The sequence below is a fragment of the Sphingosinicella rhizophila genome (genome assembly GCF_032378825.1).
Taxonomy (GTDB): domain Bacteria; phylum Pseudomonadota; class Alphaproteobacteria; order Sphingomonadales; family Sphingomonadaceae; genus Allosphingosinicella; species Allosphingosinicella rhizophila.
Genome location: NZ_JAVUPU010000003.1, coordinates 454,164 through 565,601 on the forward strand (window position 1 = coordinate 454,164; position 111,438 = coordinate 565,601).

General features: G+C 62.7%; 108 protein-coding genes and 1 pseudogene (1 of these 109 cut by a window edge). 65 read left to right on the top strand and 44 right to left on the bottom strand.

All coding sequences use genetic code 11. The features are described 5' to 3' along the window. Together RQX22_RS08010 and wecB are read left to right on the top strand one after the other, a co-directional pair. Positions 1 to 982, top strand: partial view of an efflux transporter outer membrane subunit gene (locus RQX22_RS08010; protein WP_315725326.1) — the 3' portion only. It extends 428 nt beyond the left edge of the window; the window shows 982 of its 1,410 coding nt (coding positions 429–1,410); the start codon falls outside the window, past its left edge; its stop codon occupies positions 980 to 982. 1,054 nt (positions 983 to 2,036) lie between these two features. Beyond that, positions 2,037 to 3,161 (top strand): non-hydrolyzing UDP-N-acetylglucosamine 2-epimerase, encoded by a 1,125-nt coding sequence (wecB, locus tag RQX22_RS08015; RefSeq protein ID WP_315725328.1) that lies wholly within the window; start codon positions 2,037 to 2,039, stop codon positions 3,159 to 3,161. Here wecB and RQX22_RS08020 read toward each other — a convergent pair. After that, on the bottom strand, positions 3,135 to 3,923 hold the full coding sequence (locus RQX22_RS08020) for a J domain-containing protein (RefSeq protein WP_315725330.1): 789 nt from the start codon (positions 3,921 to 3,923) through the stop codon (positions 3,135 to 3,137). The two genes, wecB and RQX22_RS08020, sit on opposite strands and share 27 nt — an antisense overlap. Positions 3,924 to 4,114: 191 nt before the next feature. On the opposite strand from RQX22_RS08020, the gene RQX22_RS08025 reads away from it, so the two are divergent. From RQX22_RS08025 to RQX22_RS08040, 4 genes are all read left to right on the top strand, one after another. Further along, positions 4,115 to 4,786: a sulfotransferase family 2 domain-containing protein gene (locus tag RQX22_RS08025; protein ID WP_315725332.1), complete on the top strand. Its 672-nt coding sequence runs from the start codon at positions 4,115 to 4,117 to the stop codon at positions 4,784 to 4,786. A 125-nt stretch (positions 4,787 to 4,911) separates the two neighbouring features. Further along, positions 4,912 to 6,045, top strand: a complete 1,134-nt coding sequence (locus RQX22_RS08030; protein WP_315725333.1) for a DegT/DnrJ/EryC1/StrS family aminotransferase — start codon at positions 4,912 to 4,914, stop codon at positions 6,043 to 6,045. Between the two features lie 106 nt (positions 6,046 to 6,151). After that, the gene (locus RQX22_RS08035; protein WP_315725335.1) at positions 6,152 to 7,594 is read left to right on the top strand and encodes a lipopolysaccharide biosynthesis protein; all 1,443 of its coding nucleotides are present in this window, start codon (positions 6,152 to 6,154) and stop codon (positions 7,592 to 7,594) included. A 68-nt stretch (positions 7,595 to 7,662) separates the two neighbouring features. After that, positions 7,663 to 8,283 carry a class I SAM-dependent methyltransferase gene (locus tag RQX22_RS08040; RefSeq protein WP_315725336.1) on the top strand — a complete coding sequence of 207 codons (621 nt, stop codon included), beginning with the start codon at positions 7,663 to 7,665 and terminating at the stop codon, positions 8,281 to 8,283. Here the strand turns inward: RQX22_RS08040 and RQX22_RS08045 are convergent. Continuing rightward, complete coding sequence (locus tag RQX22_RS08045; protein ID WP_315725338.1) at positions 8,280 to 8,969, bottom strand: glycosyltransferase family 2 protein; 690 nt, start codon at positions 8,967 to 8,969, stop codon at positions 8,280 to 8,282. The genes RQX22_RS08040 and RQX22_RS08045 overlap by 4 nt on opposite strands. Positions 8,970 to 9,369: 400 nt before the next feature. Here RQX22_RS08045 and RQX22_RS19320 point away from each other — a divergent pair, with 400 nt between their 5' ends. The 13 genes from RQX22_RS19320 (at position 9,370) to RQX22_RS08110 (ending at position 23,116) form a co-directional block, all read left to right on the top strand. Next, complete coding sequence (locus tag RQX22_RS19320) at positions 9,370 to 10,257, top strand: glycosyltransferase family 2 protein (RefSeq protein ID WP_410001611.1); 888 nt, start codon at positions 9,370 to 9,372, stop codon at positions 10,255 to 10,257. Between the two features lie 44 nt (positions 10,258 to 10,301). Continuing rightward, entirely contained in the window at positions 10,302 to 11,321 is a 1,020-nt protein-coding gene (locus RQX22_RS08055; RefSeq protein WP_315725343.1) for a glycosyltransferase family 2 protein, read from the top strand. Between the two features lie 184 nt (positions 11,322 to 11,505). Further along, complete coding sequence (locus RQX22_RS08060; protein WP_315725345.1) at positions 11,506 to 12,891, top strand: phenylacetate--CoA ligase family protein; 1,386 nt, start codon at positions 11,506 to 11,508, stop codon at positions 12,889 to 12,891. Positions 12,892 to 12,917: 26 nt separating this feature from the next. Continuing rightward, positions 12,918 to 14,054: a glycosyltransferase gene (locus tag RQX22_RS08065; RefSeq protein ID WP_315725347.1), complete on the top strand. Its 1,137-nt coding sequence runs from the start codon at positions 12,918 to 12,920 to the stop codon at positions 14,052 to 14,054. Between the two features lie 176 nt (positions 14,055 to 14,230). Next, positions 14,231 to 15,241, top strand: coding sequence for a hypothetical protein (locus RQX22_RS08070; protein ID WP_315725349.1), 1,011 nt, complete (start codon positions 14,231 to 14,233; stop codon positions 15,239 to 15,241). Further along, positions 15,238 to 16,374 (top strand): glycosyltransferase family 4 protein, encoded by a 1,137-nt coding sequence (locus RQX22_RS08075; RefSeq protein WP_315725351.1) that lies wholly within the window; start codon positions 15,238 to 15,240, stop codon positions 16,372 to 16,374. Before RQX22_RS08070 ends, RQX22_RS08075 begins: the two co-directional genes overlap by 4 nt. A 9-nt stretch (positions 16,375 to 16,383) precedes the next feature. Further along, positions 16,384 to 16,998 (top strand): sugar transferase, encoded by a 615-nt coding sequence (locus RQX22_RS08080; RefSeq protein WP_315725353.1) that lies wholly within the window; start codon positions 16,384 to 16,386, stop codon positions 16,996 to 16,998. After that, the gene (locus tag RQX22_RS08085) at positions 16,999 to 17,622 is read left to right on the top strand and encodes an acetyltransferase (protein WP_315725355.1); all 624 of its coding nucleotides are present in this window, start codon (positions 16,999 to 17,001) and stop codon (positions 17,620 to 17,622) included. A gap of 204 nt (positions 17,623 to 17,826) precedes the next feature. Continuing rightward, positions 17,827 to 18,504 carry a polysaccharide biosynthesis/export family protein gene (locus RQX22_RS08090; protein ID WP_315725357.1) on the top strand — a complete coding sequence of 226 codons (678 nt, stop codon included), beginning with the start codon at positions 17,827 to 17,829 and terminating at the stop codon, positions 18,502 to 18,504. A 12-nt stretch (positions 18,505 to 18,516) separates the two neighbouring features. Then, a complete protein-coding gene (locus RQX22_RS08095) occupies positions 18,517 to 20,730 on the top strand; it encodes a GumC family protein (protein ID WP_315725359.1) in 2,214 nt (737 codons plus the stop codon). A gap of 3 nt (positions 20,731 to 20,733) precedes the next feature. Next, positions 20,734 to 21,375, top strand: a complete 642-nt coding sequence (locus RQX22_RS08100; protein ID WP_315725361.1) for a tetratricopeptide repeat protein — start codon at positions 20,734 to 20,736, stop codon at positions 21,373 to 21,375. Continuing rightward, entirely contained in the window at positions 21,375 to 22,733 is a 1,359-nt protein-coding gene (locus RQX22_RS08105; RefSeq protein ID WP_315725363.1) for an O-antigen ligase family protein, read from the top strand. The genes RQX22_RS08100 and RQX22_RS08105 overlap by 1 nt, the downstream gene beginning before the upstream one ends. 2 nt (positions 22,734 to 22,735) lie before the next feature. Continuing rightward, positions 22,736 to 23,116 (top strand): hypothetical protein, encoded by a 381-nt coding sequence (locus RQX22_RS08110; protein WP_315725365.1) that lies wholly within the window; start codon positions 22,736 to 22,738, stop codon positions 23,114 to 23,116. A gap of 3,503 nt (positions 23,117 to 26,619) precedes the next feature. Here the strand turns inward: RQX22_RS08110 and RQX22_RS08115 are convergent. Further along, a complete protein-coding gene (locus RQX22_RS08115; RefSeq protein WP_315725367.1) occupies positions 26,620 to 28,527 on the bottom strand; it encodes a polysaccharide biosynthesis protein in 1,908 nt (635 codons plus the stop codon). Beyond that, a complete protein-coding gene (locus RQX22_RS08120; RefSeq protein ID WP_315725369.1) occupies positions 28,524 to 29,771 on the bottom strand; it encodes a DegT/DnrJ/EryC1/StrS family aminotransferase in 1,248 nt (415 codons plus the stop codon). Before RQX22_RS08120 ends, RQX22_RS08115 begins: the two co-directional genes overlap by 4 nt. 474 nt (positions 29,772 to 30,245) lie before the next feature. On the opposite strand from RQX22_RS08120, the gene RQX22_RS08125 reads away from it, so the two are divergent. Further along, positions 30,246 to 30,494 (top strand): hypothetical protein, encoded by a 249-nt coding sequence (locus RQX22_RS08125; RefSeq protein ID WP_315725371.1) that lies wholly within the window; start codon positions 30,246 to 30,248, stop codon positions 30,492 to 30,494. A gap of 79 nt (positions 30,495 to 30,573) precedes the next feature. Here the strand turns inward: RQX22_RS08125 and RQX22_RS08130 are convergent, their stop codons facing one another. Next, positions 30,574 to 31,269: a response regulator transcription factor gene (locus RQX22_RS08130; RefSeq protein ID WP_315725373.1), complete on the bottom strand. Its 696-nt coding sequence runs from the start codon at positions 31,267 to 31,269 to the stop codon at positions 30,574 to 30,576. A gap of 542 nt (positions 31,270 to 31,811) precedes the next feature. On the opposite strand from RQX22_RS08130, the gene RQX22_RS08135 reads away from it, so the two are divergent. The 5 genes from RQX22_RS08135 to dgoD all read left to right on the top strand — a co-directional run bounded on the left by RQX22_RS08135 (position 31,812) and on the right by dgoD (position 40,861). Beyond that, complete coding sequence (locus RQX22_RS08135) at positions 31,812 to 32,309, top strand: hypothetical protein (RefSeq protein WP_315725374.1); 498 nt, start codon at positions 31,812 to 31,814, stop codon at positions 32,307 to 32,309. Between the two features lie 14 nt (positions 32,310 to 32,323). Continuing rightward, the gene (locus RQX22_RS08140; protein ID WP_315725376.1) at positions 32,324 to 33,670 is read left to right on the top strand and encodes a CsgG/HfaB family protein; all 1,347 of its coding nucleotides are present in this window, start codon (positions 32,324 to 32,326) and stop codon (positions 33,668 to 33,670) included. Positions 33,671 to 33,775: 105 nt separating this feature from the next. Next, positions 33,776 to 38,164, top strand: coding sequence for a beta strand repeat-containing protein (locus RQX22_RS08145; protein ID WP_315725378.1), 4,389 nt, complete (start codon positions 33,776 to 33,778; stop codon positions 38,162 to 38,164). Between the two features lie 227 nt (positions 38,165 to 38,391). Next, positions 38,392 to 39,690 carry a family 1 glycosylhydrolase gene (locus tag RQX22_RS08150; protein ID WP_315725380.1) on the top strand — a complete coding sequence of 433 codons (1,299 nt, stop codon included), beginning with the start codon at positions 38,392 to 38,394 and terminating at the stop codon, positions 39,688 to 39,690. 31 nt (positions 39,691 to 39,721) lie between these two features. Next, on the top strand, positions 39,722 to 40,861 hold the full coding sequence (dgoD, locus tag RQX22_RS08155) for a galactonate dehydratase (protein ID WP_315725381.1): 1,140 nt from the start codon (positions 39,722 to 39,724) through the stop codon (positions 40,859 to 40,861). Between the two features lie 71 nt (positions 40,862 to 40,932). Here the strand turns inward: dgoD and RQX22_RS08160 are convergent, their stop codons facing one another. Beyond that, positions 40,933 to 41,253, bottom strand: coding sequence for a hypothetical protein (locus tag RQX22_RS08160; RefSeq protein WP_315725383.1), 321 nt, complete (start codon positions 41,251 to 41,253; stop codon positions 40,933 to 40,935). A 100-nt stretch (positions 41,254 to 41,353) separates the two neighbouring features. Here RQX22_RS08160 and RQX22_RS08165 point away from each other — a divergent pair, with 100 nt between their 5' ends. Together RQX22_RS08165 and RQX22_RS08170 are read left to right on the top strand one after the other, a co-directional pair. Then, positions 41,354 to 42,271, top strand: a complete 918-nt coding sequence (locus RQX22_RS08165; protein WP_315725384.1) for an aldose 1-epimerase — start codon at positions 41,354 to 41,356, stop codon at positions 42,269 to 42,271. Beyond that, positions 42,268 to 43,041 carry an exodeoxyribonuclease III gene (locus RQX22_RS08170; protein WP_315725385.1) on the top strand — a complete coding sequence of 258 codons (774 nt, stop codon included), beginning with the start codon at positions 42,268 to 42,270 and terminating at the stop codon, positions 43,039 to 43,041. Before RQX22_RS08165 ends, RQX22_RS08170 begins: the two co-directional genes overlap by 4 nt. On the opposite strand, the gene RQX22_RS08175 is transcribed toward RQX22_RS08170, so the two are convergent. After that, positions 43,038 to 44,378 (bottom strand): PQQ-dependent sugar dehydrogenase, encoded by a 1,341-nt coding sequence (locus RQX22_RS08175; protein ID WP_458309539.1) that lies wholly within the window; start codon positions 44,376 to 44,378, stop codon positions 43,038 to 43,040. The two genes, RQX22_RS08170 and RQX22_RS08175, sit on opposite strands and share 4 nt — an antisense overlap. Continuing rightward, the gene (locus RQX22_RS08180) at positions 44,378 to 44,806 is read right to left on the bottom strand and encodes a DUF2231 domain-containing protein (protein ID WP_315725388.1); all 429 of its coding nucleotides are present in this window, start codon (positions 44,804 to 44,806) and stop codon (positions 44,378 to 44,380) included. Before RQX22_RS08180 ends, RQX22_RS08175 begins: the two co-directional genes overlap by 1 nt. A gap of 346 nt (positions 44,807 to 45,152) precedes the next feature. On the opposite strand from RQX22_RS08180, the gene RQX22_RS08185 reads away from it, so the two are divergent. Together RQX22_RS08185 and RQX22_RS08190 are read left to right on the top strand one after the other, a co-directional pair. Then, on the top strand, positions 45,153 to 45,902 hold the full coding sequence (locus tag RQX22_RS08185; RefSeq protein ID WP_315725390.1) for a cytochrome c oxidase assembly protein: 750 nt from the start codon (positions 45,153 to 45,155) through the stop codon (positions 45,900 to 45,902). Then, positions 45,899 to 46,570: a cytochrome b gene (locus RQX22_RS08190; protein WP_315725392.1), complete on the top strand. Its 672-nt coding sequence runs from the start codon at positions 45,899 to 45,901 to the stop codon at positions 46,568 to 46,570. The genes RQX22_RS08185 and RQX22_RS08190 overlap by 4 nt, the downstream gene beginning before the upstream one ends. A gap of 37 nt (positions 46,571 to 46,607) precedes the next feature. Here RQX22_RS08190 and RQX22_RS19325 read toward each other — a convergent pair. Then, positions 46,608 to 47,234 (bottom strand): annotated as a pseudogene (locus RQX22_RS19325) (c-type cytochrome); the annotation flags it as partial. On the opposite strand from RQX22_RS19325, the gene RQX22_RS08195 reads away from it, so the two are divergent. Genes RQX22_RS08195 through RQX22_RS08210 form a run of 4 tightly spaced genes read left to right on the top strand, consistent with a single transcriptional unit; the run spans position 47,235 to position 51,386 of the window. After that, positions 47,235 to 47,606, top strand: coding sequence for a c-type cytochrome (locus tag RQX22_RS08195; protein WP_315725394.1), 372 nt, complete (start codon positions 47,235 to 47,237; stop codon positions 47,604 to 47,606). A 37-nt stretch (positions 47,607 to 47,643) separates the two neighbouring features. Continuing rightward, positions 47,644 to 48,561, top strand: coding sequence for a cytochrome c oxidase subunit II (gene coxB, locus RQX22_RS08200; RefSeq protein ID WP_315725396.1), 918 nt, complete (start codon positions 47,644 to 47,646; stop codon positions 48,559 to 48,561). After that, positions 48,558 to 51,095 carry a cbb3-type cytochrome c oxidase subunit I gene (locus tag RQX22_RS08205; RefSeq protein ID WP_315725398.1) on the top strand — a complete coding sequence of 846 codons (2,538 nt, stop codon included), beginning with the start codon at positions 48,558 to 48,560 and terminating at the stop codon, positions 51,093 to 51,095. Before coxB ends, RQX22_RS08205 begins: the two co-directional genes overlap by 4 nt. Continuing rightward, on the top strand, positions 51,096 to 51,386 hold the full coding sequence (locus RQX22_RS08210) for a hypothetical protein (protein ID WP_315725400.1): 291 nt from the start codon (positions 51,096 to 51,098) through the stop codon (positions 51,384 to 51,386). Positions 51,387 to 51,406: 20 nt separating this feature from the next. Here RQX22_RS08210 and RQX22_RS08215 read toward each other — a convergent pair whose 3' ends face one another. Then, positions 51,407 to 52,531: a sodium:calcium antiporter gene (locus RQX22_RS08215; RefSeq protein WP_315725402.1), complete on the bottom strand. Its 1,125-nt coding sequence runs from the start codon at positions 52,529 to 52,531 to the stop codon at positions 51,407 to 51,409. Between the two features lie 171 nt (positions 52,532 to 52,702). On the opposite strand from RQX22_RS08215, the gene RQX22_RS08220 reads away from it, so the two are divergent. From RQX22_RS08220 to RQX22_RS08245, 6 genes are all read left to right on the top strand, one after another. Further along, positions 52,703 to 52,966: a hypothetical protein gene (locus tag RQX22_RS08220; protein ID WP_315725403.1), complete on the top strand. Its 264-nt coding sequence runs from the start codon at positions 52,703 to 52,705 to the stop codon at positions 52,964 to 52,966. A 69-nt stretch (positions 52,967 to 53,035) separates the two neighbouring features. Beyond that, on the top strand, positions 53,036 to 53,296 hold the full coding sequence (locus tag RQX22_RS08225) for a hypothetical protein (RefSeq protein ID WP_315725405.1): 261 nt from the start codon (positions 53,036 to 53,038) through the stop codon (positions 53,294 to 53,296). 182 nt (positions 53,297 to 53,478) lie between these two features. Beyond that, positions 53,479 to 53,634 (top strand): hypothetical protein, encoded by a 156-nt coding sequence (locus RQX22_RS08230; protein ID WP_315725407.1) that lies wholly within the window; start codon positions 53,479 to 53,481, stop codon positions 53,632 to 53,634. Continuing rightward, positions 53,627 to 54,424: a phage shock protein PspA gene (pspA, locus tag RQX22_RS08235; protein WP_315725409.1), complete on the top strand. Its 798-nt coding sequence runs from the start codon at positions 53,627 to 53,629 to the stop codon at positions 54,422 to 54,424. Before RQX22_RS08230 ends, pspA begins: the two co-directional genes overlap by 8 nt. A gap of 17 nt (positions 54,425 to 54,441) precedes the next feature. After that, positions 54,442 to 54,831, top strand: a complete 390-nt coding sequence (locus RQX22_RS08240) for a PspC domain-containing protein (protein WP_315725411.1) — start codon at positions 54,442 to 54,444, stop codon at positions 54,829 to 54,831. Positions 54,832 to 54,848: 17 nt separating this feature from the next. Beyond that, positions 54,849 to 55,082 carry a hypothetical protein gene (locus tag RQX22_RS08245; protein WP_315725413.1) on the top strand — a complete coding sequence of 78 codons (234 nt, stop codon included), beginning with the start codon at positions 54,849 to 54,851 and terminating at the stop codon, positions 55,080 to 55,082. 128 nt (positions 55,083 to 55,210) lie between these two features. On the opposite strand, the gene RQX22_RS08250 is transcribed toward RQX22_RS08245, so the two are convergent. Continuing rightward, the gene (locus RQX22_RS08250; RefSeq protein ID WP_315725415.1) at positions 55,211 to 55,696 is read right to left on the bottom strand and encodes a SixA phosphatase family protein; all 486 of its coding nucleotides are present in this window, start codon (positions 55,694 to 55,696) and stop codon (positions 55,211 to 55,213) included. Positions 55,697 to 55,871: 175 nt separating this feature from the next. On the opposite strand from RQX22_RS08250, the gene RQX22_RS08255 reads away from it, so the two are divergent. The 6 genes from RQX22_RS08255 to RQX22_RS08280 all read left to right on the top strand — a co-directional run bounded on the left by RQX22_RS08255 (position 55,872) and on the right by RQX22_RS08280 (position 64,012). Further along, the gene (locus tag RQX22_RS08255; protein WP_315725417.1) at positions 55,872 to 57,143 is read left to right on the top strand and encodes a 3-methyl-2-oxobutanoate dehydrogenase (2-methylpropanoyl-transferring) subunit alpha; all 1,272 of its coding nucleotides are present in this window, start codon (positions 55,872 to 55,874) and stop codon (positions 57,141 to 57,143) included. A 5-nt stretch (positions 57,144 to 57,148) separates the two neighbouring features. Then, positions 57,149 to 58,153, top strand: a complete 1,005-nt coding sequence (locus RQX22_RS08260) for an alpha-ketoacid dehydrogenase subunit beta (protein WP_315725553.1) — start codon at positions 57,149 to 57,151, stop codon at positions 58,151 to 58,153. 6 nt (positions 58,154 to 58,159) lie between these two features. Further along, on the top strand, positions 58,160 to 59,488 hold the full coding sequence (locus RQX22_RS08265; RefSeq protein WP_315725419.1) for a dihydrolipoamide acetyltransferase family protein: 1,329 nt from the start codon (positions 58,160 to 58,162) through the stop codon (positions 59,486 to 59,488). A gap of 179 nt (positions 59,489 to 59,667) precedes the next feature. Continuing rightward, the gene (locus tag RQX22_RS08270) at positions 59,668 to 61,308 is read left to right on the top strand and encodes an alkaline phosphatase D family protein (protein WP_315725421.1); all 1,641 of its coding nucleotides are present in this window, start codon (positions 59,668 to 59,670) and stop codon (positions 61,306 to 61,308) included. A 72-nt stretch (positions 61,309 to 61,380) separates the two neighbouring features. Beyond that, positions 61,381 to 63,705, top strand: coding sequence for a transketolase (locus tag RQX22_RS08275; RefSeq protein WP_315725423.1), 2,325 nt, complete (start codon positions 61,381 to 61,383; stop codon positions 63,703 to 63,705). Positions 63,706 to 63,802: 97 nt separating this feature from the next. Further along, positions 63,803 to 64,012: a hypothetical protein gene (locus tag RQX22_RS08280; RefSeq protein ID WP_315725425.1), complete on the top strand. Its 210-nt coding sequence runs from the start codon at positions 63,803 to 63,805 to the stop codon at positions 64,010 to 64,012. Between the two features lie 105 nt (positions 64,013 to 64,117). Here the strand turns inward: RQX22_RS08280 and RQX22_RS08285 are convergent, their stop codons facing one another. Continuing rightward, positions 64,118 to 66,169: a transglycosylase domain-containing protein gene (locus RQX22_RS08285; RefSeq protein ID WP_315725427.1), complete on the bottom strand. Its 2,052-nt coding sequence runs from the start codon at positions 66,167 to 66,169 to the stop codon at positions 64,118 to 64,120. Positions 66,170 to 66,277: 108 nt separating this feature from the next. Between RQX22_RS08285 and RQX22_RS08290 the strand changes: the two genes are divergently transcribed. The 5 genes from RQX22_RS08290 (at position 66,278) to RQX22_RS08310 (ending at position 70,604) form a co-directional block, all read left to right on the top strand. Next, complete coding sequence (locus RQX22_RS08290; RefSeq protein ID WP_315725429.1) at positions 66,278 to 66,511, top strand: antitoxin; 234 nt, start codon at positions 66,278 to 66,280, stop codon at positions 66,509 to 66,511. Between the two features lie 11 nt (positions 66,512 to 66,522). After that, positions 66,523 to 66,909 carry a type II toxin-antitoxin system VapC family toxin gene (locus RQX22_RS08295; protein ID WP_315725431.1) on the top strand — a complete coding sequence of 129 codons (387 nt, stop codon included), beginning with the start codon at positions 66,523 to 66,525 and terminating at the stop codon, positions 66,907 to 66,909. 162 nt (positions 66,910 to 67,071) lie between these two features. Further along, the gene (locus RQX22_RS08300) at positions 67,072 to 68,874 is read left to right on the top strand and encodes a diguanylate cyclase (protein ID WP_315725433.1); all 1,803 of its coding nucleotides are present in this window, start codon (positions 67,072 to 67,074) and stop codon (positions 68,872 to 68,874) included. 78 nt (positions 68,875 to 68,952) lie between these two features. Next, on the top strand, positions 68,953 to 69,420 hold the full coding sequence (locus RQX22_RS08305; RefSeq protein WP_315725435.1) for a GFA family protein: 468 nt from the start codon (positions 68,953 to 68,955) through the stop codon (positions 69,418 to 69,420). 14 nt (positions 69,421 to 69,434) lie between these two features. After that, on the top strand, positions 69,435 to 70,604 hold the full coding sequence (locus tag RQX22_RS08310) for a winged helix-turn-helix domain-containing protein (RefSeq protein WP_315725437.1): 1,170 nt from the start codon (positions 69,435 to 69,437) through the stop codon (positions 70,602 to 70,604). Between the two features lie 122 nt (positions 70,605 to 70,726). On the opposite strand, the gene mscL is transcribed toward RQX22_RS08310, so the two are convergent. Beyond that, a complete protein-coding gene (mscL, locus tag RQX22_RS08315; protein WP_315725438.1) occupies positions 70,727 to 71,161 on the bottom strand; it encodes a large conductance mechanosensitive channel protein MscL in 435 nt (144 codons plus the stop codon). Positions 71,162 to 71,378: 217 nt separating this feature from the next. Next, complete coding sequence (locus tag RQX22_RS08320; RefSeq protein ID WP_315725440.1) at positions 71,379 to 71,552, bottom strand: hypothetical protein; 174 nt, start codon at positions 71,550 to 71,552, stop codon at positions 71,379 to 71,381. 201 nt (positions 71,553 to 71,753) lie between these two features. Between RQX22_RS08320 and RQX22_RS08325 the strand changes: the two genes are divergently transcribed. After that, positions 71,754 to 72,059: an antibiotic biosynthesis monooxygenase family protein gene (locus RQX22_RS08325; RefSeq protein WP_315725442.1), complete on the top strand. Its 306-nt coding sequence runs from the start codon at positions 71,754 to 71,756 to the stop codon at positions 72,057 to 72,059. Between the two features lie 129 nt (positions 72,060 to 72,188). On the opposite strand, the gene RQX22_RS08330 is transcribed toward RQX22_RS08325, so the two are convergent. The 8 genes from RQX22_RS08330 to RQX22_RS08365 form a co-directional block, all read right to left on the bottom strand. Next, positions 72,189 to 73,220, bottom strand: coding sequence for a sulfate ABC transporter substrate-binding protein (locus tag RQX22_RS08330; RefSeq protein WP_315725444.1), 1,032 nt, complete (start codon positions 73,218 to 73,220; stop codon positions 72,189 to 72,191). A 36-nt stretch (positions 73,221 to 73,256) separates the two neighbouring features. Further along, positions 73,257 to 73,973 carry a sulfate/molybdate ABC transporter ATP-binding protein gene (locus RQX22_RS08335; protein ID WP_315725446.1) on the bottom strand — a complete coding sequence of 239 codons (717 nt, stop codon included), beginning with the start codon at positions 73,971 to 73,973 and terminating at the stop codon, positions 73,257 to 73,259. Between the two features lies 1 nt (position 73,974). Then, the gene (gene cysW / locus RQX22_RS08340; RefSeq protein WP_315725448.1) at positions 73,975 to 74,817 is read right to left on the bottom strand and encodes a sulfate ABC transporter permease subunit CysW; all 843 of its coding nucleotides are present in this window, start codon (positions 74,815 to 74,817) and stop codon (positions 73,975 to 73,977) included. Then, a complete protein-coding gene (gene cysT / locus RQX22_RS08345) occupies positions 74,814 to 75,665 on the bottom strand; it encodes a sulfate ABC transporter permease subunit CysT (RefSeq protein WP_315725450.1) in 852 nt (283 codons plus the stop codon). Before cysT ends, cysW begins: the two co-directional genes overlap by 4 nt. Before the next feature lie 2 nt (positions 75,666 to 75,667). Beyond that, complete coding sequence (locus tag RQX22_RS08350; RefSeq protein WP_315725452.1) at positions 75,668 to 77,161, bottom strand: OprO/OprP family phosphate-selective porin; 1,494 nt, start codon at positions 77,159 to 77,161, stop codon at positions 75,668 to 75,670. A 69-nt stretch (positions 77,162 to 77,230) separates the two neighbouring features. Continuing rightward, the gene (locus tag RQX22_RS08355; protein ID WP_315725454.1) at positions 77,231 to 78,343 is read right to left on the bottom strand and encodes a sulfate ABC transporter substrate-binding protein; all 1,113 of its coding nucleotides are present in this window, start codon (positions 78,341 to 78,343) and stop codon (positions 77,231 to 77,233) included. 67 nt (positions 78,344 to 78,410) lie between these two features. After that, on the bottom strand, positions 78,411 to 78,869 hold the full coding sequence (locus RQX22_RS08360) for an RrF2 family transcriptional regulator (RefSeq protein ID WP_315725456.1): 459 nt from the start codon (positions 78,867 to 78,869) through the stop codon (positions 78,411 to 78,413). Positions 78,870 to 78,969: 100 nt separating this feature from the next. Beyond that, positions 78,970 to 79,518: a hypothetical protein gene (locus tag RQX22_RS08365; protein WP_315725458.1), complete on the bottom strand. Its 549-nt coding sequence runs from the start codon at positions 79,516 to 79,518 to the stop codon at positions 78,970 to 78,972. 212 nt (positions 79,519 to 79,730) lie between these two features. Between RQX22_RS08365 and RQX22_RS08370 the strand changes: the two genes are divergently transcribed. Then, entirely contained in the window at positions 79,731 to 80,162 is a 432-nt protein-coding gene (locus RQX22_RS08370; RefSeq protein WP_315725459.1) for a DUF2147 domain-containing protein, read from the top strand. Between the two features lie 134 nt (positions 80,163 to 80,296). Here the strand turns inward: RQX22_RS08370 and RQX22_RS08375 are convergent, their stop codons facing one another. Continuing rightward, positions 80,297 to 80,704 carry a hypothetical protein gene (locus RQX22_RS08375; RefSeq protein WP_315725461.1) on the bottom strand — a complete coding sequence of 136 codons (408 nt, stop codon included), beginning with the start codon at positions 80,702 to 80,704 and terminating at the stop codon, positions 80,297 to 80,299. Positions 80,705 to 80,887: 183 nt separating this feature from the next. Here RQX22_RS08375 and RQX22_RS08380 point away from each other — a divergent pair, with 183 nt between their 5' ends. After that, positions 80,888 to 81,295, top strand: a complete 408-nt coding sequence (locus RQX22_RS08380; protein ID WP_315725463.1) for a hypothetical protein — start codon at positions 80,888 to 80,890, stop codon at positions 81,293 to 81,295. A 90-nt stretch (positions 81,296 to 81,385) separates the two neighbouring features. Here the strand turns inward: RQX22_RS08380 and RQX22_RS08385 are convergent, their stop codons facing one another. Continuing rightward, positions 81,386 to 81,568 (bottom strand): hypothetical protein, encoded by a 183-nt coding sequence (locus tag RQX22_RS08385; protein ID WP_315725465.1) that lies wholly within the window; start codon positions 81,566 to 81,568, stop codon positions 81,386 to 81,388. 169 nt (positions 81,569 to 81,737) lie between these two features. Between RQX22_RS08385 and RQX22_RS08390 the strand changes: the two genes are divergently transcribed. After that, on the top strand, positions 81,738 to 82,529 hold the full coding sequence (locus RQX22_RS08390; RefSeq protein WP_315725467.1) for a helix-turn-helix transcriptional regulator: 792 nt from the start codon (positions 81,738 to 81,740) through the stop codon (positions 82,527 to 82,529). 180 nt (positions 82,530 to 82,709) lie between these two features. Here the strand turns inward: RQX22_RS08390 and RQX22_RS08395 are convergent, their stop codons facing one another. Beyond that, positions 82,710 to 84,098, bottom strand: a complete 1,389-nt coding sequence (locus RQX22_RS08395) for a cytochrome P450 (protein ID WP_315725469.1) — start codon at positions 84,096 to 84,098, stop codon at positions 82,710 to 82,712. 131 nt (positions 84,099 to 84,229) lie between these two features. Between RQX22_RS08395 and RQX22_RS08400 the strand changes: the two genes are divergently transcribed. Next, positions 84,230 to 84,856 (top strand): acyl-homoserine-lactone synthase, encoded by a 627-nt coding sequence (locus RQX22_RS08400; protein ID WP_315725471.1) that lies wholly within the window; start codon positions 84,230 to 84,232, stop codon positions 84,854 to 84,856. Then, positions 84,853 to 85,392, top strand: a complete 540-nt coding sequence (locus RQX22_RS08405) for a winged helix DNA-binding protein (protein WP_315725473.1) — start codon at positions 84,853 to 84,855, stop codon at positions 85,390 to 85,392. The genes RQX22_RS08400 and RQX22_RS08405 overlap by 4 nt, the downstream gene beginning before the upstream one ends. On the opposite strand, the gene RQX22_RS08410 is transcribed toward RQX22_RS08405, so the two are convergent. Together RQX22_RS08410 and RQX22_RS08415 are read right to left on the bottom strand one after the other, a co-directional pair. Next, positions 85,349 to 85,633, bottom strand: a complete 285-nt coding sequence (locus RQX22_RS08410; protein WP_315725475.1) for a hypothetical protein — start codon at positions 85,631 to 85,633, stop codon at positions 85,349 to 85,351. The genes RQX22_RS08405 and RQX22_RS08410 overlap by 44 nt on opposite strands. Before the next feature lie 360 nt (positions 85,634 to 85,993). Then, on the bottom strand, positions 85,994 to 86,335 hold the full coding sequence (locus tag RQX22_RS08415; protein WP_315725477.1) for a hypothetical protein: 342 nt from the start codon (positions 86,333 to 86,335) through the stop codon (positions 85,994 to 85,996). A gap of 215 nt (positions 86,336 to 86,550) precedes the next feature. Here RQX22_RS08415 and RQX22_RS08420 point away from each other — a divergent pair, with 215 nt between their 5' ends. Beyond that, positions 86,551 to 86,940 carry a hypothetical protein gene (locus RQX22_RS08420; RefSeq protein WP_315725479.1) on the top strand — a complete coding sequence of 130 codons (390 nt, stop codon included), beginning with the start codon at positions 86,551 to 86,553 and terminating at the stop codon, positions 86,938 to 86,940. A 103-nt stretch (positions 86,941 to 87,043) separates the two neighbouring features. After that, positions 87,044 to 87,559, top strand: coding sequence for a sterol desaturase family protein (locus RQX22_RS08425; RefSeq protein ID WP_315725481.1), 516 nt, complete (start codon positions 87,044 to 87,046; stop codon positions 87,557 to 87,559). On the opposite strand, the gene RQX22_RS08430 is transcribed toward RQX22_RS08425, so the two are convergent. The 3 genes from RQX22_RS08430 to crtY are packed head-to-tail and all read right to left on the bottom strand — an operon-like array spanning position 87,447 to position 91,118. Beyond that, entirely contained in the window at positions 87,447 to 88,493 is a 1,047-nt protein-coding gene (locus RQX22_RS08430; protein ID WP_410001615.1) for a phytoene/squalene synthase family protein, read from the bottom strand. The two genes, RQX22_RS08425 and RQX22_RS08430, sit on opposite strands and share 113 nt — an antisense overlap. After that, positions 88,477 to 89,952: a phytoene desaturase gene (locus RQX22_RS08435; protein ID WP_315725484.1), complete on the bottom strand. Its 1,476-nt coding sequence runs from the start codon at positions 89,950 to 89,952 to the stop codon at positions 88,477 to 88,479. The genes RQX22_RS08430 and RQX22_RS08435 overlap by 17 nt, the downstream gene beginning before the upstream one ends. Continuing rightward, positions 89,949 to 91,118: a lycopene beta-cyclase CrtY gene (crtY, locus tag RQX22_RS08440; RefSeq protein ID WP_315725486.1), complete on the bottom strand. Its 1,170-nt coding sequence runs from the start codon at positions 91,116 to 91,118 to the stop codon at positions 89,949 to 89,951. The genes RQX22_RS08435 and crtY overlap by 4 nt, the downstream gene beginning before the upstream one ends. A 56-nt stretch (positions 91,119 to 91,174) precedes the next feature. On the opposite strand from crtY, the gene RQX22_RS08445 reads away from it, so the two are divergent. The 4 genes from RQX22_RS08445 to RQX22_RS08460 all read left to right on the top strand — a co-directional run bounded on the left by RQX22_RS08445 (position 91,175) and on the right by RQX22_RS08460 (position 94,302). Continuing rightward, entirely contained in the window at positions 91,175 to 91,984 is an 810-nt protein-coding gene (locus RQX22_RS08445; protein WP_315725487.1) for a sterol desaturase family protein, read from the top strand. Next, positions 91,926 to 92,342: a DUF2141 domain-containing protein gene (locus RQX22_RS08450; RefSeq protein WP_315725489.1), complete on the top strand. Its 417-nt coding sequence runs from the start codon at positions 91,926 to 91,928 to the stop codon at positions 92,340 to 92,342. Before RQX22_RS08445 ends, RQX22_RS08450 begins: the two co-directional genes overlap by 59 nt. 68 nt (positions 92,343 to 92,410) lie before the next feature. Beyond that, positions 92,411 to 93,397 (top strand): 4-hydroxy-3-methylbut-2-enyl diphosphate reductase, encoded by a 987-nt coding sequence (ispH, locus tag RQX22_RS08455; protein ID WP_315725491.1) that lies wholly within the window; start codon positions 92,411 to 92,413, stop codon positions 93,395 to 93,397. Continuing rightward, on the top strand, positions 93,397 to 94,302 hold the full coding sequence (locus tag RQX22_RS08460) for a polyprenyl synthetase family protein (protein WP_315725493.1): 906 nt from the start codon (positions 93,397 to 93,399) through the stop codon (positions 94,300 to 94,302). Before ispH ends, RQX22_RS08460 begins: the two co-directional genes overlap by 1 nt. Before the next feature lie 107 nt (positions 94,303 to 94,409). Here the strand turns inward: RQX22_RS08460 and RQX22_RS08465 are convergent, their stop codons facing one another. Together RQX22_RS08465 and RQX22_RS08470 are read right to left on the bottom strand one after the other, a co-directional pair. Then, on the bottom strand, positions 94,410 to 95,021 hold the full coding sequence (locus RQX22_RS08465) for a LuxR C-terminal-related transcriptional regulator (protein WP_315725495.1): 612 nt from the start codon (positions 95,019 to 95,021) through the stop codon (positions 94,410 to 94,412). A gap of 113 nt (positions 95,022 to 95,134) precedes the next feature. After that, on the bottom strand, positions 95,135 to 95,593 hold the full coding sequence (locus RQX22_RS08470) for an Lrp/AsnC family transcriptional regulator (protein ID WP_315725497.1): 459 nt from the start codon (positions 95,591 to 95,593) through the stop codon (positions 95,135 to 95,137). Between the two features lie 114 nt (positions 95,594 to 95,707). Between RQX22_RS08470 and RQX22_RS08475 the strand changes: the two genes are divergently transcribed. Further along, a complete protein-coding gene (locus RQX22_RS08475) occupies positions 95,708 to 96,991 on the top strand; it encodes a cystathionine gamma-synthase family protein (RefSeq protein ID WP_315725499.1) in 1,284 nt (427 codons plus the stop codon). Between the two features lie 83 nt (positions 96,992 to 97,074). Here the strand turns inward: RQX22_RS08475 and RQX22_RS08480 are convergent, their stop codons facing one another. After that, positions 97,075 to 97,818, bottom strand: coding sequence for a L,D-transpeptidase family protein (locus RQX22_RS08480; RefSeq protein ID WP_315725501.1), 744 nt, complete (start codon positions 97,816 to 97,818; stop codon positions 97,075 to 97,077). A gap of 537 nt (positions 97,819 to 98,355) precedes the next feature. On the opposite strand from RQX22_RS08480, the gene RQX22_RS08485 reads away from it, so the two are divergent. After that, on the top strand, positions 98,356 to 100,059 hold the full coding sequence (locus RQX22_RS08485) for a cupin-like domain-containing protein (protein ID WP_315725503.1): 1,704 nt from the start codon (positions 98,356 to 98,358) through the stop codon (positions 100,057 to 100,059). 18 nt (positions 100,060 to 100,077) lie between these two features. On the opposite strand, the gene RQX22_RS08490 is transcribed toward RQX22_RS08485, so the two are convergent. The 10 genes from RQX22_RS08490 to RQX22_RS08535 all read right to left on the bottom strand — a co-directional run bounded on the left by RQX22_RS08490 (position 100,078) and on the right by RQX22_RS08535 (position 109,565). After that, a complete protein-coding gene (locus RQX22_RS08490; protein ID WP_315725505.1) occupies positions 100,078 to 101,922 on the bottom strand; it encodes a hypothetical protein in 1,845 nt (614 codons plus the stop codon). Between the two features lie 77 nt (positions 101,923 to 101,999). After that, a complete protein-coding gene (locus RQX22_RS08495) occupies positions 102,000 to 102,659 on the bottom strand; it encodes a Fe2+-dependent dioxygenase (protein WP_315725506.1) in 660 nt (219 codons plus the stop codon). Positions 102,660 to 102,683: 24 nt separating this feature from the next. After that, positions 102,684 to 104,030, bottom strand: a complete 1,347-nt coding sequence (locus RQX22_RS08500; protein ID WP_315725507.1) for a hypothetical protein — start codon at positions 104,028 to 104,030, stop codon at positions 102,684 to 102,686. A gap of 77 nt (positions 104,031 to 104,107) precedes the next feature. Beyond that, entirely contained in the window at positions 104,108 to 104,713 is a 606-nt protein-coding gene (locus tag RQX22_RS08505) for a peptidoglycan-binding domain-containing protein (protein ID WP_315725509.1), read from the bottom strand. 23 nt (positions 104,714 to 104,736) lie between these two features. Further along, on the bottom strand, positions 104,737 to 105,573 hold the full coding sequence (locus RQX22_RS08510) for a hypothetical protein (protein WP_315725510.1): 837 nt from the start codon (positions 105,571 to 105,573) through the stop codon (positions 104,737 to 104,739). A 12-nt stretch (positions 105,574 to 105,585) separates the two neighbouring features. After that, positions 105,586 to 106,314, bottom strand: a complete 729-nt coding sequence (locus RQX22_RS08515) for a C39 family peptidase (protein WP_315725512.1) — start codon at positions 106,312 to 106,314, stop codon at positions 105,586 to 105,588. 73 nt (positions 106,315 to 106,387) lie between these two features. After that, a complete protein-coding gene (locus tag RQX22_RS08520) occupies positions 106,388 to 107,407 on the bottom strand; it encodes a hypothetical protein (protein ID WP_315725514.1) in 1,020 nt (339 codons plus the stop codon). A gap of 29 nt (positions 107,408 to 107,436) precedes the next feature. Then, positions 107,437 to 108,060: a hypothetical protein gene (locus tag RQX22_RS08525; protein WP_315725516.1), complete on the bottom strand. Its 624-nt coding sequence runs from the start codon at positions 108,058 to 108,060 to the stop codon at positions 107,437 to 107,439. After that, positions 108,057 to 108,587 carry a hypothetical protein gene (locus RQX22_RS08530; protein ID WP_315725518.1) on the bottom strand — a complete coding sequence of 177 codons (531 nt, stop codon included), beginning with the start codon at positions 108,585 to 108,587 and terminating at the stop codon, positions 108,057 to 108,059. The genes RQX22_RS08525 and RQX22_RS08530 overlap by 4 nt, the downstream gene beginning before the upstream one ends. A gap of 297 nt (positions 108,588 to 108,884) precedes the next feature. Beyond that, positions 108,885 to 109,565, bottom strand: a complete 681-nt coding sequence (locus tag RQX22_RS08535) for a helix-turn-helix transcriptional regulator (protein WP_315725520.1) — start codon at positions 109,563 to 109,565, stop codon at positions 108,885 to 108,887. Positions 109,566 to 110,188: 623 nt separating this feature from the next. On the opposite strand from RQX22_RS08535, the gene RQX22_RS08540 reads away from it, so the two are divergent. Next, positions 110,189 to 110,578, top strand: a complete 390-nt coding sequence (locus RQX22_RS08540) for a hypothetical protein (protein ID WP_315725522.1) — start codon at positions 110,189 to 110,191, stop codon at positions 110,576 to 110,578. Between the two features lie 33 nt (positions 110,579 to 110,611). Here the strand turns inward: RQX22_RS08540 and RQX22_RS08545 are convergent, their stop codons facing one another. Beyond that, positions 110,612 to 111,340, bottom strand: a complete 729-nt coding sequence (locus tag RQX22_RS08545; RefSeq protein ID WP_315725524.1) for a phosphocholine cytidylyltransferase family protein — start codon at positions 111,338 to 111,340, stop codon at positions 110,612 to 110,614. Positions 111,341 to 111,438: the final 98 nt, after the last annotated feature.

Here is a 111,438-nt window from a genome sequence, read left to right on the forward strand (position 1 = left end):
GTTCGGCCGCATCCGCCGCGCTGTGGAGGCCGGCCGCGCCGATGTCGAGGCGCAGCAGGCCGCGCTCGATGTCACCCGCATCTCGGTCGCCGCCGAAACCGCCCGCGCCTTCGCCGATGTCTGCAGCGCCGGCCGGCAGCTGGAGGTCGCCCGGCGTAGCCTGGAGGTTCAGCAGCGCACCTTCGATCTCACCCGCCGCCTGCTCGAAGGCGGGCGCGGCACCGCCCTCGAAACCGGCCAGGCCGGCGCCTTGCTGGAACAGACCCGCGCCGCCATCCCGACGCTGGAGGCGCAGCGGCAGACCGCGCTCTACCGGCTGGCCTTGCTCACCGGGCGGCCGCCGGCTTCCTTCCCGCGCGAGGTCGCCGATTGCGTGCGGCCGCTCGCCCTCGCCGCGCCGATCCCGGTCGGCGACGGCGCCGGCCTGCTCGCCCGCCGGCCGGACATACGCGCCGCCGAACGCCGGCTCGCCGCCGCCACTGCCCGCATCGGTGTCGCCACGGCCGATCTCTATCCCGATGTCCGCATCGGCGCCTCGATCGGCTCCACCGCCACGTCGATCGGCGATCTCGCCTCCGGTTCGGCCTTCCGCTTCGGCATCGGCCCGCTCATTTCCTGGTCCTTCCCCAACACCGCCTTGGCCCGCGCCCGCATCGCCCAGGCGGAAGCCGATGCCGACGCCGCTCTGGCCACCTTCGACGGCACCTGGCTCGGCGCGCTCGAGGAAACCGAAAGCGCGCTCGCCCGCTACGCCCGCGAACGCGAACGCGTCGCCACCTTGGCCCGCGCCCGCGAACAGAGCGGCGAAGCCGCCCGCATCGCCCGCCTCCGCTACGAAGCCGGCCGCGAAGGCTTCCAGATCGTCCTGGAGGCCGAACGCTCCCTCGCCCAGACCGAAGCCGCTTTGGCCCAGGCCGAAGCCCAGCTCTCCACCAACCTCATCGCCCTGTTCCTGGCCCTCGGCGGCGGCTGGTCGACCTAGGAAGACGAGAGCGAAAAGGGCAGGGACCACCCACACCCCCACACTCCCAAACCGTCATCCTGAACTCGATTCAGGATCCAGCCCGGAGCCCCCCGCCACGCCAGACCAGCCACCACCACCCCCGGCACCCCCCTGGAGGCCGGATCAAGCCCGGCATGACGAAGGCGGAAAAGGCAGTGGGCCACCCCACACCCCCCCACCCCCAATCGTCATCCTGAACTTGATTCAGGATCCAGCCCGGAGCCCCCCTCCACGCCAGACCAGCCAGCACCACACCCGCCACCCCCCTGGATGCCGGATCAAGCCCGGCATGACGAAGGCGGAAAAGGCAGTGGGCCACCCCACACCCCCCCACCCCCAATCGTCATCCTGAACTTGATTCAGGATCCAGCCCGGAGCCCCCCTCCGCGCCCGCCCAGCCCACCCCACACCCCCCCCCCCCCAGGATGCCGGATCAAGCCCGGCATGACGAAGAAAGGGCAGGAGCCCCTCCCACCCCCACACCCTCAGGACGTCATCCTGAACGCGATTCAGGATCCAGCCCGGAGCCCCCCTCCGCGCCCGCCCAGCCCACCCCACACCCCCCCCCCCCCAGGATGCCGGATCAAGCCCGGCATGACGAAGAAAGGGCAGGAGCCCCTCCCACCCCCACACCCTCAGGACGTCATCCTGAACGCGATTCAGGATCCAGCCCGGAGCCCCCCTCCGCGCCCGACCAGCCAACACCACACCCGCCACCCCCCTGGATGCCGGATCAAGCCCGGCATGACGAAGAAAGGGCAGGAGCCACTCCCACCCCCACACCCTCAGGACGTCATCCTGAACGCGATTCAGGATCCAGCCCGGAGCCCCCCTCCGCGCCAGACCAGCCAACCACCACACCCGCCATCCCCCTGGATGCCGGATCAAGCCCGGCATGACGAAGGCGGAAAGGGCAGGGGACCACCCCCACACCTCCACCGTCACCCAACCCACCCCAAAACCCCCACGTCATTGAGCCCAAATTAACCCCACCCCTTTATCCACCTCCCGAAGTCGAACAGGGACCGATCGGTTGCAGACCAAAGTACATCTCATCGCCGCTGCGCGCCCCAATCTCATGAAGGTCGCGCCGCTCTGGCACGCTCTGGCCGCCGCGGAGGGCTTCGCGCCCGTCCTGGTCCACACCGGCCAGCATTATGATCGCAACATGTCGGGCGCGATCCTGGAGGATCTGCATCTGCCGGCGCCCGATCACCATCTCGGCATCGGTTCCGGCTCCCATGCCGAACAGACGGGCGGCGTGATGATCGCCTATGAAAAGGTCGCCGTCGAACATCGGCCGGACTGGATCGTCGTCGTCGGCGATGTCAATTCCACCTTGGCCTGCGCGATTGTCGGCGCGAAACTGCACATCCCGACCGTGCATCTGGAGGCCGGGCTCCGTTCCCGCGACCGCACCATGCCGGAGGAGATCAACCGGCTGGCCACCGATGTCCTGTGCGATGTCCTCTGGACGCCGTCTCCCGATGGCGATGCCAATCTCCTGTCCGAAGGCATCCCGGCCGACAGGATCACCCGCGTCGGCAACATCATGCTCGACAGCTTCGAGCTTGTCCGGCCGAAGATCGAGGCCGCCGACATGCGCGGGGAACTCGGCCTTCCCGATGGCCCTTATGGCGTCGTCACCCTGCACCGCCCGTCCAACGTCGATGATCCGGCCAAGCTGGAAGCCTTGGCCGCCGCCCTGCGCGAGGTACAGCAGAGGCTCCAGCTCGTCTTTCCTGTCCACCCCCGCACCGCCGCCCGCCTGGCCGAAACCGGCCTCCGCGAAGGGCTGGAGGCGGCCGGCATCCGGCTGATCGATCCGCTTCCTTATGTCCGCTTCATGGGCCTCGTCGTCGGCGCCTCGGCCGTCGTCACCGATTCCGGCGGCGTACAGGAAGAAACCACCTATCTCGGCATTCCCTGCCTAACCCTGCGCGAGAATACCGAGCGGCCGATCACCATCGATGAAGGCACCAATCGCCTGGCCACCGCCGCCACGCTCGTTCAGCGGCTGGACGAGGCGCTGGCGACCCCGCCCGCCCAGCGCAGGCGCCCCGATCTGTGGGACGGCAATGCCGCCCGGCGATGCGTCGACGATCTCCGCCGCAGGATGGCGCAATCCCCCCTAAACGATCAGGCGCGCCACCGTTAAAGCGACGGCCACCGGCACCGCCGCGGCCGCCGCGATGTGGAGCAGCCTCTGGTCCATCCGCGGCTTCCATTCGTCCGGCCGCGGGGCAGGGGGCGCCGCGTCGCTCGCGATCAGCGCCGCCACCGACATGTTGATCTTCACCGCGACGCTGCTGGGCGTGCGCGCCAGGATATAGGCGATCCGCCGCGCCGCTTCTTCGTTCCCGGCCGCCTCATAGGCCTGCAGATTGTGGCACAGGAAGTTCAGGTTTGCGGCATCATCGCTCTTGCCGCCCCGCGCGTTGCGCAGCACCGCCAGGGGAGTAAGCACCAGGCCCGGCAGGCTCCACCATCCGAACAGCCCCGATATCAGGCTCGATCGCAGCGATTCCCTTCGGGCACAGGAAGGGCAGAAGATTCCGCTGCTTTCCTTGCGCCAGCTCAACAGCAGCAGGGAGAAGATCGAGGCATAGCTCGCCTGGCGCGGCTGCGCCGTCGCCTCGCCGCAGCGCGAGCAGGTAAGCGGCACGGGAATGCGCACGCGCTTCGGTGCCGCTTCGTGTCCATTCGGCGCACGCGCCGGTACCGACTCGCCAGGGTCCCGATCTACCAGCGCCAGATAGGCATCATTGATTTGCTGGAATCTCTGCAGTGCATTGCGGCGGCGATTGATGTCGGGATGCCACTTCTTCGCCAACTCGAGATAAGCCGCACGCACCTCGGCTCTGCTCGCCCGTTTGGGCAAGCCTAAAGCGCGATAATGTCGGGCAAGCTCTGCCGCCATATAATCCCCAGCGAGTTATCATAATGGCGAATGAAGCGTGCGACAATTCGGATTGATGTGGGCGGGTCATATGGACACGGCAGCGCTCACTTGACTAGGTCGCAACCCTGTGCGGCGGAATCAAACAGGCAGAGCACCAATTTTGAGTATTCAAATGCCCGTTGAAATGGCGTGTTGAATCGGGGCGCGGAATGAACTCGGTCCTGAGGAACGCCTATCGACACCTCCCGGAGGAACTGCGCCGAGCTGTGCTTGTCAGGCGCAGGGCGAGGCTATGGCTGCGGGCGGGAATTGTATTTGTTCATGTCCCAAAGGCCGCAGGAACCAGCATCAACTTGGCACTATATGGGCGTTTCGTCGGTCATCCTCACGCATCGGATATTTGTCGCTGGGCTCCATCTGAAGTCCGCGCGCTTCCGCTATTTTCGGTGGTCCGCAATCCGTGGGATAGGTTGGTGTCGGCATATCGCTTCGTGCGCCGCGGGGTTGGAATAGGGGAAGCCCGTGCCGGCATCTGGAAATCGGAACGATATCAGGTGCCGGAGTTTCGAAGTTTCGAGATATTCGTGAAGGATTGGTTGGCTCGCAGGGACATCGTGCGACTGGATGGGGTCTTCAGGCCGCAATGGCTGTTCGTGTGTGACTCGGATAGAAAGCCGCTCCCGGAGCATATCGGCCGGCTCGAGGACCTTGCCCCCACCTACGATTTCATTAGGCAGAATTTGGGGGCTGCGCCGCATTTTGCTCACACCAATCTTTCAGGCGAAGCAGTCGACTATCGCAAGCTTTACACACCGGATTTGGTGAGGCAGGTCGGGGATTTATATGCTGAGGACATTAGCATTTTCCGCTATGATTTTTAATCAGTCCTATATCTGCTTTGCCCATTTTAATTGACCCAAACGGGGAACGTGCTTCTCTTCCAGAAGCACCGCCGCGGGGGCGACTTCCCGACGCTTGGTTTTCGAGAGGACGGCAGCAAACGCGTATGACAGGTTCCAAGGAAAATGATCGGCAGGCCGAGCCGATCTTCGTAACGCGGCCTTCGCTCCCCTCGCTGGAAGCCTTCACGGAATCGCTCCGCCAGATTTGGGACACCAAGATGCTGACGAATGCCGGCCCGTTCCACCAGGAACTGGAGCATCGTCTTGGCGAATATCTTGGCGTCGAGCATGTTTCGCTGGTGAATAACGGCACCGTTGCGCTGATCATCGCGCTGCAATTCCTCGAAAGGCGCGGTGAAGTCATCACCACGCCTTACTCCTTCGTCGCGACCACCAACGCTTTGATATGGACCGGATTCACCCCGGTCTTCGTCGATATCGATCCCATGACCTGCAACCTCGATCCGGCCAGGATCGAGGCTGCCATTACCGCCGATACGGTCGCCATCCTGCCCGTTCATTGCTATGGCAACCCTGCCGATGTGGAGGCGATTCAGGCAATTGCGGACCGCCACGATCTCCATGTCATTTATGATGCCGCTCATGCGTTCGGTGTCAGGGACAATGGCAAGAGCATATTGGGCTGTGGCGATCTTTCCACCTTGAGCTTCCACGCCACCAAGGTCTTCAACACGTTCGAAGGCGGCGCGATCATCTCGCGCGATGCAGCCGCAAAGACCCGTATTGGCCATCTCCGGAACTTTGGCTTCGTCGATGAAGTGACCGTTGTCACGTCCGGTATGAACGGGAAGATGTCGGAGATAAATGCGGCATTCGGTCTTCTGCAGCTGAAACATGTGAGCGAGGAGATCGAAAAAAGACGGATCGTCTCCGAATATTATCGTCAAGCTCTCGATGGCGTGCAGGGTGTGGATTGCTTGGCCGTGGCGGATTCTGTCGCCGGCAACTACGGATATTTTCCGATTTTTGTGAAGGCGGATTTCCGCATTGGGCGTGACGAATTATACGATCTCCTGAAATCCAACGGAATCTACAGTCGGCGATATTTCTACCCGCTCATTTCTTCCTTCCCCATGTATCGGGATCTTCCCTCCGCCCGACCGGCCAATCTTGGCCATGCCATAAGGATAGCCAACGAAGTTCTGTGTCTGCCGATCTATGCTGATCTTGACCTCGAGACTGTCGACAAGATTGTCGATCTCATTGAGAACGGCTGATGTGGACGATCGGCACGCCGACGGCTGCTGATAGGCGGATGGGGGGACTTGCCTTGGCGGTGGAGACGCGTCGGCTGGACATGTCTCGTGGACATCGGACCATCGAATGAGCGTCGAGAAGGGCGTGGCCGCTGGCAAATGGAGCGCCGCGGATATCTCCATTCGGCTGGTTCTGAACTTCGCCGTCTCGGTAATCTTGGCCCGCATTCTCGCCCCTGCCGACTTTGGCATCGTCGCGATCGTTACCTTCTTCACCTCCCTTTCCGCCGTTTTCATCGAAGGCGGCATGACCGCGGCCGTCGTTCAGAGGCAGGACACCTCCCGGGAGGAGGAAAGCGCGGTTTTCTGGTGGAATCTGTTCGCAAGCATCTTGCTGGCGGCTGCGCTGGTGGCGCTTGGCCCGGCCATCGCTGTTTTTTACGGCCATCCGGTGATCGGTCCCCTTATGTATGTGGCCGGCGCCCAGCTGGTCTTTTCGGCTTTGGGTGCTGTCCCTTCTGCTCTTCTGACGCGGGAATTGAAGTTCGATCGGCTGACCAAGGTCGGCATAACCTCCTCGCTGTGCGGCGGCGCCGTCGGCCTGGCGGCCGCCTTCTCCGGCGCGGGGATTTGGGCGCTTGCCTTGCAGACCGCTGCTGCCGCCCTCGTCAACAGCGCGATGCTTTGGATGATGAGCGATTGGCGACCGGCGCTGCACGTTCGCTTCCGGCATATGAAGAGGCTCGTCGGCTTCGGTTCCTGGGTCGGCTTCGCTTCCCTGCTCGAAGTCTCCTACACTCAGGGTTACGCCCTGTTGATCGGCAAGCTTCATGGCGTCGTCGACCTCGGTTACTATAATCGCGCCCACGGCACGCAACTGGTGCCCAGCGCATTGGTCGGCCGGCTCATAAACCGTGTCGCCTTTCCCCTTTTCGCGCAGAAGGCGGAGGATCCAGCGGCCTTCCGCCGCGGCGCCCGCTTGGCCATCCAGTTCGTGATGCTCCTCAATGTCCCGGCAATGACGGGGATCGCCTTGCTCTCGGATCTGGTTATCCTTGTCCTCTTTGGTGAAAAATGGCTGGCCGCTGCTCCGATCCTCACCATCCTCGCCTTCGCCGGGATGCTGCTGCCGATGCAGGGCGTCAATGTGCAGATGAGTCTCGCGCGAGGGGATACGTCCAGCTACATCAGGAATGAATTGTGGAAGAAGGCGATCGGAATCGCCGCGATCGTGGCCGGAAGCTTCTTCGGCATCATCGGTCTGGCCTGGAGCCAGCTCGTCTACAGCATCCTCGCCTTGGTCGTGAACGCCCGTCCTGCTGGCAGGAATATGAATTATGGCGTCCTGCACCAGCTGGCCGACATCCGAGGCGTGGCCTTTGCCGCCATATTCATGGCGATCATCGTGCTGGGATTGCGTCAGCTTCTCACTTTGTCGCCTGTCCTCCTGCTGGGAACCTGCGCCATTGCCGGCGCGGCAACATACGTCGCCGCTGGGTTCGCCATCCGGTCGGCGGTCTTCCTGAAGGCGTGGGAACTCTTCGGGACAAGGCGACGTAAGACGCCATAGCAGAGATCCGCCGGTGCGGATTCAACTTTTCGGGAGACATATTTTGGCGGGCCATTTAACAAGCCGCCATGACCTCTCCGAAGCAATTGGCGGTTCGCATTCTCTGGAATCTGAACCAGGGCGTGGGGCGGGTCCGGCGCCTTCTCACCCGCGGCAGGCTCGATCATTATGATCGTCTGCATCTGGGAAGCGGAAGCCGCCGTCTCGAAGGTTGGGCGAATCTCGACATTGACGGGTACGGCCACCTTGTCTGGGATTTGAGGAAGCCGCTGCCGATGGGAACGGATCGGGCGCGGCTCATCTATACCGAGCATTTTATCGAACATATCCCCCGTGACGATGCCAGGAAGCTTTTCACGCACGCGCGATCGGTGCTGAAATCGGATGGAATTCTTCGTATCTCGACCCCGGACCTTGCCAAGATCGCGCGCGATTATGTTGAGGGCAAGCTGGTGCAGATGCCGCACGGCAATTGGTTTCCTGCCACCCTTTGCCAGATGATGAATGATGCGATGCGGCGCTGGGGCCACGTATTCGTTTATGATCAGCCGGAGCTCGAAAGCCTCCTTCGCGAGTGCGGCTACACCCGCATTGAACGGGTGCGGTGGGGGGAAAGCGATCATCCCGAGCTCCGCGGCCTCGAAAGCCGGCCTGACTTCGACGATCTTATCGTGGAAGCACGCCCTTAATCATTTCGCTGGTTCCGTTCGCGGAAGTGCGACAACAAGATGTCAGGGTGGCGGCGCGTCCGGGCGCCCAGGAACCGGATCTTCCGCAGCCTGTTCCAATCGCCAGGCTCGCGTAGCCGATAGGAGAGCGGATCCCATCCCAGATCCGTGAACCATCGATGATAGAATATGGAGGATGTGGTTACATTGCGCCGGGCGAAGCGGCTGGCCTCGTTGACGGTCCATCCGCCGCTTTCATTCTCCGATCGAAACGGATGGTAAACCAGGTCGGCGCGTTCCTGCTGGATGAACGAGAGCAGCTTTTCTACCCTGTCTGGTCCATGTTCGTCATCGTCGTCCAGATGGGTGACGAAGGCACCTTCGGCCAGGCCGAGCGCGTGGTTCATCGGAACTGACCCTGCGACCATCCAGCGCAGCAGTGGCTCGGTCGGATAATTCCCGCGTTCCGGAAGATTGACGAAGCTGAGCCTGTTATCGCGTACCGTCGCCATCAGTCGTGCTGTGTCGTCGGTGCAGCAATCGCCAACCACGATGACCTGGATGTTCCGATAGGTTTGCCGAAGCGACGAGGCGACGGATCGCTCCAGCAGCAATGGTCCCCGATTGTAGGTGGCGATGCATATTGTCACCAAAGGGTGCGGCTGATTGAAGAGGTTTTGATAGGCGGCGCTCGACCTATCGCGCATGAAGCGCGTCCGGACGCCTAACCCCGGATCTCGCGCGGAGCGAATCCCCTCACGAATGCGCCGGAGCACTTTCAGCGTTTTTCGGAGCGATTTGTTCATTATTTCCTCAAACGCTTCATGGCGAGCGTCGGCAGACATGGCAACAGCAACCGTGGCGATCTGGTGCGAGGCGCCGACCCCCGCGGAGGACGAATGAGGCAACCCGACACTGGCAGGTACGTGCAGGGCAATTGGTTGACCAATGCCACCGTCTCATCCGTCCGTCCTCGCGATGGATCGCTTCGGCTCCTCTTTGGGATTGCGCTCCAGATTATGATATGCCTTGCGGCCACGGTCGTTTGGCTGCCTTCAATCTCGCTTGTGAGTGCGTCGCCCTATGCGAAGAACTATCTCGATCGCCATGGCCACTTTTAACGGCGCCAATTATCTGCAAGCTCAACTGGATAGCTTTTCCTCCCAATCCCTGCTGCCGGACGAGCTCGTGGTCTGTGATGACGGGTCACACGATCGTACGATCGGCATCCTCGAGGCCTTCCGGAGCAAAGCTCCCTTTGACGTGCAGATACATCGGAATGCCAGCAACTTGGGCTATATAAAGAATTTTGAAAAGGCGCTTTCGTTGTGTGGCGGTGAAATCATATTCCTGTCGGACCAAGATGATGTCTGGTTTGACCAAAGAATTGAGAGGGTAGCTGCTGCATTTGATAAAAATCCTCAGACAATGGTTGTGATGAATGACCAACTTATAGTGAATGCGGATCTGAAATCGAACGGCGTGACGAAGCTTGAGAACATGAAGCGGTATGGGGGTGCGCAACGTAATTTCATCACGGGCTGCTGCTCGGCGCATCGTCGAGAATGGCAAGACATTGTTCTGCCGATACCCGCCGAGGCGCCCGCCCATGACACTTGGATCAATGGCCTAGCGCATCAGCTCCGGACTGCAATTGTGCTACCTGACGTACTTCAGTTCTATAGACGCCACGCGTCCAACGCGTCGCAAAGTCTTATTAGCTCTAACAATCTCGTTTCCCCTGTGCAGCGGTTAAGGCGCCTAAATCCTTTCGGTCTGGGAACGAAAGGGAAACAGGGACTAGAGTATAGAAGAGCAATACTACAAAGAATTAATGAAAGGGAAAAGATATTGTATAACCTTGGTCTTTCCGAATCCGCTGCTAATCTGAAATCAAATATCGGCCATCCCGAAACGCTATTAGGGATATCCACAATAATTTTTCGCTCGTCCCTCCTAAGGCTTTCGTCTGTGCTATCACGTGGGATTCGGTAGTTGACGTGTCTGTAAGGCCAAAAATAGATTGGTTCGAGCTCCATATGAAAAAGATAAATCCCAGCGTCACAGTCGTGATTCCGGCATATAAAGCCGAGGCGACAATCCAGCGTGCAGTAAACAGCGTTCTCTCGCAAGAGGGCGTCAAATTCCAGATCATCGTAGTCATCGACGGGTTGCTGGACCTGACATCAGAGCGACTAAAAAACTATGATCCGGCTCTTGTTCGCGTGATCACCAACGAGGAGAACCTGGGGGCACAGGTCAGCAGGAATAAGGGTTTGCTGGCTGCCAGCGGTGATTATGTCATGTTTCTTGATTGTGACGACTTCATCGAGGGGCCGATGCTCCTGGGCTTAGCGCATAAGATATGTGAAGATGATGCAGATATAGCATTCGGGCCCATGCGGCTGCTCAAGCTTTCGGGCGGAAGGGAACGTCCTCCCATTCACAGGTCTTTTTCCTCGGCCGACGATCTCTTCTTGTCCTGGATGGGAGCGGGGCGGACGGTGGGGACATGTTCCATCATGTGGCGGACGAGTTTCTTGCGCAGCATAGGTGGTTGGAACGAAGCGGTGCGGCGCAACCAGGACGGTGAAATGGTGATGCGCAGTGTGCTGCGCGGTGCCCGTTTTACATCATCTCGGGAAGGGTGCGGGGTTTACGTCATCCATTCGTCGGCTGATCGAATTACGCTACGTCCAGAGAATTTTTCATCCTCCCTCGATGTGGGAGAGATGATCTTGGCTATGAGCTCCGACTACGTGGGGGAAGATGTCCGGCGGACGGCACTGGGGGACTATTTTTATCGCATCATGCTTCGCTTATATGCCACGGGCCATCCAAAACTGGCCGCGCGGGCTCTGCAGCGCGCTCGCGACCTCGGACACGGCAGGAGCGAATGGCACAGACCAATTGCCGCTCTCCTCGGGCTCCCATTCCGATTCAACATAATTAAGTTGCATAGCCCACTTCCGTTCGCCCGGATGCTGCTAGGGCTCGCTTCCCTACTCGTGAGACATGCCTCTCAGTCCCGCAGCATTGACTCGCGTTCCAAGGTTTGAATGGGAAATGGACAGGATCGCGGTGGATCTCCTCGCGCAAAATGCCCGGGCTGTCGCTATGGGGTGCTTATGACGGGTCTGATCCTTTTTGTGAGCTTGCCCAATCATGTGACTGCAACTAGCTCCACCTAGCGGCATCAGTCCTGCATGATGCGGGATTGCGTCCTTCAATGCGGGCGTCAAAATGGCTGAGATTTTGCAGCGACTTTACGACCTCAGCCCTGAAGCCTTTCAGAATCTGATGGTCACTGTGGAAAATCATCGGTCGCTGCGGAAGCGACGGCGAGGCGCTTACTCTGAATGGAAGCTCTTCCACACGAAGCGAGAATTTGCGGGTTATGAGGACCTAATCCAAATTCAGAATGAGCGCTTGAACCATTTCCTGTGTTTCGCCGCAAAGCATTCCGCCTGGCATCGACAGCGGCTCAGGGGTATCGACCTTGCCGCCATCAAGGTGGCGACAATTGCGGAATTGCCGATGATGTCAAAAGAGGATCTGCGTGCAAATAGCGAAATTATAGCGACCTTGCCAAAAGAGAGAGCATATGTCGCGAAGACGGGCGGAACGACAGGCGCAGCGATTGAGGTGCGTTACCGCTGGGACGATTTTCAAGAGCGGACTGCGATGCTCGATCTGTTTCGGGAACGTTTCGTCAAAAGCTCCAAACCGCGCATGGCCTGGTTCAGCGGAAAGGCGCTAATTCCCAATTCTCGTAGGACCCGAACCTATGGGCGAACAAATTGGCTGGATCGGATCCGCTATTATTCGACCTTTCATATCAACGCCACTACCGTGAGCTCTTACTTGCGCGACCTGCAGACTTTCTCTCCTCACGCTATGATAGGCTTCCCCTCTTCTATGCTAGAGATTGCGCGTTGCGCCGATATGCAGGGGCTAAAGTTCGAAGGCCATCTGGAGGCCATCTTTCCAACAGCCGAGGCAATGACGGAGCATGAGCGGGATTTCCTAAGAGAGTATTTCCGGTGTGAAGTTCATGATCAATATGCCTCGTCCGAGGGGGCCCCGTTCATCACCGAATGCCCTGCGGGTAAGTTACATTTGGAGTTGCTAACCGGAGTGTTCGAGGTGCTCGACGAAAAAGGGCAGCCTGCCACAGAAGGCGAGTTGGTGGTTACTGCGTTCGGCACGAGAGGGACGCCACTGATCCGATATCAAATCGGGGATCGCGTGGGATTGTCCTATAGCAAGTGCAGTTGCGGAAGAGAAACGCCTCTGGTGGAGCGCATAGAGGGCAGGCCGAACGACTTTGTGTACTCGTCGGAGAGAGGACGGATCAATCTTGGCAACATATCAAATTCAGTTAAAAATGTTCATGGCATTCGGAAATTTCAAGTGATCCAGAGCAAGGTGTCTTCCATCGAAGTATTGATTGACGCGGATCCAATTTCTTACCGTTCTGTGGACGAGGAGATTTTTCTAAGAAACTTGCGGGACAGGCTTGGTGGCGCGATCGAAATACAGTTAACCTACGTCGACGATATCCCACGGGAGGTCAGCGGAAAACACCGCATTGTGAAAAATAGCCTGGATTATGCCCAACTTACTTGAACGGTTGAACTCTGGATGGGAATTTCATGCGCATTCTTCACTTGCTCGCTTCCCGCGGTCCAGGCGGTTCGGAGGCTCTGGTTCGCGATCTCGCCACCGAGCATGTAAAGAATGGCTCTGCCGCCGCAATAGCCTTCATCTCTAAGGCGAGGGAGGTAGGTAATTCACCATCCTTTGAGCAAAGGTTTGCGGAAATCCTAGCCAAAGGCTCCGTACAAACCTTCGACCTCGGTCACCACTCAAGGCGAAACCCACTCTATGGGGCGTGGCGTCTTCTCACCGTTTACAGGGAATTCAGACCTGATATTTTACATATCCATCTTCTGTCAGGTTTGCTGTTTAGGCTTTTGCTCTGGCCTCGAAAAATACCTACGATCTACACTCACCACACAAGCCATCTTAAAATCAGCAGGCGGGCATTTCGCCTGTTGATGAAAGGCGTCGATCAATGCGTGGCGATATCGCGGCAGGGCAGGGCTCTGCTTGAGGCCAGCACGACCGTACCTGTCACGGTGATTCGGAATGCCGTAGCTTTCGAGGGAATTCAGCGACGGAGCTCCTCGACCAACTCGATCACGATTTTGAGCGTGGGTAGGCTATACAGGGACAAAGGCTACGAAACACTTATTGACGTCGCTGATCGGATATTTCAGCAGCGGCCTGACCTGACGGGTACCTTGATTTTTCAGATTGCTGGGGAGGGGCCTGAGCGGAGCAACCTGGAGCAGCAGATTGAAGCGAGGGGTTTGAAAGGCAAGGTGGTTCTTCTCGGACTTCGTTCGGACGTGAAGGACCTTCTGCTCGCTTCCGACATTTTCCTCATGACATCCTTGTGGGAGGGCCTGCCAATTAGCTTGATAGAGGCGTTACACGCTGGGCTTCCAATTGTTGCGACTGACGTGGGCGGATGTGGTGAAGTCGTCGAGCAGAGCAAAAACGGCTTTCTTGCAGCCCCACGAGACGCCGTGTCGCTAGCCGGTTATCTGCTTCGATTAATAGAGGATCCCCATTTGACAGAAGGGTTCCGTGCTGGGTCCGTGCGTCTGGCCCGAGACTTCGGCATGGACGCCTGTGCGGAGCGCCACCTGATCCTCTATCGGAGCGTTGTTGATCGTGTCGTCGGAGATGCCCCTTGCTTGGTAGAGAGAGCAAAGGGGCGATGATACTCTACTCGTTAATAGGTATCTGTATAAGCGCCCTGGCTTATTTTATCGCTTCTTCGGAGCATACAAAGGTTGATGGCAAGATATATCTTGCTTGCTTTGTGTTGCACATCATCTCTGCCATTGGATATTGGCAATATGCGTTAGCTACGCCCTCGGACGCACGAGCATATTATATGGGTCCTGAAAAATGGGTTGGAGAGGACCTGACGACTGGAGCTGTTTTTGTAACGCAGACAGTTCAATATTTGAAAGGCCTTGCCGGTGGGTCATTCCTGGACTTTTTTCTGCTATTTCAATCCTTCGGGATGGTCGGTATCGCTTTCCTCATTCGCTCCGTCCTGGAGGTATCGACCGATTTGCAGGAACGGGTAACGTTGCCGTTAATCGGCTTGTTCTTCCTGCCGGGATTGCACTTTTGGACGGCTGCTATCGGTAAGGATGCACCACTCTTCATGGGTGCCGCAATGTGCATCTGGGCAATGATCCGGATCGAAAAGCGGTTTCCAGCTTTTCTCCTCGCCCTTGCCATTATGGTGGCATTCAGGCCCCACATCGCCGCGATATCAACCCTGGCGTTGCTACTGACTTTGGTGTTCGATGCCAGGCTTAAAGCCCGGTTCAAGCTGCCGATCTTAGCAATCGCCGGAGGCGCCCTTGTGGCGGTCGCCACAACTGTCTCTGCCTCCTTGAAAGTCTCCCTCTTTAGCCCTGAGTCCATCGCAGATTTCTTGGCAAGCAAGCAGGAATATGGGATGTCTAGCACGCTTGGCGAGGGAATGGGCGACCTGCCTTTCATCCTCAAGGTGCCGAGCCTCTTATTCCGCCCGTTCTTTTTCGATGCAACTGGGGCAATGGGGTTCATTGTGTCGTTCGAGAACGTAGCGATCTTGATCATTTTTGGATCGCTGATCTGGCGCCTGCCGGCGCTTATCCGCCTGAGCGCGAGTGTACCCTACATACGCTATTGTCTAATCTACTCAATCATTCTCATCACGACGTTGAGCATCGTCACTTACAATGTAGGACTTGGGCTTCGGCAGAAATATATGGTGATGCCCGCCATCATGCTGCTTTACGCGACTGTGATCCTTTACCGTCGTTCCTTGTTGTCGTCATCTACTCATCAACACAATGTGATACCGTCCGCCGTGGGTCTCATGCACCCAACAGAACAATCCCGATGAAAGCTGGCCCACCCGCTCCGTCCTCAATCGTCTTGTTGCTTGGCTCCTACGCCCCCTCGCTCATCAATTTCCGTGGCCCGCTGATCGCGGATCTTGTTGCCTCAGGCCATAGGGTCGTGGCGGCCGCGCCGAATCTGGATGAGGGCACACGACGACTCGTCGCCGCTCTCGGCGCGGAAGCGCGCGAAGTCCCGTTCAGCAATGCCAGCCTCAACCCAGTCGACCTTCTGGCGGGCTACCAGTCGGTGCGGCGCCTCATACGAGAAACGAAACCTACTGTCCTGATCGCCTATACGATCAAGCCGGTTATCCTTGGCTCCCTTGCCGGAGGGGGAGGGCGCGTCAAACGCGTAGTCGCGCTGGTTACTGGCCTGGGATTTTCCTTCACAGGCGGGCGAGAATTGCGCCGACTGGCAAGTCGTGTCGCGGCTTCCATTCTCTATCGGGTCGCGCTGAGCAAAGCGGACGTCGCACTTTTCCAAAATGAAGACGATCGGAGGCTGTTCCTAAAATTGCGCCTGATTGGCTCCCGCAAGCGAACCGCGATCGTCAACGGCTCCGGGATCGATCTGGCGCGGTTCAAATTGGCAGGCGCGGGGGCTCCGTATTCATTCCTGATGATTGCTCGATTGCTGGGCGACAAAGGCGTCCGTGAATATGGCTGGGCTGCGGCCCGGTTGAAAGCTACGCACCCGCATGCCCGCGTCGCGCTGGTTGGTTATCTCGACCCTTCGCCAGATTCAATCTCTCAGGCCGAATTGGACCGGATGGTCGCGAACGGTGTGGAATTTCTGGGCAGGCTGGACGACGTTCGCCCGGCAATTGCCGCCTGCAGCGTCTATGTCCTCCCCTCCTATCGGGAAGGCACGCCGCGATCGGTGCTGGAGGCGATGGCCATGGGGCGGGCCATCATAACGACCGACGCGCCGGGTTGCCGCGATACGGTGAAGGATGGGGAGAACGGAATCCTCATCCCGCCGCGCGATGCCGGTGCCTTATACGCTGCCATGCTTCGCTTCGTCGAAACGCCCGGTCTTGCTTATCCCATGGGCGCCGCATCGCGCCGCTTGGCGGAGGATATTTATGATGTCCGCAAGGTCAATGCCGATATCATGCGGCATGCGGGTTTATGACGTGACGCGATGAAGCGCCTCTTCGATATCCTTGTCGCCGGTTCGGCCTTGATCATCCTGTCGCCGGTCATGCTGGCCGTTGCTCTTTGCGTCGCCCTGGTCCTCGGCCGCCCGATCCTGTTCCGGCAGGTGCGGCCGGGCCTGCGCGGTCGACCGTTCGCCATGGTCAAGTTCCGCACCATGTCCCAGGCCAGGGACGCGCGCGGCGAACTTCTTTCCGACGGGGAGCGGCTCGGCCGGCTCGGGCGCTTCCTTCGCGCATCCAGCCTCGATGAGCTGCCGGAGCTGATCAATGTCCTCCGGGGCGAGATGAGCCTGGTCGGGCCGCGTCCTCTCCTGATGCAATATCTCGATCTCTACACGCCGGAACAAAGGCGCCGGCAGGATGTGCGGCCGGGCATCACCGGCTGGGCCCAGGTGAACGGCAGGAATGCGTTGGGTTGGGAAGAGAAATTCGCCCTGGACGTCTGGTATGTGGACAATCGTAATTTTCTGCTGGACCTGAAGATATTGGGCCTGACCCTGGCGAGGCTGCTCCGTCCGCAGGGCATCGCCGCGGCGGGCGAGGCGACCATGCCGGAATTCCTCGGCTCGGGGCGAAGCGGTGAAAGGCGGGAGCGATAGATGGCGATGATCCGCATTCTTGGGGCCGGCGGCCATGCCAAGGTCGCCCTGGAGGCTTTGCACTCCGCCGGCGGCGATGCCATCACCTTCCATGACGATGATGAAACACGACGAGGTGAGATCCTGCTCGGGGTGCAGGTAGCCGGCCCGTTGCTTGAGGCTATGGATACGGACGATCTTCTCCATATCGCCATCGGAGACAATGAAGCACGAAGGCGACTGGCCGAGGAAATGGAGGATATTCGTTTCCCTCCAATCTTCCATGCCGCATCGGTGATCAGCCCCAGCGCCGCAATTTCCGGTGGCGTGCTGGTTTGCGCAGGTGCGATCGTTCAGGCCGACGCTCGGATCGGAAGGCACGCCATCGTCAACAGCCGCGCTCTGGTTGAACATGATGTTCACGTGGGGAATTTTGCCCATATCGCGCCGGGAGTCCTTTTAGGCGGCGGAGTCAGGATCGGAGACGGCGTGCTGGTCGGGATCGGCGCAACGGTCATGCCCAACATATCCATCGGCGCCGGCACCGTCATCGGCGCCGGATCGTTGGTCACCAGGGACGTGGAGCCCGGTTCGGTCATGGCCGGCGTCCCGGCACGGAGCTTTTCGCGCGGCGAACGGTTGTAACGGCGCGATGGAGCATCCGGATGCGTCCCGGATGCCCTACATAAGGGCTTTTGCCCATGCTAAAGATTCATCCGCTTTCGGACCTTGTTCTGCTTTTCGTGCCCGACCTGGATGTTTAGGAGTTGGAAAGGGGACGGGGGCGATATGCCTGTGTACTGAAAGGTGGTTCCTTTTATGCTTTTCCGGTCGATACCCCGCCGGCCTTTGGCAATCGTCGCTCTCGCTTTCCTGATCGTCTCCTGCGCAAGCGGGCGCAGCGGCGATATCGCTTATGCGCCGTCCGGCTTCACCAGGCCCGATCCGATCAAGCAGCTCGAAGTGAGCGAGGATTATCGTCTCGGCCCCTCCGATCTGGTCAATATTATGGTCTATCGCGCGCCGGATCTGACCGGGGATTTCCGGGTCGATGCCTTGGGCAATGTCGCCTTGCCTTTGATCGGGCAGATGCGCGCGCAAGGCTATACGCCGACCGAGTTCAGCCGGAACCTGGAACGGAAGCTCGGCGAGAAATATTATGAAAATCCCGATGTGCAGGTCGCGCTCAAGGAAGCCGCCGGTCAAAGGGTGACGATCGACGGTTCCGTCCAGGCGCCGGGCGCTTATTCATTGGTGGGAAAGACCACCTTGATGCAGGCCATCGCTTTGGCCCGGGGCACGACCAAGGAAGCGGATCTTCGCCGCGTCGTCGTCTTCCGGACCATCGAAGGGCAACGCATGGCGGCTGCCTTCGATCTGAAGGCCATCCGCAACAATGAAATGCAGGATCCGGAGGTGTTCGGGGCGGATATCATCATCGTCGATGGCAACAATAACAAGCAGGCCTGGCGGGATGCGCTCAGCACCATACCTCTTATCGCCTTGTTCCGGCCCTTCGTTCTTTAGGTTTGCTGAATTTTGGCTGACAATCCCGGTTTGAACGCTCCCGCGTCCCGCGCTCTCGCGACGGCCCCGGCCGGCACGACCGCCTTGGGCTTCCCGATCGGCCCCGCCATGGCCGCGCCGGCGCGCGAAGGGCAGTTCGGCCTTTTCGAAATCTGGCGGATCATCGTCAAGCATCGTTGGGTCATCCTGGCCGGCCTGGTCGTCGGCATCGGCCTGGCGGCGCTCGCGACGATCCTGACGACGCGCATGTACCGTGCCACCGCGACCATAGAAATCAATGCCGAGAGTATGACCATGGTCGACATGGGGGATGGGCAGAAGGCCGTGCCGCTCACCGATCCGCAATCACTGCAGACCCAATATGGCCTGCTCGCCAGCATCTCGCTCGCCGAACGGGTGGCGCGGGAGCTGAACCTTACCGCGCGTGAGGATTTCGCCGATCCCGCCGCTTCGCCCCAGTCGAAACTGGATCAGGCCGCGTCCAAAATCTCGACCAATTTGAAGGTCGAGCCGGTCGATGACAGCCGCCTCGCCAAAATCTCCTATGTCGATGCCGAACCCGCGCTCGCGGCGCGTATCGCCAATGCGGTGGCCGAAGGCGCGATCAGTTCGCATATCGAACGCGGTCTCGATTCCAATGCTTATGCGCGTCAGGTTCTTGAAAAGAGGATCACCGACGCGCGCGAGAAACTGGAGGATTCGGAACGCAAGCTGGTCGCATATGCACAGCAGCAGAATATCGTCTCGGTCGCATCCGGAGGTGAGGACAGCAGCGAGGGGCAGGCCAGCCAGTCGCTCGACGCGGCGTCGCTGGCGGCCGCGAACCAGGAACTCAGCGTGGCCCAGAATGCGCGGGTCGCGGCCCAGGCCAGATATAATCAGGCGCGGGCCACCACCACCACCGAAACGCTTCAGAATCCGACGGCGCAGGGGATCCGGTCGCGGCTCGCGCAATTGCGCGCCGATTATCAGCAGAAGCGCAATGCGATGAAGCCGGACCATCCCGAAATGGTCGATCTCCAATCGCAGATCGATGCGCTGGAACGGGATCTTCGCCGGGAATCGACGTCGGTCGTCTCGGCTTTGGCGGCCGAATATCGGGCCGCCGCCGCGCGTGAGGCGGAATTGCGTGGGCGGGTCAACCGGCTGCGCGGCGCCGTGCTCGATCTGCGCGGCCGCTCGATCCAATATAATATCCTGCAGCGCGATCTCGATACCAATCGACAGCTCTACGATGCGCTGCTGCAACGCTACAAGGCCGTCGGCGCCTCGGCCGGCACCGGCGAAAACCTTATCTCGATCGTCGATCCGGCCAAACGGCCGGGCTCGCCCTTCAAGCCCGATCCGATCTTCAACGGCCTGGTCGGCGCCTTGCTCGGCCTGCTCGCCGGCCTCGCCACCGCCTTCGCATTGGAATTCTTCACCAATACGGTGCGCAAGCTCGAGGATCTCGAAGCCAAATTGAAGATTCCCGCTCTGGGCGTCATTCCGAAGGTCGAAAAGGGGGTGCTGCTGACCGAGGCGCTCGCCAATCCGCGCTCCGCCGTCGCCGAGGCTTATTCGTCGCTGCGCAGCGCGATCCAGTTCGCCACGCCGCACGGGGCGCCGGCCACATTGCTGGTCACCAGCGCCGGCGCCAGCGAAGGCAAGACCACGACGTCGCTCGCCCTCGCCCAGAATTTCGCCAGGCTCGGTTTCTCCACCTTGCTGCTCGATGCCGATATGCGCCATCCGTCCTTCGGGGTGGAATCGAGCGAAGGGCATGGCCTGTCCAGCATCCTGGTCGGCGCCTCGACCGTGTCCGAAAGCATCATCCGTACCTCCATTCCCAACCTGTCGATCATCGTCGCCGGAAAGCTGCCGCCGAACCCGGCCGATCTGCTGGCCGAACAGCGCCTGCCGCAGCTCCTCAAGGAACTCGGCGCCTGGTTTCAGATCGTCATCGTCGATGCGCCGCCGGTCCTGGGCCTGGCCGACGCGCCGATCCTCGCTTCGCTTTGCGATCGCACCTTGCTGATCTTCGAGGCGGAAAAGGTGCGGATGTCGGTGGCGATGAACACGGTGGACAGGCTGCGCGCGGCCAATGCCCGTATCCTGGGCGGCGTCCTCACCAAGTTTAACGCCAAGACCTCCGGCTATGGCTATGGGTACGGCTACGGTTACGGTTATGGCGATGAACAGCAGGGGATCGCCAAGACCAAGATCATGCTGCCGCGCCACAAATAGGCGGTGACCGGCTCCGGCCCATTCCCTGCCGGGCTTCGCCCGATCGGCTTCGGCCTTGGCATCCTCGTCGTCGCGCTTGCCGCCATCTATTTCATCCTCCGCAACGTCGCGATCGGCCTGCTCGCCTCCACCGCGCCGCCGCTTGCGCTGAAATTCCCGCCGCCTTCGGGCGTCGCTCTCGCCAATTCCATCCTGCTGGAAACGCGGCGGCAGCCGGATATGGCCGTGAAGGAAAAATTGCGCCGTGCCTTGGCCCGGGCGCCGCTTTCCGACGCGCCGATGGTGGCCGCCGCCTGGCATGCGCGGCAGGCGGGGCGGCTGCCGCAGGCGTCCCATTACATGGATCTGGCCAAGGAACGGAACCGGCCCGGCACCTCGCGGCAGGTCCTGTCCCTGATGGTCAATATCCAGCAGGGCCGGTGGGGCGATGCGATCGACCAGATCAAGAAGCTTGGCGGGAGGAAGGATACGGCGCCCGTCATGGCCAAGATCCTGCTGCTCCTGGCCCAGCATCCGGAGGCGAAGAAGGTCCTGATCGCGAAGCTGGGCGAGGATCCGGCCTGGCGCTCCCGCTTCCTGCGTGAAGCGAAGAAGAACGGTGCCGATCCCGCGCTCCTCGCCGAACTGAAGGGGGACGAATCCTGATGGCGCGGGCGGGGATGGCGGCGGGCTTCCTCTATCTTGCCGCCTGCATGATCCTCGGCGGTTCCAGCGCCGCCGGTTTGCTCGCCAATGCCGCGCTGCAGGTCATGGCCGTTCTCATCCTGGCCATATTGGCCTTCCGGCAGGGGGCCTCTCTCTTTCGCGGGCCGCTCGGCGCGCTGATGATCTTCGGTGTCCTCTTCATGGTCTTCGCCGCGCTCCAGGCCGTGCCGCTGCCGCCGGGTGTCTGGACCGCCTTGCCGGGACGGGCGGTGGCGGAGAGGGCATTCGATCAATTGGGCCTGTCCTTGCCCTACATGTCCTGGTCCTTGAATCCGGACGGAGCGATCGCCGCCGCACTCTCGATCCTGCCGCCTCTCGCCATGGTCGCGCTGCTGGTCCGCGGCGGCGAATGGAGCCGGCTGCTGCCGGTCGCGATCGCCATTCTCGCCGTCATCGCCATGCTGCTCGGCGTCGCGCAGCAGGCGGGCAGCCGGGATTCCCCGCTCTATTTCTACGCCTTCACCAATTGGGGGTCGATGGTGGGCTTCTTCGCCAACGTCAATCACCAGGCGACCTTGCTGCTGATGAGCCTTCCCTTCGTCGCCGCTCTGGCCTCGCCGACCCTGCGCGGCGGGCGGCTCTTGGATCAGGACAGGATTCCCAAGCTGCTCATCCTCGCCTGCCTCTATGCCTTGCTCGCCGGCGCGGTCGCGATCGGCGGGTCGCGCATGGGCCTCGCCTTGCTCCTGCCCGTCACCCTCTTCTGCATCGGCATGATCGTCACCGATCTCACCGGCCGGGTCTCCCGCCTCTGGCTCGGCTCGGTCGCTTTGATGCTCGCGGCCGGCGCCATCGTGCTGGCGGGTTCCGGGGCCGTGCTGAAGCAGGAATTGTCGTCGCAGCCCGGGGAAGTCGGCACCACGCGCGGCATCATGTGGCAGCGGACGGCCGATATCGTCCCCGCTTTCATGCCGGCCGGCAGCGGCTTCGGCACCTTCGTGCCCTTGTACCGGATGAACGAGGAACCGGACCGGCGCACCCGCACTTATGCCAATCACGCCCATAACGATTATCTGGAATGGGTGCTGGAAACCGGCGTCGCCGGCATCCTTTTGCTCGGCGCTTTCTTCCTCTGGTGGGGACGGCGGATGGTCGCGGTCTGGCGGACGCCCGCGGCCTCGCTCGGCCGCGCCGGATCGGTGGCGACCGCCGCCCTCATGCTCCACTCCCTGGTCGATTATCCGGTGCGCACCGCCGCCATCGCCGTCCTCGCCGCGATCGCCTGCACCTTCCTGGCACGCGAGCCGGCGCCGAAACCGAAGGACGATCCCGCCCGCACCGCCCGCCGTCGGGGCTGATCATGGGCAAGGACGGCCTCTATCACGATCTGAAGATCTTCCTGGTCGACTATACCGGGCTGGACAAGGATGCGCTCCACATCCACGCGGCCTTGTTCCTCTACCTCGCCGCCATGCTCGCCTTCCGCCAGACCCGCCGCAGCCGCTTCCCCTGGCTGTTCGTCCTGGCCGTGGAGCTCGGCAACGAAGCCATCGATCTCCACCGCGAAGGCTGGGTCGCCGCCCGCCTCTGGGAAGAATCCGCCAAGGATCTCTGGAACACGATGCTCTGGCCCACCATCCTCCTGCTGATCGGCCGCTACACCACCCTGTTCGAACACCGGACCAGAACCGCCACCCCCGACTCCGACCCCGACGCACCCCCCACCAAACCGTCATCCTGAACCCGATTCAGGATCCAGCCCGGAGCCCCCCTCCGCGCCCGACCAGCCAACACCACACCCGCCACCACACCGTCATCCTGAACTCGATTCAGGATCCAGCCCGGAGCCCCCCTCCGCGCCCGACCAGCCAACACCACACCCGCCACCACACCGTCATCCTGAACTCGATTCAGGATCCAGCCCGGAGCCCCCCTCCGCGCCCGACCAGCCAACACCACACCCGCCACCACACCGTCATCCTGAACTCGATTCAGGATCCAGCCCGGTGCCCCCGCCGCGCCCGACCAGCCAACCCCCACCCCCGCCACCCCCCTGGAGGCCGGATCAAGCCCGGCATGACGAAGAAGGAAAGGGCAGGGACCACCCCCACACCCCACACACCTCACGTCATCCTGAACTCGATTCAGGATCCTGTCCGGAGCCCCCTCCGCGCCCGACCAGCCAACCACCACACCCGCCACCCCCCTGGATGCCGGATCAAGCCCGGCCTGACGAAGAAGGAAAGGGCAGGGACCACCCCCACACCCCACACACCTCACGTCATCCTGAACTCGATTCAGGATCCTGTCCGGAGCCCCCTCCGCGCCCGACCAGCCAACCACCACACCCGCCACCCCCCTGGATGCCGGATCAAGCCCGGCATGACGAAGAAGGAAAGGGCAGGGACCACCCCCACACCCCACACACCTCACGTCATCCTGAACTCGATTCAGGATCCTGTCCGGAGCCCCCTCCGCGCCCGACCAGCCAACCCCCACACCCGCCACCCCCCTGGATGCCGGATCAAGCCCGGCCTGACGAAGAAGGAAAGGGCAGGGACCACCCCCACACCCCACCCACCTCACGTCATCCTGAACTCGATTCAGGATCCTGTCCGGAGCCCCCTCCGCGCCCGACCAGCCAACCCCCACACCCGCCACCCCCCTGGATGCCGGATCAAGCCCGGCCTGACGAAGAAGGAAAGGGCAGGGACCACCCCCACACCCCACCCACCTCACGTCATCCTGAACTCGATTCAGGATCCAGTCCGGAGCCCCCTCCGCGCCCGACCAGCCAACCACCACACCCGCCACCCCCCTGGATGCCGGATCTAGCCCGGCATGACGATGAAAGGGCAGGAGCCACCTCCACCCCCACACCCCACCCACCTCACGTCATCCTGAACTCGATTCAGGATCCAGTCCGGAGCCCCCTCCGCGCCCGACCAGCCAACCCCCACACCCGCCCCCCCCCTGGATGCCGGATCACGCCCGGCACGACCAGGAAAGGGCAGGAGCCACCTCCACCCCCACACCCCACCCACCTCACGTCATCCTGAACTCGATTCAGGATCCAGTCCGGAGCCCCCTCCGCGCCCGACCAGCCAACCACCACACCCGCCACCCCCCTGGATGCCGGATCAAGCCCGGCATGACGAGGAAAGGGCAGGAGCCACCTCCACCCCCACACCCCACACACCTCACGTCATCCTGCACTCGATTCAGGATCCAGCCCGGAGCCCCCCTCCGCGCCGAACCCGCCAACCGCCACACCAGCCACCGCCCTGGATGCCGGATCAAGCCCGGCATGACGAGGAAAGGGCAGGAGCCACCTCCACCCCCACTCCCCACACACCTCACGTCATCCTGCACTCGATTCAGGATCCAGCCCGGAGCCCCCCTCCGCGCCGAACCCGCCAACCGCCACACCAGCCACCGCCCTGGATGCCGGATCAAGCCCGGCATGACGAGGAAAGGGCAGGAGCCACCTCCACCCCCACTCCCCACACACCTCACGTCATCCTGCACTCGATTCAGGATCCAGCCCGGAGCCCCCCTCCGCGCCGAACCCGCCAACCGCCACACCAGCCACCCCCCTGGATGCCGGATCAAGCCCGGCATGACGCGGAAAGCAACCGCCACCCACCCCCACACCCCCAAACCGTCATCCTGAACTCGCTTCATGAGCCCGCCCGGAGCCCCCCGCCGCGCCCGACCAGCCAATCACCACACCCGCCACCCCCTGGATGCCGGAGCAAGCCCGGCATGACGCGGAAAGCAACCGCCACCCACCCCCACACCCCCAAACCGTCATCCTGAACTCGCTTCATGAGCCCGCCCGGAGCCCCCCGCCGCGCCCGACCAGCCAATCACCACACCCGCCACCCCCTGGATGCCGGAGCAAGCCCGGCATGACGCGGAAAGCAACCGCCACCCACCCCCACACCCCCAAACCGTCATCCTGAACTCGCTTCATGAGCCCGCCCGGAGCCCCCCGCCGCGCCCGACCAGCCAACCACCACACCCGCCACCCCCTGGATGCCGGATCAAGTCCGGCATGACGAAGAAGGAAAGGGCAGTGGGCCACCCCCCACCCCCACACCCCGACACCGTCATCCTGAACTCGCTTCATGAGCCCGCCCGGAGCCCCCCGCCGCGCCGCACCCGCCCACCGCCCCCCCCGCCACCCCCTGGATGCCGGAGCAACCCCCGCATGACGACGAAAGCAACCGCCCCCCCCCCCCCCCGGGAGGCCGGATCAAGCCCGGCGGGACGCCGAAGGCACGGGCCGGGCGCCCCCCCCCCCCCCCGGGAGGCCGGATCAAGCCCGGCGGGACGCCGAAGGCACGGGCCGGGCGCCCCCCCCCCCCCCCGGGAGGCCGGATCAAGCCCGGCGGGACGCCGAAGGCACGGGCCGGGCGCCCCCCCCCCCCCCCGGGAGGCCGGATCAAGCCCGGCATGACGAAGAAGGAAAGGGCAGTGGGCCACCCCCCACCCCCACACCCCCAAACCGTCATCCTGAACTCGATTCAGGATCCAGCCCGGAGCCCCCCTCCGCGCCCGACCAGCCAACCACCACACCCGCCACCCCCATGGATGCCGGATCAAGCCCGGCATGACGAGGAAAGGGCAGGAGCCACCTCCACCCCCACACCCCACACACCTCACGTCATCCTGAACTCGATTCAGGATCCAGCCCGGAGCCCCCCTCCGCGCCGAACCCGCCAACCGCCACACCAGCCACCCCCCTGGATGCCGGATCAAGCCCGGCATGACGAAGAAGGAAAGGGCAGGGGCCCACCCCCCACCCCCACACCCCCAAACCGTCATCCTGAACTCGATTCAGGATCCAGCCCGGAGCCCCCCTCCGCGCCCAACCGCCAACCACCGCAGCCGCCACCCCCCTGGATGCCGGATCAAGCCCGGCATGACGAGGAAAGCAACCGCCACCCACCCCCACACCCCACACCCGAAAAATATGTGGACAGACTGTGGACCCACCCGCATCCGTTCTACAAATGTTCCGCAATCCATGCTATGGCCGCCGCGATGGAAACTGCGCCGAACACGATCCCCCGGCCCCGTTCGGGCCCCGCAATCCGTCCGCATCGGGAAGGCTCTTTTTTCCGCTCTATGGAAGCCGAACTTTCTGAACCTTCGGTCCACGAATCCCGGAATTCCGCCCCGCATTTCCGCGCGGGGAGGGGCCGGGGAAAAACGACGGAATCGGCGTCTGCCGATCCGTCAGGCCACCATCCGGTGATCCTCGCGCAGCGTCTCGGACAATATCGATCGGACGGCGCCAGCATCATGGCCGGCCAGCGCCGCGTTCAGCCGCGCCATCACATTCTGCAGCTCGGCCATCGGCACCCACCGTTCATGGGCCATCTTGATCTGCGGATGCAGCGTGTCGCCCACCGCCTCGCCGATGAACAATTCCTCGTGCAATTTCTCGCCGGGGCGAAGGCCGACATAGGCGATCTCGATATCGCCGTCCGGATTCTCCTGGTTCCGTTCGGTCATGCCCGACAAGGAGATCATCGTCCGCGCGAGCTCCGCGATCTTCACGGGCTCGCCCATGTCCAGCACGAACACCTCGCCGGCCGTCGCCCAGCTGTTCGCCTGCAGCACCAATTGCGTCGCCTCCGGGATCGACATGAAGAAGCGGGTGATGTCCGGATGGGTGACGGTGATCGGCCCGCCTTCCTCGATCTGCTGGCGGAAACGCTGCACCACCGATCCCGAGGAATCGAGCACATTGCCGAAGCGGACGATGCCGAAGCGGGTCGGCATGTTGGGCTGCTGCGCCAGGGCCTGGATGTATAGCTCGGCCAGCCTCTTGCTCGAGCCCATCACATTGGTCGGCCGCACCGCCTTGTCGGTGGATATCATCGTCAGCCGCCGGACCCTCGCCTTCACGCAGGCATCCGCCAGCGTGCGCGTGCCGATCACATTGTTGCGGACGCCGATCACCTCATTATCCTCCAGCAGCGGCACATGCTTGTAGGCCGCGGCATGGAAGACGGTGTCGATTTCGTGATGGCCGAGCAGGCCGTCGATCAGCCTTTCGTCGAGCAGCGATCCGATCACCGGGCAGATTTCCGTGCGCTGCGCCTTTGGCTGCTGCGCGTTCAGCTGGTCGAGCTCGCTCTGGATCGCGAACAAGGCGAATTCGCTATGGTCCAGCAGCACCATCCGGCGCGGTTCCTGTTCCAGCACCTGGCGGCAGATTTCCGACCCGATCGATCCGCCGGCGCCGGTGATCAGGATCGAATTGCCTTTGATGCCGCGTTCGATGCTCGGCATCATCGCCGGCACGATGTCGCGCTTCAGCAGATCCTCGACATTCACCGGCCGCACGTCGGAAATCGTGTAGCGGCCGCTCATGATCTCCTCGTGCGACGGGATCGTCAGCACCTTCACGGCCATGCCCGACAGCGACGACAGCGCCGCCAGCCGCTCGGTCCGCGTCGAATTGTCCATCGCCAGGAAGACCTGCTTGATACGGCCGGACTGGACGGCTTCGCGCAGGTCGTCGGAGCTCCTGATCGGATAGCCCAGCATCATCCTGTCGATCAGCGCCTCATTGTCGTCGACGAAGAAGCGCAATTCATATTGCGGGAGCCGGCGGATGGTTTCGGCCAGCGCGGATCCGGCCGCATTGGCGCCCTGGATGGCGACGCCGATCTTGCGGCGGTCGCCGCCCTTGCGCCGGTCCAGGACCATCGATCCGGGCTGCGACGCCGTCAGATGCTGGGAAGCGGCGAGCCGGCCGAAGAACATCAGCAGGAACAGCAGGCCGAAATAGATGAAGCCCACCGAGCGTGGGAGATTCTCGATGCGGGAAACGAAGGCCAGCATGAACCACATGGCGGTTGCCGCACCCGCGCCGACCAGCAGCCGCCGCGCCGAATAGACGTCGAAATAACGGATGACGATCCGGTAGATCCGCAGTCCGTGCAATGCGACCAGGCCGAGGATGACGGTGCCGGCGCAAAGCAGGAGCACCGAATCCCGGGCAGCCCAGTGGAAGTGGCCGAGCCGGATCGAGAAAGCGAGCCACAGCGACACGATCATCGCGGCGGCATCGTAGAGGATGATGATCGCCTTCTTCTGGTGTCGGCCGAGGGCGGAGATGGCGTCGCTCGTCATGCCAGGATCCGTTCGATGATGTCGGCGGCCGCGGCGGCGCGGTCGCGCAGCCGGTCGGGGTCGAGGGTGGGGTGGACTTCGAACATCAGGCTGGCCTGGCCGAGCGCCCGGGCGGCCGGCAGGGTGGGGACCTGAAGATGGGAGAGCGCCGCCTCGCGATAGACTTCGGAACAGGATCCGGAAAAGATCCGCAGCCCCTTCGCGGCCGCTTCGGCCAGGATCGCGTTCCTCAGCTCTTCATTGTCGGCACCGTCGGCGCGCGCGGGGTCGATATAGGCATAATATTTATAGAAGGCGCCGGTCAGGCCGGGGCCGGGGCGCGGCGTCCGCAGCCCCGGGATCGGCGCCAGCGCCTCCGCCCAGATGCCGGCATTGCGGGTGCGCAGCGCGCGCCAGCGTTGCAGCTTGCCGAGCTGGATCAGGCCGATCGCCGCCGCGATCTCGGTCATCCGCATGTTCGTCCCGACCGCGTCGTGCACCCAGCGGAAGCCCGGGCCGGCGGCGGGGGTCATCATCCTGCGCCGGTTCTTGCCATGGTCCTTGAACGACCACGCCCGGTCATGCGCTTCGGCGTCGCGGAACAGGACGAGGCCGCCTTCGCCGCCCGTGCTGATGATCTTGTCCTGGCAGAAGGAGAAAGCGGCCGCGTCGCCGAAGCTGCCGGCCGGCCGGCCGCCGATCTCGGCGCCATGGGCCTGCGCGCAATCCTCGATCACCTTGAAGCCGCGCCGTTCGGCCAGCGCCATGATGGCGGGCATGTCCGCCGGCCAGCCGCCCAGGTGGACCGGGATGGCCGCCTTGGTCCGGGGCGTGATCGCCGCTTCGATCGTCGCCGCCGTCACATTGCCGCTGTCCCGGTCGACGTCCGCGAAGACCGGCGTCGCGCCGGCCAGCATCACGCAGAAGACGGAGGCGACGAAGGTGCGCGGCGTGACGATCACCTCGTCGCCCGGCCCGATGCCGAAGCCGTGCAGCGCCAGTTCCAGCGCGACCGATCCGTTGGCGACCGCAATCGCCTGGCCCGTGCCGACATGATCCGCATAGGCCTGTTGGAAGGCCCACACCCGGTCGCCGGTCCACTGGTTGACCTTGCCCGATCGCAGGACCGCGACCGTCGCCGCAATCTCGTCCTCGTCATAAAAGGGCCAGGCTTCCGCTGCGGTGGGCGCGAGATTATGGGCCTGCGCGCTCTCGCCCGGTTTCGGATCTGCCAGGGTGTGTTCGGCCAGAGGATCTTGGGCCAAAGGGTCTTGGAAAGGCGTCTGTCTTGTCAGGGATCGTTCCGCCCGGCCCGGTTCCGCCGGCGTCGCTTCCTGATGCCCTTCTTCCGGGGCGCGCGATTGGGTACGCTTTACCAACATAGGCAGCAGTCGACTTCCACTTCCGTTGGCGAGATACCCGCCCATGAGCGTCAGGCACTAACAAGTCTGGTGCGAATAGCCTTAACCTGGAGTAAACTCCATGACTGGATAAGTCCGTTTCGGACCAATTTGTTCCGGAGGCGGTTGAATATCTTAACATTGGTTGGAATTGAGGCGATCAGATGCCCCGTGGCCGCGGCGGATATACTTTAATTAGTAACAATCTTAATTGCCGCGATACACGATTATTGAAGCTATGCTGCAAACCGAAAGCAAAACGGGATCAGCTGTTGGGGGATCGGAGTGGACGTCTTGGGGGTTGGGGACTAGATATGAAGATGAGGGAGTGAATTCATCATGGCTTCTAAGACCGTTAATGCCTTGGCCGCGGCCGCTCTGATCCTGTCCTCCGCGGCCGCCGCGGCGGCGACGGCGCCGCCGGTCGCTCCCGCCTCCGAAACGGTGCCCGCCGGCCAGAGCGAGCTCGATGGCGCCGCCGCCGGCACCTGGTTCGGCGTGCTGTTCACGCTGGCCACCATCCTGGTCATCGCCTTCCACGACGAACTGTTCGACGGCGACGACGATGAGGAACCGGTCAGCGCCTGACCGTCTGAGGCGGGCTTCGGGCGGGCGGTAATCCTGGCCCGCGCAGCCGCTCCGTCCGCTATCGGCTACTTGCTACCCGCTACTTGCGGATCCGGTCCGTCGCGCCGGTCATCCGATAGCCCTTGCCCCATTCGTTGAGGATGAGCAGCTTCTGGCCCTCCGCCTTCAGCCGGATCCGGAGCTTCGCCACCAGCACCCGCAGATGGTTCTGCGCTTGGTCGGTCCGCTCGCCCCACAAGGCGTCGAGCAGGTCCTCGGTCGGCACCAGCTCGTCCGATCGTTCCAGCAGGAAGCTGAACAGCTTCGCTTCCAGCGTGCCCTCGCGCAAATAGGTCTCCTCGACGCCGGCCTCCTCCGCCTCTTCCTCCACCTCGGTCGGGGTCGGCGCCGACATCGGCGGCATGGCGCCGGGATTGTTGCGGCGGAGCACGGCGCGGACGCGGGCGAGCAGCTCGTCGGGCAGGAAGGGCTTGGCGATGAAATCGTCGGCGCCCAGATCGAGCGCGGAGACATTGTCGGTGGCCCGCCCCGACACGACCAGGATCGGAATGTCGGATTCAGCGCGGATGGTGCGGATCAGCTCCGCCCCGTCGACGTCCGGCAGGCCGAGATCGAGCAGGATGCCGGAATAGGCCTTGCTGCGCAGCCGCTCCAGCGCCTCGGCCGCATTCTCGACCGCGTCGCTCTCGAAGCCCCCGAATTCGAGGATGGCCTCGAGCGTCCGGCGCAGCGTGGGCTCGTCGTCGACCAGGAGAAGGGGCGGCAGGCTGGACAATCGTCAACTTTCGATGGCGGCGGATCAGCCGTCTTTTTCGAGGAAGGGCGGATGCCCAATCTACACCGCGCGGGGAGGAAACGCATCTCCAAATGAGGGTTAAGCATTACGGATAAGAAATGATAATCCGCACCCCTCGGGACACTCCGTCGCGAGGCCGCCCTAGAACGGCTCCGAAACGGATTCAATACACCTATCTCCTTGCAGCTATTCGTTATTCATAAAGTGAGAATATGCGACGAAATGAGTCATTTCCTCATAAAAAGTGATGACAATTCGCGATTAACAATCTAACGGGGGCAAGTCGCGGCTTTAGATTTGGGCCGTGGGCGGGACTCCGGGGTGCAGGCCTCGGAGGGTTTTGGGGATGCTCTCTGTGATTTCGGCTCGGCCCATATTTGTCCGCATCCGTCGCCATCGGGCGGCGTCGGCATGTGGCGGGTCCTTCGCGAATCCGGCGTCGTTCCGAATCCCGCTGCTCTGATTCCTCACATTTCGGGACGATGGTTGTGACTCGATCAACAAGAATATTCGCACCGGCTTTGGCTCTCCTGGCATGCGCCGGCCCGGCGGCGGCGAACAATTACGGCGAATCCGTCGCCTGGCAGTTCCAGACCAGCGCCGACAAGGCGAATGCGGCCCTGGTCCAGGACATGATCCAGCGGAAAAAGAGCGGCATGTACGCCGCGCCGATCTACAACACCCACATCGACCGCCAGTATAATTGCAACGTCTCGGCGAGCGCCGTCGGCAACAATGGCAGCAACAGCACGGTCGCAAATTCGCCCACCACGACGGGTGCTTCGTCCAACGCCATCGGCAACGACAACAATACCGATGTCCATGGCAGCACCGACGGCAACACGGTCTCCGGCAACCAGAGCAATAGCGGCTCGGTCGGGTCGAACGTGAACGGCGGCACCGAGACCAATGTCCGCGGTCGCGCCTGGCAGGCGATCAATTCAACACAGACCAATTCGGGTAATCAGACTGCGAACGTGTCGGGCAGCACCGCCTGCACCTTCGGCGCTCTGAACTGAGTCGCGGAGGGGGCATGAACATTCTCAACGGACGGAGCCTGCGGGCTCCGCGCTTCCTGCGCACCACGATGCTGCTGACCATGGCGGCAGTCACCTTGTCGGCTTGCACCGTGCCGCAGCGGCAGACGGTCGCGCCGGGCGAGATCTCCACAGTGATGGGGCCGGCGGTACGCACCAATCGCACGCCGATGGAAGGCGCGCTCGCCTGCTTCGCCGATCATGTCGCGTCGACGAAGCGGCCGCCGCTGGTGATCGCCGTGGGCGACATCAAGGATTATACCGGCAAATATAATATCAGCGAAGGCAATGCGATCACGCAGGGCGGATCGCTGATGGTCTATTCGGCGCTCGGCAAGCTGGGCGGCGCGGTGCGGATCGCGGAACGTTTCGATCCCACCATCGCGGAGCGCGAGCTCGGCTATATCGACCGCCGCCAGCTGGGCGACGGCCAGATCCACGAGCTGGGCGGTGCGGACGGGAAGCAGCAGGTTCCCTGGGTCCCCTATTTCGGCGGCTCGATCACCCAGTCGGATTATTTCATCATCGGCGGCATCACCGAGCTCAACTACAACATCAATTCGGGCGGGGCCGAAGCCGGCGTCAACCAGATGGGGATCAAGGCCCGCACCTATCACCAGTCGATCGCGATCGATCTGCGCATCGTCGACACGCACAGCCTGATGGTGGTGAAGACGATCAGCCTGTCGAAGCAGCTGACCGGCTATGAGATCGGCCTCAACATCTTCCGCTTCTTCGACAACGACCTGTTCGACGTCAATGTCGGCGCCAAGGGCCAGGAGCCGCTTCAGCTCGGCGTCCGTACCGCCCTGGAAGAAGGCGTCGTGCGTCTCGTCGGGGCGGTCACCCAGGTCGATCCGGAACCCTGCATGACCGTGAAGATGGGCTCGCGCATCCCGCCGCAATCCGCGGATGAGCTGCGCCAGCATGCGGATCCGGGGCCCGCTCTGGTTCCTGCCGGCCAGTCGGCTGCTCCAGGCGGTGCCACTTATGGCGCGATCTCCTCGCTCCCGTCGACCGGGAGCTGGATCCAGATCCCGTTCGAAGTCGGCGCGCCCGGCCTCAACAGCAGCGCGCTGAGCGCGCTGGAAAAGGCGTCCACCGCTGCCCAGACCGATGCGGTCGATATCGTCCTGGTCGCCCGCGACACCGAGCAATGGGATCCGGGCAAGAGGGATGCGCTGATCGATCAGCGTATCGCCGCCGTCGTCTCCGGTCTCGCCAGCCGCGGCATCCCGCAATCCCGCATCCGCGTCACGTGGCGCCCGGCCGCCACCGACAACACCCTGCACCGCGACGGACCGGGAATGATCGAAATCGCCAAGCTCAGAATCGGCACCTGATCCGAGAAGCTCGCTAGACCATTAAAATGTAAGCGTTTTTCGTACAAATCCTCGCACCTTCAAATGACGTCATGACGTCACCGTAACAAAACAAGGGAGATAAGAATGACTATCAAAGCACGGTCCCACGGCCTCAATGGCCTTCGCCTCTCGCTTCTCGGCGGCGCCAGCAGCGCACTCCTCGCCACGCTGGCGGCCACGCCGGCAATTGCTGGCGATGCTGCGGTCAACGCGAATTCCGCTACCGTCAACGGCTTCGCCGCCGTCGGTGGCGTTCAGAACAATGCCGCGCCGATCAGCGCCGATGCGAGCAACTCCGTTCTCGGCATCAATACCAATGAGCAAGGCACGACGTCGAACACCGTCAGCACCAACACCATCGGTGCGACGGCGCTTGCCAACACGATCAACCAGACGGGGGATCTCAACCTGATCGGCGATACGCCGGACGGCATCACCAGCCTGGTCTTCCAGATCAATTCGGGCCTGGTCACCAGCAATGCCGACAATAACGTGATCGAAACGCTGCTCGGCGGGCTGCCGACGTCGGCTGAAGAAGATGGCAACACCATCTTCGCGCGGACCGCCGTCAACACCAGCAACACCGATCTGACCGGCGACGTTCCGAACGGCTTTGCCTCGACCATCCTCGGCGATGGCCTCATCGTCGACGCCGGCACTGCCGGTAACGGCAATTATTCGGCGGAAGGCAGCATCGCTGCACTCACCGTCCAGGGCAATTCAGGCGCGGGCTCGAGCGCGACGCTCGACACCAACCGCATCTCGCTCGGGATCGACACCCTCGGCACGTCGACATTGTCGAGCATCGAAGGTGCCTTCACCGTCGACGGCAACGAAATCTCCGCCGAATATGAAAGCAATGTCGCCAGCACCAACGTCACGATCGGCGGCGGCGAAAGCCCCGTCTTCGCCGGCTCGGCCGCGGTGACCAGCTACCAGTACAACTCGACCGACGCCCATGCCGGCGGCCGCAACGCGGAAACGCTCAATTCCATCATTGGTGCGGACATCGACAATAGCGGCGGCGTGGCCGCAGAATCGTTCGGCGGCAGCCTTTCGGTCAGCGACAACGAAATCGGCGCTTCGGCCACCGGCAACAGCGCCCTCGGCGATGTCGATGGTGCCGGGAATCGCATCGTCCTCGAAAGCGGCATGTCCTTCGCCGGCGCCGGCACGACCGGAGATTCGGGTGCATTCGTGACCCCCGGCCTGGTCATTATCGGCGGCGACGCCGATCTTCTGGTGACCAGCGTTCAGCGGAATATCGATGCGGCCTGGCTCAATTCCCGCACCGAGACTGCGGCGATCACGGCCTATGTTCTCGAACCCCAGGGTGCGACCATCGACGTGTCCGACAACACGATCGAGACTTCGACCAACGGCAATGAAGCCTCCAGCGCCATCTTGAACGAAGGCACTGCTGCAAGCTTCGCCGGCACCGCCGCCGTGGTGAACTATCAGAGCAATGTCGATGGCGTGACCCGCGCCGTCACCGAAGACACGGTCATCGCGGCCAGCATCGGCGCCGCTGTTCCGGGCAATGTCGACGACAATGTCGTGACGGTGAACGCGAACGAAGTCCGCGCCATCACCACCGGCAACAATTCGGCGCAGCTGCTCGATCTCGACGCGGTCGCTCTCGACATTGGCAACGGCACGGCCGACTTCACGCTTTCGGCTCCGTTCCCGATCGTCGCGGACGCCGACGGCACCGCAACCGTTTCCAACATCCAGATCAACGACAACACCCCGACCAGTGCGCTGAACCTCGGATCGTCCATCCTCGTCCAGGGCATCACCGGTAACAACCAGGCACTTCGCGACAGCGAGTTCGAAGTTGCGGGCAACGTCCAGGAAGCTATCGCCGCCGGCAACATCGCCAACAGCGATCTCAACCTCGACGGCAATGACGTTGGAACGGGCGCGGGTATCAACAGCCTGCAATATAACGATTTCGACGCCGAGGTGCTGGCTCGCTTCCGCGGTGACGCATCGATCGACGTGGGCTTCAACTCGGTCTCGAACGACATCAACCTGTCGAACAACCAGCAATATGCGGTTGCGTCGGGCAATGCTGCCCAGAACGATGCCACCGTCGATGCGAACAGCATCCTGATCGCTGGTGCGGCCCTTGGCGAGATCGCCATCTCGATGGACGATGGCATCCTGGCCAGCAGCGCCGGCTATGTCGTTCAGAACGGTCAGATGCAGCTGGGCGACGTGTTCGCCGAGGTTCTGTCGAATCCGGATACTTTCGACAGCGGCTCGCTGCTCGACGTCGACGTTGCCAACCGTCTTCGCCTCGGCTCGGCACTCTCCATCGACGAAAATGCGATCGCAGCTCGTGCCTTCGGCAATGACGGCGGCAACGCTCTGTCGGTGGATGCCGGCAACCTGACCGTCGATGGCGATGGATTTGCCAATGTCGCGGCCGTCAGCAACGGCCAGTGGGTCGGCGAAGTCGACATCGATGCCGATGTCGATAGCGACGAAGAAGCGATCTCGATCCGGGTCGGCGGTCAGTTCGAACAGGCCAGCAGCATCTCGGTTTCGGACAATGATGTCGCCGCCTCGGCCATCGGCAACCGCATCATCGACAACGATCTGAACGTCAGCGGCAACAATATCGTCGTGGCCGCTGCCGGGGGTGACGTGCGCGGTTCGGTCAGCTCTGATGCCACCGTCGACGTGAACGCGGCTTTCTCCGTGCAGAATGCACAGGTGAGCGCTGCCGACATCGATGCCGAGGTCCAGAGCGACGAAGGTGACGATGCCGACATCTATATCAGCCTCGGCAGCGCCTTCACCGATTCTTCCGTGAACGTCGAAGGCAATGCCTTCTCGGCCACGGCATTGGGCAATGTCGGCTCGAGCGCGCTGACCCTGGAAGCAAACAACCTCCAGGCCACTGCGGCCATTCAGAATTATCAGGAACTGAGCGGCGGCGTGGATGCAGAAGTCGGCGAAGAAGACGGCAGCGGCATTCTGGTGGAAGCCGGCGGTGCGACCAACACCGTCGACAATGTTTCGGTTTCGCTGTCGGAGAACATCCGTACCGCCCGGGCGATCGGCAATGACGGCGTCACCGTGCTGGACGTCTCCGCGAATACGATAAGCGCTTCCGGCAACAACGTCGCAGCCTTCGCGGACGATGAAAGCGCCTCGGCAGATTTCGTCCTCGGCAATGATCAGGAAGCCGATGGCGCCAGCATCAGCGCTGATGCCGACAGCAGCATCGAATTCGTCAACCTTGGCGCTCTCACCAGCGTCACCGACTCTTCGATCGATCTGCTGGGCAACGTCCACACCGTCGAAGCCGCAGCCAATCGCGGTGCGAACAGCCTGTCGCTCGAGGGCACCAACGTCGTCAGCGGTCAGTTCGCGGTGAACTCGGCGCTCTATTCCTACCAGAGCGGCGATGCGGTGGACGTGGAGGCTACGTCGACATTGGAGCTTCGTGCCCCGATCGAGGTCAGCAACACCAGCGTCGACATCAGCGGCAATCGCAATGTTGCCCGCTCGTACGTTAACAGCGTTGAAAACCAGATCATCATCTCGGCCACCAATCTGGCCGGCGAAGAGGGCGGTTCGGCGGCTGTACTGGGCGCCGACAACGAGGCCACTTCGGTGGGCGATCATGTACTGAACAACAACCAGTTGGCCAGCGGAGAGCTGAACAGCGAAGTGTCGACCTTCATCAGCAACAACGACGTCGGCGGTGTCGGAGTGAACAACTCATCGTTGAACGTCAGCGGCAATATCACGACGGCCGAAGCCACTTCCAACCGGGCCATCAACACGGCGTCCGTTTCCGGCCTCGCCAACAACGGCGCGTCCGCTGTGGTCTCAAGCCATCAGGTGAGCAGCACGAATGTCCTGGCGGAAGCCGTGACGGATGCTGACCTCTCCTCGAACAGCAGTGCCGGAACGGCGCTGGCGAATAGCGGGATCGCCCTGAACAACAATGCCACCAACGCTCAGGCGGCTGGCAACGTTGCGGCGAACACCCTCAACTATTCGGGCGGCACGCTGGCTCCGACCGCGACTGCGGCGACTGTCACGTTCGATGGGACCGACCTCAACGCCTCCGCTCCGGCATTGGTGCTGAACAGCCAGTCCAACACCGGATCCGTGAGTGCCGTTGCCACGGGCATCAGCCACACGGTCGCGCTGAACGGGTTTACCGGGGCGGCCACCAACTCGACCGTCAGCGTCTCCGGCAACAGCGCGAATGCCGTCGCGTTCGGCAATTATGCCGTCAACACGATGTCGGTGAATGGCCTCAACAACGGCGCTGCCGCCGGTCTGGCCAACGTCCAGAACAATACGGGCGCCATCTCGGCCACTGCCAACGCTTCGATCACGATCGGCGCGCCGGCTGGAGCCGTGGTCAACAGCAGCCTCGGTGTCACCGGCAACACCGTCGGGGCAACCGCGGTGGGCAACTCGGCGTCGAATGTTATTGGTCGCTGATCCTACATAAAAGTCGAACAACTGGGGCCGTCGCGGCGACGCGGCGGCCCCTTTCTTTGTCTTGCCCCGGCCTGGCGAGCCGCCGGCACGGCGCGTCGGCCCCGATGCAACTTTATCCGCTGCGGCTCTTTATTCCCCGGACGGACATGGCGCGGCGATGAGACAGGGGCACGGCCCGCTTGCTCTCGTCCCGCGGAGACGGGAGGAACGCAGCCATCGCCAATTTCATGTTCTGCACGGGGATCGAGAACAGCATCCCGACGATCCAGAATGGCCGCATCCGGGTCGACCAGATGGAGACATGCGGCCATTATGAAAGATGGCGCGAGGATTTCGACCTGGTCGAGGAACTGGGCATCCATTTCCTCCGCTACGGACCGCCCATCCACCGCACCTTCCTGGGCCCCGACAAGTTCGACTGGGAGTTTTCAGACCTCGCCTTCGCGGAATTGAAGCGTCGCGACATCACGCCGATCGTCGATCTCTGCCATTTCGGCGTGCCCGACTGGCTGGGCGATTTCCAGAATCCGGATTTCTCCATGCAGTTCGCCAATTATGCCGGCGCCTTTGCGGACCGCTATCCCTGGGTCCAGCTCTATACGCCGGTCAACGAGATGTTCATCTGCGCGGTCTTCTCCGCCAAATATGGCTGGTGGAACGAGCAGCTCACGACGGATCTCGGGTTCGTCACCGCCTTGAAGCACATCGTCAAAGCGAACGTGCTGGCAATGATCGAGATCCTCAAACGGCGCTCCGACGCCATCTTCGTCCAGAGCGAATCCTCCGAATATTTCCATGCCGACAGCCCCGCCGCGATCGGCCCCGCCGAAATCATGAATGCCAGGCGCTTCCTGTCGCTCGACCTCAATTACGGGCGCCGCGTCGACAGCGAGATGTACGAGTTCCTGATGGATTGCGGGATGACGAAGGAGGAATATCATTTCTTCCTCCATCACCGGCTGAAGCAGCATTGCATCCTGGGCAACGATTATTATCGCACGAACGAGCATCGCGTTCATCCCAACGGGCATACCGAGGCGGCGGGCGAAGTGTTCGGCTATTCCGAGATCACGCGCCAATATTATGAACGCTATCGGCTGCCGGTCATGCATACCGAAACCAACCTGGTCGAGGGCCCGACCGGACAGGAAGCGGTGCAATGGCTGTGGAAGGAATGGGCGAACGTGCTGCGCCTGCGCAACGTGGGCATTCCGACCGTCGGCTTCACCTGGTATTCGCTGACCGATCAGGTCGACTGGGACACTGCCCTGCGCGAGCAGAACGGCAACGTCAACGCGCTCGGCCTCTATGACCTGGACCGCAAGATCCGCAATGTCGGCCGCGCCTATAAGCAGCTGATCGCCGATTGGCGCGACGTCCTTCCGGCCTCGAGCGTGTGCCTGGTGGTACCGATCGTCCCGCCATCCCAGGCCGGAGGAGCGCATGCGCGCGACCAGGAGCGGGACGCCGACCGGTTCAAGGAAGGGGAGGAGGGACAGGCCTCGTCGCCGGAGCTCGGACCATGACGCCGGCAGGACCAGCGATGGAGGCAAGGCGATGAAGATCGGCCGGATCGAAACATTCTACGTGCCGCCGCGCTGGCTGTTCGTCCGCGTCGAAAGCGAGGATGGCGCCGTCGGCTGGGGCGAAGCGAGCCTCGAAGGCCATGCCGAAGCAGTGGACGGCGCCATGGAGGCGCTGAGAGACCGCTTCGTCGGTCACGATCCCTATCGCATCGAGGATATCTGGCAGATCGCCTATCGCGGCGGCTTCTATCGCGGCGGGCCGGTGCTGATGTCCGCGCTCGCCGGCCTGGAACAAGCCCTGTGGGATCTGAAGGGCAATGCGCTCGGCCTTCCGGCCTGGCAGATGCTGGGCGGCATGGTTCGCGACAAGGTGCGCGCTTATGCCTGGATCGGCGGCGACCGGCCGCACGAGATCGGCGAGGCGGCCGCCGCCCGACGCGGGCAGGGTTTCTCCGCCGTCAAGATGAACGCCACCGCCGACCTCGACTGGCTCGGAACACCGAAATTGTTCGAGGAGGTCGTGAAAAGGGTGGAGGCGGCGCAGGCGGCGGGAATGGATGTCGGTCTCGACTTTCATGGCCGCGTCCACAAGCCGATGGCCAAGCAGCTCGCCAGGGCATTGGAGCCGCTCGGCCTCCTGTTCATCGAAGAACCCTTGCTGTCCGAGAATCCGGAAGGCCTGGCCCAGATCGCCCAGCTGACCAGCATTCCGATCGCGCTCGGCGAGCGGCTCTATTCCCGCTGGGACTTCAAGCCCTTCCTGGCCTCGGGCGCGGTCGATATCATCCAGCCCGACCTCAGCCATGCCGGCGGCATCCTGGAATGCCGGAAGATCGCCGCCATGGCGGAAGCCTATGATGTCGCGGTCGCACCGCATTGTCCGCTCGGGCCGCTGGCGCTGGCGGCCTGCCTCCAGCTGGCCGCCTGCACACCCAATGTCGCGATCCAGGAAATGTCGCTGGGCATCCACTACAATGTCGGACACGATCTGCTGAATTTCGTCCTCGAGAAGGAAATGCTCACCCCTCAAGACGGCTATCTGCCCATCCCGCAAGGGCCTGGCCTCGGCATCCGCATCGACGAAGCAGCCGTGCGCGAAGCCCATAAGGACCGTCATCGCTGGCGCAATCCGGTCTGGCGCCACCAAGATGGCAGCTTCGCAGAATGGTAGCGGTGGAGCTCAGCCGGGCGGTCCCCGGCCTGCTTCATCCTTCCTCTGCGATGGGAAAGGAAGGATCCGGATCAGGCCACCACGCGCAGCTTGCGCGATCCGTCCGCGGGTATCGCGCAATAGCCGAGTTCGTCCTGCAACCTGGCAAGTTCCCGCTCACGCGATTGCCGATAGGCGCCGGCGTAGCGCGCATCGCATTCCGCCTCCTCGGCCGTCTGCGGCCGGAAATAGGCGATCGACAATTGCCGGCCGAAGAAATCGTCGCCGCGCATCTTCATCTGCGGCTCGGCATCGGTGGGAAGACTGTCCCGAACCGCGATCAGTTGTTCGATCAGCGAGTCCAGGGACGTGCAATCCCTGATCTCGATGAAATCCTTCACCATCCTACTCATTTACAAACCCCTCCCGGAATCCCCGGAACATGAAATAGCTTGCGCGGGAATCTTCCCGCAAGAACTAATCTATATTTATCCACAATCTGGTTTCCGAGCCATGAACATCGAAGACAGGGAACAGCAATCCGGCGGCGACGACAGGCTGATCTTCCTTGGGAATGAGCGTATCGCGTTGAACCTCGCGCCGGTGCAGGGAGGCGCCATCGCAAGCCTTGCATATCGTAACGGCAACGTAACTATCCCTGTATTGCGCGGTCGGCCGTGTCGCCCAGCTTCTATATTGGAGGCCGCCTGCTTTCCGCTCGTTCCTTATTGCAACCGCATTCGGAACGGACGCTTCCGCTTTCGTGGCCGCGATGTCACACTCGCTCCAAATATGGAGGGAGACCCCAGTCCGCTCCATGGACAGGGGTGGCTCAGCCCGTGGCAGGTGGTTCGACACGACCGGCTGGAGGCCGAGCTCAGCTTCCACCACGCGGCTGGCCAATGGCCATGGCGCTATGAAGCGAGACAGATATTCTCCCTGAACGGCGGCATATTGGCGATCGACCTCACCTGCCGCAACCTGTCGGACGATGCGATGCCGTGCGGTCTCGGGCAACATCCTTATTTCACCTGCACCATCGACACCCGCCTCGACACTGAAGTCGATTCGGCCTGGACGGTCGATGAGAATGTCCTGCCGGTCGAGAAGGTCGAGGCCGCCGGCCGCTACGACCTTCGGGACCGGCGGATCTGCGCCCAGGATCTCGACAATGGCTTTGGCGGCTGGCGCGGCGAAGCCAGGATCGACGATCCCACCTGGCCGTTCCGCATCCGTCTTGCTTCGCCGGACGCCGGCTTCTTCCAGCTCTATTCTCCGATGGAAGGAGATATGTTCGTGGCCGAGCCTGTGACGCACGCCAATGCCGCACTCAACGAGCCGGAGGCGGACTGGGCCACCCTGGGGCTCAAGCTATTGGAGCCCGGCGAGCAGATGCGCCTGAGGACACGGATCGAGATCGTCGGAAAGTGAAGATCGCCACATTCAATGTCAACGGAATCAACGGGCGTCTCCCCCGCCTGATCGAATGGCTCGAGGAAGCGAAGCCGGACGTCGCCTGCCTGCAGGAATTGAAGGCGCCGGACGACAAGTTCCCGGCCACGGCGTTGGCCAAGGCGGGCTATGGCGCCGTCTGGCACGGGCAGTCACGATGGAATGGGGTGGCGATCCTGGCGCGGGGCGGAGAGCCGGTGGAAACGAGACGGGGCCTTCCCGGTGACCCCGACGACAGCCATTCCCGCTATATCGAGGCGGCGGTGCAAGGCGTGCTGATCGGCTGTCTCTATCTCCCCAACGGCAATCCCCAGCCCGGTCCGAAGTTCGACTACAAATTGCGCTGGTTCGAACGGCTGATCGAACATGCCGCAAGTCTCAGGGAAGCGCCTTGCCCGGTCGTGCTTGCGGGAGATTATAACGTCATCCCGACCGATGCCGACGTCTACAAGCCGGAAAGCTGGCAGGACGATGCCTTGATGCAGCCGGAACCGCGCGCCGCTTATCGCCGACTGCTCGACGAAGGCTGGACGGATGCCATCCGACACCTGCATCCCGATGAGACGATCTACACATTCTGGGACTATTGGAGAAATGCATGGGCGCGCAATGCCGGGCTGCGCATCGACCATCTGCTTCTCAACGGCAGAGCCCTCAAGCGTCTGACCGAGGCGGGCGTCGACCGACAAGTGCGGGGAAGCGAAGGCGCCAGCGACCATGCACCCGCCTGGATAAAGTTGAAGGATTAACGCGGCGATCTTTGTGAGGACGCCGCCGACGCGGCTCGGTCGGGTCGCGATGGACGGATCGGTGTCACCCGCCAAATGGCATTCGAAAGATCGTCCGCGATTATCAGTGCGCCGCGCGGATCGATGGTCACGCCGACGGGCCGACCGCGAGTCTTGCCGTCCGCTCCCAGGAAACCCGACGCGAAGTCGATGGGAGGACCGGCAGGGCGGCCACCTTGAAATGGAACGAAGACAATCTTGTATCCGCTGGGATCGTCGCGATTCCAGCTGCCATGCTGGCCGACGAAGACGCCCTGGGAGAAGCGGGCGCCCATTGCCGGCGTGGAGAAAGCCAAGCCCAGCGGGGCGACGTGCGACCCCAAACTATAATCGGGGCGGATCGCGGAGGCGACCTTTCGGGGATCCTGCGGGCGGACCCGCGGGTCCACGTTGCTACCCCAATAACTATACGGCCAGCCATAGAATCCTCCCGGCCGAACCGCCGTCAGATAATCGGGAACGAGGTTCGGACCGAGCTCGTCCCGCTCGTTCACCACGGCCCAGAGCCGGCCCATGCCGGGCTGAATGGCCAACGCCGTCGGGTTGCGAAGGCCGGTGGCATAGGGCTTGTGGGCCCCCGTTTCGGAATCCACCTGCCATATCATGGCCCGATCCACTTCGGCCGCCATACCTCGTTCGGTGATATTGCTGTTGGAGCCGATGCCTACGTAGAGGAATCGTCCATCCGGACTTACGGCGAGCGCCTTCGTCCAATGATGATTGATTTCTGCCGGCAGGTCCGTGACCTTGGCGGGCGGGCCAGCGGCCCGGGTCTGTCCGTCTCGATATTCGAACCGGACGAGAGCATCCTGATTGGCGACGTAGAGGAAGCCATTGGCCAGTGCGAGCCCATAAGGCGCATTCAGATTCTCCGCGAAGATCGTGCGGCCTTCATAAACCCCGTCGCCGTCGCCATCCCGCAGCAATGTCAGCCGGTCGCCCCCACCGACCGCACTTGTTCCCTTCGACTTTATATAGCCCGCGATCACGTCTTTCGGAGTGAGTTTCGGCGCGCCGCCCCCCTTTCCCTCGGCGACCAGGATGTCGCCATTGGGAAGAACCAGAGTCTGGCGCGGTATCTTGAGGTCGGTCGCGATTGCGGAAATCGTGTAGCCCGACGGCACCGTCGGCCGCAATTCGCCCCACTCGGCCGGCTTCGCGATCTCCATGGCGGGGAGGAGGCCGCGCTCAGGGTTCGGAAGATCGACATCCGGACCATGTTGCACCGGATTAGAATCCCCGCCGCAGCCGGTCATCAAGGCCGAAAGGGCGAGGGCGGATGCCAGGTTGACGCGCATCATCTCGTCCTGTCCGCCCGAAAAGTCGCGAAACCGATCCATGTCGCCAACAGGATCAGCCCCGCCACGATCGCCGACAATATGAGGCCAGCAGGCATGCTTCCCCATGCATCCCTGGAATGAATCAAGGCATTGATGAAGCCGAGCACCCATGTTGCCAGCAGGAGCAGAACCAAGAGCAGCGCTCGTTTCCCTCGGCGGTCTGCGCGGAGCAGATCGACGATCGCCCAAAGGAGCGCGAAGCCGCAGAAGACCAGTCCGCCGGCCATCAGCCATGATGCGAAATTGGTCCATTGCACCTGGTAACTCGACAGATAAGCAAAATCGCTGAGCGCGGCGCCGAGAAACAAGGGGACCGAAAAGGCAAGCAAGGCAGCATGAACCGGATGCAGTGTCCGCGGATATGCTGAATCGATGGTTGCAGCCACGATTTGTCCTTCCTGTCGGCCCCGCGCAGCATCCGGCAAGGATGCGATCGAACAATATTCCCGTAGGATCTTCCGGGTTCGGTGCCCTCTGACACCGTCCGGCTGGCGCACACGCGAGTATATTGAAAATGCGGAGGGACGGTGTCGGTTCCAGGGTCGGGGCATTTTGAGAGAAATGTCCGGGGCGACCTGATCCCCGGGGCGGCTTGTTTTCGCGGCCCGATCGACGATAGCACCGGGAAATCGGCATGTTCTGTTCATCGCGCATTATCGCTGGCGGGAACCACGGCGCGCCTTCCGCAGTTCGAACAACCGAGGCAGATGAACGGGGCCGTCACGGAGCGAGATGACCGGATCGAGGATCTGGATACCTTATTGCGGGGCTGCGCCGAGTCCGGCGGAGTGGCTCGACCGCTGGAATCTGGATCCCGCCTTGCTTCTGCTGCTTGCCGCGCTGCCTTTTCTCTATCATCGGCTTCGCCGCGAGCCTCTGCGCACACGACGCGCCTGCTTCGCCGCGGCCTGGTTCATGCTCCTGCTCCTGTTCATTTCTCCCTTCTGCGCGCTGGCTTCCGCGCTCTTCTCCGTCAGGGTCGTGCATCACGTCCTGCTGACGGCGGTGCTCGCGCCGATGATCGTGTCGGCCTTTCCGCGCAGCCAGGCCCCAATCTTCCGGCCCCTGGCCGCCTGGACGGCTGCGCAGGCGCTGATCTTCTGGGCATGGCATTCGCCGGACCTGTACGGGCAGGCGCTGTCCAGTGATGCAATCTATTGGCTGATGCAGGCCAGCCTGCTCGGCAGCGCCGCCGGTTTCTGGAGCGCGCTTCGGATCGCTTCGCCCCCCGCGGCCGTCGCGGCGCTTCTGGTGACCATGGTACAGATGGGACTGCTCGGCGCTCTGCTCACATTCAGCGGCTCCCCGCTCTACGCACCGCATCTCGCGAGTACGGCGATATGGGGATTGTCACCCCTCGAAGACCAGCAACTGGCCGGGCTTATCATGTGGGCCCCGTCGGCCGGCCTTTATCTCGCCGCAGCCTTGATAATCTGCGCACGCTGGCTCCGGCGCCATGAGCGCCTGCCGCTCCCGTCATGATCGAGCGGCTTCGTGCCTGGGCGGCGACGCACACCGAGCAGGATCGCTACTCCCCCGTTGGCATTATTTTCCACTGGGTCATGGCCGCCCTGGTTCTCTTTCAGCTGGGCTGGGGATGGTATATGGGATGGATCCATCCCGGCGGCGACAAGCTGGCCGCTTATGAGGTGCACGGCGCTGTCGGCCTGTCGATCCTGATCCTCGCCTTGCTGAGGCTGGTATGGCGGATCGTGATCCCGGGACCTGTCAACGATGCCGACCGGCAAGGTTGGCAGACACAGGCAGCCTATGTGACCCATTGCCTCTTCTATCTGTGCTTCTTCGGCCTGCCCCTCAGCGGCTGGGCAATGTGGTCGTCGCTGGCGGAGCCAGGACCACTCCATCTGGCCGGCGTCCTGCCTTGGCCGCGACTCCCCGTCGAAGAGCTTTCTCTCGCGACGCGCTGGACAATCATGGACGTGGCCGAGGATGTGCATCACCTTCTCGTCCTGCTGCTTGTCGTGCTTGTTCCAGCTCATGTGGGCGCGGCGCTGAAGCATCATTTCTGGGATCGGCACGACGTTCTGACGGGAATGCTCCCGGAGATTCCGGATGCGCGGGATCCCCAGGCAGCCTCGCGGCATAATCCGCAAGAGTCCGAGCTTCCGCAGGGCTCAGCAGCCGGCTGATGACTTGCATGACATTGCCGGGATCGTTGCGGCGCTTTCCGTGCCGCCAGAGCTCGATCTGTTCCGCCAGATAAGCCGCGGGCTGACCCCCGAGTGGAGGGTTGGCAGGGCCGATGCCTTCGCCGCGCAAGCCGTGGCAGGAGGAACATGCGGGCAGGCCGCGCTGGGGATCGCCATGAACATAGAGCCGAGGCGCCGGAGCCGAGGGTAAGCGGCGTCGAGGCTCGAACGGCAGGGAGGCGTAAAAGGCGGAGACCGATTGGCGGTGCGTGGAGGTGAGCGGTCGCGCGATATGCTCCATCATCGGATGCCGTCTGCGTCCGCTTGCATAATCTTCGAGCTGCCGGCCCAGATAGCCGGAGTCCAGACCAGCGAGGCGGGGAGCATCCGCGCCGTTGCCGCGTCCGTCGAGACCATGACAGGTGAAGCATGCATTGGACGCGCCTGACGCTCCGCCGCTCAGGGCAATCATTTTTCCATCCGCTGCGAAGCGATCGGCCGAAGCGGTGTCGACGGCGCTGCAGGCGGGCAGGAACAGAAGCGCAATGGCGCTGCCTGCATTCCGCAACCGTTCCCACGCAAGGTCCATGAAACCGGGAACCTCTCCGGTACCGTGTCGGTTCCGGATGCGGAACGTGGTCCTTTTCGTCAGCCAGGGGGACATTTGTCGACGACCCAGATCTTTCTGCCTCTGCTTCTTCTCGTGGGAGCCTGCAAGCCGCCTCCGGACGCACGGCAGCAGATGCCGGGCGCCAGCGTCGAGCGCGGCAAAGCGGTGATCGAACGCGTCGGCTGCGGCGCTTGTCATATCGTGCCGGGGATAAGCTGGCCGCAAGGACGGATCGGGCCTGCGCTCGGGAATTTCGCGGGCCAAAACCTTATCGCCGGCCAGCTTCCGAACAGGCCCGATATATTGGCGGCCTTCATCCGCAACGCGCCCGCATTGGTGCCCGATACCAACATGCCGGCGATGCCGCTTTCGGAACAGGAGTCGCGCGATGTCGCAGCGTATCTTTACAGGTTCGAGGATCTCTGACGTCTCCCAGGATTGGCTCGGGGGATGGCCTCCGCCGGTGTTCGATCCAGCCGGCCCGTTCGCCGGATCAATCGCGACGCTCGCCTGGATCCTCATGGGCGTCGCGGCCGTGGTCATGCTGGTCGTCGCCGCTGCGCTGTGGGTCGCGCTGTTCGGGACCGGGAATTTGCGGAGCAAGCTTGGGGGAAAGCGCACCATCTGGCTGGGCGGGATATTATTCCCCATGGTCGTCCTGACGGCACTGCTCGTCTACGGCCTTTCGCTGACACGCAATCTGACGGCACCGATCCGCGGTGACGAGATGCGGGTGCGGCTGGTCGGCGAAATGTGGTGGTGGCGGGTCGCCTATCTCGACAGGCGGAGGCAACCGTTCATGATGGATGCCAACGAGCTCCACATTCCGACCGGACGGCCCGTCGTGCTGGAGCTTCAATCGAGCGACGTGGTCCACAGCTTCTGGGTGCCGCGCCTGTCCGGAAAACTGGACATGGTGCCCGGGCGGACAAACATCATGCGCATCCAGGCGGATCAGCCGGGGACATTCGGCGGTCAATGCGCAGAATATTGCGGCGGCCCGCACGCCTTGATGGGGTTTGTCGTGATAGCGCATGAGCCGGAGGCCTTCGCGGCCTGGCTGCGCGCGCGGCAAGAGCCGCAAGAAGCCGCCATTTCACCGGAAGCCGCCCGCGGCGCCTCGCTGTTCATGTCCACGGGCTGTGCCGCCTGCCATCGCATCGCCGGGACCGGGGCCAATGGCCTGGCCGGGCCGGACCTCAGCCATATCGGATCGCGGCGTACACTCGGCGCCGGCATCCTCCCCAATAATCGCGGTGCTTTGATGGGCTGGATCGGCAATGCGCAGGCGCTCAAGCCCGGCAATCGGATGCCGCCTTATACCATACTCCCCGGCAAGGATTTGCAGGCAATAGCCGCTTATCTCGAGACGAAGCGGTGACTTCCGAGACCGGCTTCGATCCGGAATCCTATCGACGCTTTCCGACCAGGGACAAGCGTCCGGAGGGCGAACTGGCGGAGCTCAACCGGATCTGGCACGCGCCCGGAGGCTGGGCGCGTCTGACGGTCGTCAACAATAATTATATCGGCTTGTGGTACGTTGCCGCTTCGTTTCTCTTCTTCCTCCTGGCGGGAATCCTCGCACTGGTGATGCGGGTGCAGCTCGCATTGCCGCTGAACGGCATTCTTTCGCAGGAGACCTACAACCAATTCTTCACCATGCACGGGACGATCATGATGTTCCTGTTCGCGGTGCCCGCCATGGAGGCACTCGGCGTCATGCTGCTCCCGCAGATGCTGGCCGCCCGCGATCTGCCCTTTCCACGTCTTTCGGCTTATGCCTTCTGGGCCTATCTCGTCGGAGGCCTCTGCTTCTTCGCATCCTTGTTCTTCGGCCTGGCGCCGGATGGCGGTTGGTTCATGTATCCGCCGCTGACCAGCACCGCCTTCTCGCCCGGTATCAATGCCGATTTCTGGCTTCTGGGGATCGGCTTCATCGAGATTTCCGCGATCGCGGGTGCGATCGAGATCATCGTCGGCGTCCTGAAAACCCGTGCGCCGGGCATGACGCTCGACAGGATGCCTATCTTCGCATGGGGAATGCTGGTCTTCGCCGGCATGATCGTGATCGCATTTCCGGCGGTGATCCTCGGCACGCTGCTTCTCGAGCTGGAACGCGCGTTGAACTGGCCATTCTTCGATCCCACCCGTGGTGGCGATCCGTTGCTCTGGCAGCATCTTTTCTGGTTCTTCGGGCATCCGGAAGTCTACATCATCTTCCTCCCCGCCTCGGCATTGGTGACGATGATGATACCGGCGCTCGCGCGAACGCGGCTCGTCGGCTACAATCTCATCGTCCTCGCCATGCTCGCCACCGCCTTCATCAGCTTCGGCGTCTGGTCGCATCATATGTTCACGACGGGGATGCCGCGGCTTTCGGTCGGATTCTTCTCGGCCGCGAGCATGGCGGTGAGCGTGCCGGCCGGCATCCAGGTCTTCTCCTGGATTGCGACTTTCGCCGCGGGCAGGGCGCGCTTCAATACGCCCACCCTCTTCGTTCTGGGTGGGCTCTTCACTTTCACATTCGGCGGTCTGACCGGCGTCATGGTCGCGATGGTGCCATTTGACTGGCAGGCGCATGATACGCATTTCATCGTCGCACATCTCCATTATGTGCTGATCGGCGGAATGGTTTTTCCGCTTTTCGCGACCTTCTATTACTGGATGGGGATGACGAGCCGCCGCCCGCTTTCGGAGCGCCTCGGCAAAAGGATATTCTGGATGATGTTCGTGGGAATGCACGTCACATTCCTGCCAATGCATCTAACCGGTTTGATGGGCATGCCGCGCCGGGTCTACACTTATCTTCCCGGCCACGACTGGGATGTCACGAACCTGCTTTCGACGGTCGGCGCCTTCATCCTGGCAGCGGGCGTAATGCTGTTCCTGATCGACCTCGCCCGCAATTTCCGTTTCACGGTCGAGGAGGATGCCGGCAATATCTATGGCGGCGGCACGCTCGAATGGTTGCCGACCGGACTTTATTCCACCCGCAGCATTCCGGTGGTGCGAAGCCGCTATCCGCTCTGGGACGATCCGGACCTCGGTGAAGACGTCGAAAAGGGACGCTATTTCCTTCCGAATGCCCCGACGGGGCGCCGCGAGACGATCGTCACGAGCCCGATCCGAGCGGAGCCGCAATATATCCAGATCATGCCGGGCCCTTCCGTCTGGCCCTTGCTCGGCGCGATCTTTACTGCGGGCTTCTTCCTCCTGATGACGATCCAGGCTTATGTGCCGGCCCTGATCAGCGGCGTGCTCGCCGTTCCATCGGTGCTTCGCTGGCTGTGGGAAACCGATCGGCCAGTAGCCGCGAAAGAAGTGGAAGTGGGCGGGGGCATATGTCTGCCAACCTATGTGACCGGTCCGAGCACGCATGGCTGGTGGGCGGTGATCGTACTTCTCGTCGTGATCGGCATGATCTTCCTCATGACCATATTCAGCTATCTTTATCTCTATGGCATCCATCCATCGGTCTGGACGGCGCCGCCCGACATGGTCTGGCTGATCCCATTGCTGGTCGGCTATGGCGCCCCTGCCGCGCTCGCAATGACGGCCCGGAAGCTGCTTGCCCGCGAACGGACGACGTTGTGGACCCCGCCGACCTTGATCCTTGCCGCGGGGGCCGGCCTCCTCCTCGCCCTGGGGATCGACTATTGGAGCTGGCGGACCCATGGGCTGCAGCCGCAATTGTCCAGCCAGGGTGCCATCGTGCATGCCTTCCTGGCGCTTCAGGCCATTCTTGTCGCGGTCGCGGTGCTAATGGCCATTTACCTGGCGGCACGCACAAGCAGGGGTCTCGTCACGCGTCCCCGAAACAACAGCTTCGATATCACGGCGATCTTCATCAGCTATACGGCTGCCCAGGGCATGCTTGCGGCGCTTCTGGTCCGGCTCTTTCCGGGAGCAGTCTAGGTGCGCGCCTGGTCCCTCCTTCTCAGCGGCCTGATCGTCTGGGCGATCCATTTCTTCGGCAGCTACGTGATCGCAAGCATTTTCCCCGGAACGATGCTGGCGCGTGCGCTGATCCTGATACTGACCTTTTTTTGCCTGATCGCCGACGGATACCTGTTGTGGAGCTTCTCCCGTGCGCCGACACATGGCGGTGACCGGGTGAACCGCTGGTTGCGATCCTCGTCAGCCTTGGCCGTGGCGTTCTCGGTAATCGCCATTTTCTGGCAGGGACTGCCGGCAGCGCTTGGATAGCCTGCTCTTGCGTGCGGATCCTAATTCATCGTCCGGCTGAGCAGCCACAGCCCGATTGCGAAGGTCGCGAGCGACGCGACGGAATCGTAGCCCATGCGCAAAATCGCCTTGTCCTTCCGTTCGAGCAGACCGACGACCACCATTCCCGTCATCATGACGGTGAGAATTGCCCCGATCGCCTCGAACGTCCCCGCCTGGCCGAGGACGGGCGCGCCAGGGTAAATGAGATCTGCGAGAAATATCAGCATGATATTGAAAATGTTCGTGCCGAATATGTCCCCGATCGCCATCTGATACCGGCGCAGTTTGACGGCGGCGATGGTTGAACTGATTTCGGGAAGCGATGTGGCCAGGCCAACAAGGATGAAGCCGATCATGCCTGCCGAAATGCCGGTTTTTTCCGCGAGAGCATCGGCCGATGAAGACAGGACGAAGCCGGCAACGAGGATCAATGCTGCACATAGCATGATCAGGAGAATGAGCAGCCAGAGCGGTCGCGGGTCGCCTTCGCGATCCCCGTCCTCCGCATTGTCTTGGCCGCCGACGACTTCCCAGGTGTGGCGATGTTCGAATCCGGAGGAAATCCACAGCGCAGCCACGGCGCCCGCAGCAAGGGAGGCCGAGCCCAGTCCGAAGCCGAAAATCGGAATGTCTCCTGCGGTCGCGACCATGGCCACGACGGAGGCAAGCAGCATCGCAAGCACACCCTGCATGAGCGTGGCCGGCCGCGCGGCCCGGACAGTCAGCGCCTCGCGGCCATAGACGATGTCGGCGACGGCCAGGATGAGGATGTTGATGGAGGCCGTGCCAAGCAGATTGTTGACTGCCAGCGGCGCGTTGCCGATCGAAGCGGCCGTGCTGACCGCCGCCACTTCCGGCAGCGAACTCACGCCGCCGAGCAGGAGCATCCCCATCAGCGCCTGTCCGGCACCAGTCCTCGTCGTGACGGCATCGACATAATGGGCCAGCCGCCAGCCTCCGAGCCAGGTGGCCACGGCTCCGGCGAGGAAGACAAAACCGAGCAGCGGAAGCGAGAGGGAATCGAAAGCCATGAGATTCGGATCAGCTCTCCAGCCAGGCCGTGGTGCGGCCAGGCCGGGACGGTTCGTCGCGGCACTGCGCCAGCGGATGTCGAAGTCGCGCATCCTTTCGGGTCATGCGCGCTTTGTTGGGTGACGCTCCGCGGCGAAAGTCGTTCCGGACCTCCTGCCGGCTGCCAAGGCAGGCACCTGTCGGCATGGTTTACAAAACCCTAATGATGAGAGCAGAATCGCCCGCATTACAGCGATTGGCCCACTTCTTGCTTCGACCGGGTCATGCTCAACAAGCTCGCCAGGCCGTTCCTGATAAAAACCAGATTCGAGGCCTTTGCGGTCATCTACGCGCTGGCCTTGGGAGCGGTGGAACGGGGCTTCCACTATCTCCATCAATTTCCCGGGACGGGCGGCTATCTGCTGTTCGCGGCCTGCACGGGCGCGGTGTTCATGGCGGGTGCGAAGATCCTGGACGCGACCAGGCCACCGCGCTTTCGCCGCCAAAGCCTTGCCCGCGCAATCGCACGCGCCCGTCAGGCCGATTGACTGGCCGACTGACGGGAACGGTGCTTTGCCGCGGTCGTTATCTCGTTTCAGGTGGACGAGGATCAGGTCATGACCGGCGATGAAAAACGCAGCGCCCCAGGCGAGATGGGAACGGGCGCGCGGGGATCCGGTGAATCGGGTGGCGGCCCCTATCCCAACCCCCATTCCGGCAAGAAGCCCGACAAGGACGGCTATATGGGTGATGGGGGCCAGACCGAGCAGCCTTATCATGGCAGCGGACAGCTTGGCGAAACGAATGTCGGCGATACCGAAAATGCCAATTCCGCGACGCGCGGAACCACCAAAGCGGATCGCGAATCCGACGCATAGCCTGACCTTCCTAACATTGGCGTGATTTCCCATTTGTTGGCATTGACCGCAGGGCAGATATCCATCTCTACGTTCGTTTTCGGCTGTTTTCCGCCATAAAGCGACTTTGGCACGGCTCTTGTAACCTTGTTGGCAACCGTCGGGACAGGCGGAAGGATCAACAAGGTTCAAGGAAGCCAGCAATGTTCGAATTGGGAAACATCCAGCGCATGGCCGTCTCGGTCGTCGGCGCAATCCTCCTCACCAGCGCCACCGTTTTTGCGGCGGCGGCACCGGCCGAGGTTGGCCCCTCCGTCGCTTATGCTTCGACCCACATCGGCACCGATGCGAATGGCTGAGGAACTCGCCATCATTCCGCCGGCGGTCGCGGCGACGCCCGCACCCTGGCCGATCCAGGCTCCGAGAGAGCGGGGGGCACGCCCCTTCCAGGCGAAGTTCGCCGCTCCCGCGCCGACCGGATTTCGGCCCCGCGGCATATTTTCCCGAACCCGGGACATCGTCGCGGCGAACATGGCGGATCTTTTGGACAAGGCCGAAGATCCCGCGAAGATGGTCCGGATGATCATCCTCGAGATGGAGGAGACGCTCGTCGAGGTGCGTGTGTCCGCGGCGCGGACGATAGCGGACCAGAAGGAGATGGCTCACCAGATCCGCAAGCTTGAGCGTTTGCAGGATAGCTGGACGGAAAAGGCGGAACTGGCCCTGTCGAAGGATCGCGAGGATCTGGCCAAAGCGGCCCTCGTCGAAAAGCAGAAGGTCGGTCACCTTGCCGAAGGTCTCCAGGCGGAGATCGATCTGCTCGACGATACGATGCGGGCATCCGAAGCGGACATCGCCAAGCTTCAGGGCAAGTTGCGGGAAGCGCGTTCGCGCCAGAATGCGATCCAGAACCGGCTGGAGAGCGCGCAGAACCGTGCCCGGATGCGGGAAATGTATGCGGGGCCAAAGGTCGACGAGGCGTTTTCGCGCTTCGACGTGCTGGAACGGCGCGCAGACTTTGCCGAGGGCGCGGCCGATGCGCTGCTATTGGGCGCCCCGCCAAAGTCACTGGAAGAAGAAATCGCGGAGCTTCGCAATGCCGAAAAGGTCGAAGCCGAGCTCGAAGCGCTGAAGGCGCGGTTAAGCTGATCAGGAGGGAAAAGACGATGGCTTTGAGGACATTCTATCTCAACAAGCGGGATGCCAAATTCTGGGGCGTCTGTTCGGGCATATCCGATTATACGGGCGTCGACGTCACCTTGGTCCGCATCGGCGCTGTCGTCGTCACGTTGCTCGGCGCCTTTCCGTGGACGATCCTGGCTTACGGTCTCGCTGCCTTGCTGGTCAAATCCGGTCCGCACGGCGCCCATGAGAATAGGGGCCTCCGATCGGGCGTCACCGCCCGAAGTTCTGCCCGCGATCTTCGGATGAGCATGCGCGATATCGATCGCCGCATGGCCGAGGTCGAAACCTATGTCACGTCGACCGAGAGCAGCCTTGCCCGCGAGATCGAACAGCTGCGGCAACCGCGCGTCGAGCCGGCGAACCCCGCCTGAAGCCCCGGAGAATGGACATGAACGAACCCATGACCGCTATTGCCCTTGCCGGTTTCGCCCTGGTGGGCCTCACCATCGCTCTCGTCGCCATCCTCAAGGGCTGGCACGGCTGGCTCGAACTCAAGCGACTGGAATTGAGCGGCCTCCAGGGCCAAAGCGCGCGCAGTCCGGCCGGGGACCGAATCGAGATGGCGGATCTGAAGGAACGGGTCCGCAAGCTGGAATCGATCGCCGCCTGCATCGATCTTTGACGCGGGAGGCATATTCCTGACCGAAAGCGCAGGGACTCGCCGAAGGTCCTATCGACCTTGAACAGTCGTTGCTCCTTGTTTTCCGTATTTTCCGCTTAGTCGGATGATTCCATCGCCCTGAAATGTTTCTAAGGCAAACGGGTCTTCGTGACGGTCCGGTCCTTGCCCGCGATCCGCCAGATATCGCCGAAATCCGCATGGACCAGCGGGTCCGGCCGCTCTCCGCTCAGTGCGTAGACGATATCGGGCACAGTATTGCTGTGGGCGACGATCAGGACCGGTGCCGGTTCCTTCATCACTTCCATGATCAGTCCGCGGCTGTCCGACGGATCGTAGATCCTGGGCGTGATCCCCAGTTTCTCGGCGAGCGGTGCTGCCGTCTGACGGGCACGCCTGGTATCGCTTACGAAGATGGCCAGCGGAGGTTCTTCGGCGAACCAGTCGGCGAGCAATGCCGCGCGCCTTTGTCCGGCCTCCGTCAAATCCGGATCGGAAGATCCCTCCAACGTGTCGAGATGCCGCATCACATAGAAGGTGGAAGGCGGCTGGATCGGCGCGGGCGTCATGCAACCGGACAGGAGCAAGGCGAAAAGGGCGAGAACATAGCGAGTCACGGATATTTGCTCCTATTGCCAATTTTAACTAGTCGTCGCCGCAATCCGAATCATCCGCAACCCCGGGTCGGCGAGCGCAAGGCGACAAGGGGTGCATCGCCGAAAAAAATCCATTAGGGGGCAGCCGCGGCACTCCATTTAGGACAAGGCAAGGCCCAATGAGGACAAAAAAGGCATGACGAGCAAGACAGAGCGCCGCAACCAGCCGGTGCTCGCCCTTCATGTGCCGGAGCCCGACGCGCGGCCCGGTGACGAAGTCGACTTCAGCCACATCACTATCCCGGCCGCGGGCAGCGTGCGCCGCCCGGACGTGGCCGCGCCGGCCAGCGAGACGCATGAACTCGTCTACAGTCTGGTTCGGGTGCTTGACGACGAGGGCAAGGCTGTCGGCCCGTGGGATCCGCGGCTCGACGCGGACACGCTGCGCAGGATGCTTCGCGACATGATGCTGCTGCGCGTGTTCGACGACCGCATGTATCGCGCCCAGCGGCAGGGCAAGACCAGTTTCTACATGAAATCGACCGGCGAAGAAGCGGTCGGCGTCGCGGCCGCTTATGCGCTGCATCGCGACGATATGTGCTTTCCGACCTATCGCCAGTCAGGCCTGCTGATCGCGCGCGATTATCCGCTCTACGACATGATGTGCCAGATCTATTCGAACAGCGGCGACAAGCTCAAAGGCCGCCAGCTGCCGATCATGTATTCGGACCGGGCGCATGGCTATTTCTCCATCTCCGGCAATCTCGGCACGCAATTTCCGCAGGCAGTGGGCTGGGCCATGGCCTCGGCGATCAAGGGCGACAGCCGCATCGCCGCCACCTGGATCGGGGACGGCGCGTCGGCGGAAGGTGATTTCCACGCCGCCGTTACCTTCGCCGGCGTCTATCGGGCGCCGGTCATCCTCAACATCGTCAACAACCAATGGGCGATCTCGACTTTCTCCGGCATCGCCGGCGCGGAGCTCACGACTTTCGCCGCCCGCGCCGTCGGTTACGGGATTGCCGGTCTTCGGGTCGACGGCAATGATCCGCTCGCCGTCTATGCGGCGACGCGCTGGGCGGCCGACCGCGCCCGCGCCAATTTGGGCCCGACCCTCATCGAAATGTTCACCTATCGGGTGGAGGGCCATTCGACGAGCGACGATCCGACCGCCTACCGGCCCGCAAATGCCGGCAAGAGCTGGCCGCTGGGCGATCCGGTCGAGCGGCTTCGCCGCCATCTGGAAGGACTGGGCGAGTGGGACGAGGAGCGCAATGCGAAGCTGCTCGAAGAGCTGGGCGCAGAGGTGCGCACGGCCCAGAAGGAAGCCGAAAAGCTTGGCACGCTCGGCAATGATCCGAACCTGGATGTCGCATCGATGTTCGACGACGTTTTCGAGGAGATGCCCTGGCATCTGAAGGAACAGCGCGAGCTGGCGCTCGCCGAAGTGGAGGCGAAGCGCCGATGACCGTCATGAACATGATCCAGGCGATCAACAGCGCCCATGACGTGATGATGGAACGCGATCCCGATATTGCCGTGCTCGGCGAGGATATCGGCTATTTCGGCGGGGTCTTTCGCGCCACCGAAGGGCTGCAGAAGAAATATGGCCGCACCCGGGTGTTCGACGCTCCGATTTCAGAGAATGGCATCATCGCCGCCGCGATCGGCATGGCCGCCTATGGACTGAGGCCCATCGCCGAAATCCAGTTCGCCGACTATATCTACCCAGCCTTCGACCAGATCGTCTCGGAAGCCGCCCGCATGCGTTACCGCACCGCCGGCGAGTGGCCGATGCCGATGGTGGTCCGCTCTCCTTATGGCGGCGGGATCTTCGGCGGCCAGACCCACAGCCAGTCGCCCGAGGCGCTGTTCGCCCATATCGCCGGCATCAAAACGGTGATCCCGTCCAATCCCTACGATGCCAAGGGCCTGCTGATCGCCGCGATCGAGGACAATGATCCCGTCCTCTTCTTCGAGCCCAAGCGTATCTATAACGGGCCGTTCGACGGCTTTTACGAGCGGCCGGTGACGCCCTGGGCGAAGCATCCCTCGGCAGAGGTTCCCGACGGCCATTACACCGTGCCGATCGGCAAGGCATCGATCGTGCGCGAAGGCAATGAGGTGACCATCCTCGCTTATGGGACGATGGTCCATGTGGCGCTCGCGACCGCCGAGGCCGAAGGGGTCGACGCCGAGATCATCGATCTGCGCACGATCGTGCCGCTGGACATCGAGGCGATCGAGGCGTCGGTGAAAAAGACGGGCCGTTGTGTCGTGGTGCACGAGGCGACCCGCACCGCCGGCTTTGGCGCCGAGCTTTCGGCCTTGGTGCAGGAACGCTGCTTCTATCATCTCGAAGCGCCTGTGGTGCGTGTGACGGGATTCGACACGCCTTATCCGCATTCGCTGGAGTGGAATTATTTTCCGGGTCCTGTCCGGCTGGGCCTCGGGCTCAGAAAAGTATTGGAGGATTGATCGGCCATGGCCCGCTACGAATTCAAGCTTCCCGACATCGGTGAAGGCATTGCAGAGGCCGAGATCGTCGCCTGGCACGTCAAGGTCGGCGACCAGATCGAGGAGGACCAGCAGCTCGCCGACATGATGACCGACAAGGCGACTGTGGAGATGGAGTCTCCCGTCGCCGGCAAGGTTCTGGAAGTGGCCGGCGAAGTCGGCGACCAGATCGCCATCGGATCCGTGCTCGTCGTCATCGAGACCGAGGGACAGGTTCTCGCCGAAGAGGTCGCGCCGGCTGCGGAGCCGCGGCCCGATGAGAGCGCGCGTCACGACGAGGTTGCGCTCGCCGATGGGCTGGTCGAGGAAACGCCCGCTCTGGAGGCGGCGATGCCGAGCGCCGGCGAGGCGCGCGGCGATGAGCGGCCTGCCGAACCGGAGGGCCGCGAAAGCGATCGACGCGGCAGCGACGGCGAAGCCGCGGTCGCCCGGCCAGGCGGACCAGTGCTGGCATCGCCGGCCGTGCGAGCGCGTGCCCGCGACCTTGGCATAGACCTGGCGAGCGTGAAAAGCGCAGGCGATCGCGTTCGCCATGCCGATCTCGACGCTTATCTGCTCTATAATGGCGGCTCCGTTTCCCATGGCGCCGCCGCCCGTCGCCAGGATGAAGAGATCAAGGTGGTCGGCCTCAGGCGCAAGATCGCCGAGAATCTGCAGGAGGCGAAGCGCCGGGTACCGCATTTCACCTATGTGGACGAAGTCGACGTCACCGCGCTCGAGCAGACGCGGGCGATGATGAACGCCGATCGCGGGGGCAATCCCAAGCTCACCATGCTGCCCTTCCTGATCACGGCGATGTGCCGCGTCCTCCCCCAATATCCGCAGATCAACGCACGCTATGACGACGATGCCAATATCATCCGCCGATCCGGCGCCGTCCATATGGGCATGGCCACGCAGACCGATAGCGGCCTTGCCGTTCCCGTGATCCGCAACGCCGAGAATCGCGACGTCTGGGATCTCGCCCGCGAGATATTGCGCGTCGCCGAGGCGACGCGGGCCGGCAAGGCCACGCGCGAGGAGCTTTCCGGTTCGACGATCACGATCAGCAGCCTCGGCCCGATGGGTGGCATCGTCTCGACGCCGGTGATCAACCGGCCCGAAGTCGCCATTATCGCGGTCAACAAGGTCGAGGAGAAGCCGGTGGTCGTGGATGGCCAGATCGTCATCCGCAAGAGGATGAACCTGTCCTTGTCCTGCGATCATCGCGTCGTCGACGGCTGGGACGCGGCAAGCTTCATCCAGGATCTGAAGAAGGTGCTGGAAAACCCGCTGAAGCTCCTGTCGCTGCGATAGGATGATTTCAGGTCGGATGGGATCGTCCGACCCGCGGGACGGCAGGGCAAACAGACGGAAAGCGGCTCGCATCCAATCCGATCGGAAAGGATGCGAACGCCGGTTCAGCGCCGCTTGGTCATCATGTTGTAACGCCTTCCAGGCCATGCCCGGCCGATGCATGTCGCGGCAGGGATAGGTTGATCAGGGCGCTCGATCTCGATCGGCGCCTGCTTCTCAAGGCGGGCGCGCTGGGCGCGGGCGCCCTGGCCATGCCGGCTGGGGCCGCCCTGGCCAAGACAAGCGGCTTTACCCACAATGTCGCGAGCGGCGAGCCGGGTCCCGACCGGATGATGTTATGGACGCGCTATTTGCCGATCGGCGGCGGCGAAGCGCGGATCGAGGCGGAGGTGTCCGAAGATGCCGGCTTCGCCCGGATCGTCAGGGGCGGCACCGTTTCCTGCGGGCCGGAGCGCGATCATACGGCCAAGCTGGTCGTGGAGGGCCTCGCGCCGGGCCGGACCTATCATTATCGTTTCCGCGCGCCGGACGGGTCCCTGTCCCCCGTGGGGCGGACCCGCACGCTGCCAGACGGGCAGGTGCGGCGGTTCGGGATCGGCATATTTTCCTGCGCCAACCTGCCGTTCGGATGGTTCAACGCTTATGCCCATGCCGCGGGCCGCGAAGATATCGACCTGATGGTGCATCTGGGCGACTATCTCTACGAATATCAGGCCGGCTCCTATCCCAGTTCCAAGCTCGCTCTCGCCGAGCGTGTGATCGCGCCCGCGCACGAACTCGTCGCCCTCGCCGATTATCGGGCCCGCTTCGCCGCTTATCGGTCCGATCCCGACCTGCAGCGCCTGCACCAATATTTTCCGATGGTGATGATGTGGGACGATCACGAAAGCGCCAACAATGCGTGGCGGGACGGGGCGCAGAACCATCAGGACGCCAGCGAAGGCGCGTGGGCGGTTCGCAAGGCGGCGGCGATGCGCGCCTATCGGGAATGGCTGCCGGTCGGGGAGGAGAGCTGGCAAAGCTATCAGATCGGCGATCTCGCCACGCTCTTTCGTCCGGAAACGCGCCTCATCGGCCGGAGCATGCCGATCGGGCTCGGCACGGCCCTGGCGCAGGGCGGCGATGTCGGCGCGGCGCTCGCCGCCTTCCGCGATGGACCGTGGCGAGACAGCAGCAGGACGATGCTCGGCCTGGAGCAGGAAGGCTGGCTCGCAGAAGGCCTTGCCCGTTCGCGGCGCGCGGGAACGCGGTGGCAAATCCTGGCGCAGCAGGTGATCATGGGCGAATTGTCGCTATCGCCGAAGGTGGCGGAATGGATGCTGGAAAAGGCATCGCCGGAGGGAAAGCAGACGATCGCGCTCCATCTCGCGGCGTCCGAGGCCGGCCTGCCGATCAATTTCGATGCGTGGGGCGGATTTCCCGCGGCGCGGCGGCGGCTGCTCGCGGCATCGACGGGGGCGGATGCGGACCTGATCGTGCTGTCGGGTGACAGTCATAATGGCTGGGCCTTCGATCTCGACCTGGACGGCATGCCGGCCGGTGTGGAATTTGCCGGCCACAGCGTCTCCTCCCCCGGCTACGAATCCGCATTTCCCTTTATCGATCCCAGGGACATGGCCGGCGACCTGGTCGCGCATAACCGGCAGCTGCGCTGGGCAGACACGAGCCGACGGGGCTATCTGACGATCGAACTGACACCCGAACGGGCCACCGGCGAATGGCTGTTCATGGACACGATCCGGGAGCGCTCGACCATCCTGGCGGGCCGTCATGCCATGACGGTCAGAGCAGGGGCGAGGCGCCTGACAGCCGAAACCTGACGGCGACCGAGGCTTCATGGTCGCGCAAGTCGGAGGTGGAAATTGCGTCCGCCGCTGTTACGGAGCATATCCATGCTGAAGAAACGCTCCGATCCGATTCCCGAGGCTCAGACATTGAAGCTGCTCGAGGAGCGGCTACGCTGGCTTTCCGCCTGGACCATCCACAACGCCAATCATTTGCGCGACAGCACGGACGGATTGAAGGTGGGCGGCCATCAGGCGAGCTGCGCCTCGATGACGGCGATCATGGCGGCGCTCTATTTTCATGCGCTCGGACCGAATGACAAGGTGGCGGTGAAGCCCCATGCCGGGCCGGTGCTGCACGCCATCCATTATCTGCTGGGCACGCAGACGCGGGAGCAATTGGAGGCTTTTCGAGGCTTTGGCGGTGCGCAATCCTATCCCAGCCGCACCAAGGACCGCATTCCGGTCGATTTCTCGACAGGCTCGGTCGGGCTTGGCGTCGCCGTCACCGCCTTTGCCAGCCTGGTCCAGGATTATCTCGTCTTCCACGACATGATGGACAAGGCCGATGCCGGCCGCATGGTCGCCCTGATGGGCGATGCCGAGCTGGACGAGGGCAATATCTACGAATGCCTGATCGAGGCCTCGAAACACGACATCCGCAATTGCTGGTGGATCGTCGACTATAACCGCCAGTCGCTCGATGCGACGACAGCTGACCGTATGTTCAGCCGCTTCGACGAGATTTTCGCGAGCTGCGGCTGGCGTGTCGTCACGCTCAAATATGGCCGTCTGATGGAGGCGGCGTTCAAGGAAGAGGGCGGTGCCGAGCTCAAGGCCTGGATCGATGGCGCCGCCAATGCCGATTATGCGGCGCTTACCTATCTCGGGGGCGCCGCGTGGCGCGAACGGCTGCTGAAGGACGCTCCGGCCACCAAGAAGCTGCTGGAGGCCCGGGACGACGACGCCCTCGCCGCCTTGATGACCAATCTCGGCGGCCATGACCTCGAAGCGCTCGTCGAGGCCTTCGACGGGGCGGCGGACGACGTGCCCACCTTGTTCATCGCCTATACGATCAAGGGCTTCGGCCTGCCGTTCGCCGGACATAAGGACAATCATTCCGGGCTGATGAACCCGTCCCAGATGCATGCCCTGCGCGAGACGATGGGGATTGCCGAAGGGGAGGAATGGGAACCCTGGGCCGGGCTTGGCGGCAACAGCGCCGAAGCGGTGCGCGCCTGCGTCTCGCAAAGCCCGATCGCACGGGCACGGCGCAAGCCGCCCTGGAACGTCGCCGAGGTGCCCGCCATCGTTCCGCCGCCGGGCGACGAGCAATCGACGCAGGCGGCCTTCGGCAAGATCCTGCTCGATATTTCCCGGGCCGGCGGCGCGCTTGCGGACCGCATCGTCACCACTTCGCCTGACGTGACCGTGTCGACCAATCTCGGGCCGTGGGTAAACCAGCGCGGTCTGTTCCGCCGGGCCGAGTTGGCGGACATCTTTGCCGCCGCCAAGATCCCTTCGCCGCAGAAATGGGGCGGGCACAAGGCCGGGCAGCATATGGAGCTCGGCATTGCCGAGAATAATCTGTTCCTGATGCTGGCCGCGCTGGGCCTTGCCGGGGAGCTTTTCGGCGAGCGGCTGTTCCCGATCGGCACCGTCTATGATCCTTTCATCGCCCGCGGCCTCGATGCGCTCAATTATGCCTGCTACCAGGATGCGCGCTTCATGCTGGTGGCGACGCCGTCGGGGGTCACGCTGGGTCCGGAAGGGGGCGCCCACCAGTCGATCAATCCCCCGCTGATCGCGCTCGGCCAGCCCGGCCTTCGCCATTACGAGCCTGCCTTCGTCGATGAGCTTGCTTTGCTGATGGAGGAGGGATTCCGGATCATGCAGGCGGAGGATGGCGAAAGCCTCTATTATCGCCTCACCACCCGATCCATCGCGCAGGTCGAGCGGCGGGACGAAAGCTGGAAAGAAGGTGCGGTTGCCGGCGGCTATTGGCTGCGCGAACCGTCGCCGGGCGCGGAGGCCGCGATCGTCTATGCGGGTGCCGTCGCGCCGGAGGCGCTGGCGGCCTGGGAGGCGCTGCAGGACGATGTGCCGGGTCTCGGCCTGCTCGCAATCACCTCTCCCGATCTCCTCCATCGCGGCTGGAGCATGCGCCGCAGCGCGCGCTGGAGCGGCACGGGAGTGGCACCAAGCCATGTCGAGCAATTGCTAGCGCCATTGTCGGGCGATGCGGGACTCGTCACCATAATCGACGGTTCGCCGGCGGCGCTGTCGTGGATTGGCAGCGTGGCGGGGCACCGCGTCAGTCCGCTCGGCATCGACCGTTTCGGCCAGACCGGAAGCCTGGACGATCTCTATCGTTACTATCGGCTCGACGTCGATGCGATCGTCGAGGCAGCGGCGGAGCTTTTCCTAGATTAGGCGCTCCAATCCCTCCCGAATCCTGCGGGTCGGGACCTTCAGGGAACATAGTCGTCCCTGCAGCGCTCTTTCCCCAAATATCATATGGAGATCGAACATGTTGGGACGCATTATCGGGGCGGCGATCGGCAAGAAGATGGCAGGACGTTATGACGGCACGCGCGGCATGATCCTGGGCGCGCTGGCGCCGACGATCGCCCGCCGCGCCTTCGGGCCGCTCGGCCTGGCGATTGGCGGCGGTTATCTCGCCAAGAAATATTATGACGGGCGCAAGGCGCGCCGGGCCCGCGCTTCCGCCGAAATCTGAGCGGCCGACCGCCAGACTCGTTCACGATCCTATCGGGCCGTGAGCGAGTCTTGTTTCTCTTCGTCTTCCGTTATTTCCGGGTCGTCAGATGATTCCGTCTGAGGTCTACGGCCTGTCCGTCTCCGCCTCCTCGACTGGCGGCGGAGGGATGGGGATCATGACCTTCGGAAGTTCGACGGGCACCGGGGGGCGGTCATTGTCCGGGCCGGGTTGGGCGGAAATGGTCATGCCCTCATTTCCGAATTCGACGCCCAGCTCATAGCCGATGCCGTCGATCGGGACGGTGATCGAACCGTTCAATCCTTCTTCTTCCTCGATCTCCCTGGGGGGCGGCGCGGCCTTCCGCGCGGGTGCGCTGGACAAAGCGGACGACATGAAATCGCGCCAGATCCGGGCCGGCAACCCGCCGCCCGCCATGCCGCCGGGAAGCGGGCTGTTATCGTCATTGCCGATCCAGACGCCCACGATAAGGTCGCCGGCAAAGCCGATGAAGATGGCGTCGCGGCTGTCCTGGGTGGTGCCCGTCTTGCCGAATGTCGGAATGGCGAGCGCGGCACTGCGGCCGGTGCCGTGGTTGGCGGCGGCGAACAGAAGCTCCTTCAGATCATCCAGGCTGGAATCGCGCTTCAGGCTTCGGGCGTTCCAAAGGCCCGAGAACCAATTTTCGTCTTCTTCCGGCGGAAGGCCCTCGGCCCGCACCGGATAGCCGTTCGCCGCGACTGCTGCATAAGCGGCCGTCATTTCCAGCAGGGTCACGCCGGACGTGCCGAGCGCAAGGCTGGGCTGGGTGACCAGCGGGCTGGTGACGCCGAGGTCGCGCGCCGCCTGGATCACCTTGTCGCGGCCCACCTGTTCGGACAGGCGCACAGCGGCGACATTGCTGGACGAGGCGAAGGCGTCACGCAGCGTCAGGCTGCCGCGATAGCGGTCGCCGTAATTTTTCGGTGTCCAGGTTCCGATCGTCAGCGGCCGATCCTCGACAGGATCATCCGGATCCAGGCCTGCGCGGAGCGCAGCCAGATAGACGAACAATTTGAATGCCGATCCGGGCTGTCGCCGCGCCTGGGTGGCGCGGTTGAAGGGACTGTTCTTGTAGCTCTTGCCGCCCACCATGGCGACGACGCGGCCATCGGGCCGCATCGCGACGAGCGCAACCTGGGCGCGGCCGAGCGGAGCCCGCCGAACCGCCGCCACCGCCAGTCTTTGCAGGCGGCTTTCGAGCGTCGTGCTTACCCTTTGCTCGCCATATCCGATTTCGCCCCGCTCTCGCGCCGCCGGCAGCACCCAGTCGGCGAAATAGGTCCCGGTCGGCACATCTTCACCGCGATCGCCGAGCCGCAGGCGCACCGGTTTCAGCCGGTCTGCTTCGCGCTGCGTCAGGGCGCCGTCGCGGACCATCGCCCCGATCACCAGTTTCGCGCGGTCGCGCGCGCCCTTCAGATCGTTGGTGGGGGCGAGGCGGGAAGGCGCCTTCACAAGGCCTGCCAGCATGGCGGCCTGGGCGACGCTCAGTCTTTCCGGCGGAACGCTGAAATAATGTTCGGAGGCCGCCCGGAGGCCATAGGCATTGTCGCCGAAATAGACATTGGACAAATAACGTTCGAGGATCTCGTCCTTTTGCAGCCATGCCTCCAGCCAGAAGGCGATCAAGACCTCCTGCAGCTTGCGGGACATGGTGCGATCCGAACTGAGGAAGGACACTTTGGCGAGCTGCTGCGTGATCGTGCTGCCGCCCTCGCGAAGGCGGCCGCCGGTCAGATTGTTGAAGGTGGCCCGGGCGATGCCGCGCACGCTGATGCCGAGATGATCCCGGAAGCTGCGATCCTCTATGGCGATGAAGGCGGCGGGCACATGGGCAGGCAGATCGGCAATCCTGACCGGAGCGCCGATATTGGCGCCACGCCGGGCGATCGCATTGCCTTCGGCGGAGACGAGGGTGAGGCTGGGCGCCGCGATCGGCTGCAGCGATTTGGAAAGAGGGGCAGTGATCGCCAGCCAGGCGAAGAGCAAGACGGCGAGGACGAAGGACAGATAGAGAATGATCTTCCAGCGCCGCCAGCGTCGTTTCGGCGGCGCCTCGAGACCCTCCTCTTGGGAAGCGGGTGCCAATACGCCGCCCGGCAGCTCTACCCATTCGTCGCTTTCGTCCACCCGCATCCGATCTCCTTACCCGGAACATAAGGACGGGGAAATCTCGTTTGAAGCGAAGGACTTTCTTGTCCTGCAGGCTGTCATAGGCTATGTCATATGCCAAAGGTGAGGCGAATGGGCGCAGAACGTCATGTGAAGTTGTTCAAGAATGGCCGGTCGCAGGCCGTCAGGATTCCTCGCGAGTTCGAATTGCCGGGGAAGGAGGCGATCATGCGCAAGGAAGACGGGCGGCTGGTGATCGAGGCGGTACCATCGATGTCGCTCCTGTCTTTGCTTGCGACACTCCCGACCATCGACGAAGATTTCGCCGAGACCGGAGATCCGGTTCCCGACCCGGTCGAACTGTGAGTCTCTACTTGTTGGACACGAATATCGTTTCGGATCTGGTGCGTCATCCGCAAGGGCGCATTTTCGATCATATTCGCAAGGTTGGGGATGCCAATGTCGCGACCAGCATCATCGTGGCGTCGGAGCTTCGTTTCGGCGCTGTAAAGAAGAACGCGCCAAAGCTCAGCGCGCAGCTCGAACGCGTGCTTTCAGTTTTGCCCGTTTTGCCGTTCGAACATCCCGCCGACGAGCATTATGGGATTCTGCGCGCTGATCTGGAACGTCGAGGAAGGCCGATCGGTGGCAACGACATGTTAATCGCTGCCCAGGCAATCGCCCTCGACGCCGTTCTGGTCACCGCTAACCGAAGCGAGTTTGCCCGTGTAGCAGATCTGCAGGTCGAAAATTGGCTCGGCTGAACCAAAGCGACGCGCATCCTTAACTGCGAAGTAAGGCCTTGAGCACTAAGGCTATTCTCAATTCAAATGCTTAGACCATGATCCTCGCTCCAGATTGATTCGATCCGAAGCGTTTCGCGGTCTGGGTCACGAACAATTCGAGCCGCTTCGGAGCTTTTTGTCATGCGCATCGCGACGATCACCAACTGGGCTTACGGCGTGTCGGTCGGACTTGCCCTGATCTCCGGCACGACGATGCTGCTGGCGTCCAACGCCGAAGACCGCGAACGAGCTGCGGTGCAGCAGCGCATCCGCTTCGAAACGCTGACCGTCGCCCTCGTCGAGGACAGTTTCAGGATGACCGAGCAGGCGCAGCTCTACGTCATCAATCAGGATCCTTCCCATTTGATCGCGTATCGGCATGACGCCGCCGATTTGAAATCGGTCGAAGACCGCATCGTCCATCTTCGCGACGTCGGGGCGCAGCCGGCCGAGCTGGAGGCACTCCGGAAAGGCCTTCGCGGCGCCGACCTGCTGATGGACGAGCAGAAGGCGGCGATCGACGCCATCGGCCGCGGAGATGCGGAGACCGCGCGCAGGATATTGTTCGGTGCGGAATATCAGCGCGACCTGGAACGGGTCGACAATTTGATCGCACGCTTCCAGTTCCTGCTCGGGCAAAGGATGGACGCTGCGATGACGCAGGCGATGAGGGCGTCGCAGCTGCTCCGCACCATTTCGGAAATCGTCCTGGGAATCACCGTTGCCCTGTTCCTCTTCGTCCTTTTCTTCGTGATCCGGCAGCGCATCCTGCGGCCGGTGGTGCGCCTGAGCGATGTCGTCACCCGGCTCGCCAGGCAGGACTTTGCCGTCGATCCGCCCGAACATGACCAGATCGACGAAATCGGCGACATGACCCAGGCGATCCGGATCTTTCGGGAAAACGGCCTGGAGCTGCAGCGCCTGGAGCGCGAACGCGCGGCAGATGGCAGGATGCGCGATCTGCTCGGCCGTATGACGCAGCGGTTGCAGGGTTGCGATACGATGGAGGATCTCGCCGAGATCGTCAGCCGATTCGCGACCGAGATCGCCCCCGCTTATTCCGGCCGTCTCTATGTCCATCGCAGCGACCGGGACGTGATGGCCGAAGCCTGCAGCTGGCAGCAGCCATTGCATTCGCCACCCGAATTTGCCCCGACCCATTGCTGGGCGCTTCGCCGGGGCCAGCTCCACCGTTCCGGCGGTGGCCAAATCGACATACCCTGCCTGCACATCGACGGCGCAACGCGACCGAATGCGAGCTGTGTACCCCTGGCCGCCCAGGGCGAAACGATCGGGCTTCTTTATTTCGAGCAGCACGAAGCCGAGGTCGAGGCGCCGGCCATAGCCGATGTCTATGTCGAGCTGATCGCCGAGACGGTGAGCCTGGCGCTCGCCAATCTTCGTCTTCGCGACGCCTTACGGAAAAAGGCCTTGGTGGATCCGCTGACGGGCTTGCTCAACCGGCATCAGCTGGAGGACATGTTCAACGCGCATGTCGCCAATGCCCAGCGTCGAGGGGAGCCGCTGAGCTGCATCATGATGGACGTCGATCATTTCAAGCGGTTCAACGATCGGTTCGGCCATGATGCGGGTGACGAGATTTTGCGGGCGGTCGGCAGCATCCTTGCCAATGCGACGCGAGAGGTCGGTACCGCATTTCGTTATGGCGGAGAGGAGTTCCTGTTGCTCCTCCCCCAATTCGCTCTCGACCAGGCGGAAAACCGCTGCGCCGATGTTCGCGAGCGGATCAGGAAGCTTTCGATCCAGCACGAGGGCCGGATGCTGGGTCCGATCACCGCCTCTTTCGGCATTGCGGGTTTCCCGAACCATGGCAGCGCCGACGCGCTCCTGCGCACCGCCGATGCTGCCCTCCTGCGCGCCAAGGAGCAGGGGCGCGACAGGATCGTGATTGCGACCGAACGGGGAGCGGAAGCAGCCGCCTGACGGTCGGTTCAGGTCCGGATGCCCGCCTGGGATGGCAAGCGTCTTGCGCCGGCTGTGCCGACAGCTAAGACTTGGATCATGAGCATATTGTCCCTGCCGCAGGAAGGCGGCTGCCGTTGCGGAAAGGTACGCATCAGGATCAGTGCGCCGCCGCTGCTGATGATGGCATGCCATTGCACCGGCTGTCAGCGCATGAGCAGCAGCGCTTATTCGCTGAGCGCCGCCATTCCCAGCGAGGGCTTCGAGATCGTGTCGGGAGAGCCAGTGATCGGAGGCCTTCACGGCGAGGCCCGCCATTATTTCTGCGGCTATTGCATGAGCTGGATGTTCACGCGCGCGCCTGGGCTGGACTGGTTCGTGAATATCCGTCCGACCATGCTGGACGATTCCGGCTGGTTCGTACCCTATATCGAGACGTGGACCAGCGAGGCGCTGCCATGGGCGACGACGCCAGCCATACACAGCTTTTCCGCCTTGCCCTCGATGGATGAATTTGCGGCGCTGACGGCAAGCTATGCGGAGTGGGCGAGCGGGCCGCGGGATTGACGAGGCCCGCAGCCGTGAGCCAGTCCATCTCCCTGGCCGCGGCGCGGCGCATCGCCCTCGCCGCGCAGGGATTTGGCGGCGAAAAGCCGAACATCGTCGATCGCGGACACCTTCGCCGGGTCGTCGACCGGCTGGCCCTGCATCAGATCGACAGCGTCAACGTGCTGGTTCGCGCCCATTATCTCCCGTCCTTTTCCCGCCTTGGCGAATATGACCGCAGCCTGCTCGACCGGGCGGCCTGGGGGCGAAAGCGCGAAAGGCGTCTGTTCGAATATTGGGCGCATGAGGCTTCGCTGCTCCCGCTCGAACTCCATCCGCTGCTGCGCTGGCGAATGGCGCAGGCGGACCGCGGCGAATATGGCTGGAAGAGCTTGCGTTCCTATGCCGGGGAGCGGCGGGCCGAGGTCGAGGCCGTCCTCGTCCGCGTGCGCGAGGAAGGCCCGCTCGCCGTTTCCGATTTTCAGGAGGGACGAAGCCGCGGCGGCTGGTGGGAATGGGGCGACGCGAAGCGCGCGCTCGAATGGCTGTTCTGGGCGGGCCATGTCACCACGGCAACGCGGCGGCGAAGCTTCGAGCGGGTCTACGACCTCACCGATCGGGTCATCCCCGCGGACATCCTCGCCTTGCCGACGCCGGCCGAGGCTGACGCCCGTCGCTTGTTGGTCGAACGTTCGGCCCGCGCCCTCGGCGTCGCCACCGAAGCCGAGCTTCGCGACTATTTCCGGCTGAGGCCGGACCATTCCAAGGTGGCGGTCGCGGAACTGGTGGAAGAGGGAATCTTGGATCCGGTGCGGGTCGAGGGCTGGCGCCAGCCGGCCTTTCTCCACCGCGATGCGCGACGGCCCCGTAAGATGGACGGGCAGGCCCTGCTCGCGCCTTTCGATCCGTTGATCTGGGAAAGAAGCCGAACCGAACGGCTGTTCGGATTCCATTACCGCATCGGCATCTACACGCCCGCGGCGAAGCGCGTGCATGGCTATTATGTCCTGCCATTCCTGCTGGGGGACCGGCTGGTGGCGCGTACCGACCTGAAAGCGGACCGCCAGGCAGGGCGCCTGCTGGTGCAGAGCATCCACATGGAGCTGGGGGCGCCCGCCGGCAGCCGGGATGCGCTTGCCCAGGAACTGCGCCGGATGGCGGACTGGCTCGGCCTTTCCGAACCAGCGCTGCCAGCGCCTTTCTGAGGCGACAGCGCGACGCTGCAGATGCTTGCGCTCATCCTCCTCCCCCGGCGCCGCGTACCCCTGGTCATGCGCGGCCGGAACTGCCGGGCAAGGAAGACTTGGCTTGAAACGTCCGGGGTCTTTCAGCCTTTCGTCTTCAGCGCATCCCTGATTTCGCGCAGCAGCAATACTTCCTCCGTGGGGGCGGCGGGGGCCGCAGGCGCCTCTTCCGCATTCCTGGTCAGCCGATTGGCGACCCGGACGAGCTGGTAGATGATGAAGGCGAGGATCAGGAAATTGACGACGGCGGTGATGAACTCGCCATAGCCGAACATCGGCACGCCGGCGGCTTTCAGCGCTTCATAATTGTTGGGATTGCCGGTGAAGCTGGCCGGTATCGGCCCCAGGCGGACGAAGTAGCTGGAAAAATCGAGGCCGCCGAAGACCGCGCCGATGATCGGCATGATGACATCGTCGGTCAGCGACGTCACGATGGTGCCGAACGCGGCGCCGATTATGACGGCGACTGCGAGGTCGAGCACATTCCCCCTGGCGATGAACGCGCGAAATCCTGCCATATTTGCCTCCCTCTGCTGCCGGCCTGGGCAAGACTAAGGCTGTTCGAACGCGTTCGTCCAGCGCGACCTGACCGAACTCGCCGGTGCCGCGGCATCAAGCAAGAGGTGGTGCGCTATTCCGCCAAGGCATTTCAGGTTCGGAGAACAAATAGTGCAGGGAGAAAGAGGATGGTGCGGTGCCTGTTCGACACAAGCGGGGAGGAGTCCAAGGTCCCGATCAGCCGAAAAGGGCCTTCCCGCGCCGTTCGATACCTTCGCGCTCGATCCGGGAGGCCTCTCGTTCGAAATCCGCGGCCTGGACGTAAAGTGGCGCCGCCACCGAAGGATGATAATCCTTGGCGATCTCGCGGCACCGAACGGCCCGCTCGCGCAATTTCGTCGATTCCGTCATTATGGTCCCGTAACAAGTTCGGCAGTTTGTGGAAGCCCTTCAAACCGCTTTCGGCATGATTGTCATGCTCGATTTTGGGGGCGCATCATTGTGGGACAGGCGCCCGCGCGAAGTTACTTCGAGACATTCTCTAGCGGTCATCTTGCTTCGGGCTTATCCATCCAGCGATAGCTTCCGTCGGGCAAAGCGAGGATCGGCATCATGATATTGAGGATCTGGAGAGGATATGCCGATCCGAGCCGTCCTGACGATTATCCGGACCATTTTCGCAACGCCGTGGTGCCGGAGCTTGGCACCATTGCCGGCTTCGTCGGCGCCGAACTGACCAGGCAGGTCCTTCCCGAAAGGATCATCTTCACCGTGATATCGCGCTGGCAGACCATGGAGGCGGTCAAGGCCTTTGCCGGTGAGGATATCGGGCGCGCCGTGGTCCATCCGGCCGCCGCCGCGACGCTTGCCGGCTTCGACGACGAAGTGGAGCATCATGAGGTGATCGTGCGCAGCTGAAGGTTCAGGGCCCATCGCCGCCCACCCGATGGGTATTGATTGGAAAGGTGGTGGGCGACGCTCCAGCCCTGGACGCGTAGGTCGGGGACGGCGACGATCTCCCAGAAGGCGCCCCGCGTCACCAATCTCCTATTTCTTGCCGGGGCCGATCCTGTCGAACACGCCGCCATCGGCGAAGAAGCGCGCCTGCGCCGCTCTCCACCCGCCGAAGTCCTGATCGATAGTCAGAAGCTGCAATTGCGGAAAGGCCTTCGCATATTTGGCGGCCACTTCCGTGTCGCGCGGACGATAATGGTGCCTGGCGATAATCTCCTGCGCTTCGGGCGTGTAGAGGTAGTTGAGATAGGCTTGGGCGGCGGCGAGCGTACCATGTTTGGCGGCATTTTCGTCGACCACCGCGACCGGCGGCTCGGCAAGGATGGAGATGCTTGGCGCCACGATCTCGAACTTGTTCTTGCCGAGCTCATTCTGGGCCAGGAAGGCCTCATTCTCCCAGGCGAGCAGGACGTCGCCCTGGCCGCGCTCGGCGAAGGTGGTGGTGGAGCCGCGGGCGCCGCTGTCCATCACCGGCACGTTGGCGAACAGCCTTTTCACGAACTGCTCGGCGGCTTGCTCCGATCCGCCCGTCTTGAGGCCATAGCCCCAGGCTGCGAGGAAGTTCCAGCGGGCGCCGCCGCTGGTCTTCGGATTAGGCGTGATGACCTTGATGCCGGGCTTCACCAGATCGCCCCAATCCCTGATGCTCTTGGGATTGCCCTTGCGAACCAGGAAGACGATCGTGGAGGTGTAAGGCGCGCTATTATCGGGGAGGCGGGTCTGCCAGTCGGCGGGCAGACGCTGGGCCTTTTCCACGATGGAGTCGATATCATAGCCCAAGGCAAGCGTGACGACGTCGGCGGCGAGGCCGTCGATCACGGCGCGCGACTGCTTGCCCGAGCCGCCATGGCTCATGCGGAAGGTGATGCGCTGGCCGGTATCGGCCTGCCATTTGCTTGCGAAGGCCTGGTTGATGTCGCGATAGAGCTCGCGGGTCGGATCGTAGGAGACGTTCAATATTTCCAGGGCGCCGCTTTTGGACTTGTCGCCATTGTCGGAGCAGGCGGCAAGCGGAAGTGCGATGAGCCCGGAAAGGGCAAGCAGGAGGGGATGACGAAAAACCATGATGGTCTCCTTGGCTGGAACATGGAGGCGCGGGGCCTATTCGAGGAAGCTGCGGACGAAGTCGGACTTGGGTGTCGCGATCGTCACGGTCGGCGCGGCGAATTGCTCGACCTTTCCCGAATTGAGGATCGCGACCCGATCGGCGAGCGCGAACGCTTCCTCATGGTCGTGGGTGACGAAGATCGAAGTGAGGCCGACCTCGTTGTGGATGATGCGCAATGCATCGCGCAACTCGCGCCTGACCTTGGCATCGAGCGCGCCGAAGGGCTCGTCGAGCAGGAGGATGCGCGGATTGCGGGCGAGCGCGCGGGCGAGCGCGACACGCTGGCGCTGTCCGCCCGACAGCTGGGAGGGATAGCGGCTGCCATAATCTTTCAGCCGAACGAGCCGCAGCAGCTCCTCGACGCGCGAAGCGATGGCTTCCTTGGAGGGACGTTCCCGCCTTTTCATGATGTCGAGGCCGAAGGCGATGTTGCGGGCGACATTCATGTGGCCGAACAGAGCATAATGCTGGAAGACGAAGCCGATGCCGCGCTGGGCGGCGGGTGTGTCGGTAACGTCCTTGCCGGAAAAGATGATCCGGCCGTCGTCCGGAAATTCCAGTCCGGCGATGATCCGGAGCAGGGTGGTCTTGCCGGATCCCGACGGCCCCAGCAAAGCGACGAATTCGCCCTCGCCAATGTGCAGGGTCACGCCTCCCAGAGCCCGGAAGGCGGAGAAGCTCTTGGCGATATTTTCGATTCTGATCGACATTTCAATGTCCCAATGCGGCGATGGCGTCGCGATGCCGCCATTCGAGGAAGGTCTTGAGGGCGAGCGTCACGAGGGCCAGCAGGGCCAGCAGCGAGGCGACGGCGAAGGCTGCGACGAAATTATATTCATTGTAGAGCACTTCGACGTGGAGCGGCATGGTGTTGGTTTCGCCGCGTATGTGACCGGAGACGACCGACACCGCGCCGAATTCCCCCATCGCCCGGGCGTTGCAGAGCAACACGCCGTAGAGCAGGCCCCATCTTATGTTGGGCAGGGTCACGTGGACGAAGGTCTGCCAGCCGGTCGCGCCGAGCGACAAGGCGGCCTCCTCCGCTGCCTTGCCCTGCGATGCCATGAGCGGGATGAGCTCCCGGGCGACGAAGGGAAAAGTCACGAACACTGTCGCCAGGATGATGCCGGGCAAGGCGAAGACGATCTCGATCCCACGGTCCTGCAGGAAGGGGCCGAACCAGCCCTGTGCGCCGAACAGTAGAACGTAGATCAGGCCCGACACGACCGGCGACACCGAGAAGGGCAGGTCGATGAGGGTGATCAGAAAGGCCTTGCCCCTGAATTCATGCTTGGTGATCGCCCAGGCTGCGGCGATGCCGAAAACGACGTTCAGCGGCACGGAAATCGTTGCCACCAGCAAGGTCAGTTCGATGGCCGAGCGGGCGTCCTGTTCCGTAATCGCGGCGAAAAAGGCGGCCGCGCCGTCACGAAATCCCTCGGCGAAGACAGCGCCCAGTGGCAGGAGCAGGATCAAGGCCACATAAGCCAAGGCCGCCAGGATCAGGGTGTAGCGGGCCAGGCCGCTTTCCTGGGTGGGGGAACGGCGTCTCATGACCCGATCCTCCGGCGCTGCCAAGCCTGGAGCAGGTTGAGCGCCATCAGCATGATGAAGGAGGCCATCAGCATCACCACCGCGATCGCCGCGGCGCCGGCATAATCATATTCCTCGAGCTGGGTGATGATGAGCAAGGGCGCGATCTCCGACTGGAAGGGCATGTTGCCGGCGATGAAGATCACCGATCCATATTCGCCCGCGCCGCGGGCGAAGGCGAGCGCGAAGCCGGTGGCGAGCGCCGGCGAAATGGCCGGCAGGAAGATCCGGAAGAAGATCTGGAGGCGGGTGGCGCCCAATGTGGTCGCCGCCTCCTCCATCTCCTTCGACACCTGCGCCAGGACCGGTTCGACAGTACGGACGACGAACGGAAGGCCGATGAAGATGAGCGCGACGATCACGCCCGCGGGCCGATAGGCGATCGGAATGCCGAGCGGATCGAGCAGCCTGCCGATGATGCCGGTATTGGCGTAGATTGCTGTGAGCGCGATGCCGGCGACGGCCGTCGGAAGAGCGAAGGGCAAGTCCACCAACGCTCCGAACAGCCTTTTGCCCGGAAAGCTGTAGCGGACCAGCACCCATGCGACGAGGAGGCCGAACACGGCATTGACGGCGGCGGCGGCGAATGCGCCGCCGAAGCTCAACCGATAGGCGGCCAGCGCCCGATCAGACAGGGCCGCCGACCAGAAGGCGGTCCAGCCGTCGGCGGTGCTGGCGACGAAGACCGCGCTCAAGGGAATGATCACGATCAGCGACAGCCAGCTCAACGTGATCCCCATGGACAGGCCGAAGCCGGGCATCGAGGACCGCTTCCTGCTGCGGCGCAGGGGCAGTGCAAGCGTCGCCATGTTCAGAAGTCCACGTGAAGGCGTGTGGCAATGACATCGCCTTTGGTGCGGTTTCCGATCGGATCGAGCGGCGTGTTGGTGCCGTTGAAGCGGACCCAGTTGAACAGCAATTTGGAATAGGCGTTGAGGTACCAGTTGAGACCGAGCGTCAGGCTCTCGGCCTTGTTGCCGATGCGGCCGAGGACGGGAGTGTTGGCAAGATCGAGCCGGTCGAAGCGGAGCGCGACCTCGAAGGCGCCGAGACCGTCCTTGCCGACCTCGGTGAACGGCTTCACCCGATCGAAATTGCCGCCCTTGAACGGCCGTGTTTCGCCGGTGAGGAAGAAGGTCGCATAGGCATAGAAGCCGTCAAACGCCTCGTCGCCGAGCGTCGGCCGGTCCAGCCATAGGCGGCCATATTCGCCCGCCAGGGTCAAAGGCCCGAAAACCGCCGCAGCTTCGCCGCCCAGATAGCGCGCCGATTCGACGCCGGTGATCACGCCGCTGTCGGCGATATTGCCGTTGTCGATGCGGATATTCGGCCGGTCGGAAAGGCGTATGCCGTCTGGCGTGTCGCCCGACTTGAGCTCGGTCCGGTAGAAGGCCGAGGCGCCGAGATGGAGAATCTTGCCGGTGTCGAAGATTGGTTCCCAAGTGGCGCGGCCGTTAAAGCCCCAGCTTTCGTCCGGTGCGCTCGCCGAACGGCTGCCGCTTTCATTGTCGCCGAAGACGCCGACGGCAAGATTGATATTCTCCTTCGGTGCATAAGCGGCCGAAAGGCCGATCCGCCGCTCGGCGCCGACATTGCCGAAGGCGTTGGTGAACATGCCGCGTTCCAGGAAGACGTTGTAATTGTCGCTATTGTTGGATTCGAGGCCGAACGGCGCCTTGTGCTGGCCGGCAGTGATCAGCAGGTTCTTCAGGCCTTTATATTGCAGATAGGCATCGGTCAGGGCCACCGCATTGCCGGCGAAATCGACCTCGATGCGGTAATTGAAGACCTTGAGCGCCGTCCCCTCGAAGCCGATGCGGGCGCGGCGGAAGGCCGTGCCATTATTATAATCATAGCCGCCCCGGCGATCGAAGAAGGCGCCATAATCCGCCTCGATCACGCCGCGCGGCTTGAAGGTGAACCCGCCGCTCGTGTCCGCGAAGGTCGGGCCCCAGCTGAACTGGACATTCTTGGCCGTCTTAGTCTCGACGCTTTGCAGCCGGCCTTCATTCAGTTCCGCGGCTTGTTCCAGCTCCGCATTGCGCGCTTCGAGCTGGCGGATGCGCGATTCCATCGCGTTCAGGCGATCGAGGACGGGATCACCCGTTGGCGCGGGCGGCGCCTCCGCAGCAGCCTGATCTTCGACGATGGTGTCGATCATGCCGCCGGTCGGGCTCTCGGCAATGTCCTCCGACAGGACTTCGTCGCCCGTCGTCGTCTGCTGGGTGGGTTGGCCGCCCTCCTGGGCGTAAGCGGGGGTGGCGAACGCGAGAAGGGAGGCGCCGGTGAGGAGCAGGAAACGCATTGGAAATTCTCCTTTGAGAAAAATGGGCCCGGCGCATGGCCGGACCCGAGTTTGGCCGCTGCGGGGAAGTCAGCGCTTCGCGGCTTCAAAGATCTGGTCGAACAGGGCGCCTTCGTTGAAGTGCGCGGCTTGCGCCTTCGCCCAACCACCGAAATTCTTGTCGATGGTGAGCAAGGCCACATTCGGGAAGCGCGCCTTGTACTTGGCGGCCACCGCCGCATTGCGCGGGCGATAATAATTGTGGGCGATGATCTCCTGCGCCTCCGGCGTGTAGAGGTATCGGAGATAGGCTTCGGCTGCCTTGCGGGTGCCCTTCTTGTCGACGACCTCGTCGACGACCGCGACCGGCGGTTCGGCGAGGATGGAGAGGGAGGGGACGACGATGTCGAACTTACCCTTGCCGAGCTTGTCGACGGCGAGGAACGCTTCATTCTCCCAGGCGAGCAGGACGTCGCCCTGGCCGCGCTGCACGAAGGTGGTGGTGGAACCCCGGGCGCCGCTGTCGAGCACCGGCACGTTGCGGAACAGCCGGGTCACGAACTCCTTCGCCTTGGCCGGCGAANGCACGAAGGTGGTGGTGGAACCCCGGGCGCCGCTGTCGAGCACCGGCACGTTGCGGAACAGCCGGGTCACGAACTCCTTCGCCTTGGCCGGCGAACCATATTTCCGCTGGGCATAGCCCCAGGCGGCGAGATAGTTCCAGCGGGCGCCGCCGCTCGTCTTCGGGTTGGGCGTGATCACTTTGACGCCCGGCTTCACCAGATCGTCCCAATCGTTGATCTGCTTGGGATTGCCCTTGCGAACGAGGAAGACGATCGTCGAATAATAAGGCGCGCTGTTGTGGGGGAGGCGCGCCTGCCAATTGGCCGGGAGCGCCTTGGCGCGCTTGGCGATCTCGTCGATATCGTAGGACAAAGCCAGGGTCACGACATCGGCCGGAAGGCCGTCGATCACCGCGCGCGCCTGCTTGCCCGAACCGCCATGGCTCTGGCGGATCGAAATGGGCTGCTTGGTCGCCGCCTGCCAGCGCCTGGCGAAGGCCGCATTGATCTCGGCATAAAGCTCTCGGGTCGGATCGTAGGAGACATTGAGAAGCTGGGCGGGCGCTGCCACGGCGGCCAGCGGAGCGGTGAGGCTTGCGACAAGCGCGGCGGCAGCGATGAGTTTCCGGACGAAGTTCATTGCGATTCCCCTATTGGTTGAGGGAAACCTAATCACCTATTCCCTACTAGGGAATAGGTATATAGACTCAGCTCGTCGCTTTAATAGAACCTTCTGCCAGCGAAACGGCGCTTTCCCAGCTTGCGGCGTCGGCCAGCGAAGTCCCTTCGAGGATACCGGCACTGCTTTCCCGAACCATCGCGAGCACCCTGCGGATGGCGCAGGTCGCTTCGTCGTGGCAGTCGCCGCAATTCGAGTAGAAATGCACGCTGGCGCAAGGAACGAGGGCGATCGGGCCGTCCGTCACGCGGATGATGTCGCCAAACGAAATCTCCGAGGCCGGCCGCGCCAGCCGATAGCCGCCGGTGGGGCCACGCGCGCTGGTGACGATGCCGGCCTTCTTGAGCTCGAGCATGATCAGTTCGAGATATTTGCGGGGCACCTGCTGCGTATCGGCAATGCGGGCAAGCTGGACCGGAGCGCCTTTCCCTTCCTCGACCAGATAGAGGAGCGAGCGCAATGCATAGCGGGTCTTTTGAGAGATCATGGGGGCATCATAGCCCAGCGTTGCGCTTGGGTATAGAAACGGGGAGCCGGCCCGGCATGAAAGGAGGTCTCCGACTGGCCGGAGAGAATTCTGCCCACCATCATTCCCGGGTTAGCCGACCGGTCCATTCGCGGAAGAACATGCGGCCGTTCTTCATCGTGCCCTGATATGATTTCCCCGACGAACAGCTGACCTTATAGGCTTCCTGGTCGCCGCTCTCGACCCGGTTGGAAGCGATCACCTCTCCGCAGGCGAAGCCGATCCGCTCGATGGTACGGGCGATTTCGGCATCGGCCAGCGGCAGCCTGGCGGGAAGCAATCTGGCCTCCTCGCTTGACGTCTCGGCCGAACCGGCCTGCTTCGGTGGTGCATCGGCCGGTTTGGGCGCAGCGGGCTTTTCCTCGGCGGCGCTGGTCTCCGTCTCGGCAGCCTTGGGCGCCGGCTGTTCATCTTCGGCAACGCTCGCATTGTCGGCGACATCGCTTGCCGTATTTGTCTGATTTTCCAGGGCCGAGACGTTCTCGGAGGGGTTGAACGGCGTCGCCGGCGGCAGTTCGAGCGTCACGGTGCCGTTGCTCCGCGCGGATTCGTCGCCGCCCTGCGATCCGCAGGCAGCAAGTGCCAGGGTCATGAAGAGAAATCGGCGCACGATGGTCCTTCCCTGTGGGGAGGAGAAGTCCGCCCCGATCGCGCCTCATCATGGAGAATGGACGGCAGGTCCGCAACATTGTCCCTCCGAGGCCTGCCTGTCTTCGCCATCCCCCTTCATATCCTTCCGTCCTGTGCAACCGGTCGCTCGTCACGGCCATGGATGGCGGCCATTGCGACAGGCCGCCATGCTACCTAGATGGATGACGTGGAATGACGGGAGGGCCCGAAATGAACCTGTTCCGAGGGGCGGCGATCGCCCTCATCACTGCCGTCATGGCGGCGGGGACGGGGGCTGCTGCGATCCCGGACGCACCTGTCGGGGTCTGGCGCAATCAGAAGAACAGCGTCCATATCCGCATCGCTCCGTGCGGGCCTGTCCTGTGCGGCACGATCGTGTGGGCCAATGAAAAGGCCAAGAAGGACGCGCGCGAAGGCGGCACCGACCCGCTGGTCGGCACGCGCATCTTCAAGGATCTTCACAAGGACGACAAAGGCCGGTGGCGCGGCAAGGTGTTCGTGCCCGACATCAATATGAGCTTTTCCGGCACGGTGAAGCTGATAACCGCCGACACAATCAATACGCGCGGCTGCCTGTTCAGCGGCATCTTCTGCAAATCGCGGGTCTGGGTGCGGGTCAGCTAAACTCGTTTTCGAGGCGCGGACGAGAGCCAGGGCAATGCTGCCGCATCGTCCGTAAGGCGCAGTGCCCATAAAAAAAGGCGCGGGCCAAGCGCTACACGCCGGCCCGCGCCGTTATCTTCGTCCGTCGGCCCGGATCAATCCCTCTGGCGCGTCTTCACCCTCTTATGGGGGATGAACTTGCCCAAGAAGACGGTGCCGCTGTTCATCCGCGAACCAGTGTCATAAAGCTGAACCACATCGATACTGCACAATTGCGTGCTGTGGGTCTTGGTGACCAGAGTGTCGTGCTGATCGAGTGACTCGCGGCCTGCGGTCGGACGGTTCACATAGAGGGTGCCGCCTGCGTCATAGACGATCGCGGTATCGTCGATGATCCTGCTTGAACGGACGTTGCGAAGGTTGATGCAGTCGACAGGCTCGCCGGCGACTCGCCCTTCGATCATTTTCGCCAGCTTCGCTTCGGGAGCCTCGCGCGGCGCGGCCTGGGCGGCACCGGTGGCGACGAGGGCTGCGCCGGCGATGAGAGGAATGAGGCTGCGCATGATATTCTCCTTACGCACAAGATGGTTTTCATCACTTTAGCGCCGCAGGCTGAACGCAAGCTGACCCGTCGCAATTTCCACCCGCTTTGGCCGTTTCACCGCTTTTTGCCAACGCTCCGCCGACTCAGCTGATGAATCCTCCGCCATCCGGATTATCCAGCCGCCAACTTCAAAGGAGCATTCATGATTTTCCGGAATATCAGTTTCGCGGCCGCACTCGTCCTGCCCTTCGCCCCTGCCTTGGCGCAGGACCAGAGCGCGACGCCCGCCGAGCAGGCATCGCCCGCAACCGAACCGGCCGCGTCGCAAACCGCTCCGGCCGAGGGGGCCACGGCTGCAGCGGCGGACACGATCGTGCTGGCCCAGCCTGCCGACGTTAAGGTCGGCGCCGTCGTCAACGACCAGGATGGGCAAAATGTCGGCACGATCGAGACGGTGGAAGCGGACGGCGCCGTGATCGCCACCGGCAAGGTGAAGGGCAAAGTGCCACTTTCGTCTTTCGGAAAGAAGGGCGAGACCCTGGTGGTGGGTATCAGCAAGAGCGATTTCGAAGCCGCCGTCGCCCAATCCACGCCTTCCGCCACCCAATAAGGGCAATCCGACTGCCTGGGTGGCCGGCGGCGCAAAAAGCGGGCCGATCTTAAGCGGACCCGGCCGGTCGTCAGACCATGCCTGCCAAGGTCAGTCTTCCGGCGAGCTGCTTTCGGGCGCGACGGGAGGATTGGCGGTGGCGGCGGGTTTGGGCTGGCCGGTTTGCGTCTGGAGCTGCCCCCATATGATCGCGACGGCGACCACGAGCAACAGCAGGAGCAGCAGAAGCAGGCTGTTGCGCCCGGTCGGGCGAAAAGGGCGTTTAGGGTCCATTAAACAATCCAGGTCAGGAGGTCCCCTCAGAACGAAGCAGTAGGGGAGCGGTTGCAGGGCCGGCGTCTCTTGCCGGGACGCGAGCGCGGATTGCGGATTTGCGCTTGCCTGGCGGGAACGCTAGGTTTGCTGGCCGCCAGGGTTGCGAATGGCGGGGAAAGGCGGTCCGGTGGGGTCTCTCACCACGGCGATAAAGACGGAAAAGGCCCGCGACGGACTGGGCCTGGTGCAGGATTTCGTGAAGGCCGCCGCCAAGGTCGAAGGCATGGCCGAACTCCGCAACCTGCTCGACGCGGCGACGCGCGAGCTCGCCTTCGATTATTATGCGATCGTCCACCATATCCGCTTCGGCCAACCGTCGAAGAACCAGGTGCGGCTTTCCAACTATCCACTGGATTGGCTGGCGATCATCCGCGAGCTGGAGAAGATGACTGACCCGGTCATCCGGGCGGCCGAGCGCATGTCGAGCGGCTTCAAGTGGGAGCGGCTGGATTCACTGCTCGTCCAGACCCAGGCAGAGCGCGACTATATGGAACAGGCCGCCCGCCACGAGATCATGCAGGGCTTTACCGTGCCGAACCATGTCCCGGGCGAGACGTTCGGGTCATGCCATTTCGTGGTCAAGGGCAGTCGCGACTTTCCCGACGACAATGTCTCGGCCGCGCAGGCGCTGGGCGCCTTCGCCTTCGAGGCGGCACGGCGCCTGATCAACGAGAATCCGGAAAATAGCGAGACCTATGTACGGCCGGCGCCCCTTTCGGACCGACAGCGCGAATGCCTGCTTTTCGTAGCCAGGGGAAAGAGCGATTCCGTGATCGCGCAATTGCTCAACATCAGGCCCCGAACGGTGAACGAACATATCGAGAGCGCCAAGCGGCGCTATTCGGTGGCGACCCGATCGCAATTGCTGGTCAAGGCGCTGTTCCGGAGCGAAATCTGCTTTTCGGAAGTGATGGATTAGCCAGGAACCAGGTTCCGATCCCTTTCGACGGATATTGTCGGCAATCGTCACCCATCCCGCTTTGTACAAAGAGCGGCACCGGTTCCCGAGGGGGGTCAGGGACCGGTGCCGGTTCCGCCCGGGCCGGGAAATCCGTTCCAGTCGATGCGACCTGAACGAGCCGGGCCAGGCGGAACAAGTTTAGCTTCTTTTCCTCAATTCGATGCCCAGGGCGTCCCTCGGCCGGCAATTGGGCCAATGATACCAGCGTGGCGAACGGCCGTCGCTGAGGACAAGTTCGTGCTTCTCGAGCACCCAGCGGAGCAGGGTGCGAACCTGGAGATAGGCGAAATTGGCGCCCAGGCAGCCATGGGCCCCGCCGCCGAACGGGACGAAGGCGAAGCGGTGGCGGCCCAGCGAGCGCTCGGCCGAAAAACGTGAAGGATCGTAAAGGTGCGGCTCTTCCCAGAGTTCGGGAAGCAGATGGGTCAGCATCGGATTGACACCGGTGATGGTGCCGACCGGGAATTGATGGCCGGCAAATTCGAACGGCTTGACCGAGCGGCGCCACAGGACCGGCGCGGCCGCGTTGAGCCGCAAGGCTTCCTTGATCGACCATTCCGCTTTTTCGCACTTTCCAAGTTCCGCGATGCTCATTGCGTGAGGATCCGGGATATTGGTGCACAATTCCTCGCGCACCGCTGCCTGCCAGTCCGGATGTGCGGCGAGATAATAAAGGGTCGAGATGGTGCCCGACGACAAAGCGTCGAACGAGGCCGCGATCACGAAGGTGAGATGGGAAATGATCTCCTCATCGTCGACCAGGCCCATCTCCTTCATCCGGCACAGCATGGCAAGGAGATCGGCGCGCTCTGGGTCCACCGGCTCGGCGAGAATCGGGCGGATGAGTCCTTCGACATGGCGCTTCGCCCATTTGGCGCGCGCTTCCGCCGTGCCGGGCAGGGCCATCGTCACGACGGCGATTGCCGACCGCATCAGATAGCGGAAGGCGAGCAGATCCTCGCGCGTCGCATGCGCCGCATCGCGTCCGAGAAAGGCCTCATAGCCGTTGGCGAAGGTCAGCCTTTGCGCCATTTCATAGACGTCGCGGGATTCGCCCGACCAGTCGCCGAGGAGCGCTTCGACGTTGCGCGAGAAGACCTTTAAATAGGCCTGCAGCTGTTCCTGCTTGAAGGCCGAGGCGATCAGCTTGCGGTGCCATTGGTGATTCTGGCCGTCCCGGAGCAGCAGGCCGCCTTCGAAGTGCCGGCCGAAGACCGGCTTCCATCCGCCTTCCGAGGAGAAGTTGCCGGCAGCGTCGAACAATACGAACTCATTTGCTTCCGGCCCCACCAGCTGCACGTTCCAGTTTCCGCAGGCGTGGAAGCGGTGAACCGGCCCGAAATCCTGATGCATCCGTCGGGCAAAGCCGATCGGATCGAGAACGGCCGTGGGCAGAACGCCGAACACCGGCATTCCACGACGGCCGGGCACCGAGCGTAGCGCGCGTCCGGAAACGCGCGGGTGACGGATCGGCACGATGGGCGGTTTTTCCTGTCTTGCGATCGGCGGCACGAAATGGGCTGTCACGGGCGATGTCCTCGCAGGCGTTTTCAATGGCCTGCAGCCTAGCGAACCGAAACGGTCCGCCCCCACCCGGTAGTTACCGGGGTATGATCCTTGGCCACCTCCGGCGACATGGCGAGCATGGAGGACGTGGGATGATCGATTTGGTACTGCCGGAAGCGCGCTTTGGTTTCGCTGGAGCGTTGATGCAGATGCATCATGACCGCAAACAAGTGTTTGTCGACCGGTTCGGCTGGCGTCTGCCGGCGCGCGGCAGCTGGCTCGAGGTCGACGAGTTCGACAATGATTTCGCCGTCTATCTGCTGGCGCGGTCCGACGACGGACGCCATCAGGGCTCGGTGCGGCTGCTGCCATCCACTCAGCCGCACATGCTGCAGACCCTGTTCGCCAATCTGTGCCGCGACGGCGCCCCGATCGGCGAGGATGTCTGGGAAATCTCGCGGCTGGTGACCAACCCCACCGACGCCCAGGGCACGACCATGTTGAGGGTCCACCGGATGCTCGCGCTGGCGCTGCTCGAATTCGCCACCGGTAATGGGATCACGCGCTACACTTTGGTGGCGGAAGCCAGCCGCGTTCCCGCCTTGCTCTCGGTCGGATGGTCGGTCGTTCCGCTCGGTCTCCCTACTTTGTGCGAGGGCGAGCAGCTTCAGGCCTTGCAGATCGATGTGGAACCGGGCAGCCTGATGGCCATGCGGCGGCGACTGCGGATCGAAAAGCCCGTGCTGCGTATCGTGCAACCGAAAAGGCAAGCGGCATGACGCCGGATCGGGACATACGGGCCAGGCGGCTCGAACTGATCGAGGAGTTGGCCGAAGCGAACAGGCCGGCGGGCGCACCCCCCAAACATTCGCGGCTGGAGGAGATCATCCTGCAGATGGATTCGCTGCTCCGCGAATTGCTGGACGTCAGCCATGAAGGCGAGGCTCCGTCGGGAGAGGGAATCGACGTGCTCAGGGAAGCACGGCGTTCCTACATGTCGCGGCGGGAGCGCGATCGGATTTTCGGCGGCCGGCTGTTCGCCGATCCTTCCTGGGACATCCTGCTGGACCTGTTCATCGCCCAGCATGAAGGCCAGAATGTCAGTGTCTCCAGTGCGTGCATAGCCGCTTCGGTACCTTCGACCACTGCGCTCCGTCACATCGCGCATCTCGTCGAGATCGGCCTGGTCGTGCGGCGGCCCCACCCGCGCGATTCACGAAGCACCTTCCTGGAGCTGACGGAAAAGGGCCGGACCAGGATGAACCTGTTCTTCAGTCAGCAGATTTCCCGAGATCAGGATGATCCCGCTTCATGATCTCCACGGCCGTCGAGACGTAAGCCGCCGCCTGATGCATTTGCAGTTCGTCCAGTTCCTTGAGCAGGAGGTTGGCCATCGTGTACAGTTCCACGATCTGTGGCCATTCCTGCGGTTCCCGATATTCATTTTCCCCCATGTCGGCATCTCTTCCACATGTCATGCGCGGCGATGAACCTGTTCCTTCGATCGAAGGAGCTGAATGATGGATGCGGGTTTTCCCCGTTCTGCATGGTTTCATACAACAATAGCCTCAATAGGGCTAGCGGGGGTTCCACTTTTTCTGGGGCCGTTCGAGAATGGTCAACCCCGAAGACCAGTTGCGACGCAACTATTACATTGTCGATAGCCTCTTGAGACAGGCCTGCGTAGCCTTTTCTCATATTGATCCAGGTTATTCTTGACCTGCAGCTGAACAAAAAGGTGAGGATGCCGTAAGGTAATGTGCGGTCCGATCGAACGACCACCCCTCTCAAATTGGGTCCAAGTCGCGGACCTATCGAGACGTCGACGCCAGTGCCGGCATAGTGATGTCGGCATGGCAAAAGGGACGCCGCTTTGCTGCGGCGCCCCTCTGCCTTTTGCGCGGGATCCGGTCCGCTCAGCCTCGGCGCCCGTCCCAGTCGCGGCGTTCCAGCCGTAGCCGCTGACGGAGTCGGTTGGTCTGCATCTCAAGATCCGCAACCTCCCGCCGGTCGAGGCCGTTGCGGCCGTAGCGGTTGTACAGGCGTTGAAGGTTGAGGGCGTCACGACGAAGGCCCTGGGCTTCGCGCGGCGAGATGGCGCGCCGCTGCTGCGCGCGCTGGATCTGCCGTTCGAGCTGGTTGATGTCGCCCTGGATCTGACGCTGGACGGACGGCTGGAGTCTCCACATCTGGGCCGAGGCCGGAGCGGCGGCGATGGCGGTGGACGCCATGACGATCGCGAATATTGCCTTACGCATACTTCATTCCTTTGCTTCCTTGACCACGCCACTCGGCGTCAGGCGGATATGAAACCCCGATGTCGCAATCTTGTGCCGGGGCGCGGGGATAATGGTCGCAAATTGTAACGGGTTCGTCCGATCCCTCGGCGGTGGCCATCACCGGGGTTGGCGGAGTCACGAACCTGTCGCGGGCCCGATCTATGGTCGAATCGCTATAAGAATGGGAGGGCGCCATGTCCGTCAGCGACCGGAATCGGGACTATCATGCCGCACGGGCGCGGGCCGAGCTGGAAAGCGCCTATTGCGCGTCGCGCCCGGAAGCGGCTGCCTTGCACCTGGAGCTTTCGTCCATGCATCTGCGCAGGGCCTTGTCCTTCGGTCCCTTGTTCGGGCAACGCCTGGCGGGGGAACTCGGCTGGCTGCACAGCTTTGCGCCTGCGCATGGACATTGGCTCCAGGCCGGGAATGCCGATCCGGCCAAGCCATTCATTCGCCACGAACGGCCGCTTCTGAATGGACCGACGGCGAAGGAGGCCGCAGCCAGCGGGGACGCCGAAGTCTACGGAAATGCCCGCCGGAACCTTGCGATAAGCTGGCCCGCCACCGCCGAGCTGACCGCCTGAAGGCGCGACGTCCCGACGAGCGGGACACGCGGTCGCTACCCCGATCGTCTCGGCGCCGAAAAGTGATTGGGGCGGCACCCCGCTTTCCTGTATAAGGGGGGTCATGCATCCTGCCACCGGTCCCCTGCTCCTCCTGGTCACCATCCTTGCCATGGAAGGCGTGGCATATGCGGCGCATCGCTGGATCATGCACGGTCCCGGCTGGTTTCTCCACGCAAGCCATCATCGAGAGCGTACGGGCCGGTTCGAGGCCAATGATCTCTATGCGCTGATTTTCGCGCTGCCTTCGATCCTGCTGCTCTATGGCGGCGTCCATCTCGCCTGGGGGGAGTGGGCGATCTGGGTCGGTGCCGGCATCGCCGCTTATGGCGCCATCTATTTCGGTTTCCACGACGTGATCGTCCACCGCCGCATCGGTCATCGCTACCTGCCGCGATCCGCCTATATGAAACGGATCATCCAGGCTCATCGGCTTCATCACGCGACGACAAGCAAATATGGCTCGGTCAGCTTCGGCTTCCTCCATGCGCCGCGTCCGGAGATATTGAAGGCGCGGTTGGCCGCTTCGGCGGATGCTCATCTGCGCTCGCCGAGGGTGGCAAGACCGGATCAGCTCTGACGCGCCGCGTCCACAATCCGGTTCGGGCGACGACAGCAGCGGCCGCCGGCCGGCCGGCCTCGCGCCAAGCGGCGATCATGTGGCGCAGCTTATCCGGCTTGCCGATCCTGACCCGTTCATCCCAGGCCGCCGGACCCCGACGCGCGACCTCGCGAGCAATCGCTCCATAGATCCCCGCGGCCGACAGGACGGCCCAGCGGGAACGGAAGGGCAGCCGGCGCGCGCCGACCCGGGCGGAGTCTTCGTAGACGGCCGCCAGTGCATCCAGCCGCGCGGCCAATATGGCGAGTTCGGCGCGGCTGGCCGGCTCCATCAGTCCGTCTTCGCAAAGCCCATGCTCGTCCAGCCACGACACGGGCAGATAGCAGCGCCCGGCGGCATGATCGGCGCCGACATCCCGCGCGATATTGGCGAGCTGGAAGGCGATGCCCAGATCGGACGCGCGGTCGAGCGTATCCGTGTCGTTGGCGTCCACGCCCATCAGCACCGCCATCATGCAGCCGACCGCGCCGGCGACATGATAGCAATAGGTGAGGAGATCATGTTCGGTCCGCGGCCGCCACCCCTCCGCATCCAGGGCGAAACCCTGCAAATGGTCCTGGATGAAGGCGTGCGGGATCGAACATTCCCGGGCGACGAGGCCGAGCGCATCGAACGGCATGTCGCCGACCTCTTCGCCGGCCAGGACGGCGGCCGTACGCGCCCGCATCAGCGCGATCGCGGCCGCGCCGTCGACGCCGGCGCGCGCGTCATGGCCGAGCGTCTGGCCATCGGCGAGATCGTCGCAGGCCCGGCACCAGGCATAAAGCAGCCAGGCCCGTTCCCGCGTTTCGCGGTCGAAGAGGCGGCTCGCGGTGCGGAAGGATTTCGATCCGCGCGCGATCGTCGCCCGCGCCTCGGCCACCAGCCGGCGGCGATCAGCCAAGATCCGCAACCATAAGGACGGCCGTCGCCTTGGCGCTGCCGACCACGCCCGGAATACCTGCCCCGGGATGCGTGCCGGCGCCGACGAAATAGAGGTTGGCGATCACGTCGTCGCGATTGTGGACCCGGAACCAGGCGCTTTGCGTCAGCAGCGGCTCCAGGCTGAAGGCGGAGCCGAGATGGGCGCCGAGATCGGTGTGGAAATCGGCCGGCGTGTAATGGAAGCAGTTTTCGATCCGGTCCCGAAGGCCGGGCATCATCCGCTGCTCGACGATGGCAAGAAGCCGGTCGCGATAGAGCGGACCTTCGATCGCCCAGTCGATGTCGAGCTTGCCGAGGTGAGGGACGGGCGCCAGCGCGTAGAAGGCGGAGCAGCCCGGCGGCGCCATCTGCGGATCGGTGATGCTGGGATGGTGGAGGTAGATGGATGGATCGTCGGCCAGCCGTCCCTTGTCGTAGATGTCGCCGAGCAACCCACGATAGCGTGGTCCGAACAGGATGGAATGATGGGCGACGTCCGGCCAATCGCCGCGCGCCCCGAAATGGACGACGAACAAGGATGGGGAAAAGCGCTTGCGTCGGAGCCTGGCGCCGGCCCGGCGGCCGCGCGGATGGCCCTTCAGCAGTGCGTAGCTGTGCACCACGTCGCCGTTCGACGCGATCGCATCGAAGTCCGCGCGCCAGCCGCCGCGGGTGCGCAGACCGGTCGCGCGGTCGCCTTGGGTCACTATCTCCTCGACAGGATCGTCGAGTCGCAACGCGCCGCCGAGGCGCTGGAAGTGTCGGGCCATGCCGTCGATCAAGGCGCTGGTTCCGCCTTTCGCGAACCATACCCCGCCGTCCCGTTCCAGCTTGTGGATGAGCGCATAGATGGCGCTGGTCGTCATGGGATTGCCGCCGACAAGCAGGGTGTGGAAGGACAATGCCTGTCGGAGCTTCTCGTTGCGCACGAAGCTCGACACGATCGAATAGACGGATCGCCAGGCCTGGTAGCGGGCAAGGGCGGGCGCCGCGCTCAACATCGATTTGAAATCCAGGAAGGGGACTGCGCCGAGCTTTTCATAGCCTTCGCGATAGACGCCGGCCGAATAGGCCAGGAAATTGCGATAGCCCTGGATATCGGCGGGATCGAGCCGGCCGATCTGGCGCGTCAGCGCATCGTCGTCGTTGGAATAATCGAAGCTGGTCCCGTCCGGCCAGGACAGGCGGTAGAAAGGCGAAATCGGCATCAGCGTCACGTCGTCGGCAAGGTCGCGGCCGCTGAGCGCCCACAATTCGCCCAGGCAATCGGGGTCGGTGATGACGGTCGGTCCCGCATCGAACACATAGCCGTCGCGTCGCCACATATAGGCGCGGCCTCCAGGCCGGTCGCGGGCCTCCACGATCGTGGTCGCGATCCCCGCAGACTGGAGACGTATGCCGAGCGCGAGGCCGCCGAAGCCGGCGCCGATGATCGCTGCTCGCTTCATTGCTTCCTTTCGCGCCCGCCGCCGGCGAGCGCCCATATCGCGCTGCCGATCGGCACCGGGGGCGTGCCGCTGAGGATCCCGATCCTGTCACCCAGGGTCGAGTGGCCGGCATAGAAGCGGTGGATCAGCGCCGGATCAAGACGGTAAAAATGCTCAAGCAGTCGATAGCGCCGATCGGGTATCGCGGCGCGCAGCAGCATCCGATCGAGCAGCCGGTAGAAGAGGCGTTGCCGCCACAGACGTTTCGCCTCCGCCATCAGCCGTTCATGGAGCGCGGCGGTCGTCAATATCTTCTGGTCTGCCAGCAGCAGGGCGATACGCACGGCATCGGGCAGCGAATAGCCGGTTGTCGGATGGAAGAAGCCGCCGCGAAGGCCGAGCCGCGGGATCGGTGCTCCCCCCGTCCAGAGCGTTTCCACCGATCCGCCCATGGCAACGGGAAGCACGCCCTTTTCCTCACTTTCGATCGCGGCGGGGCCCCAGCCCCGGTCAGCGACATACTGCTCGATCCGTGCGCCCAGCGCGGCCGCGTCGAGACTGGGCGATAGGCTGTAATATGTGTCCTCCACCAGCATCCGATGATCGTCGAACGGGAGGCAGTAGACGAAGCGATAGCCTTCCGACTGATCGACCAGACCATCCATCACGATCGGCCGGGCGAGGCCGTGCGGCACCTCGAACCTCAAGAGACGGCCGACGAACTTCTGCCAGCCGAGGTCGAGGCCGACCAGATCTCCGGGGCCCCGCGCGTCGATGATGGCGGCGCCGTCGATTCGCTCGCCGGCGGCGAGCAGCACATGGTCCACCGCCAGCCTGTCGATGACGGCGCCTGTCCGGCGCTGCTCCGGCCGGAGCGCCGACCGCGTCAGCGCGTCGAGCCGGTCCGATCGGATGCTGTTATAGCCGACCGGAATGGTGCGTCGCCGCTTCGGAAAGGCGATATCGTAGGCGGGCCAGTTCCGTTCTATCAGGGGATCGACGAGCCAGCGCGCCTCCGGCGCCACGTCGGGATCGAAGAAGGACCAGATATGGTTCCCGCCGAAACGCTCGCCTTGCTCGATCAGCAGGATCGGCACCTCCGGTCGGAGCTTCGCCAGCGCCAAGGCGGCGAGGCAGCCGGAAAGGCCGCCGCCCGCAATGATCAGCCTGTTCGGATCGCCCGCCATGGGTCCGCCTTACGCGGGTGCTTCGCATATCGCCATGCCTCGCCTATAGGCAGTTGATGGCGCTTGCCTCCGCCCTGATCCTTTCCGTCCTTGCCATGAGCCTGATCGTCGGCCTGCGCTATCTGGCGGCGAGCGGCGCTTTCGCCTGGCTGACGGAACGCCGTTTTCCCGGATTCCACGGAGGCCGCGCCCGCCAGATCCGCAAGGAGATCGGCTGGTCGCTGGCGAGCGCCCTCATCTACGGCGCGCCGGCCGGGCTCGTCGCCTGGGGCTGGCAGCAGCATGGCTGGACCCGCATCTACACGGACGCGAACGATCATGCGCTCTGGTGGATGCCGGTTTCGATCCTGCTTTATCTTATCCTCCACGATGCATGGTTCTACTGGACTCATCGCTGGATGCATCGGCCCGGGCCGTTCCGGATCGCCCATGCCGTCCATCACGCCAGCCGTCCGCCGACGGCCTGGGCGGCGATGAGCTTCCATCCGCTGGAAGCGATGACGGGAGCGGTCGTCATTCCCGTACTGGTCTTGTTCATCCCGATCCACTATCTGGCCTTGCTTGTCGTCCTGACGATCATGACCGTCATGGGCGTCACCAATCATATGGGCTGGGAAGCCTTTCCGCAGGCTCTGGTGCGCGGGCGTCTGGGGCATTGGCTCATCACTGCCAGCCATCATCAGCGCCACCATCAGGAATATAGGTGCAATTATGGGCTCTATTTCCGTTTCTGGGACCGCCTGTGCCGGACGGACAAGGGCCTTGGCGCGTTCGATATTGCAGCTTCCGGCGCTGATCATCGTGCCGATGTCGTTCCAGCCGCTGCAGGCGGAGCCAGCGCCGACGGCGCGTTCCGGCAGCGTTGAGATCCGGATCGAGCGGCTGCGCAGCGCGCGTGGCCTGGTCCAGATCTGCCTGACAGCCGATCCCGATCGTTTCCCGGATTGCCGCGACGATCCCGCGGCCTCCCGCATGACCCTTCCGGCGGCGTCGGCGACGCTGGCGCGTTTTTCCGCCGTCGTGCCTGGCGATTATGCCATTGCCCTGCTCCATGACGAAAACGGCAATGGCCGGATGGACATGTTCGTAATGGTGCCGAAGGAGGGCTTCGGCTTCTCCAACAATGCCCCGATACGCTTCGGTCCGCCCAGCTTCGCCGATGCCCGCTTCACAGTCGGCCCCGGCACGAGCCGCCAGACCATCCGGATGCGCTACATCCTTTAGTCCATGTGGACCCGGGGGGTGGCACCCTCTAGACCTCAGTGAAGGGGTGGTGCTGCAGGATTGCCGATTTGGACCCTCTCCCCGAACAATATCCCAGGCAAGGGATGACCCGCGGCCGGCCGCTTCCCCCGCTGCGCGTCCTGCTGGCGGCTCCGCGGGGCTTTTGCGCCGGCGTGCGGCGGGCGATCGATGCGGTCGAGCAGGCGCTGCGCCGCTTCGGCCCGCCTGTCTTCGTTCGCCGCGCCATCGTCCACAACCTGGCCGTGGTTCGGTCGCTCGAGGCGAAGGGCGCGATATTCGTCGAGGAATTATCCGAGGTGCCCGATGGCGCCGTGGTGATCCTGTCGGCGCACGGCGTCGCCCGGCACGTCGAAGCGGACGGCCGGAACAGGGGCCAGCGCGTCTTCAACGCGATCTGTCCGCTCGTTGCCAAGGTGCATCAAGGGGTCGTCCGTCACCACCAGGATGGCCGCCGCGTCATCCTGATCGGTCATGAAGGGCATCCGGAGACGATCGGCACGCTCGGGCAATTGCCGGAAGGCGCCGCCTTCGTGGTGGACAGCGCGGAGGCCGTCCAAATGCTCGATCTCGATCCCGGAACGCCGGTCGCCTATGCCGTCCAAACCACTTATTCCGCCGACGAAGCGGCCGCCATCGTTGCCGCGATCGAAGCGCGCTTCAGCGATGCCCGCGGCCCCCGCGGAAGCGACATCTGCTATGCCACCACAAACCGCCAGGCCGCGGTCAGATCGCTGGCGCCGCGCGTGGATGCGATGATCGTCGCCGGCGAGCATTTTTCCTCCAATGCCTGCCGCCTGGCGGAGGTCGCTTCAGCCTTCGGCTGTCCGTCGGTCCAGCTCGTCGCCGACGCTTCCCATGTCGATTGGTCGCTGCTGACGCGCAGCCGCATCGTGGCGATCACGTCGGCCGCCTCGACGCCCGAGGCCACGGTCGAAGGCATCGTTGCCGCCCTGGCCGGCCGGTTCGACGTCCAGGTCGAGGAGGTCGAGCATGTCGCCGAAACGGTCTCTTTCAAGCCATTGAAGATCCATTGATGCTTCACGCCGCCGCCGGGGCCTTCACCCTGAAACCGGAAATGGAGCGCGTCGCCGCGGACATCGACCATTTGTTCGATCAGGCACTGCGTCCGGCGTGTCATTCGAACCGGCTATGCGATGCGATGCGCTATGCCGCGATGGGCGGCGGCAAGCGGATGCGGCCGCTGCTCGTGCTCGCCTCCGCAAGCCTGTTCGGCGTTTCGCGCGGAGAGGCGTTGCGCGCGGGTCTCGCCGTCGAAGCGATCCACGTTCATTCGCTGATCCATGACGATCTGCCGTGCATGGACGATGACGATCTGAGGCGCGGCAAGCCGAGCGTCCATTGTGCTTTCGACGAAGCCACCGCTGTGCTCGCCGGCGACGCATTGATGGCCCTGGCCTTCGAAACGCTCGCTGATGCCCGCACCCATAACGATCCTGGCGTGCGCGCGGACCTGATCGCCCGTCTCGCCGCGGCGGCCGGCCCGTCTGGTATGGCCGGCGGCCAGATGCTGGACCTGCTGGCGGATCATCAGCGCGTCGAATCCGCCGACATCGTCCGGATCCAGATATTGAAAACGGGGGCGCTGATCGGCTGGTGCCTGGACGCCGGCGCGGTCATGGGCCGTGCCGCGCCGGTCCTTGCCCGTCGCCTGGCCACTTATGCCAATTGCCTGGGCCTCGCCTTCCAGATCGCCGACGATCTGCTCGATGCCGAGGGCGACGAGGCAAAGATCGGGAAGAGGGTCGGCAAGGATGCGGGGCAGGGCAAGGCCAGCTTCGTTTCCCTGTTCGGCATTGCCGGCGCCCGTCGCCGCGCCGACCATCTGGTGGCAAAGGCGATCCGCCAGCTTCAGGGCTTCGGCCGCGATGCAGATCTGCTGCGCGCGATCGCACGCTATGCGATCGCCCGCGACCGCTGAAGACGAAGCTGGAGTCTGGCCGTTTGAGTTGGCAGCGCTTCGCGCTTCCGCCGATGAAGTGAATCCGGCTCTATTCAAATGTTTAGGAGGAAACGAGAGAAACGGCGCTACAGCCCCGCTTCGACGGCAATCCGCACCGCATCGGCGGAGGTGGCTACGCCAAGCCGGGTCAGCAGCGCGGCGCGGTGCATCTTCACCGTCTTCTCGCTGATCCCCAGCCGTGCCGCGATCTGCTTGTTGCGATAGCCGTTCATCATCTCCTGAAGCACCTGGCGCTGGCGCTGGGTGAGCTGCGCCACATGAACGCCCGCCTGGTGCCGTCGGGTGATCGCTGGCGTCCCCGAGCCGTGGCTGACGTCCATCTGCGAGCCGATGAAATAGACGAGGCCGCCATCCTCGCTGAAGATCGGTGCGATCATGACCGCGTTGCGGAAGGCAGAGCCGTCCCTGCGGTAATTGACCAGTTCGGCGAAGCCAGGGCGGGCCCCTTCTATCGCATCGCGCAGCATCTGCGATCCGGACGTTTCGGTCTCCCGCCCGGCCAGGAAGCGGCAATTGCGGCCGATCGCGTCGCCCCGGCCATAGCCGGTCAGGCGTTCGAAGGCGGCATTGACGGCGATGATCGGATTATCGGCAAGACGCGGATTGGTGATCACCGTCGCGATCGGTGTCTCCTCTATGGAAGCGATCAGCCGCTCCGGCTCGTCACTGTCGGTCATCTCGCCGCCCTGCCTATCATGTCGTGCGACGGCGGCAATGGCGCTGTGCTTGCGGCATGCTTCGCCACAGATGGTGCGTCACGCAGCTCCCTGGTCCGGCCCCGCCGCGGCCCTCAGATGCTCCGCTCCTTGATCGTGCCCATGATGAAGCAGGTCTCGATGCTGGAGACGCAATTGAGCCGCGCGATCTTTTCCTTGATGAAGCGTTCGTAGCTGTCGAGTCCGGAACTCATCACCTTGAGGATATAATCGGGCGTGCCGGCGACGAGATGGCATTCCATCACTTCGCCCCACGATCGGACGGCATCTTCGAACATCACGATCTCATCCTCGTGCTGGCGGTTCAGCCGCACGATCACCATCGCCGACATGGTCCATCCGTCGACGATCGGATCGACCCGCGTCGTATAGCCCCGGATGATCCCGGCTTCTTCCATGCGGCGGACCCGGCGGAGGCAGGGCGAAGGCGTGATGCCGGCGCGTTCGGCAAGTTCGTTATTGCTGATCCGCGCATCCGCAATGAGCGCCTTGAGGATGCGACGATCGGTAGCATCAGCAATCTTTTGTGGCATAATTCAATCAACCTTTGATTTATTTGCGGCTTACTGGCCACACGAGGGCATATTTGCAAGCCTATGCCCCTCAATCTGCCATATGATTGCGCGAAACCATTACCGTGAGGCAGTATGACGACAGGCGCAATCTACAAGACCCATATCGGCGATCATGCCTTGCATCCGGAGACCCAGATGCTGAATTACGGCTTCGATCCTGCGCTGTCGGAAGGCGCGGTGAAGCCTCCCGTGTTCCTCACCTCGACCTTCGTGTTCAGGAATGCGGAAGAAGGGCGCGACTTCTTCGACTTCAGTTCCGGCCGCAAGCAGCCGCCCGAAGGCCAGGCCGCGGGCCTCGTCTATTCGCGGTTCAACCATCCCAATAGCGAGATCGTGGAAGACAGGCTCGCGCTCTATGAAAGGGCCGAAGCCTGCGTCCTGTTCTCCTCCGGCATGGCCGCGATCGCCACGACCTTGCTTGCCTTCGTGCGGCCGGGCGACGTCATCGTTCATTCGCAGCCGCTTTATGGCGGCACCGAGACGCTGCTCGCCAAGACGCTGGCAGAATTCGGGATCATCGCAATCGGATTCGCCGATGGGCTCGACAGGACATCGGTCGCTTCGGCCATGGAGGAGGGCGCCCGCCACGGCCGCGTCGCGGCCTTGCTGGTCGAAACGCCGGCCAATCCGACCAACAGCCTCGTCGATCTTGCCATGATCAAGGCATTGGCCGACGCGCTGGAACGGCGCCAGGGACATCGCCCGGTCTTCCTCTGCGACAACACCCTGCTGGGGCCAGTCTTTCAGCGGCCGATCGAGCATGGCGCCGACATCTCCATCTATTCCCTCACCAAATATGTCGGCGGCCATTCCGATCTGATCGCCGGCGCCGCTTTGGGATCGAAGGCGCTGATGCGTCAGGTGCGCATGCTCAAGAGCGCGATCGGGACGCAGCTCGATCCGCATTCCTGCTGGATGCTGGGCCGGTCGATGGAAACACTCGCCGTGCGCATGGAAAAGGCGAATGACAATGCACGCATCGTCGCCGACTTCCTGAAGGGCCATGCCAAGGTCGCGGCGCTTCACTATCTGCCGTTCGCCGCCCCCGACACGGCGGTCGGCCGTGCCTTTGCGGCACAATGTTCCGGCGCCGGATCGACCTTCGCGTTCGACATCGTCGGCGGTCAACCGGCCGCCTATCGATTCCTCAATGCACTGCAGATCATGAAGCTCGCCGTCAGTCTTGGCGGAACCGAATCGCTCGCCAGCCATCCCGCCAGCATGACTCATTCCGGCGTGCCCGCCGACGTGCGTCAGCGGATCGGGGTGCTCGACAGCACGATCCGCCTGTCGATCGGCATCGAACATCCCGCCGATCTCATCGCCGATCTCGCCTTGGCGCTCGATGGCGCGTGACGCAGGGTGACCGCCGGTAGGACCATTGCGGAAGCAGGTGGTGATCGGCCGGTTTCGGCAAGGACCGGGATAGCCAGCGGCTTTCAGGCGCTCCGGCTCGGGCGCATCCAACCTTCCGTGATCATCACATAGTCGCCGAGACCCGCCTGGGCGAACAGCAAGGCCGCAAATTCGTCGGGGACACCGACACAGCCATGGGTGGCATAAGCGTCGCGGACGTCCGAAGCGTGGATCGCAATGCCGTCCCAGGTCAGCCGCATCATATAGGGCATGGGCGCGTTGTAGAGATTCGAGATGTGGTGGCGTTTCTTTTGCAGGATCGGAAAGATGCCCATCGGCGTCGGCTTTTCGTCGTCGCCATACATGATCGATGAACGGCCGATCTCGACGCCGCCGCGATAGGCATGGAGCTGGCGCGCGCGCAGATCGACGACGATCTTGATCGGCCCAGGTGGCACGCCTTCATCGTCCCAGGCATATTCGCCCGACCGCAGCCAATGTTCCAGCCCGAGCACCGAGGTGACCTTGAAGTCGGCAGCGGTCGGGGCGGGCGGCGATGCCGATGCAGGCACCGCCACGGGCGCCGGCACTGGGGCCGGTGCCGATGGAGCGGCGGGGGTCGGCGCTGCCATGGCTGCGGCCTTGCCGGATTGGAGGGCCACGGGTGCGGGTGCCGGGGTTCGGGCCGGCGCGGAATCGGCAGTCCGGATATGCGCCGAAGGCGGCGTCGGCGAGGACAGCAGGGCGGCGAAAGCGAGGCAGGCCGCGACGCGGGCGGGCGACAGCATGCTTCTCTTGCGACGGCTCGTTAGGATATTCTTCACCATGAATGTCGCCTAACAGGAGCGTTCGCCTCATGGCCATGGGGCTCTTTCCGCCTGTATCTGATCGGGACGGTCGGATGCCTTGTCGTTCATGCGATGCCGACCGATGACGACGCGCCCTGGCATAGTGTGACGTGGTCGCGCGCCATAGGTGCCACGCCGCCGCCCGGACGGTGCTTCAATCCACAAGCCGGCGTCGAAACATGTCGATGGAAAACTGAATCGAGAATCTCATAAATATTGATGTTGCAATTTAGAAAGAGGCGGACAATCGCTTTACAAGTCGATGTATTAGGGCAGGAAGTCGGGATAGATTGTTGTGAAGTGTTTTACCGCTATGGTAAGTAGATAAGTTCGATTCGGTTGCGAGTTCCGCGTACACCCAAGGCTCTTTTGTCGTCGGGAGTGGATAATGAACTGTTGTTGCCAAAAGCGGGTATTTGAATCCGTAAACAGGGAATTGCCTCCTCTCGCCTTTGCCGGCTTTGGGAGCTGCCGCAAGATGCAGCGGCACCGTTCGGCATTGTCGGGAGTTTCGCGATGCTAGCCGAACCCGTCGCCAACACGTTTCGGACGAGTGCAGTCGATATCGCCCGGCGACTTCGGATGCAGCCCGGAGCGCAGGAATTCCCTTCGCCCGAGATCGAACTCTTCATGTTCGCCAATTTCCTCAGCGCCGATGAATGCGCGCGCCTGATCGACATCATGGAGGGCGGCTGGAGGCCATCGACGATCGCCGACGATCTGGGCATCGCCAATTTTCGCACCAGCGAAACCAGCCATATGGATGCCACCAATCCGCACGTCGCTGCGTTCGAAGACAAGATCATCATGCTGACCGGGCTCGATCCCATCCTCGGCGAACCGCTCCAGGGCCAAAGATATAATGTCGGCCAGGAGTTCAAGGCACATACCGATTATTTCGAGCCCAACGGGGCGGACTTCCAGCGCCTCTGCGCCAAGACCGGACAGCGCACCTGGACCTTGATGATCTATCTGAACGAGCCGGAAGCGGGCGGTGTCACCTATTTCACGAAGCTTGGCATGGGCGTGACACCGGTCACCGGAACCTTGCTCGCATGGAACAACCAGACGCGGCTCGGGAGGCCCAACGGGTCGACCATCCATCATGGCATGCCGGTCGAAAAGGGCTCGAAATATATCCTGACAAAATGGTTCCGGGAAAAGCCCTGGCCGTGGCGCGACGAGATTGCCGAGCGACTTGCCGCGGGCCGCCGCTTCGATGGGTCGCCATCGTCGCGAATCGCGGCCGATGCCGCCGCCGCTGCAATGGCGAAAGGCGCGGCGCCCGCCCGGGTCGACACGAAAGCGGGGCCCGTCCGCAACGCGACGGCTGCGGCGCGGGCACGGCCCGCGGCTCCGCCCCCCCGCATCACGACCGGGGCGGCCGCTGCGCAGCCTTCTGCCGAGACCGCCCTCCGGCGACGGGATTGGACATTTGCGGTGCAGCAGGCGCTGGCCGATCTGGCCAACCCGGCGCGCGACGTGCCGCGTCTTGAAAAGGTCGATGCCGCCAGTTTCCTGCAGCATTTCTATTCTGCCTCCCGCCCCGTCATTCTCCGCGGGGAGATGGAGGATTGGCCGGCGCTGAAGCTTTGGACTCCGGCCTATCTCAAAGCCAAGGTCGGTCCTGTCCCGGTGGAATATCAGGGCGGGCGCAGCGGGAATGCCGGTTATGAGCTGCAAAAGGACAAGCATAAGAACAAGCTCGCCTTCGACGACTTCATCGATCTGATCACGCTGAACCCGGGCAACGATGCCTATCTGACCGCGAACAATAGCGAGGCCAACGGGAATGCGTTCGCGGCCTTGGCCGACGATGTACGTCCGATTTCCAATTTCCTGCGCGGAAGCTTCGGCATGCCATGGATCGGCCCGATGGGGACGTTCACGCCGCTGCACTTCGACCTCACCAACAATCTGGTCGCGCAGGTCGTCGGATCGAAGTGGATCGTCCTGTTGCCACCGTCCGAAACAAGACTGCTTTACAATGAGCGGCACGTGTTCAGCGCCGTCCACGATGTGATGGATGAGGACATATTGGAAAAATTCCCGCTCGCACGCGATGCGGTCACCTATGAGCTGGAGCTTGAAGCGGGCGAATTGCTTTTCATCCCGATCGGCTGGTGGCACCAGGTGACCGCGCTCGATTTCAGCTTCACCTTCACCTTCACCGATTTTCACTGGAAGAACGATTTCGGCACAACCTTCCCGCGGGACTGATGGTTGGCTGCGAGACGTTCAGACCGGCTCCGCGGCGATATGCATCCGAGGTGTCGTTTCCTCGGACGTGACGACGCTTTGCGAGATTTGTTCGAGCAGTTCGAGCCAATCTCCGCCCGGCTTCGCACAGAATAAGGTCGTTCGTCGAAGCCGGTCGACTGGCAGGCCAAAGAGGCACATGTCGTCACATGTCCAGACGATGGTGCAGCGATCCACCGACCTGTGCCGAAGCACAGCGCCGACGATCTCGAAGGGCGTCAGGCCGTTTGCGGCAATCGGGGTGCCGCCGATCTCCGCGCCGTGCGGCCAGGCGATCGCATGGCGGGCTTCCCGATCCAGGCCGAGGATCACCTTGTCGATATTTTCGCTCCCGGTCAGCACCAGGTCCACGGGGATGCGATCCGGTTCTCTGCCGAGTATCGCGGTGCCGATCGCCACCCGGTCAAGGCCGGCGGCCGACAGGACCTGCAGCCCGGGCGTGGCATTGACCTCGATGAAGCCGCCGCCGATTTCCGCAGGATCGCGGCTGATATCTTCGCTCATATAATCGATACCGGCAACGCGAAGCCCTATCGTGGCGGCAAGCTGCTCCGCCCAGCAGCGGATTTTCGGGTGAACCTGCGCCGTCACGTCCGTCACCGAGCCGCCCGCCGAACGATTGGCGGCGGAACGGAGCACGAGGACGGTTCCATTGGGAAGGACCGCATCAAGGCTGAGGTCAAGGCTCTGCAAACGGAAAAGCAAATCCTGGTCGAACATTATCGGGCTGAGAAAGCCGGTTTCCTCCATTGGTCCTAGCCGCTTGCGGTTCAGGCGTTGGACGAGCTGTCTGACGCTGCTGCGCCCGTCGCCGGTTACGGTCGCCGGATCAAGCCGCGCCGCTGCGAACAGGCGGCCTTCTATGACCATCAATCGATGATCGCTTCCGGGCTCACAGCCTTCGATCATCAATTTCCTGGGCGGGTTGCCGCGCGCGAACGACACTGCGGCATGCAGCTCCGTCATGCTGCATATGTTCGTCGTCACGCCGTCGCCCCAGGAGCTGTCGACAGGTTTCACGACGCAGGGCCAGCCTATGTGGGGGATGGCCTTTGCAGGATCTTCGTCCGGCGCAAGGGACTGCCAGCGGGGCGTCGGCAAGCCCAATTCATGGAGCACGTGCTTCGCGTTCAACTTGTACTTGGCGATGTTGAAGGCGACGAGTCCGTCATCGTTGCAGGCAGCCCCCGAGAAGATCCTGCCCCGGCTGCCCCATCCGAACTGCCAGGTCCTCTTGCTCCTGCCGAGAGAGAGATAGGGCAGGTCGTTCGCCCGGGCAGCATCGATCAGATAGGCGCTCATCGGGTTAGGCTGGCTTGACGAGCACAATCGGCGCAGGATGGATAGCTGTTGCCCGACGGGATCGTCGCCCAGTCTTCGCTTCCCGATTATCGCGGCCACTGCCATCATGGTGGCCTTGAGTGCCGGTCCCGCCGGTGCACCGAGCAGCAATTCGATCCAGCTGTCGGCCGAGCCATCCCGATGCGGCCGAACGCCCCATGAGGTGCCGATTCCCAATTCTCGGTTGAGCAACGCCGCCGCGGCCGCTGCGGCCAATGACGCTGCCTTGTGGCTGCCGGTGGCACGGGGCGGGAGGGCCATGGGTTCCAATTGAACGTGAAACTGCGCCTCGATCAGCTTCCTGAGCTTCTGGATCGGCAGCGGCGATTGGCAGGCGCGGATCTGGAACGACATGATCGGACAGCGGGCGAGCGGGTTCAAACCCAGATAGATGTCGATCTTCTCGACCAGGAGACGGTCTTCCGGTGCGACTTCCAGGACCGCCTCGCGCACGTCAGACAGGAATTGCTGACCCGCTTCCACCGCTCAAGCCCTGCCGGCGGCGCGCCAGACCTGCCGGGACGGGCGACATGTTGTGCGCAGATTCGAAGGACCCGGGGTCACATATCACCCCACATCCTCATGAGCGTGCTGATGCCCTTGTCGACGAGCAGGTTGAGCTCGCCCTTCTGCATGTTCGCGTGAACCAGGCTGAGCTCGTATATGAGATTGCGCTGCTCCTCGTTTCTGAGCCGGCTTTCGATCCAGCCGACGCAGACATGACGCTCCCCCGATCGCACCGGCATGACTTGATGGATGACCCCGGTTGAATAGATGAAGATCGATCCTGCCGGCAGCTTGATCGACACCGGGCCGTCGAGCCGTTCGAGGACGAGTTCACCCCCCTCGTAACTTTCCGGTTCGCTGAGGAAGATGGTGAAGGAAAGGTCGCGGCGGATCATTTCGCCGTCGGCGTTGCGCTGCGTCCAGCCGTCGACATGGCGACCATAATGTTCATCGGGGCCGTAGCGTGAAAATCCCATCCGCGCCCATTTCGAAGGCCAGGCATAGATCTTGAACTGGAAGTTCGCCATCAGCGCTTCGCGCACCAATCGCTGCAGGTCCAATATCGCCTCGTCCTCGCGGGCTTGGTGATGATTCTTCTCGTCGACGAACCGCCAGCTCGTGTCGAGCTTGCCGTGATGATAATTGGCGGCCACAAGTCGCGCGCGGATTTCCTGGACTTCGTTCGGCTCGATTATTCCCACTATGGGCAACATGTCGGTTCCCCAGTCAATTAGGCGCTAGAAGCGGTACGGCACGCGGACGCTCAACAGCATGTCGGGGGCGTCCTGCGTCATCCCGATCCCGACATTGGTGATGATTGCAAGCCGCTCCGTCAGCGCGAAATTCGCGCCAAGATTCACGATGCCGACATTCGCCTGGCTGCCGACGACGATCTGTTTCACGCAGCTCGCGCAGTCGCGATAGAGAGCGGTTCGCTCGACGATCCGCTGTGTGAACGACATGCTCAGGCTCGACCGGTCGTTGAGCGCGAATGCAACGCCCGCGCCGAACTGGAGCGCATTGCCGATCTTGACCGATCCGGGCTGGTTGAAGTCCGCTTCGTCCAAATCCGCAAAATGCCGCTTGAAGTTGTAGAAATAGGTGACGCTGCCGAATATGACCATCGGGTCGATCGTCTTGAGGACAGACACGCCCGCCGAGGCGCCCCAGACACCGCTTCCGGTGGACAGGCGTTCCGGCACTTTCAGGTTCTCAAGTGTGCCCGGCACTTCGACCAATTCGACACCCCAGGGATGCCTTCCCGTGGGCGCCTTCACCCGCGCGTTGAGGACGATATCCGGACGCCTGACTGTTTCGCGCATGAGCCGATAGCTGGCCCCGAAGTTGATATCCCCGAACCCTTTGCCCTTGACGTCCACTTCCTCATTGCCGCTCGCGTCGCCGCCGGCGCCCCCCGATTGAAAGTTGGAGTGGCGAAAGAGAATGGGCGCATTGACGTCGAACTGCAGGCGATCGGTGATCCCGTAGCGGACGGTCGCATCGTAGACGAAGACATCGGACGTGATCTGGTCCAGGCTGATCGTGCCCAGGAAGATCGAATCGAGCGCGAGAAACCCGCTGAGGTTGAGCTGCGCATTGTCGAAATGCGTGTAAGTGAGGCCGAACTCCAGCGACAGGCGCCGATTGAAGATTCCCTGCTCCTGTTCCGCGACGAGTTCAACAGACTGAGCGGGGGCGGGGGTCTTTCGATCCGGTTCTTCTTCCGTCCCCGATTCCGCCTGGACCGATGGCGACGAGGCTTGTCCCGTATTCTGGGCGACGATCGCGACGGTGCCGTCGCTCATCGTCTGGGTGGTGAAGGCTCCCGTCGCGCCGCGGCCCCGTATCCGGGATTCCTCGGAGTCGCTGAGCGCCTCGTAACCCAGCATGCCCGCGCGAGATTCAATCGATTGAAGGCGGCGTTCCAGGTCTTCGATGCGTTTTTGGGATTCGGCCTCGCGTATCAGAACTTCGTCAAGCTGCCGGCGCAACTCGATTTCATTGTCTTGTGCGTTTGCCGGTTCGGCCATCGTCAATGTCGATAAACACGCGGTCGCCAAAGCGAGACTGGAGTACTTACGCATGCAAAACCTCCCCCTGTTTACACTAACTCGATCCAGACCTTCCTAAGCTAAAGACTCAACATCATCAGCTTATCATACTACGGATTAAGCAGAACCCAAAGCGTTGCCGTATCGGGGAGACCTGTCGGATCTAATTTTGCCAGAGTCTGGAACTGTGCAAGGGCAGTTCGGAATTCAGGGTTGAACTCGCCATTTGCTTCGCCGCGATAGAGACCCTTGCGCGCGAGGGTGGATTGGGCGCGCTTCAGGATGGTCGCATAGATCACCGCCTTCTCGCCGACCTCCCCCACCTCTATCAGCTTGGAAAAGGTAGCCAGGCGAACCGGAGCCATGGCGATCACGAGGCGCTGCGCCGCCATGGCCAGATTATCCTTGGGATTTTTCCCGCAATGACTGTTGACGATCAGCGCGATCGCGGCAGTGCTATGCCAGGGCGTAAGATCGAACGTATTCGGTTCGTAGCGATTGGCGGCCGTTAGATAACCTTCGAGGAAGCCGACATATCGATGATAGGCTTCGTCCTTTCGTTCGCTCGCCTTCGTGTATGTCGTACAGGTGACCCGGCCGCTATCCTCCACGGCGAATTGCCCTTCCTTCGTCCCCGCGCTGGCGGCGGAGGCGAGGAAAAGCAAAGCGAGGCACAGGAACAAGATGAGTCCTCCGGTGTAAGTTCTTGCCAGCATTACCAATTTCCTTTCCCACACGCTCAGAAGCCATTGCCCTTCATGGCAGACAGCGCGCTTTGAACCTGCGCCCGGTCCGCATGCTGCAGTTCGCTCATGCCCACCGTGATCGCCATGCCGTTGGTGATTGAGTTGAAGCTGCTGTTCAGCAGCACATGCTGCGCCGCCTGGTTCAGCTCGCTGCCGACGCTCTGCCGGACGAAGTCCCCGTCGGTTTCATTCATCGAGAGCGCGATTTGGCCGGGCTCGAGAATGAATTTCACCACATCGCCATCCGAAAAATTCTCGGTCTTGCTGGACGAAACCTGGGTCAGCCCAGCCGCGTTCGGCTTGGAAATCTGATCTGCGGGGCCAAATTCGATGGTCATCGCATTGCGGACCGTATTGTCGGTGCCGTTGATGATCTGGGTCTGGACAACGCCGTCGACGCTGTTCAGCCCGGCCGGGACCACTGTATCGACCCCATTCGGCGTGCTGACGTCCATCGCGGAATCTCCGCACTCCTCGCAGGCGCGAGACCATCCGACATAGAGTTTGGGCGTGGCGGTCCCCAGCGAATCCGATGCGAAACTGAGGTCGAAAACCAAGGTGGCAACGGTGGTTACGCCGTCGCTGCTCTGCCAGCTCGTCTGGAGCGTGAGGCCGAAATAGGAAATGCCGTCCGGAGCGATATATTTGCCGCGCATCTCCGACAATTCGGAATCGTCGAGCTTTCGGCCAGCCACTTCCAGCCCCGTCGCCGGCACGTTGGCGCATAGGAAAGTCGAAGCCGCGAACAAGGTTCCGGCGCGCAGCAGCAGGCGAGACCTTCTCGAGCGCCTTCCGAAGAGGCTGGTGGCCGGTCGTTTCTGGCTGCTCATGGCTCGATCCGTTCAAAAAACGAAGTTGAATGCAGGCCCGAGGCCGAAATCATAGACTTCGGCATTGGGGACGGGCGAACGCTGCTCGAAAAGGCGGCGGGCCGATAAGGGCGGCGGCGGATTGCGCAATACTGTGTTCGGGTCATAACCTTCGCCCACGATGACGAAGACGACGCCATTCCACGCCTTCTGGAAATCACGCCGGGTCATGATGCGGTTGCCCAGCGCGGGATCGCCGACATGGACATAGTCGCCGTTGACTTTGCGCAGCACGACGAAATGTTTGTATCCCTTGATGTTGAGGAGCGCGATGCCGGGCACTTTCATGTCGGCGAGCGCTTCGTAGGGGACGGCATAACCTTCCCCCTGCATGCCGATGGCATTCGTGTAATTCTTCATGTCGAGGAGCGAGAAGCCCTTTTCCCGGACGATGTCGGGATCCGCGATCTTCAGCATATTGACCAGGATTTGGGGTTCGGTCGTCTTGCGCCCATAGGCATAATTGAAGATCGTCGCCAGCGCAGCGGCGCCGCAGCTGAAATCGGTCTGCTGGGGCACCAGATTGGTGAACTTCATCGCCTTCCAGCTTTGGACCGGCCTGCTGATCGACTGATCGCCTTGCGCGACTTGGCCCATCCAGATGTTGGCCTGTTTGGTCGGCGCCGTCGTGCATGCCGAGACGATGATGGCCAGGGGCAGCGCGACGCTCGTGCGCAGCAACCCGAACCGCTTCAAGCCCATTCCGTTTCCCAACATACCGATCTCTCCCAGAAAATGAGGGAAGCCGTGTGAACGGCTCCCCTCAGAGTTTCGATCAGGTATTTTCTGGGGTCGGTACCGGCGTCGGCTCCGGCGTCGGGCCGGGCGTGGGACCTGGGGTCACAGTGCCGCCCATCGAGGCTGCGATCACCAGAGCGTTCAGCTGCTGGTTGCCGACGCCTGCTGCGGCGTTGACGCCAACATTGCCGGCATTCCCAGCGATGGTGATATCGCTGAGGTAGTTGCGCGAGTTCATCGACACGACATTGTTGCCCAGCGATGCCTGGATGACGCCCGCATTGGCTTCGGCGAGCGCTGCATTGGTGGCAACTGCGACGACGAGAGCGTTCTTCTGTTGGTTGAACGCGCCAGCCGCAAGGTTGAGACCGGCATTGCCCGCGCCGTTGGTGACGTCGATCGTGCCGCCGATGTTCCGGTCACGATAGTCGTTTGCAACGGCTTCGTCTTCGAAGGTGTCGTCGTCCGGCCCATAATAGAGGCCACCGGCCCCTTGAGCGACCGTCAGCGAGGCTTCCGCCCAGCCCGACGCGCCATCGGCATCGTCAAAGTCGGAGCTTGCCAGCGCGGCGACATTTTCCTGCTGGTTGAAGTAACCGGCGGCCATGTTGATGCCGAGATTGCCTTCATTGCCTTCGACGATGATGTCGCTGGTGTCGTTGATGACGCTGGCGAAATAGCCGATGTCAGCGGGTTCAACAGCAAGCGTGCCATCGGGATCGTCGACCAGGCCGTCACCGGGATTGTCCGGGTTGTTGGTCTCGTCGATGTCATCAGCCACGGGCGTTTCCTCGCGGAATTCCACGCTCAGATCGCCGAGCAATTGCTTGTCATCGACAATCGCGACGGCGGAGCTGTCGACGGCGATGTCACCGCTGAAGGTGGCGTCGCCTTCCAGGCTCACATTCTTTTCGTAATGGGCATGGGTGTTGATGCTGGTCTTGAGTTCATTTTCATAAGTCAGACTGGCATCGAGGGAACCCGTGATTGATTGCGCCTGGGCTCCGCCCGCAAGAGTGGCCACGGCCACGCCCGCCATAAGGATATGCTTTCTCATCTTCTTACTCCCTATTCGAGCCTTGCGGCTCATTGATCCGTGCCTTCCAAGCTGGTCAGCGCGAATATGTTGGCAGAGGAGTTCCTCTCGCCCCCGACGAGGCTGACCTGAACAAGTCCGCTGCTCCCCGCGAACGCGCCGGAAGAAATTCCAGCGACGACTTCGGGTGCGGTGGTCTGTCCGGACATGCCCGGCGGACTATTGGAAGCGCGGGTCTGACTGAGCATCGCGTCAGTCACGACCTGCCCTTCGATTCCAATTGCTATGATTGCGAGATTGGCTTGCTGATGGCCGGAGCCGGCGGCCACATTGACGGCGATCATGCCGGTCGACCTGGCGAATGCGTCGCCGCCGATAGTGGCCGACTTGTAGGCCGAGGGTTGCGGAATGGAGGCGTCGGTGAGTTGGGTGACGGAGCCGATCGCCACCGCATTGGTGCCGATCGCGATCACCCCGACATTGGTCTGCTGGTTCAAATTCCCGGCTGCTGCGTTTACGGCGGTGCGCCCGGCCGATCCACCTGCTCCAACGATCGCCACCACATCTTCCGATTCGTTGACGATCGGCGGAGCAGGCGGATCTTCCGCCCGGGCGATTCCGGCGAACGCCGCGAAAAGGCTCAGCGACAGGAAGGTGCCTGTTGCGCGCATCAATCGCCTCTTCCACTTGCAAGAGGTTGCAGCGCCCGCCCGATCGCACCTGTGGCGGCGCCGATCGAATTGGTGATGGTGCTGCCGAGGCCGACGCCGCCGAACGAACCCGCGGCGATCTGGCCAGGGCTGCTGTCGAATTGCGAATTGAGCGCGGCATCGGAATCCCCAAGGGCGATGCCGAGCGCACCGCGCTGGACCTCGACGCCGGAGGAGACTCCGGCCGTCTCATCATCGCTGAGGATCGAAACCAAACCCTGGGTTGCCCCGAAGATAAGGTCGACAGGTGCGGTATTCACGGCATTCACGGTGCCCGGCTGGCCGGGGTCGAATGCAGGACGTTGCGGCACGTCGCGGCTGATGGTGATGGATCCCGGCGGAGCGACGGAGCCGGGTGGAGGATATTGCGCGAATGCAGGGGTGGCGCCCGTCAGGGCAACGCCTGCGATGAGGAGTGTCCGGGTCCGCGCCGCTCCTCGCCGTCCCCGGCGAAAGACATGACGGGGCGGATGTAGAATCGATGATTCCACAGCAACTCTCCTAAAAATTAATGACGCACCCAAGTCGCGGCACCGGGCATTCAGCAACAAAGCATGAATGCCGGCCGAGAAATGTTAACTGCTCGTTAACGACTCCATCTACACGGAGTCTCAAGCGAGTCGCATCATTGGAATTGGTGAGTTATACATTTTTACTCACAGCGGCTCTCACAGAGGGAAGTTACTTCAATTCGTAACTAATCTGTCTTCTGATTGACCGATGTTCATAAAAATTGGTGATATCGTCGGGCTGACTTTTCCACATTCCGCAGGGAGCAGGATTCGCGGTCAATGCGTCCGATAGGGGGCCAGCTGGCGCCACAGTTCGTCGCGCGAGGAGACGCCTAGTTTTTCATAGGCGTGGGCAATGTGGGTTCTTACCGTATTGATCGACAGATTGAGGTCGGTGGCAATGCCATCGGCGCCGATCCCGCTCAGCAGCATCTGCACGATCCGGTGCTCGGCCGACGTCAGGTTGAAGATGGACCTGACATCCGCCCATTGCGGCCGGAAGTCCTGCCCGGTGCCGTGGAAGGTCACGCCTATCACGGGCATACCGGAGACAATCTTCAGCAGCGCCGACCGCATCACCAGATGGCCGCCATTTCGCCTGGCGGGGAGGCAATAGGTGTTCGTCGTTCCTTCCGGGACATCGAGCAGTTTTTCCAGATTCTTGAGCTCGGAGGGATCCACGGTTTCCAGCCTTCTGCGCCGCTGCCGCAGATTTTCCTCTCGGGCGAGCTCGTTCTGGCCCTCTTTGTCGCAGCACAAGAGTACGCGCTCCGTAGTAACGAGAAGATGGGCATTGCCATCGATCAGGTTCCAGCAATCGAGCCAGAGGTCGGGTGGGATACCCGACCAGTCGCCTGATTGCGGCGGCGCATCCGCTTCCTGGAAGCCGTCATAGTCGTTCCACTGCGAATCGAGCGCACTCGATCCCGCGAGCAGCCGTGAAAGCACCTTGCTCATGGCAATCTCCCCAGAGAGACACGCCTCTCAAGCGGCCTTGCTTAACTTATGTAATAAACCCTGTTCGTGTGCCCATAAATTATTATGAGTTTAATATGAAATCCGGGACCGAGTCCATCGACTTAATAGGGCCCTTGCGTTGCCAAGACGAAATATCATTAATATTGATGACCTTTCTATGACCTTGTCAACGACTGCCGATAATAGACTATCGCACTCTTGAGCCAGGGGGGAGTGAAGTTTCACCCTTCGTGGAAAAGGGTCATTTCTACTCGGTCAATCAGCATCTTTAGAGGGTGAATGCATAGTCGAGAGATTTGTCATGAAAGCAATGTGTTGGAACGAGGTGTTGCTACGATATATCCGATTCGGATCTATCGGTTTTCGTTGCGTCCGACTCGCGATGTAGGTCTCGAATTGATCAATATCCGCCTTCAAGTCCTTGGACTCAGGAAGATATGGCCCTGAACCGGAAGGCGCGCAATTTGAGGGCCTCTGCATGGGTCTGCTGGCAAATACGAAAAGCCATTCGGCAAGCCGAGAGGTGGCTGCGACGGTTCGCCGAACTCGGTCGCCGGTGACGCGTTGATGGCGGCGTCAACCATGGCGAGGAGTATTTTGTCATGAAGAGTATCATCCGGAAAGGCATTGCCGGATTGGCATTGGCGGCGAGCGTAGTGACGGTTGCGAGCCCAGCCGAGGCTCGTCGCTGGCGGGACCATCGCGGCGACAATGATGCTGCGCTTGCGATCGGGGCCGGCATACTGGGTCTCGGCATCGGTGTGGCGCTGGCTTCGGACGGCTATCGCTATCGCGGCCGCTATCATGATTATTATGACCGTCCCTATTCGGGACGATATTATCATGGCCGCCGTTATTACGGGCCGCGCTATCGAGGGCGCTCTTATTATGGCCGCCCCTATTATCGCGGCTATTACAGGCCGGACTGCTACACCCGCCGGGTCTACGACCCCTATATCGGGCGAAGGGTGAAGGTCCGCTATTGCCGCTAAGGTGTCGGCTCTCGGCGAGTGTTTCAGTCGTCTTCACCAGGACGCGGCGTCGATGGCCTCCGCCTTCGCAAGTGCCGGGGGATCGTCGACATCGATCCATCGAAGTCCGGTGCAATCGACGATTTCGGCCTTGTCGCCGGGTATCAACGCGCGGACGCCATCGGTGATCGAAGGGGCGGCCAGGCCGGACAACGCATCGAAGAAGGCCGGGCCGACGGCGAAGATGCCGACATCATAGGCGTCATATCGCTCCATCTCCTTGCCGAGCGCCGCAATCCTGTTACCCTCCGTCAGGACACGGGTGACGTCGAGCGGATCGACCAGATCGCTGTCGAGGCGCCGGTCCGTTCCGAGTCGCAGCCCCGGGCCGGCACCCGCATCCCGCAGGCGGCGATAGATTTCAGGTTCGACCAGATGGTCGCCCATTGCCAGCAGGGCGGGCGCTCCGGCCAGAGCCTCCGCAGCAGCCAGGGCCGAAATGCCATTGGGAAGGTGCCAGTCCGTATTGGCGACGATACGTATTTCGATCGGCCAGCTTGCGGAGGCGACATGCCGCTCGACCAGATCGCCGCGATAGCCGGTCACGACGAGCACGCGCGAGAGGCCCGCGCGGTGCAGGCGGTGGATAGCGTGGGCGAGCAGGCTCGTGCCGCCCACCGGGCATAAGGGCTTGGAGATCTGGTGGGAGCGCAGCCGCGAGCCTTCGCCCGCGGCAAGGAGGATGGCCGTGTCGATCGCGCCTGGCATGGTCGAACCGATCACTCGCGGATGAACATTTCCAGGGCGTCATGGGCTTCGTCGTCGGTCATCTGCCTTGGCGGATGTTTGCAGAAATAGGCGGCGGCGGGGTGGATCGGACC

What these genes read in the sequence shown, in the direction of transcription:
- RQX22_RS08435 (WP_315725484.1), bottom strand. Translation starts at nt 89,952, where the DNA reads ATGAAGCGAGCAGCGATCATCGGCGCCGGCTTCGGCGGCCTCGCGCTC.
- RQX22_RS08255 (WP_315725417.1), top strand. Translation starts at nt 55,872, where the DNA reads ATGACGAGCAAGACAGAGCGCCGCAACCAGCCGGTGCTCGCCCTTCAT.
- RQX22_RS08140 (WP_315725376.1), top strand. Translation starts at nt 32,324, where the DNA reads ATGAACATTCTCAACGGACGGAGCCTGCGGGCTCCGCGCTTCCTGCGC.
- RQX22_RS08225 (WP_315725405.1), top strand. Translation starts at nt 53,036, where the DNA reads ATGACCGGCGATGAAAAACGCAGCGCCCCAGGCGAGATGGGAACGGGC.
- RQX22_RS08110 (WP_315725365.1), top strand. Translation starts at nt 22,736, where the DNA reads ATGGGCAAGGACGGCCTCTATCACGATCTGAAGATCTTCCTGGTCGAC.
- RQX22_RS08360 (WP_315725456.1), bottom strand. Translation starts at nt 78,869, where the DNA reads ATGATCTCTCAAAAGACCCGCTATGCATTGCGCTCGCTCCTCTATCTG.
- RQX22_RS08380 (WP_315725463.1), top strand. Translation starts at nt 80,888, where the DNA reads ATGATTTTCCGGAATATCAGTTTCGCGGCCGCACTCGTCCTGCCCTTC.
- RQX22_RS08515 (WP_315725512.1), bottom strand. Translation starts at nt 106,314, where the DNA reads ATGGGCTTGAAGCGGTTCGGGTTGCTGCGCACGAGCGTCGCGCTGCCC.
- RQX22_RS08055 (WP_315725343.1), top strand. Translation starts at nt 10,302, where the DNA reads ATGAAAAAGATAAATCCCAGCGTCACAGTCGTGATTCCGGCATATAAA.
- RQX22_RS08125 (WP_315725371.1), top strand. Translation starts at nt 30,246, where the DNA reads ATGGCTTCTAAGACCGTTAATGCCTTGGCCGCGGCCGCTCTGATCCTG.
- RQX22_RS08370 (WP_315725459.1), top strand. Translation starts at nt 79,731, where the DNA reads ATGACGGGAGGGCCCGAAATGAACCTGTTCCGAGGGGCGGCGATCGCC.
- RQX22_RS08445 (WP_315725487.1), top strand. Translation starts at nt 91,175, where the DNA reads ATGGCGCTTGCCTCCGCCCTGATCCTTTCCGTCCTTGCCATGAGCCTG.
- RQX22_RS08415 (WP_315725477.1), bottom strand. Translation starts at nt 86,335, where the DNA reads ATGCGTAAGGCAATATTCGCGATCGTCATGGCGTCCACCGCCATCGCC.
- RQX22_RS08190 (WP_315725392.1), top strand. Translation starts at nt 45,899, where the DNA reads ATGATCGAGCGGCTTCGTGCCTGGGCGGCGACGCACACCGAGCAGGAT.
- RQX22_RS08500 (WP_315725507.1), bottom strand. Translation starts at nt 104,030, where the DNA reads ATGCGTAAGTACTCCAGTCTCGCTTTGGCGACCGCGTGTTTATCGACA.
- RQX22_RS08045 (WP_315725338.1), bottom strand. Translation starts at nt 8,969, where the DNA reads ATGCGCGATAGGTCGAGCGCCGCCTATCAAAACCTCTTCAATCAGCCG.
- RQX22_RS08375 (WP_315725461.1), bottom strand. Translation starts at nt 80,704, where the DNA reads ATGCGCAGCCTCATTCCTCTCATCGCCGGCGCAGCCCTCGTCGCCACC.
- RQX22_RS08065 (WP_315725347.1), top strand. Translation starts at nt 12,918, where the DNA reads ATGCGCATTCTTCACTTGCTCGCTTCCCGCGGTCCAGGCGGTTCGGAG.
- RQX22_RS08405 (WP_315725473.1), top strand. Translation starts at nt 84,853, where the DNA reads ATGACGCCGGATCGGGACATACGGGCCAGGCGGCTCGAACTGATCGAG.
- RQX22_RS08175 (WP_458309539.1), bottom strand. Translation starts at nt 44,378, where the DNA reads ATGCGCGTCAACCTGGCATCCGCCCTCGCCCTTTCGGCCTTGATGACC.
- RQX22_RS08325 (WP_315725442.1), top strand. Translation starts at nt 71,754, where the DNA reads ATGATATTGAGGATCTGGAGAGGATATGCCGATCCGAGCCGTCCTGAC.
- RQX22_RS08475 (WP_315725499.1), top strand. Translation starts at nt 95,708, where the DNA reads ATGACGACAGGCGCAATCTACAAGACCCATATCGGCGATCATGCCTTG.
- crtY (WP_315725486.1), bottom strand. Translation starts at nt 91,118, where the DNA reads ATGGCGGGCGATCCGAACAGGCTGATCATTGCGGGCGGCGGCCTTTCC.
- RQX22_RS08075 (WP_315725351.1), top strand. Translation starts at nt 15,238, where the DNA reads ATGAAAGCTGGCCCACCCGCTCCGTCCTCAATCGTCTTGTTGCTTGGC.
- RQX22_RS08230 (WP_315725407.1), top strand. Translation starts at nt 53,479, where the DNA reads ATGTTCGAATTGGGAAACATCCAGCGCATGGCCGTCTCGGTCGTCGGC.
- RQX22_RS08540 (WP_315725522.1), top strand. Translation starts at nt 110,189, where the DNA reads ATGAAGAGTATCATCCGGAAAGGCATTGCCGGATTGGCATTGGCGGCG.
- RQX22_RS19320 (WP_410001611.1), top strand. Translation starts at nt 9,370, where the DNA reads ATGGCCACTTTTAACGGCGCCAATTATCTGCAAGCTCAACTGGATAGC.
- RQX22_RS08105 (WP_315725363.1), top strand. Translation starts at nt 21,375, where the DNA reads ATGGCGCGGGCGGGGATGGCGGCGGGCTTCCTCTATCTTGCCGCCTGC.
- RQX22_RS08520 (WP_315725514.1), bottom strand. Translation starts at nt 107,407, where the DNA reads ATGAGAAAGCATATCCTTATGGCGGGCGTGGCCGTGGCCACTCTTGCG.
- RQX22_RS08145 (WP_315725378.1), top strand. Translation starts at nt 33,776, where the DNA reads ATGACTATCAAAGCACGGTCCCACGGCCTCAATGGCCTTCGCCTCTCG.
- RQX22_RS08080 (WP_315725353.1), top strand. Translation starts at nt 16,384, where the DNA reads ATGAAGCGCCTCTTCGATATCCTTGTCGCCGGTTCGGCCTTGATCATC.
- RQX22_RS08400 (WP_315725471.1), top strand. Translation starts at nt 84,230, where the DNA reads ATGATCGATTTGGTACTGCCGGAAGCGCGCTTTGGTTTCGCTGGAGCG.
- RQX22_RS08420 (WP_315725479.1), top strand. Translation starts at nt 86,551, where the DNA reads ATGTCCGTCAGCGACCGGAATCGGGACTATCATGCCGCACGGGCGCGG.
- RQX22_RS08335 (WP_315725446.1), bottom strand. Translation starts at nt 73,973, where the DNA reads ATGTCGATCAGAATCGAAAATATCGCCAAGAGCTTCTCCGCCTTCCGG.
- RQX22_RS08330 (WP_315725444.1), bottom strand. Translation starts at nt 73,220, where the DNA reads ATGGTTTTTCGTCATCCCCTCCTGCTTGCCCTTTCCGGGCTCATCGCA.
- RQX22_RS08495 (WP_315725506.1), bottom strand. Translation starts at nt 102,659, where the DNA reads ATGTTGCCCATAGTGGGAATAATCGAGCCGAACGAAGTCCAGGAAATC.
- RQX22_RS08215 (WP_315725402.1), bottom strand. Translation starts at nt 52,531, where the DNA reads ATGCGCGACTTCGACATCCGCTGGCGCAGTGCCGCGACGAACCGTCCC.
- RQX22_RS08275 (WP_315725423.1), top strand. Translation starts at nt 61,381, where the DNA reads ATGCTGAAGAAACGCTCCGATCCGATTCCCGAGGCTCAGACATTGAAG.
- RQX22_RS08410 (WP_315725475.1), bottom strand. Translation starts at nt 85,633, where the DNA reads ATGAAACCATGCAGAACGGGGAAAACCCGCATCCATCATTCAGCTCCT.
- RQX22_RS08240 (WP_315725411.1), top strand. Translation starts at nt 54,442, where the DNA reads ATGGCTTTGAGGACATTCTATCTCAACAAGCGGGATGCCAAATTCTGG.
- RQX22_RS08320 (WP_315725440.1), bottom strand. Translation starts at nt 71,552, where the DNA reads ATGACGGAATCGACGAAATTGCGCGAGCGGGCCGTTCGGTGCCGCGAG.
- RQX22_RS08465 (WP_315725495.1), bottom strand. Translation starts at nt 95,021, where the DNA reads ATGACCGACAGTGACGAGCCGGAGCGGCTGATCGCTTCCATAGAGGAG.
- RQX22_RS08070 (WP_315725349.1), top strand. Translation starts at nt 14,231, where the DNA reads ATGGGTCCTGAAAAATGGGTTGGAGAGGACCTGACGACTGGAGCTGTT.
- pspA (WP_315725409.1), top strand. Translation starts at nt 53,627, where the DNA reads ATGGCTGAGGAACTCGCCATCATTCCGCCGGCGGTCGCGGCGACGCCC.
- RQX22_RS08220 (WP_315725403.1), top strand. Translation starts at nt 52,703, where the DNA reads ATGCTCAACAAGCTCGCCAGGCCGTTCCTGATAAAAACCAGATTCGAG.
- RQX22_RS08535 (WP_315725520.1), bottom strand. Translation starts at nt 109,565, where the DNA reads ATGAGCAAGGTGCTTTCACGGCTGCTCGCGGGATCGAGTGCGCTCGAT.
- RQX22_RS08030 (WP_315725333.1), top strand. Translation starts at nt 4,912, where the DNA reads ATGACAGGTTCCAAGGAAAATGATCGGCAGGCCGAGCCGATCTTCGTA.
- RQX22_RS08470 (WP_315725497.1), bottom strand. Translation starts at nt 95,593, where the DNA reads ATGCCACAAAAGATTGCTGATGCTACCGATCGTCGCATCCTCAAGGCG.
- RQX22_RS08350 (WP_315725452.1), bottom strand. Translation starts at nt 77,161, where the DNA reads ATGCGTTTCCTGCTCCTCACCGGCGCCTCCCTTCTCGCGTTCGCCACC.
- RQX22_RS08280 (WP_315725425.1), top strand. Translation starts at nt 63,803, where the DNA reads ATGTTGGGACGCATTATCGGGGCGGCGATCGGCAAGAAGATGGCAGGA.
- RQX22_RS08385 (WP_315725465.1), bottom strand. Translation starts at nt 81,568, where the DNA reads ATGGACCCTAAACGCCCTTTTCGCCCGACCGGGCGCAACAGCCTGCTT.
- RQX22_RS08305 (WP_315725435.1), top strand. Translation starts at nt 68,953, where the DNA reads ATGAGCATATTGTCCCTGCCGCAGGAAGGCGGCTGCCGTTGCGGAAAG.
- RQX22_RS08245 (WP_315725413.1), top strand. Translation starts at nt 54,849, where the DNA reads ATGAACGAACCCATGACCGCTATTGCCCTTGCCGGTTTCGCCCTGGTG.
- RQX22_RS08285 (WP_315725427.1), bottom strand. Translation starts at nt 66,169, where the DNA reads ATGCGGGTGGACGAAAGCGACGAATGGGTAGAGCTGCCGGGCGGCGTA.
- RQX22_RS08505 (WP_315725509.1), bottom strand. Translation starts at nt 104,713, where the DNA reads ATGCTGGCAAGAACTTACACCGGAGGACTCATCTTGTTCCTGTGCCTC.
- RQX22_RS08460 (WP_315725493.1), top strand. Translation starts at nt 93,397, where the DNA reads ATGCTTCACGCCGCCGCCGGGGCCTTCACCCTGAAACCGGAAATGGAG.
- RQX22_RS08160 (WP_315725383.1), bottom strand. Translation starts at nt 41,253, where the DNA reads ATGAGTAGGATGGTGAAGGATTTCATCGAGATCAGGGATTGCACGTCC.
- RQX22_RS08185 (WP_315725390.1), top strand. Translation starts at nt 45,153, where the DNA reads ATGACCGGATCGAGGATCTGGATACCTTATTGCGGGGCTGCGCCGAGT.
- RQX22_RS08025 (WP_315725332.1), top strand. Translation starts at nt 4,115, where the DNA reads ATGAACTCGGTCCTGAGGAACGCCTATCGACACCTCCCGGAGGAACTG.
- RQX22_RS08300 (WP_315725433.1), top strand. Translation starts at nt 67,072, where the DNA reads ATGCGCATCGCGACGATCACCAACTGGGCTTACGGCGTGTCGGTCGGA.
- RQX22_RS08290 (WP_315725429.1), top strand. Translation starts at nt 66,278, where the DNA reads ATGGGCGCAGAACGTCATGTGAAGTTGTTCAAGAATGGCCGGTCGCAG.
- RQX22_RS08265 (WP_315725419.1), top strand. Translation starts at nt 58,160, where the DNA reads ATGGCCCGCTACGAATTCAAGCTTCCCGACATCGGTGAAGGCATTGCA.
- RQX22_RS08425 (WP_315725481.1), top strand. Translation starts at nt 87,044, where the DNA reads ATGCATCCTGCCACCGGTCCCCTGCTCCTCCTGGTCACCATCCTTGCC.
- RQX22_RS08485 (WP_315725503.1), top strand. Translation starts at nt 98,356, where the DNA reads ATGCTAGCCGAACCCGTCGCCAACACGTTTCGGACGAGTGCAGTCGAT.
- RQX22_RS08260 (WP_315725553.1), top strand. Translation starts at nt 57,149, where the DNA reads ATGAACATGATCCAGGCGATCAACAGCGCCCATGACGTGATGATGGAA.
- RQX22_RS08165 (WP_315725384.1), top strand. Translation starts at nt 41,354, where the DNA reads ATGAACATCGAAGACAGGGAACAGCAATCCGGCGGCGACGACAGGCTG.
- RQX22_RS08060 (WP_315725345.1), top strand. Translation starts at nt 11,506, where the DNA reads ATGGCTGAGATTTTGCAGCGACTTTACGACCTCAGCCCTGAAGCCTTT.
- RQX22_RS08085 (WP_315725355.1), top strand. Translation starts at nt 16,999, where the DNA reads ATGGCGATGATCCGCATTCTTGGGGCCGGCGGCCATGCCAAGGTCGCC.
- cysW (WP_315725448.1), bottom strand. Translation starts at nt 74,817, where the DNA reads ATGAGACGCCGTTCCCCCACCCAGGAAAGCGGCCTGGCCCGCTACACC.
- RQX22_RS08115 (WP_315725367.1), bottom strand. Translation starts at nt 28,527, where the DNA reads ATGACGAGCGACGCCATCTCCGCCCTCGGCCGACACCAGAAGAAGGCG.
- mscL (WP_315725438.1), bottom strand. Translation starts at nt 71,161, where the DNA reads ATGGCAGGATTTCGCGCGTTCATCGCCAGGGGGAATGTGCTCGACCTC.
- RQX22_RS08480 (WP_315725501.1), bottom strand. Translation starts at nt 97,818, where the DNA reads ATGGTGAAGAATATCCTAACGAGCCGTCGCAAGAGAAGCATGCTGTCG.
- RQX22_RS08035 (WP_315725335.1), top strand. Translation starts at nt 6,152, where the DNA reads ATGAGCGTCGAGAAGGGCGTGGCCGCTGGCAAATGGAGCGCCGCGGAT.
- cysT (WP_315725450.1), bottom strand. Translation starts at nt 75,665, where the DNA reads ATGGCGACGCTTGCACTGCCCCTGCGCCGCAGCAGGAAGCGGTCCTCG.
- RQX22_RS08450 (WP_315725489.1), top strand. Translation starts at nt 91,926, where the DNA reads ATGTCGTTCCAGCCGCTGCAGGCGGAGCCAGCGCCGACGGCGCGTTCC.
- RQX22_RS08020 (WP_315725330.1), bottom strand. Translation starts at nt 3,923, where the DNA reads ATGGCGGCAGAGCTTGCCCGACATTATCGCGCTTTAGGCTTGCCCAAA.
- dgoD (WP_315725381.1), top strand. Translation starts at nt 39,722, where the DNA reads ATGAAGATCGGCCGGATCGAAACATTCTACGTGCCGCCGCGCTGGCTG.
- RQX22_RS08150 (WP_315725380.1), top strand. Translation starts at nt 38,392, where the DNA reads ATGTTCTGCACGGGGATCGAGAACAGCATCCCGACGATCCAGAATGGC.
- RQX22_RS08510 (WP_315725510.1), bottom strand. Translation starts at nt 105,573, where the DNA reads ATGAGCAGCCAGAAACGACCGGCCACCAGCCTCTTCGGAAGGCGCTCG.
- RQX22_RS08040 (WP_315725336.1), top strand. Translation starts at nt 7,663, where the DNA reads ATGACCTCTCCGAAGCAATTGGCGGTTCGCATTCTCTGGAATCTGAAC.